The 115343-nt window shown below is 72.0% G+C and carries 107 protein-coding genes and 2 riboswitches (2 of these 109 cut by a window edge); of the genes, 58 read left to right on the forward strand and 49 right to left on the reverse strand.

Translation table 11 applies throughout. The annotated features are described in order from the left end of the window. Positions 1-958, reverse strand: partial view of an NAD(P)/FAD-dependent oxidoreductase gene (locus AB0412_RS02260; RefSeq protein ID WP_366400535.1) — the 5' portion only. The gene continues 440 nt to the left of window position 1, outside the view; only the first 958 of its 1398 coding nucleotides appear in the window; its start codon is at positions 956-958; its stop codon lies beyond the left edge, outside the window. Between the two features lie 215 nt (positions 959-1173). Further along, complete coding sequence (locus AB0412_RS02265; protein ID WP_366400536.1) at positions 1174-2076, reverse strand: TIGR01777 family oxidoreductase; 903 nt, start codon at positions 2074-2076, stop codon at positions 1174-1176. A gap of 73 nt (positions 2077-2149) precedes the next feature. Here AB0412_RS02265 and AB0412_RS02270 point away from each other — a divergent pair, with 73 nt between their 5' ends. After that, entirely contained in the window at positions 2150-2641 is a 492-nt protein-coding gene (locus AB0412_RS02270; RefSeq protein WP_366400537.1) for a GNAT family N-acetyltransferase, read from the forward strand. A gap of 38 nt (positions 2642-2679) precedes the next feature. On the opposite strand, the gene AB0412_RS02275 is transcribed toward AB0412_RS02270, so the two are convergent. Further along, positions 2680-3864 carry a MarP family serine protease gene (locus AB0412_RS02275; RefSeq protein ID WP_366400538.1) on the reverse strand — a complete coding sequence of 395 codons (1185 nt, stop codon included), beginning with the start codon at positions 3862-3864 and terminating at the stop codon, positions 2680-2682. Between the two features lie 320 nt (positions 3865-4184). Here AB0412_RS02275 and AB0412_RS02280 point away from each other — a divergent pair, with 320 nt between their 5' ends. Next, the gene (locus tag AB0412_RS02280; protein ID WP_366400807.1) at positions 4185-5012 is read left to right on the forward strand and encodes a peptidoglycan recognition protein; all 828 of its coding nucleotides are present in this window, start codon (positions 4185-4187) and stop codon (positions 5010-5012) included. Then, a complete protein-coding gene (locus AB0412_RS02285) occupies positions 5009-5227 on the forward strand; it encodes a hypothetical protein (RefSeq protein ID WP_366400539.1) in 219 nt (72 codons plus the stop codon). Before AB0412_RS02280 ends, AB0412_RS02285 begins: the two co-directional genes overlap by 4 nt. A 9-nt stretch (positions 5228-5236) precedes the next feature. On the opposite strand, the gene AB0412_RS02290 is transcribed toward AB0412_RS02285, so the two are convergent. From AB0412_RS02290 to AB0412_RS02330, 9 genes are all read right to left on the reverse strand, one after another. Continuing rightward, positions 5237-5758 carry a DUF4240 domain-containing protein gene (locus tag AB0412_RS02290; protein ID WP_366400808.1) on the reverse strand — a complete coding sequence of 174 codons (522 nt, stop codon included), beginning with the start codon at positions 5756-5758 and terminating at the stop codon, positions 5237-5239. Positions 5759-5838: 80 nt separating this feature from the next. Beyond that, complete coding sequence (locus AB0412_RS02295) at positions 5839-6816, reverse strand: WYL domain-containing protein (protein ID WP_366400540.1); 978 nt, start codon at positions 6814-6816, stop codon at positions 5839-5841. Positions 6817-6926: 110 nt separating this feature from the next. Continuing rightward, positions 6927-9629: a pyruvate dehydrogenase (acetyl-transferring), homodimeric type gene (gene aceE / locus AB0412_RS02300; RefSeq protein WP_366400541.1), complete on the reverse strand. Its 2703-nt coding sequence runs from the start codon at positions 9627-9629 to the stop codon at positions 6927-6929. Between the two features lie 264 nt (positions 9630-9893). Next, positions 9894-10943 (reverse strand): ABC transporter permease, encoded by a 1050-nt coding sequence (locus tag AB0412_RS02305; RefSeq protein WP_366400542.1) that lies wholly within the window; start codon positions 10941-10943, stop codon positions 9894-9896. A 28-nt stretch (positions 10944-10971) separates the two neighbouring features. Continuing rightward, positions 10972-11595 carry a GntR family transcriptional regulator gene (locus tag AB0412_RS02310; RefSeq protein ID WP_366400543.1) on the reverse strand — a complete coding sequence of 208 codons (624 nt, stop codon included), beginning with the start codon at positions 11593-11595 and terminating at the stop codon, positions 10972-10974. 267 nt (positions 11596-11862) lie between these two features. Further along, positions 11863-13671 carry a 2-oxoglutarate dehydrogenase, E2 component, dihydrolipoamide succinyltransferase gene (sucB, locus tag AB0412_RS02315; protein WP_366400544.1) on the reverse strand — a complete coding sequence of 603 codons (1809 nt, stop codon included), beginning with the start codon at positions 13669-13671 and terminating at the stop codon, positions 11863-11865. A gap of 63 nt (positions 13672-13734) precedes the next feature. After that, positions 13735-15123 carry a dihydrolipoyl dehydrogenase gene (gene lpdA, locus AB0412_RS02320; RefSeq protein WP_366400545.1) on the reverse strand — a complete coding sequence of 463 codons (1389 nt, stop codon included), beginning with the start codon at positions 15121-15123 and terminating at the stop codon, positions 13735-13737. Positions 15124-15478: 355 nt separating this feature from the next. Continuing rightward, the gene (locus AB0412_RS02325) at positions 15479-17014 is read right to left on the reverse strand and encodes a leucyl aminopeptidase (RefSeq protein WP_366400546.1); all 1536 of its coding nucleotides are present in this window, start codon (positions 17012-17014) and stop codon (positions 15479-15481) included. 218 nt (positions 17015-17232) lie between these two features. After that, positions 17233-18024, reverse strand: coding sequence for an adenosylcobinamide-GDP ribazoletransferase (locus tag AB0412_RS02330; protein WP_366400547.1), 792 nt, complete (start codon positions 18022-18024; stop codon positions 17233-17235). Positions 18025-18084: 60 nt separating this feature from the next. On the opposite strand from AB0412_RS02330, the gene AB0412_RS02335 reads away from it, so the two are divergent. Continuing rightward, positions 18085-18849, forward strand: a complete 765-nt coding sequence (locus AB0412_RS02335) for a hypothetical protein (protein ID WP_366400548.1) — start codon at positions 18085-18087, stop codon at positions 18847-18849. 18 nt (positions 18850-18867) lie between these two features. Here the strand turns inward: AB0412_RS02335 and cobT are convergent, their stop codons facing one another. Continuing rightward, on the reverse strand, positions 18868-20043 hold the full coding sequence (gene cobT / locus AB0412_RS02340; RefSeq protein WP_366400549.1) for a nicotinate-nucleotide--dimethylbenzimidazole phosphoribosyltransferase: 1176 nt from the start codon (positions 20041-20043) through the stop codon (positions 18868-18870). Between the two features lie 179 nt (positions 20044-20222). On the opposite strand from cobT, the gene AB0412_RS02345 reads away from it, so the two are divergent. Next, positions 20223-21374, forward strand: coding sequence for a class I SAM-dependent methyltransferase (locus tag AB0412_RS02345; RefSeq protein WP_366400550.1), 1152 nt, complete (start codon positions 20223-20225; stop codon positions 21372-21374). Positions 21375-21381: 7 nt separating this feature from the next. Here AB0412_RS02345 and AB0412_RS02350 read toward each other — a convergent pair whose 3' ends face one another. Continuing rightward, positions 21382-22581, reverse strand: a complete 1200-nt coding sequence (locus tag AB0412_RS02350; protein ID WP_366400551.1) for a bifunctional adenosylcobinamide kinase/adenosylcobinamide-phosphate guanylyltransferase — start codon at positions 22579-22581, stop codon at positions 21382-21384. Positions 22582-22696: 115 nt separating this feature from the next. On the opposite strand from AB0412_RS02350, the gene AB0412_RS02355 reads away from it, so the two are divergent. Further along, positions 22697-22909: a hypothetical protein gene (locus AB0412_RS02355; RefSeq protein ID WP_366400552.1), complete on the forward strand. Its 213-nt coding sequence runs from the start codon at positions 22697-22699 to the stop codon at positions 22907-22909. A gap of 47 nt (positions 22910-22956) precedes the next feature. On the opposite strand, the gene AB0412_RS02360 is transcribed toward AB0412_RS02355, so the two are convergent. Continuing rightward, complete coding sequence (locus tag AB0412_RS02360; protein WP_366400553.1) at positions 22957-23658, reverse strand: methyltransferase domain-containing protein; 702 nt, start codon at positions 23656-23658, stop codon at positions 22957-22959. A gap of 83 nt (positions 23659-23741) precedes the next feature. Next, on the reverse strand, positions 23742-24380 hold the full coding sequence (locus AB0412_RS02365) for a DUF3043 domain-containing protein (protein WP_366400809.1): 639 nt from the start codon (positions 24378-24380) through the stop codon (positions 23742-23744). 266 nt (positions 24381-24646) lie between these two features. Here AB0412_RS02365 and AB0412_RS02370 point away from each other — a divergent pair, with 266 nt between their 5' ends. The 5 genes from AB0412_RS02370 (at position 24647) to AB0412_RS02390 (ending at position 31074) form a co-directional block, all read left to right on the forward strand. After that, the gene (locus AB0412_RS02370) at positions 24647-25432 is read left to right on the forward strand and encodes a PspA/IM30 family protein (protein ID WP_366400554.1); all 786 of its coding nucleotides are present in this window, start codon (positions 24647-24649) and stop codon (positions 25430-25432) included. A 25-nt stretch (positions 25433-25457) separates the two neighbouring features. Then, entirely contained in the window at positions 25458-25739 is a 282-nt protein-coding gene (locus AB0412_RS02375) for a hypothetical protein (RefSeq protein WP_366400555.1), read from the forward strand. 103 nt (positions 25740-25842) lie between these two features. Next, positions 25843-27075 carry a sensor histidine kinase gene (locus AB0412_RS02380; RefSeq protein ID WP_366400556.1) on the forward strand — a complete coding sequence of 411 codons (1233 nt, stop codon included), beginning with the start codon at positions 25843-25845 and terminating at the stop codon, positions 27073-27075. Positions 27076-27097: 22 nt separating this feature from the next. Continuing rightward, positions 27098-27784: a response regulator transcription factor gene (locus AB0412_RS02385; protein ID WP_366400557.1), complete on the forward strand. Its 687-nt coding sequence runs from the start codon at positions 27098-27100 to the stop codon at positions 27782-27784. A gap of 164 nt (positions 27785-27948) precedes the next feature. Continuing rightward, positions 27949-31074 carry an efflux RND transporter permease subunit gene (locus AB0412_RS02390; RefSeq protein ID WP_366400558.1) on the forward strand — a complete coding sequence of 1042 codons (3126 nt, stop codon included), beginning with the start codon at positions 27949-27951 and terminating at the stop codon, positions 31072-31074. Between the two features lie 102 nt (positions 31075-31176). Here AB0412_RS02390 and nadA read toward each other — a convergent pair whose 3' ends face one another. Further along, complete coding sequence (gene nadA, locus AB0412_RS02395; protein WP_366400559.1) at positions 31177-32361, reverse strand: quinolinate synthase NadA; 1185 nt, start codon at positions 32359-32361, stop codon at positions 31177-31179. 335 nt (positions 32362-32696) lie between these two features. Here nadA and AB0412_RS02400 point away from each other — a divergent pair, with 335 nt between their 5' ends. Continuing rightward, the gene (locus tag AB0412_RS02400; protein ID WP_014672245.1) at positions 32697-33053 is read left to right on the forward strand and encodes an iron-sulfur cluster assembly accessory protein; all 357 of its coding nucleotides are present in this window, start codon (positions 32697-32699) and stop codon (positions 33051-33053) included. An 83-nt stretch (positions 33054-33136) separates the two neighbouring features. Here AB0412_RS02400 and AB0412_RS02405 read toward each other — a convergent pair whose 3' ends face one another. Continuing rightward, positions 33137-34846, reverse strand: a complete 1710-nt coding sequence (locus tag AB0412_RS02405; protein ID WP_366400560.1) for a hypothetical protein — start codon at positions 34844-34846, stop codon at positions 33137-33139. A 165-nt stretch (positions 34847-35011) separates the two neighbouring features. Beyond that, positions 35012-35221: a hypothetical protein gene (locus tag AB0412_RS02410; protein WP_366400561.1), complete on the reverse strand. Its 210-nt coding sequence runs from the start codon at positions 35219-35221 to the stop codon at positions 35012-35014. Between the two features lie 129 nt (positions 35222-35350). Here AB0412_RS02410 and AB0412_RS02415 point away from each other — a divergent pair, with 129 nt between their 5' ends. After that, the gene (locus AB0412_RS02415) at positions 35351-36325 is read left to right on the forward strand and encodes a carbohydrate kinase family protein (protein ID WP_366400562.1); all 975 of its coding nucleotides are present in this window, start codon (positions 35351-35353) and stop codon (positions 36323-36325) included. Positions 36326-36409: 84 nt separating this feature from the next. Here AB0412_RS02415 and AB0412_RS02420 read toward each other — a convergent pair whose 3' ends face one another. Then, a complete protein-coding gene (locus AB0412_RS02420; RefSeq protein ID WP_366400563.1) occupies positions 36410-37789 on the reverse strand; it encodes an aminotransferase class V-fold PLP-dependent enzyme in 1380 nt (459 codons plus the stop codon). A 263-nt stretch (positions 37790-38052) separates the two neighbouring features. On the opposite strand from AB0412_RS02420, the gene coxB reads away from it, so the two are divergent. The 4 genes from coxB (at position 38053) to AB0412_RS02440 (ending at position 42528) form a co-directional block, all read left to right on the forward strand. Next, the gene (coxB, locus tag AB0412_RS02425) at positions 38053-39012 is read left to right on the forward strand and encodes a cytochrome c oxidase subunit II (protein ID WP_366400564.1); all 960 of its coding nucleotides are present in this window, start codon (positions 38053-38055) and stop codon (positions 39010-39012) included. Beyond that, on the forward strand, positions 39009-40745 hold the full coding sequence (ctaD, locus tag AB0412_RS02430; RefSeq protein ID WP_366400565.1) for a cytochrome c oxidase subunit I: 1737 nt from the start codon (positions 39009-39011) through the stop codon (positions 40743-40745). Before coxB ends, ctaD begins: the two co-directional genes overlap by 4 nt. After that, positions 40742-41140, forward strand: a complete 399-nt coding sequence (locus AB0412_RS02435) for a cytochrome c oxidase subunit 4 (RefSeq protein WP_366400566.1) — start codon at positions 40742-40744, stop codon at positions 41138-41140. The genes ctaD and AB0412_RS02435 overlap by 4 nt, the downstream gene beginning before the upstream one ends. A gap of 131 nt (positions 41141-41271) precedes the next feature. Further along, positions 41272-42528 carry an Ig-like domain-containing protein gene (locus AB0412_RS02440; protein ID WP_366400567.1) on the forward strand — a complete coding sequence of 419 codons (1257 nt, stop codon included), beginning with the start codon at positions 41272-41274 and terminating at the stop codon, positions 42526-42528. A gap of 102 nt (positions 42529-42630) precedes the next feature. On the opposite strand, the gene AB0412_RS02445 is transcribed toward AB0412_RS02440, so the two are convergent. Further along, positions 42631-43032 (reverse strand): hypothetical protein, encoded by a 402-nt coding sequence (locus tag AB0412_RS02445; protein ID WP_366400568.1) that lies wholly within the window; start codon positions 43030-43032, stop codon positions 42631-42633. A 145-nt stretch (positions 43033-43177) separates the two neighbouring features. Between AB0412_RS02445 and AB0412_RS02450 the strand changes: the two genes are divergently transcribed. The 6 genes from AB0412_RS02450 (at position 43178) to AB0412_RS02475 (ending at position 50293) form a co-directional block, all read left to right on the forward strand. Beyond that, complete coding sequence (locus tag AB0412_RS02450) at positions 43178-43798, forward strand: heme-copper oxidase subunit III (RefSeq protein ID WP_366400569.1); 621 nt, start codon at positions 43178-43180, stop codon at positions 43796-43798. A gap of 81 nt (positions 43799-43879) precedes the next feature. Next, complete coding sequence (locus AB0412_RS02455) at positions 43880-44692, forward strand: c-type cytochrome (protein ID WP_366400570.1); 813 nt, start codon at positions 43880-43882, stop codon at positions 44690-44692. Beyond that, entirely contained in the window at positions 44689-45747 is a 1059-nt protein-coding gene (locus tag AB0412_RS02460) for a Rieske 2Fe-2S domain-containing protein (protein ID WP_366400571.1), read from the forward strand. Before AB0412_RS02455 ends, AB0412_RS02460 begins: the two co-directional genes overlap by 4 nt. Continuing rightward, the gene (locus tag AB0412_RS02465; protein WP_366400572.1) at positions 45744-47381 is read left to right on the forward strand and encodes a cytochrome bc complex cytochrome b subunit; all 1638 of its coding nucleotides are present in this window, start codon (positions 45744-45746) and stop codon (positions 47379-47381) included. The genes AB0412_RS02460 and AB0412_RS02465 overlap by 4 nt, the downstream gene beginning before the upstream one ends. A 130-nt stretch (positions 47382-47511) precedes the next feature. Continuing rightward, on the forward strand, positions 47512-48576 hold the full coding sequence (gene trpD, locus AB0412_RS02470) for an anthranilate phosphoribosyltransferase (protein ID WP_366400573.1): 1065 nt from the start codon (positions 47512-47514) through the stop codon (positions 48574-48576). Between the two features lie 73 nt (positions 48577-48649). Beyond that, positions 48650-48767, forward strand: a riboswitch (SAM riboswitch). Between the two features lie 158 nt (positions 48768-48925). Further along, complete coding sequence (locus AB0412_RS02475; protein WP_366400574.1) at positions 48926-50293, forward strand: aminotransferase class V-fold PLP-dependent enzyme; 1368 nt, start codon at positions 48926-48928, stop codon at positions 50291-50293. Here AB0412_RS02475 and AB0412_RS02480 read toward each other — a convergent pair. The 7 genes from AB0412_RS02480 to AB0412_RS02510 form a co-directional block, all read right to left on the reverse strand. Continuing rightward, positions 50248-51453 (reverse strand): glycerate kinase, encoded by a 1206-nt coding sequence (locus tag AB0412_RS02480; protein WP_366400575.1) that lies wholly within the window; start codon positions 51451-51453, stop codon positions 50248-50250. The genes AB0412_RS02475 and AB0412_RS02480 overlap by 46 nt on opposite strands. A gap of 51 nt (positions 51454-51504) precedes the next feature. Next, the gene (locus AB0412_RS02485; protein WP_366400576.1) at positions 51505-52920 is read right to left on the reverse strand and encodes an SLC13 family permease; all 1416 of its coding nucleotides are present in this window, start codon (positions 52918-52920) and stop codon (positions 51505-51507) included. Between the two features lie 57 nt (positions 52921-52977). Further along, a complete protein-coding gene (locus AB0412_RS02490; RefSeq protein ID WP_366400577.1) occupies positions 52978-53640 on the reverse strand; it encodes a response regulator transcription factor in 663 nt (220 codons plus the stop codon). Further along, the gene (locus AB0412_RS02495) at positions 53637-55136 is read right to left on the reverse strand and encodes an ATP-binding protein (RefSeq protein ID WP_366400578.1); all 1500 of its coding nucleotides are present in this window, start codon (positions 55134-55136) and stop codon (positions 53637-53639) included. Before AB0412_RS02495 ends, AB0412_RS02490 begins: the two co-directional genes overlap by 4 nt. After that, entirely contained in the window at positions 55072-55371 is a 300-nt protein-coding gene (locus AB0412_RS02500; RefSeq protein ID WP_366400579.1) for a small secreted hydrophilic protein, read from the reverse strand. The genes AB0412_RS02495 and AB0412_RS02500 overlap by 65 nt, the downstream gene beginning before the upstream one ends. A gap of 165 nt (positions 55372-55536) precedes the next feature. Next, positions 55537-55818, reverse strand: coding sequence for an Lrp/AsnC ligand binding domain-containing protein (locus AB0412_RS02505; RefSeq protein ID WP_366400580.1), 282 nt, complete (start codon positions 55816-55818; stop codon positions 55537-55539). Further along, positions 55815-56552 (reverse strand): rhomboid family intramembrane serine protease, encoded by a 738-nt coding sequence (locus AB0412_RS02510; protein WP_366400581.1) that lies wholly within the window; start codon positions 56550-56552, stop codon positions 55815-55817. Before AB0412_RS02510 ends, AB0412_RS02505 begins: the two co-directional genes overlap by 4 nt. A 167-nt stretch (positions 56553-56719) precedes the next feature. Between AB0412_RS02510 and AB0412_RS02515 the strand changes: the two genes are divergently transcribed. The 5 genes from AB0412_RS02515 to AB0412_RS02535 all read left to right on the forward strand — a co-directional run bounded on the left by AB0412_RS02515 (position 56720) and on the right by AB0412_RS02535 (position 62106). After that, positions 56720-56959, forward strand: coding sequence for a hypothetical protein (locus AB0412_RS02515; RefSeq protein WP_167994558.1), 240 nt, complete (start codon positions 56720-56722; stop codon positions 56957-56959). A gap of 66 nt (positions 56960-57025) precedes the next feature. Beyond that, a complete protein-coding gene (locus tag AB0412_RS02520; protein ID WP_366400582.1) occupies positions 57026-58369 on the forward strand; it encodes an NYN domain-containing protein in 1344 nt (447 codons plus the stop codon). Positions 58370-58625: 256 nt separating this feature from the next. Then, positions 58626-59666, forward strand: coding sequence for an NlpC/P60 family protein (locus AB0412_RS02525; protein ID WP_366400583.1), 1041 nt, complete (start codon positions 58626-58628; stop codon positions 59664-59666). 199 nt (positions 59667-59865) lie between these two features. Beyond that, on the forward strand, positions 59866-60882 hold the full coding sequence (locus AB0412_RS02530) for an NlpC/P60 family protein (RefSeq protein WP_366400584.1): 1017 nt from the start codon (positions 59866-59868) through the stop codon (positions 60880-60882). Between the two features lie 33 nt (positions 60883-60915). Next, positions 60916-62106 (forward strand): hypothetical protein, encoded by a 1191-nt coding sequence (locus AB0412_RS02535; protein ID WP_366400585.1) that lies wholly within the window; start codon positions 60916-60918, stop codon positions 62104-62106. Here the strand turns inward: AB0412_RS02535 and AB0412_RS02540 are convergent. Continuing rightward, on the reverse strand, positions 62063-63298 hold the full coding sequence (locus AB0412_RS02540) for a glycosyltransferase 87 family protein (protein ID WP_366400586.1): 1236 nt from the start codon (positions 63296-63298) through the stop codon (positions 62063-62065). The two genes, AB0412_RS02535 and AB0412_RS02540, sit on opposite strands and share 44 nt — an antisense overlap. 98 nt (positions 63299-63396) lie before the next feature. Between AB0412_RS02540 and AB0412_RS02545 the strand changes: the two genes are divergently transcribed. Further along, positions 63397-64539, forward strand: coding sequence for a glycosyltransferase family 4 protein (locus AB0412_RS02545; RefSeq protein WP_366400587.1), 1143 nt, complete (start codon positions 63397-63399; stop codon positions 64537-64539). A gap of 122 nt (positions 64540-64661) precedes the next feature. Here the strand turns inward: AB0412_RS02545 and AB0412_RS02550 are convergent, their stop codons facing one another. Then, entirely contained in the window at positions 64662-66458 is a 1797-nt protein-coding gene (locus tag AB0412_RS02550) for an AMP-dependent synthetase/ligase (RefSeq protein WP_366400588.1), read from the reverse strand. 284 nt (positions 66459-66742) lie between these two features. Between AB0412_RS02550 and AB0412_RS02555 the strand changes: the two genes are divergently transcribed. From AB0412_RS02555 to AB0412_RS02580, 6 genes are all read left to right on the forward strand, one after another. After that, positions 66743-67540 carry a metallophosphoesterase gene (locus AB0412_RS02555; RefSeq protein ID WP_366400589.1) on the forward strand — a complete coding sequence of 266 codons (798 nt, stop codon included), beginning with the start codon at positions 66743-66745 and terminating at the stop codon, positions 67538-67540. A gap of 140 nt (positions 67541-67680) precedes the next feature. Further along, on the forward strand, positions 67681-68121 hold the full coding sequence (locus AB0412_RS02560; protein ID WP_366400590.1) for an SRPBCC family protein: 441 nt from the start codon (positions 67681-67683) through the stop codon (positions 68119-68121). 156 nt (positions 68122-68277) lie between these two features. Next, a complete protein-coding gene (locus AB0412_RS02565) occupies positions 68278-69426 on the forward strand; it encodes an ArsA-related P-loop ATPase (protein WP_366400591.1) in 1149 nt (382 codons plus the stop codon). Positions 69427-69483: 57 nt separating this feature from the next. Further along, positions 69484-70068 (forward strand): DUF5304 domain-containing protein, encoded by a 585-nt coding sequence (locus AB0412_RS02570; protein ID WP_366400592.1) that lies wholly within the window; start codon positions 69484-69486, stop codon positions 70066-70068. A gap of 113 nt (positions 70069-70181) precedes the next feature. Then, the gene (locus tag AB0412_RS02575; protein ID WP_260830798.1) at positions 70182-71135 is read left to right on the forward strand and encodes an ROK family glucokinase; all 954 of its coding nucleotides are present in this window, start codon (positions 70182-70184) and stop codon (positions 71133-71135) included. A 127-nt stretch (positions 71136-71262) separates the two neighbouring features. Continuing rightward, entirely contained in the window at positions 71263-72009 is a 747-nt protein-coding gene (locus AB0412_RS02580) for an endonuclease/exonuclease/phosphatase family protein (RefSeq protein WP_366400593.1), read from the forward strand. Here AB0412_RS02580 and AB0412_RS02585 read toward each other — a convergent pair. Together AB0412_RS02585 and AB0412_RS02590 are read right to left on the reverse strand one after the other, a co-directional pair. Beyond that, the gene (locus AB0412_RS02585; protein ID WP_366400594.1) at positions 72006-72632 is read right to left on the reverse strand and encodes a hypothetical protein; all 627 of its coding nucleotides are present in this window, start codon (positions 72630-72632) and stop codon (positions 72006-72008) included. The genes AB0412_RS02580 and AB0412_RS02585 overlap by 4 nt on opposite strands. Then, positions 72625-73422 (reverse strand): alpha/beta fold hydrolase, encoded by a 798-nt coding sequence (locus AB0412_RS02590; RefSeq protein WP_366400595.1) that lies wholly within the window; start codon positions 73420-73422, stop codon positions 72625-72627. Before AB0412_RS02590 ends, AB0412_RS02585 begins: the two co-directional genes overlap by 8 nt. A 161-nt stretch (positions 73423-73583) precedes the next feature. Between AB0412_RS02590 and AB0412_RS02595 the strand changes: the two genes are divergently transcribed. The 5 genes from AB0412_RS02595 (at position 73584) to AB0412_RS02615 (ending at position 78458) form a co-directional block, all read left to right on the forward strand. Continuing rightward, on the forward strand, positions 73584-74333 hold the full coding sequence (locus AB0412_RS02595) for a lysophospholipid acyltransferase family protein (protein ID WP_366400810.1): 750 nt from the start codon (positions 73584-73586) through the stop codon (positions 74331-74333). 31 nt (positions 74334-74364) lie between these two features. Further along, positions 74365-75615, forward strand: coding sequence for a DUF5931 domain-containing protein (locus AB0412_RS02600; protein WP_366400596.1), 1251 nt, complete (start codon positions 74365-74367; stop codon positions 75613-75615). Beyond that, the gene (locus AB0412_RS02605; RefSeq protein WP_366400597.1) at positions 75612-76301 is read left to right on the forward strand and encodes a response regulator transcription factor; all 690 of its coding nucleotides are present in this window, start codon (positions 75612-75614) and stop codon (positions 76299-76301) included. The genes AB0412_RS02600 and AB0412_RS02605 overlap by 4 nt, the downstream gene beginning before the upstream one ends. 53 nt (positions 76302-76354) lie before the next feature. Then, on the forward strand, positions 76355-77383 hold the full coding sequence (locus tag AB0412_RS02610) for a 6-phosphofructokinase (protein WP_366400598.1): 1029 nt from the start codon (positions 76355-76357) through the stop codon (positions 77381-77383). Between the two features lie 79 nt (positions 77384-77462). Further along, positions 77463-78458, forward strand: coding sequence for a 2-hydroxyacid dehydrogenase (locus tag AB0412_RS02615; RefSeq protein WP_366400599.1), 996 nt, complete (start codon positions 77463-77465; stop codon positions 78456-78458). Here the strand turns inward: AB0412_RS02615 and AB0412_RS02620 are convergent. The 3 genes from AB0412_RS02620 to AB0412_RS02630 form a co-directional block, all read right to left on the reverse strand. Next, positions 78410-80290 (reverse strand): anthranilate synthase family protein, encoded by a 1881-nt coding sequence (locus AB0412_RS02620; protein ID WP_366400600.1) that lies wholly within the window; start codon positions 80288-80290, stop codon positions 78410-78412. The genes AB0412_RS02615 and AB0412_RS02620 overlap by 49 nt on opposite strands. A gap of 104 nt (positions 80291-80394) precedes the next feature. After that, on the reverse strand, positions 80395-80457 hold the full coding sequence (locus tag AB0412_RS02625; RefSeq protein WP_366400811.1) for a trp operon leader peptide: 63 nt from the start codon (positions 80455-80457) through the stop codon (positions 80395-80397). A 9-nt stretch (positions 80458-80466) separates the two neighbouring features. Beyond that, positions 80467-81090: a TetR/AcrR family transcriptional regulator gene (locus AB0412_RS02630; protein WP_366400601.1), complete on the reverse strand. Its 624-nt coding sequence runs from the start codon at positions 81088-81090 to the stop codon at positions 80467-80469. A 52-nt stretch (positions 81091-81142) separates the two neighbouring features. Here AB0412_RS02630 and AB0412_RS02635 point away from each other — a divergent pair, with 52 nt between their 5' ends. From AB0412_RS02635 to AB0412_RS02645, 3 genes are all read left to right on the forward strand, one after another. After that, entirely contained in the window at positions 81143-82084 is a 942-nt protein-coding gene (locus tag AB0412_RS02635; protein WP_366400602.1) for a DUF2867 domain-containing protein, read from the forward strand. After that, on the forward strand, positions 82081-83433 hold the full coding sequence (locus AB0412_RS02640; protein WP_366400603.1) for a class II 3-deoxy-7-phosphoheptulonate synthase: 1353 nt from the start codon (positions 82081-82083) through the stop codon (positions 83431-83433). Before AB0412_RS02635 ends, AB0412_RS02640 begins: the two co-directional genes overlap by 4 nt. A 167-nt stretch (positions 83434-83600) precedes the next feature. Next, entirely contained in the window at positions 83601-83852 is a 252-nt protein-coding gene (locus tag AB0412_RS02645; RefSeq protein WP_366400604.1) for a (2Fe-2S)-binding protein, read from the forward strand. A gap of 19 nt (positions 83853-83871) precedes the next feature. Here the strand turns inward: AB0412_RS02645 and bfr are convergent, their stop codons facing one another. Then, a complete protein-coding gene (gene bfr, locus AB0412_RS02650) occupies positions 83872-84351 on the reverse strand; it encodes a bacterioferritin (protein WP_366400605.1) in 480 nt (159 codons plus the stop codon). Positions 84352-84551: 200 nt separating this feature from the next. On the opposite strand from bfr, the gene AB0412_RS02655 reads away from it, so the two are divergent. After that, on the forward strand, positions 84552-85199 hold the full coding sequence (locus AB0412_RS02655; RefSeq protein ID WP_366400606.1) for a sulfite oxidase-like oxidoreductase: 648 nt from the start codon (positions 84552-84554) through the stop codon (positions 85197-85199). Between the two features lie 21 nt (positions 85200-85220). On the opposite strand, the gene AB0412_RS02660 is transcribed toward AB0412_RS02655, so the two are convergent. The 5 genes from AB0412_RS02660 to thiO all read right to left on the reverse strand — a co-directional run bounded on the left by AB0412_RS02660 (position 85221) and on the right by thiO (position 90478). After that, the gene (locus tag AB0412_RS02660; RefSeq protein WP_366400607.1) at positions 85221-86090 is read right to left on the reverse strand and encodes a deoxyribonuclease IV; all 870 of its coding nucleotides are present in this window, start codon (positions 86088-86090) and stop codon (positions 85221-85223) included. Positions 86091-86150: 60 nt separating this feature from the next. Further along, positions 86151-88085 carry a Stk1 family PASTA domain-containing Ser/Thr kinase gene (gene pknB / locus AB0412_RS02665; protein ID WP_366400608.1) on the reverse strand — a complete coding sequence of 645 codons (1935 nt, stop codon included), beginning with the start codon at positions 88083-88085 and terminating at the stop codon, positions 86151-86153. 232 nt (positions 88086-88317) lie between these two features. Continuing rightward, the gene (locus AB0412_RS02670) at positions 88318-89112 is read right to left on the reverse strand and encodes a thiazole synthase (RefSeq protein WP_366400609.1); all 795 of its coding nucleotides are present in this window, start codon (positions 89110-89112) and stop codon (positions 88318-88320) included. A 2-nt stretch (positions 89113-89114) separates the two neighbouring features. After that, positions 89115-89315 (reverse strand): sulfur carrier protein ThiS, encoded by a 201-nt coding sequence (gene thiS / locus AB0412_RS02675; protein WP_366400610.1) that lies wholly within the window; start codon positions 89313-89315, stop codon positions 89115-89117. Further along, positions 89312-90478 carry a glycine oxidase ThiO gene (gene thiO, locus AB0412_RS02680; RefSeq protein WP_366400611.1) on the reverse strand — a complete coding sequence of 389 codons (1167 nt, stop codon included), beginning with the start codon at positions 90476-90478 and terminating at the stop codon, positions 89312-89314. Before thiO ends, thiS begins: the two co-directional genes overlap by 4 nt. Continuing rightward, a riboswitch (TPP riboswitch) is annotated at positions 90476-90587 on the reverse strand. It overlaps the preceding gene by 3 nt. 50 nt (positions 90588-90637) lie before the next feature. Between thiO and AB0412_RS02685 the strand changes: the two genes are divergently transcribed. From AB0412_RS02685 to AB0412_RS02710, 6 genes are all read left to right on the forward strand, one after another. Then, positions 90638-91000: a hypothetical protein gene (locus AB0412_RS02685; RefSeq protein WP_366400612.1), complete on the forward strand. Its 363-nt coding sequence runs from the start codon at positions 90638-90640 to the stop codon at positions 90998-91000. 32 nt (positions 91001-91032) lie between these two features. Next, on the forward strand, positions 91033-92277 hold the full coding sequence (locus AB0412_RS02690) for an FAD-dependent oxidoreductase (protein WP_366400613.1): 1245 nt from the start codon (positions 91033-91035) through the stop codon (positions 92275-92277). A 63-nt stretch (positions 92278-92340) separates the two neighbouring features. Further along, on the forward strand, positions 92341-92706 hold the full coding sequence (locus AB0412_RS02695) for an Rv2175c family DNA-binding protein (RefSeq protein ID WP_260829556.1): 366 nt from the start codon (positions 92341-92343) through the stop codon (positions 92704-92706). Positions 92707-93107: 401 nt separating this feature from the next. Next, complete coding sequence (gene thiE, locus AB0412_RS02700; RefSeq protein ID WP_366400614.1) at positions 93108-93779, forward strand: thiamine phosphate synthase; 672 nt, start codon at positions 93108-93110, stop codon at positions 93777-93779. A 107-nt stretch (positions 93780-93886) separates the two neighbouring features. Next, on the forward strand, positions 93887-94810 hold the full coding sequence (gene metF / locus AB0412_RS02705) for a methylenetetrahydrofolate reductase [NAD(P)H] (protein ID WP_366400615.1): 924 nt from the start codon (positions 93887-93889) through the stop codon (positions 94808-94810). A 56-nt stretch (positions 94811-94866) separates the two neighbouring features. Further along, entirely contained in the window at positions 94867-95796 is a 930-nt protein-coding gene (locus tag AB0412_RS02710; RefSeq protein ID WP_366400616.1) for a hypothetical protein, read from the forward strand. Between the two features lie 40 nt (positions 95797-95836). Here the strand turns inward: AB0412_RS02710 and AB0412_RS02715 are convergent, their stop codons facing one another. From AB0412_RS02715 to AB0412_RS02730, 4 genes are all read right to left on the reverse strand, one after another. After that, positions 95837-97330 (reverse strand): NAD(P)/FAD-dependent oxidoreductase, encoded by a 1494-nt coding sequence (locus tag AB0412_RS02715; protein WP_366400617.1) that lies wholly within the window; start codon positions 97328-97330, stop codon positions 95837-95839. A 461-nt stretch (positions 97331-97791) separates the two neighbouring features. Continuing rightward, positions 97792-98421 carry a TetR/AcrR family transcriptional regulator gene (locus AB0412_RS02720; RefSeq protein ID WP_366400618.1) on the reverse strand — a complete coding sequence of 210 codons (630 nt, stop codon included), beginning with the start codon at positions 98419-98421 and terminating at the stop codon, positions 97792-97794. A 59-nt stretch (positions 98422-98480) separates the two neighbouring features. After that, positions 98481-100565 carry a YhgE/Pip domain-containing protein gene (locus AB0412_RS02725; protein WP_366400619.1) on the reverse strand — a complete coding sequence of 695 codons (2085 nt, stop codon included), beginning with the start codon at positions 100563-100565 and terminating at the stop codon, positions 98481-98483. Continuing rightward, positions 100537-101436: an ATP-binding cassette domain-containing protein gene (locus tag AB0412_RS02730; RefSeq protein ID WP_366400620.1), complete on the reverse strand. Its 900-nt coding sequence runs from the start codon at positions 101434-101436 to the stop codon at positions 100537-100539. Before AB0412_RS02730 ends, AB0412_RS02725 begins: the two co-directional genes overlap by 29 nt. Before the next feature lie 190 nt (positions 101437-101626). Between AB0412_RS02730 and AB0412_RS02735 the strand changes: the two genes are divergently transcribed. The 3 genes from AB0412_RS02735 to AB0412_RS02745 all read left to right on the forward strand — a co-directional run bounded on the left by AB0412_RS02735 (position 101627) and on the right by AB0412_RS02745 (position 103866). Continuing rightward, complete coding sequence (locus AB0412_RS02735; protein WP_366400621.1) at positions 101627-102211, forward strand: SAV_6107 family HEPN domain-containing protein; 585 nt, start codon at positions 101627-101629, stop codon at positions 102209-102211. A gap of 184 nt (positions 102212-102395) precedes the next feature. Continuing rightward, positions 102396-103172: a methyltransferase gene (locus tag AB0412_RS02740; RefSeq protein ID WP_366400622.1), complete on the forward strand. Its 777-nt coding sequence runs from the start codon at positions 102396-102398 to the stop codon at positions 103170-103172. Between the two features lie 289 nt (positions 103173-103461). Continuing rightward, a complete protein-coding gene (locus tag AB0412_RS02745) occupies positions 103462-103866 on the forward strand; it encodes a DUF3040 domain-containing protein (protein ID WP_260827972.1) in 405 nt (134 codons plus the stop codon). 136 nt (positions 103867-104002) lie between these two features. On the opposite strand, the gene AB0412_RS02750 is transcribed toward AB0412_RS02745, so the two are convergent. The 4 genes from AB0412_RS02750 to AB0412_RS02765 all read right to left on the reverse strand — a co-directional run bounded on the left by AB0412_RS02750 (position 104003) and on the right by AB0412_RS02765 (position 109596). Then, entirely contained in the window at positions 104003-106390 is a 2388-nt protein-coding gene (locus tag AB0412_RS02750) for a DUF3488 and transglutaminase-like domain-containing protein (protein ID WP_366400623.1), read from the reverse strand. Continuing rightward, on the reverse strand, positions 106390-107751 hold the full coding sequence (locus AB0412_RS02755) for a DUF58 domain-containing protein (RefSeq protein WP_366400624.1): 1362 nt from the start codon (positions 107749-107751) through the stop codon (positions 106390-106392). The genes AB0412_RS02750 and AB0412_RS02755 overlap by 1 nt, the downstream gene beginning before the upstream one ends. Further along, positions 107751-108788 carry a MoxR family ATPase gene (locus AB0412_RS02760; protein WP_366400625.1) on the reverse strand — a complete coding sequence of 346 codons (1038 nt, stop codon included), beginning with the start codon at positions 108786-108788 and terminating at the stop codon, positions 107751-107753. Before AB0412_RS02760 ends, AB0412_RS02755 begins: the two co-directional genes overlap by 1 nt. A 259-nt stretch (positions 108789-109047) precedes the next feature. Next, positions 109048-109596: a carbonic anhydrase gene (locus tag AB0412_RS02765; protein WP_366400626.1), complete on the reverse strand. Its 549-nt coding sequence runs from the start codon at positions 109594-109596 to the stop codon at positions 109048-109050. A gap of 447 nt (positions 109597-110043) precedes the next feature. Between AB0412_RS02765 and rsmH the strand changes: the two genes are divergently transcribed. The 5 genes in view from rsmH to murF are tightly spaced (at most 53 nt apart) and all read left to right on the forward strand, a layout consistent with a single transcriptional unit that may run on beyond the window. Then, complete coding sequence (rsmH, locus tag AB0412_RS02770) at positions 110044-111003, forward strand: 16S rRNA (cytosine(1402)-N(4))-methyltransferase RsmH (protein WP_366400627.1); 960 nt, start codon at positions 110044-110046, stop codon at positions 111001-111003. 53 nt (positions 111004-111056) lie between these two features. Beyond that, positions 111057-111521, forward strand: a complete 465-nt coding sequence (locus tag AB0412_RS02775; protein WP_366400628.1) for a septum formation initiator family protein — start codon at positions 111057-111059, stop codon at positions 111519-111521. Positions 111522-111526: 5 nt separating this feature from the next. Beyond that, positions 111527-113479 (forward strand): penicillin-binding protein 2, encoded by a 1953-nt coding sequence (locus tag AB0412_RS02780; protein ID WP_366400629.1) that lies wholly within the window; start codon positions 111527-111529, stop codon positions 113477-113479. Between the two features lie 27 nt (positions 113480-113506). Then, entirely contained in the window at positions 113507-115171 is a 1665-nt protein-coding gene (locus AB0412_RS02785) for a UDP-N-acetylmuramoyl-L-alanyl-D-glutamate--2,6-diaminopimelate ligase (protein WP_366400630.1), read from the forward strand. A gap of 4 nt (positions 115172-115175) precedes the next feature. After that, on the forward strand, positions 115176-115343 hold the beginning of the coding sequence (murF, locus tag AB0412_RS02790) for a UDP-N-acetylmuramoyl-tripeptide--D-alanyl-D-alanine ligase (protein ID WP_366400631.1). It continues 1248 nt past the right edge of the window; 168 of the gene's 1416 nt are visible here — the first part of the coding sequence; it begins with the start codon at positions 115176-115178; its stop codon lies beyond the right edge, outside the window.

Here is a 115343-nt window from a genome sequence, read left to right on the forward strand (position 1 = left end):
CGGTGCCGGGCGGCTCGTCGGTGGTGTGGTGCACCACCGTCACCGGGTGGGCGTCCGGCACCCGCAGGCCCGGCAGCAGCTCGGCGGCGGCCCGCGCGTCCGTCGCGATCAGCACCGCACGGCACCGGAACTCGCCGTGCTCCGCCGTGGTCACCGACGTCGTCGAGACGGACGTGACCCGCACTCCGGTGTGCACCGTCCCCGGCGGCAGGTTCCGGGCCAGCAGCTCCGGCAGCGCCTCGGCACCGCCCTCCGGCAGGCACAGCCGCCCGCTCGCGAAGGCGCGCAGCGCGAGATCCGCGCACCGGCTGGAGGTGGAGAGATCCGGGTCGCACAGCAGCGCGGCGAGCAGCGGACGCAGAAAGCCGTCGATGGTGCGGGCTGGCAGTCCCCGTGCCACCAGCGCCTCGGCGGCGGTCAACTCCGGCCGGGCCAGCAGCCGTTTCACCGGCGTGCCCGCGAGTTTCGTGAACGCGGCCCCCAGGCGTGCCTGGTCGACCGCCGTGCCGAGCGGCGCACCGGTCCGGCTCCGCGGCAGGGAAACCTGCCACCCCGGCACGGCCGCCGGCCGCCGCGGCGCGGACCCCGGCCGGGGGGCGCTCGCGAGGGCGCGCACCGCATGGAGTGCGCCCCTTGCGCCCCCCGCGCCGGCCGGTACGCCCGCGCGATGGTGCCGTCCGTCGCTGTGCAGCAGGACACCGGGTGCGAAGGGGCGCAGCACGAGCCCTTCGAGGCCCCGGGCCCGCCGCAGTTCCGGATAGGCCGTGGACAGCAGCTGCCCGATTCTGTCGAGCCGGAAGCCGTCGACCTTCTCGGTCGCCATGCGGCCCCCCACCGTGTGGGCGGCCTCCAGGACCGTGACGGTGACTCCTGCGCTGGTCAGTCGTCGCGCCGCGGAGAGTCCGGCGACCCCGGCTCCCACGACGACGACGTCCGCCTGGTACGTGGGCTCAAGCACGTGCCCCTCCTCGAGGTTGCGCGGGCGCTGGAGACGTCATGCCCTCAACACGCCCAAGGAATACCCGAGTTCTGCTCGAGGTTAGGGGCGTGCTCGGCCACCGGGGGTCGCGCATCGACCGGGGCACGGGCGCACGACGGTCGCACGGATGTGCCCGGACGGCCGGCGTGCGGGGCGGGTCACCGACTCGCGGACCGCGCGGGCCCGTCCCCCTTTCACAGCGCCGCCCTGATCGCCCCCTCGATGTCCGGGAACGCGAACCGGAAGCCCGACTCCAGCAGCCGCGCCGGCACCACCCGCGCACTGCCCAGCACGTCCCCCGCCATCTCGCCCAGCACCGTACGCAGCACCGGCGCCGGCACCGTGAACACCGCCGGCCGGCGCAGCACCCGGGCCATCGCCTCCGTGATCTCACGATTGGTCAGCGGCTGAGGGGCGGTCAGATTGAACGGCCCGGACAGACCGCCGCTGTCCAGCAGATGCCGCAGCGCGGCCACCTCGTCGTGCAGGGCGATGAACGACCAGTACTGCCCCCCGCTGCCCAGCCGCCCGCCCAGTCCGGCCCGGAACAGCGGGAACAGCCGCCCCCAGGCCCCGCCCCCGCGCGCCACCACCAGCCCGGTCCGGGCGAACACCGTCCGCACGCCCGCCTGAACCGCCGGCGCCGCCGCGGCCTCCCACTCCACGCACACCCGCGGCAGAAAGCCCTCCCCGGGCGGCGCGCTCTCGTCGACGACCCGGTCACCGGTCTCGCCGTAGTAGCCGATCGCACTGCCGCTGACGAACACCCGCGGCCGTACGTCCTCGGCCAGCCCGGCGACGGCCTCGGCGAGCGCGGCCGTGCCCCGCACCCGGCTCGCCCGGATCCGCGCCTTGTACTCGGGCGTCCACCGCCGGTCGCCCACCCCCGCCCCCGCCAGATTGACCACGGCGTCGCACCCGGCCAGCGCCTGCGCGTCCACCGCACCCCGTTCGGGATCCCACCGGATCTCGTCCGCCGCCCGGGGCGCACCCCGCACCAGGCGCACCACCTCGTGCCCGTCCGCCGTCAGGGACCGGACCAGGGCGCTGCCGATGAGACCGGACCCGCCGGCCACCGCGATTCGGGAACGTTCCATGGCCCCCATCCTGCCCCGCGCCCCGCGAAAGGCACGCGCGGAACCGGCGGCGGCCCGACGTACAGTGACCCTCATGTCCGAGCCGCTCATACGCACCGCACGCCCCGACGACGAGGCGGAACTGGCCCGACTCGACCGCGACAGCTGGTCGCCGCTGCACGCGGTCACCCCGCGGCCCCGGCCGCCGTACGAGCCCTTCTTCGGTGAGCACGCCCGGCCGGGCGACCATCTCGTCGCCGAGTACCACGGCCGAGTCGTCGGCTACGTCCGGCTCGGTTTCCCCACGCCGCTCGCGTCCAACGCGCACGTCCGGCAGATCCGCGGCCTCGCCGTGGCCGAGGAGGCCCGCGGCCAGGGCGTCGGGCGGGCGCTGGTGCGGGCCGCCGTGGCCGACGCCCGGGAGCGCGGCTTCCGCCGCATCACCCTGCGCGTCCTCGGCCACAACACGCCCGCCCGCGCGCTGTACGAGTCCGAGGGGTTCGTCGTGGAGGGCGTCCAGCCGGAGGAGTTCTGCCTGGAGGGCACGTACGTCGACGACGTGCTGATGGGGCAGTCACTGCTCTAGACGGCTCGGGACACGCTCCGGACGCTCCGCGCGGCGGTCTACGACGTGACCAGCTCGCCCGTGTCCACCGGCGCCGTCGCCTGCGCCGCCCGCTTCGCGTCGTCCGCCACCTCGGCCGCCGTCAGCACATAACCGGTCTCCGTGTCCGACGTGGAGCGGGCGAACACCACGCCGAACACCCGGCCGTCGGTGGTCAGCAGCGGCCCGCCGGAGTTGCCGGGGCGGACGGTGGAGCGGATCGAGTAGATCTCGCGGGTCACCGACCGGTCGTTGTAGATGTTCTGGCCCCTGGCCTGCACCCGGCTCGCGACCGTGGCCGCCTGCAGATTCAGGTCGCCGTCCTGCGGATAGCCCGCGACCACCGCCGAGTCGCCCCGGCCCGCGTCCTGGTCGAACCGCAGCACCGGTGCCCGGAGTTCGGGCACGTACAGCACCGCCACGTCCTTCTGCGGGTCGAACAGCACCACCCGCGCCTCGTACGTCCGGCCCACCCCGCCGACCCGCACCGTCGGCTCGTCGATGCCGGCCACCACATGGGCGTTGGTCATCACATGCTCTCGCGCGTACACGAAGCCGCTGCCCTCGCGGCCCTGGGTACCCGCGACGCCCTCGACCTTCACCGTGCTGCGCTGCGCCGCCCTGGTCGCCGCCGCGGTCACGCTGTCCCCGGAGGGCGCGGCGACCTCGGCGGTCGACTCGCTCTCGAACGGGTTGAACACCTGCGGGAAGCCCGCCTCGGTCAGCGCCGAGGTGGCCCGCGAGAACCATCCCGGGGTGGTGTCCGGCATCGCGTCCTGCACGGCGCCGAGCAGCCGCGAGTCCCGGATCGCCGAGGTGATCAACGGCGAGGAGGAGGCGCCCAGCACCGACGCGGCCACCCACGCCACGATCAGCACGGCCACCGAGTTGGCCACCGCCCCGCCGATCCCGTCCGCCACCCGCAGCGGGCCCCTGTCCAGCTCCCGCCGCAGCCGCAGCGCGAGGCGCCCGGCCAGCTCGTGGCCCACCGCCGCCGGCAGCAGCACCGTGACCACGGCCGTCACCGTCGCCTTCGTCGTACCCGGTGTCACCAGGTCCATCACCCACGGCAGGATCCACACGCCGACGACGGCACCGCCCACGAAACCGGCCAGCGACACGCAGCCGGCCAGCAGTCCGCGCCGGTAGCCGGACGCCGCGTAGGCCACGACGACCAGCGACAGCAGGATGTCGAGCAGATCCACGCACGCCGCCTTTCTCTCGGGCCGGCTCATCCGTGCGGGAGCGGCCTTACGGGCCCTCTCATACGTGGCGGAGCGGCCCGGTGATCAGCCACGCGCGCGGGCGGCCGCCGAGATGGCGGCCACGCGCGCGTGCATACGGGAAAACGCCGCGGACCCGGACGATAGTTCCACCGGATGGCAGAACACGCATCGCGGGCGGAGCGGATCGGACCGACAGTGATCCCATGCGCCTCATCAGAAAATCAAAGGGGATACGAAAAAGCCGCGCCTCCCGGATATCCGGCGGGCCCGGCATCCTGCGCCTGCCGCGGCCCGTCGCTGTGACCCTCGGCTGTCTGCCGGGCATCGCCGCCGCCGTCGCCCTCGTGCTGTGCTCCTACGGCGTCGAAGGGGCCGCCGAGCAGTCGGCCAGCGCCATAAGACCCACCGCGCCCGCCAACGCCGCGCCACGCCCGCACATCGTGCCCCGCTCGGTCTGGCTCGACAGCGCGCGACCCAAGCAGCCTCCCCCGCGCTACGACGACGAGGTCGTCGCCGTCTTCGTCCACCACACCGACTCGCCCAACGGCTACGACTGCGCCGACGCGCCCCGCATCATCCGCTCCCTGTACGAGGGGCAGACCGTCGGCCGGCACTGGGACGACCTCGGCTACAACTTCGTCGTCGACAAGTGCGGCACCATCTACGAGGGCCGCGCCGGCGGCGTCGACCGGCCCGTCACCGGGGCGCACACCCTGGGCTTCAACCACCGCACCACCGGCATCGCCGCCCTCGGTACCTTCACCGCAGGGGTGCCTGTGCCGGACGAGATGCTCCGGTCGATCGCCGCGGTGGCCGCCTGGAAACTCGGCGCGTCCGGCATCGACCCGCGCGGCAAGGTGCGGTTGGTCTCCAGCAACGGCGGCAGCCGGTACGCGGCCGGCACCACCGCCACGATGCCCGCCCTCGCGGGCCACACCGACGGTTTCATGACCGACTGCCCGGGCGCCGCGCTGCGCGCCCGCCTGCCGGAACTCAGAACGCTTGCCGCCCGTATCCAGGGCCGGCACGACTCCGCACAGGCCGCCCACAGAGGCGTCGAGCCAGGAGCCGCCGCCCAGCCGTCGCGCAGGGACGTCACGGCAGCAGACCGCACGGCGGGCCGATGAGCACCGGCGACGACCTACGTCCCCGGATACCCGGCCGGGTGGCCGACCGGGTATCCGGCCGCATGGACGCCCTGCGCGGCACGTGGACGGCGCTGTGCGCCGCAGCGGCCGTCGTCCTGGGCCCGGCGGCCCGCACGGCGTCCACCCTCACGCAGGCCAACGCGGCGCCGCGCCACCAGGCGCTCGGGCAGGACGGGGAGAAAGCCGCGCTGTGAAGCGGTCGTTCAGCCGCGGAACCTCGACCAGAGCCGGGGATAGCGCTCGGCGAGCTGCGCCTCGTTCTCGAAGTCGATCGGCGTCCCCTCGGGTTCCGCCGGTCCGGGTGGCAGGTCCAGATCCGGTGCCACGGTGCCGGTCAGCTGCTCGTACGCCTCGTCCGCCGCGTAGCCGAGCTCCTCGCCGTCGCCGTCGATCTCCTCGTCGAAGTCGTCGAGCAACTCGGCGAGCATGTCCGGGTCGTTGTGCAGCGCGCCCTCGAAGACCTCGCGGCCCTGGCCGATCAGCCAGCAGCGGAAGAAGTCGAACGCGTCGTCGCTGGCGCCGTCGAGGAGCACCCAGGCGGCGCCCCACAGGTCCCAGGTGTAGGCGCGGTGATAACGGGACTCGAAGTGACGGGCGAAGTCCAGGACCGACTCCGGGTCCAGCTGCACCAGCCGTTCCACGAGCAGATCGGCCTGCTCCTCCGGGTCACCCCCGGCATCCTCGCGGGCGGTGTCGATCAGCTCCCAGAACTCCGTCTCGTCCATCACGGCTCCAGCATCGGCCCTGGGGACGGGGGTCGCACCCGGAGTGCGGGGATCGGATTGCGGGAATGCGCGGAGGAGGCTCACCGCGGCCGGTACAGCTCCGCGAGCCGGGCCGCCTCCGCCGCGAAGCGCTCCCGCAGGGTCTCGGGTGCCAGCACCTCCACCTCCGCACCGAGCGCGGTGAGCTGCGTGTGGGCGACCTCCTCGGACTCCACCGGCAGCGTCAGCGTCACCCAGCCGTCGCCGTCCGGCTCGCCGGCCGCCGCCAGCGCCTCCCGGGCGGACAGCGAGTCCACGGCGTGCGGCAGCCGCCGTGCGCCCTGCTCCGACAGCCGCACCACGACCTGCGCGCGCAGGATCGAGCGCGCGAACTGCTCCGCCCGCTCCTCCCAGAACGCGGGCAGATCGAAGTCCTCCTCGCGCTCGAAGCGCTCCTCGCCCGCGTCGACGGCCGTGAAACGGTCGATGCGGTACACACGGAAGGACTCCCGCCCGGCCACCCGCGCGCACAGGTACCAGACGCCCGCTTTGAGCACGAGCCCGTACGGCTCCAGCTCCCGGCGCACCTCGTGCTCGCCGCGCCGGTACTGGGCGGTGATCCGCCGGTCGTCCCACACCGCGTCCGCCACGGCGGGCAGCAGCTCGGGGGTCTTCGGCTCGCGGAACCAGTTCGGGGCGTCCAGATGAAACCGCTGCGCGGCGGTCCTGGAGGCGTCCCGTACGGAGGGGAGGAGCGCGGCCGACACCTTCAGCCGGGCCGCCGAGGCCGCGTCCTCCAGCCCCATCTCGCGGAGCGCACCCGGCACACCGGAGAGGAACAGCGCCTCCGCCTCGCTGCGGGCCAGCCCCGTCAGCCGCGTCCGGTACCCGCCGACCAGGCGGTATCCGCCGGCCCGCCCCCGGTCCGCGTACACCGGAACCCCGGCCTCGGACAGCGCCTGCGCGTCCCGGGTCACCGTCCGCTCGGAGACCTCCAGCTCCCGCGCGAGTTCGGCGGCGGTCATGGAGGCCCGGTTCTGGAGCAGCAACACCATCTTGATGAGCCGAGCAGCACGCATACGCTCATGATGCCGGTCGGCTGCCCCACCTCGGCCCTGAACGGGCCTCGTCCTCGAACGCCGGACGGGCTGAGTCGCCCGTCCGGCGCCTTGATGTCCGAACCCGCCGACTACAGGCCGTACTTCTCGCGCGCTTCCTTCACGGCCGTCGCCTTCACCTCACCGCGCCGCGCCAGCTGCGCCAGCGACGCGACCACGATGGACTCCGCGTCGACGCCGAAGTGGCGACGGGCCGCCTCACGGGTGTCCGACAGGCCGAAGCCGTCCGCACCCAGCGAGGACCAGTCCTGCTCGACCCACTGTGCGATCTGGTCCGGCACCTGCCGCATGTAGTCGGACACCGCCAGCACGGGCCCTTCCGCCCCCGCCAGCGCCTGCCGCACGAACGGCACCCGCTCCTCACCCCGCAGCAGCGCCTCGTCCGCCTCCAGCGCGTCCCGCCGCAGCTCGCTCCACGACGTGGCCGACCAGACGTCCGCCGCCACGCCCCACTCCTCCGCCAGCATCCGCTGCGCGGCCAGCGCCCAGTGGATCGCCGTACCGGAGCCGAGCAGCTGGATCCGCGGCGCGTTCGCCGGCACCGTCACGCCCGCCGACTCCGCCGTGTTGAAGCGGTACAGGCCCTTGACGATGCCCTCGTCGATCCCGGCCACCGCCGGCTTCGCCGGCTGCGGCAGCGGCTCGTTGTAGACGGTCAGGTAGTAGAAGACGTTCGGGTCCTCACCCGGCGCCGCCTCGCCGTACATCCGGCGCAGACCGTCCTTGACGATCGTGGCGACCTCGTACGCGAACGCGGGGTCGTACGTCAGCGCCGCCGGGTTCGTCGCCGCGATGACGGGGGAGTGGCCGTCCGCGTGCTGCAGACCCTCACCCGTGAGCGTCGTCCGGCCGGCCGTCGCGCCGACCAGGAAGCCGCGGCCCAGCTGGTCGCCGAGCTGCCACATCTGGTCGGCCGTGCGCTGCCAGCCGAACATCGAGTAGAAGATGTAGAACGGGATCATCGCCTCACCGTGCGTCGCGTACGACGTCGACGCGGCGATGAAGTCGGCCATCGAACCGGCCTCGGTGATCCCCTCGTTGAGGATCTGGCCGTTCTTGGCCTCCTTGTAGTACATCAGCTGGTCACGGTCGACCGGCTCGTACGTCTGCCCCTTGGGCGAGTAGATGCCGAGCGAGGGGAACAGCGACTCCATACCGAAGGTGCGCGCCTCGTCCGGCACGATCGGCACCCAGCGCTTGCCGGTCTCCTTGTCGCGCACCAGGTCCTTGACCAGACGCACGAACGCCATGGTCGTGGCCACGTTCTGCGAGCCGGAGCCCTTGTCGAACGCGGTGAACGCCTTGTCGGCCGGGGCCGGCAGCGGCGCGACCGGGTGGACGCGGCGGGCCGGGGCCGGACCGCCGAGGGCGGCGCGGCGCTCCTGGAGGTAGCGCACCTCGGGGGAGTCGGCACCGGGGTGGCCGTAGGGCACGACCCCGTCGACGAAGTCGCTGTCCTTGATCGGCAGACCGAGGCGGTCGCGCATCGCCTTGAACTCGTCCACCGTCAGCTTCTTCATCTGGTGGTTGGCGTTCTTCGAGGCGAAGCCCTCACCGAGGGTGTGGCCCTTGACCGTCTGGGCCAGGATCACGGTCGGCGCGCCCTTGTGGGCGAGCGCCGCCTTGTACGCGGCGTAGACCTTGCGTGCCTCGTGGCCGCCGCGCGAGACGTGGAAGCACTCGAGGATCTTGTCGTCGCTCAGCAGCTTCGCCATCTCGGCGAGCGCCGGGTCCTTGCCGAAGAAGTCCTCGCGGATGTAGGCGGCGCTGCGCGTCTGGTACGTCTGGATCTGCGCGTCGGGTACCTCGCGCAGCCGGCGTACCAGCGCGCCGGTGGTGTCGAGCTGGAACAGCTCGTCCCAGGCGGTGCCCCACAGCGTCTTGACCACGTTCCAGCCGGCGCCGCGGAACTGGGCCTCCAGCTCCTGCACGATCTTGAAGTTGGCGCGGACCGGGCCGTCGAGGCGCTGCAGGTTGCAGTTGATGACGAAGGTGAGGTTGTCCAGCTCCTCGCGGGCGGCGAGCGCGAGGGCCGCCGTCGACTCGGGCTCGTCCATCTCGCCGTCGCCGAGGAACGCCCACACGTGGGAGCCGGAGGTGTCCTTGATGCCGCGGTTGGTCAGGTAGCGGTTGAAGCGCGCCTGGTAGATCGCGGAGAGCGGGCCGAGGCCCATGGAGACGGTGGGGAACTCCCACAGCCAGGGCAGGCGCCGCGGGTGCGGGTACGACGGCAGACCGTTGCCGCCCGCCTCACGGCGGAAGTTGTCCAGGTGCTGCTCGTTCAGGCGGCCGTCGAGGAAGGCGCGGGCGTAGATGCCGGGGGAGGCGTGGCCCTGGATGTAGAGCTGGTCGCCCGAGCCGTCGGTCTCCTTGCCGCGGAAGAAGTGGTTGAAGCCGGTCTCGTAGAGCCAGGCCGCGGAGGCGAAGGTGGCGATGTGGCCGCCGACGCCGTATTTGCTGCCGCGGGTCACCATGGCCGCCGCGTTCCAGCGGTTCCAGGCGGTGATCCGGGACTCCATCTCCTCGTCGCCGTCCACTGCGGGCTCGGCGGCGGTGGGGATGGTGTTGACGTAGTCGGTCTCGAGGAGCTTCGGCAGCGCGATGCCGGCGCCCTCGGCGCGCTCCAGCGTGCGCCGCATCAGGTATGCGGCACGGTGCGGGCCGGCCGCCTTGGCGACCGCGTCCAGCGAGGCCTGCCATTCGGCGGTCTCCTCCGGGTCGCGGTCCGGGAGCTGGTCGAGCTCGCTCGGCTGGATGGCGTTGGGGTCGGTCATGTCGCCGCCTTCCTCAGTCGAAGGGGGTTCCCTCATCGGTAAGGGTTCAGGGGTGCCCTTGGTCTTTGGCAGGACAGGGCTGGTGGGCTCGGGTGCAAGCCCGTCGGCGACTGTAACTCCCTGATCGATGATCGATCAAAGGGTTGAGGGTCAAAATCTCTTGATCACGAGAAAGTCGGCACGCGGTGCCTTCGCCGGTGGCACCGGGTGACGCTCTGGGGAAGGGTTTTCGCAGGTCGCGGCGCCGTCTGAGCAGTGGCCCGCTCACTCGGCCGCCCTCGCCTCCGCCGGTGCCTCAGGGTCCTCCGGGTCCTCCGGCCGCTTCTCCCGCCCGCCGGGATGACGGTGCGGCCATGTCAGGAACACGCCGCAGGCCAGCAGCGACCAGCCGGCCAGCACCAGGAACGGGAAGGCGTGCTGATGGCCGGGGAAGTACACCGCCGTGTGCTGGGCGTTCACCGAGGCGCCCGGAGGCAGCCAGCGGCCGATCGCGCCCAGCGCGGAGGGCAGCAGCGGCCAGGACACCGCGCCGCCCGAGGACGGATTGCCCACCAGCACCATCAGACCCCAGGTGGGCAGCATCGCCCAGCGGCCGATCAGGGTGTTGAACATCGTGAAGACCATGCCGCTGGTGAACATCGTCAGCGCCAGGATCAGCCACGACTCCACGAACGGCAGGTCCAGCGTCCCCAGCAGCCAGTCCACGGCGGCGGCGATCGCGAACCCGCCCAGCAGCGCGTACGCCGCCGTGAACGCGATCCGCTCCAGCGGGTTCAGCGCCCGTGCGTGCACGCTCAGCTGGATCGAACCGACGAAACCGATGATCACGGCCGCGAGGGAGATGTAGAAGATCGCCAGCCCGCGCGGATCGCCCGGTTGAAGAGGCTTGATGTCCCGGACCGTGACCGTCGTGCCCGTCTTCTCACCGACCTCCCGCGCCGCCTCGGACAGCACCTTGGCCACGGAGGCGCCGGAGGCGCCCGAGACGTCGAGGGTGACGGTACGGCCGAGGTCGCGCACCTCGAAGATGCCGAAGATCTCCTGTTCCTCGATGGCCAGACGGGCCTCGGCCGCGGTGTCGTAGGGGCGCACCTTCACCGAGGCGTTCAGGGCCCCCTCCATGCCGTCCAGGAAGGCCCGGGCGCGGGCCTGTTCGTAGGGGCCGACGACCGCCGCGGGGATGGAGCGGGGCGTGGGATTCGCCATCGTGTACGTGTAGGACCAGGCGAAGAGGCCCGCCGCCGCGCCGAGGATCAGCACCAGCACCGTCGCCGGCAGGAAGGGGGAGTCCTTGACGCGCGGCATGTCGGGCATGCCGGTCACATTAGGGCATACGGGCCGGTCAGGCGCGGGGGGCGCAGCCGAGGACGTGGGCCTTGACCAGCTCGGCGATGCGGGGGTCCCGGCGCTTGAAGGCCGCGACCAGTTCCTCGTGCTCCTCCGCGTACGACTGCTGGACCGTGCCCAGCCAGCGGATGGACAGCGCGGTGAACACCTCGATGCCCAGGCCCTCCCAGGTGTGCAGCAGCACGGAGTTGTTCGCGGCGCGGACCAGTTCCCGGTGGAAGCCGACCGTGTGGCGCACCTGGGCCGTGCCGTCGGCGGCCCGGTCCGCTTCGTAGAGCGCGGCGACGTGCGGCTCCAGCGCCGAGCAGTCCTCCGCGAGGCGGGCCGCCGCGAGCTCGGCGGCGATGGCCTCCAGGCCGGCCCGGACGGGGTAGCTCTCCTCCAGGTCGGCGGCGGTCAGATTGCGGACGCGTACGCCCTTGTTCGGGGCGGACTCGATCAGGCGCAGGGACTCCAGCTCCCGCAGGGCCTCCCGGACCGGGGTCTGACTGACCTCCAGCTCGGTCGCGATCCGCCGCTCCACGATGCGCTCGCCCGGCTGCCAGCGCCCGCTGATGATCCCTTCCAGGATGTGCTCGCGGATCTGTTCGCGCAGCGAGTGGATGACGGGCGCGGTCATGGGGGCTCCTTAGGGAGGGCTTTGACGTTTAGACAATACGGCGGGTTCGCTCCGCGGGTAGGGGCGGTGGGGGTGCTTTCGTGCAGGTGAGACGAGACTTACACGGGGTGTGTGGGGCGCCTGGGAGCTCGGTTGGTTCCGTTGTCGGGCGGCTGCGGGTGCGTTGTGGCTCGTCGCGCAGTTCCCCGCGCCCCTCAAGAACAGGTCGGTGCCCCCGCCCGGAACTTCCAGGCGGGGGCACCTTGGCCTGACTACCGCTGAGCGGTGTTACGACAGGCCGAGCTCGACCTCGAACTCGCCTGCCTCCAGGATGGCCTTGACCGCCGTCAGGTAGCGGGCCGCGTCGGCGCCGTCGACCAGGCGGTGGTCGTAGGAGAGGGTCAGGTACGTCATGTCGCGGACGCCGATGACCGGGCCGTCCTCGGTGTCGATGACCGCCGGGCGCTTGACCGTGGCGCCGATGCCGAGGATCGCGACCTGACCCGGCGGCACGATGATCGTGTCGAACAGCGCGCCGCGCGAACCGGTGTTGGAGATGGTGAAGGTCGCGCCGGACAGCTCGTCCGGGGTGATCTTGTTGCCGCGGACCTTGCCCGCCAGCTCCGCCGTGGCCTTGGCGATACCGGCGAGGTTGAGGTCGCCGGCGTTCTTGATGACCGGGGTCATCAGGCCCTTCTCGGAGTCCACCGCGATACCGATGTTCTCGGTGTCGAAGTAGGTGATGGTCCCCTCGGCCTCGTTGATCTTGGCGTTGATGGCCGGGTGGGCCTTCAGCGCCTGGGCCGCCGCCTTGACGAAGAACGGCATCGGGGAGAGCTTGACGCCCTCACGCGCCGCGAACGCGTCCTTGGCGCGGGCGCGCAGCTTCATCAGGCGGGTGACGTCGACCTCGACGACCGAGGACAGCTGGGCCTGCTCGTGCAGGGCCTTGACCATGTTGTCGCCGATGACCTTGCGGATCCGCGGCATCTTCACGGTCTGGCCGCGCAGCGGGGACGCCTCGAGCACCGGGGCCTTCTTGGCGGCAGGGCCCCCGGCAGTCACAGCCGCGGCCGGGGCCGGGACAGCGGCGGCGGCCTTCGCGGCCTCGGCGGCGGCGAGGACGTCCTGCTTGCGGATCCGGCCGCCGACGCCCGTGCCCTTGACGGTGGACAGGTCGACGCCGTTCTCGGCGGCGAGCTTGCGCACCAGCGGGGTGACGTAGGCGCCCTCGTCGGTCGGCTGGGCGGCGGCAGGCGCGGCCGGTGCCGGGGTGACCGGGGCGGGAGCGGCAGGCGCCGGGGCGGCCTGCTGCGGGGCCGGGGCCGGGGCAGGGGCGGCCGGGGCCTGCGGAGCCGGGGCGGCCGGAGCAGCGGGGGCCGGGGCGGCCTGCTGCGGAGCCGGGGCGGGCTCGGGCTGCGCCGGGGCCGGAGCGGGCTCCGGCTGGGCCGGGGCGGCAGCCGGAGCGGCACCCGCCTCGCCGATGACGGCGAGCTTGGCGCCGACCTCGGCGGTCTCGTCCTCGCCGACCACGATCTCCAGCAGGGTGCCGGAGGCGGGGGCGGGGATCTCGGTGTCGACCTTGTCCGTCGACACCTCGAGCAGCGGCTCGTCGGCCTCGACGGTGTCACCGACCGACTTCAGCCAGCGGGTGACGGTGCCCTCGGTGACGGACTCGCCCAGCGCGGGCAGGACCACGTCCGTGCCCTGGGCGGAGCCGCCGCCGGCCGCAGCCTCGGCGGTGGGTGCCGGGGCGGGGGCGGCCTGCTCGGTGGACGGCTGGGCCTGCGGCTGCGGCTCGGGAGCCGGTGGGGCGGCCTGCTCGGCGGCCGGGGCCTGCTCGGCCGCCGGGGCGCCGGAACCGTCGTCGATCAGGGCCAGCTCGGCGCCGACCTCGACCGTCTCGTCCTCGGCGACCTTGATGGAGGACAGCACGCCGGAGGCGGGGGCCGGGATCTCGGTGTCGACCTTGTCGGTGGACACCTCGAGCAGCGGCTCGTCGGCCTCGACGCGCTCGCCCTCGGCCTTCAGCCAGCGGGTGACAGTGCCCTCGGTGACGCTCTCACCGAGCGCCGGAAGGGTTACGGAAACCGCCATGGTTTCGGTTGCTCCTTTAAAAGTGCGGAAGTCTGTGTCGTCGCGCCCGAATGACGGAAGGCGTCAGTCGTGGGAGTGCAGCGGCTTGCCCGCCAGCGCCAGGTGGGCCTCGCCGAGCGCCTCGTTCTGCGTCGGGTGGGCGTGGACGAGCTGGGCCACCTCGGCCGGCAGCGCCTCCCAGTTGTAGATCAGCTGGGCCTCGCCGACCTGCTCGCCCATACGGTCGCCGACCATGTGGACGCCGACCACCGCACCGTCCTTGACCTGGACGAGCTTGATCTCGCCCGCGGTCTTGAGGATCTTGCTCTTGCCGTTGCCCGCGAGGTTGTACTTCAGAGCGACGACCTTGTCCGCGCCGTAGATCTCCTTGGCCTTGGCCTCGGTGATGCCGACGGAGGCGACCTCCGGGTGGCAGTACGTCACCCGCGGGACGCCGTCGTAGTCGATCGGAACGACCTTGAGACCGGCCAGACGCTCCGCCACCAGGATGCCCTCGGCGAAGCCGACGTGCGCGAGCTGGAGGGTCGGGACCAGGTCACCGACGGCGGAGATGGTCGGGACGTTGGTGCGCATGTACTCGTCGACGAGGACGTAGCCGCGGTCCATGGCGACCCCGGCCTCCTCGTAGCCCAGGCCCTGCGAGACCGGGCCGCGGCCGACGGCCACGAGCAGGACCTCGGCCTCGAACTCCTTGCCGTCGGCCAGGGTGACCTTGACACCGTCCTGGGTGTACTCGGCCTTCTGGAAGAAGGTGCCCAGGTTGAACTTGATGCCGCGCTTGCGGAAGGCCCGCTCCAGCAGCTTGGAGGAGTTCTCGTCCTCGACCGGGACGAGGTGCTTCAGACCCTCGATGATCGTGACGTCCGAGCCGAAGGACTTCCACGCGGAGGCGAACTCGACGCCGATGACACCGCCGCCGAGGACGATCGCGGACTTCGGCACGCGGTCCAGGACCAGGGCGTGGTCGGAGGAGATGATGCGGTTGCCGTCGATCTCCAGGCCCGGCAGCGACTTCGGCACGGAGCCGGTCGCCAGCAGGATGTGGCGGCCCTGGATCCGCTGACCGTTCACATCGACGGACGTGGGCGAGGACAGCCGGCCCTCGCCCTCGATGTAGGTCACCTTGCGGGAGGCGATGAGCCCCTGCAGACCCTTGTACAGGCCCGAGATCACGTCGTCCTTGTACTTGTGGACGGCCGGTACGTCGATGCCCTCGAAGCTGGCCTTCACACCGAACTGCTCGCTCTCGCGGGCCTGGTCGGCGATCTCGCCCGCGTGCAGCAGGGCCTTGGTGGGGATGCATCCTCGGTGCAGGCAGGTGCCGCCGACCTTGTCCTTCTCGATCAGGGCGACGTCCAGGCCCAGCTGCGCCCCGCGCAGGGCCGCGGCGTATCCACCGCTGCCACCGCCGAGGATCACTAGGTCGAAAACGGTGCTGGCGTCGTTCGCCACGTCACGTCCTCCATGCATGTGCGCCACGCCGGTCTCCAGTGACCGGTCGGCGGCTGGTGTCCGGCCGCTCTTTGCTTTCGGCCCTTCGGTGGGGCCCTGTCCTGCCGAGCCCCATCTTCGCACTTGTCCCGCCCGTACGAGACGCGGGGCCGTGGTGTGAGACACCCCACGTGACCGGGAGAGGGGAGCCGACCGACCTCACAGGGGCGCGGGGCTGTATCGATATGCGGCTCCGCCGCGTGGGCGCGACCAGCCCCCACAGACCCGCAGCCGCCCACGACGCAACCCAACGGAGTGAGCAGGCGCCGGGTCCTCGCCCTACCCGCACACGAGGCCCCGGCGCCCAGAAGACAACTCAGCCCAGATCCCCCGCAGCCGTAAGTTCCGCGAGGCGAACCAGCGTCCGCACCCCGGACCCGGTCCCACCCTTCGGCGTGTACCCGAAGGGCCCGCCCTCGTTGAACGCAGGCCCGGCGATGTCCAGGTGCGCCCAGGTGATCCCCTCACCCACGAACTCCCGCAGGAACAGACCGGCGACCAGCCCGCCGCCCATCCGCTCACCCATGTTGGCGATGTCGGCCGTGGGCGAGTCCATCCCCTTGCGCAGGTGCTCCGGCAGCGGCATCGGCCACGCCGGCTCACCGACCTCCTCCGCCGCCTCGTGCACCGCGGAGCGGAACGCGTCGTCGTTCGCCATGATCCCGAACGTCCGGTTGCCCAGCGCCAGCACCATCGCCCCGGTCAGCGTCGCCACGTCCACGATCGCGTCCGGCTTCTCCTGGGACGCCGCCCACAGCGCGTCGGCGAGCACCAGCCGTCCCTCCGCGTCGGTGTTGAGCACCTCCACGGTCTTGCCGCTGTACATGCGCAGCACGTCACCCGGACGGGTCGCCGAACCGGAGGGCATGTTCTCGGCCAGCGCCAGCCAGCCGGTGACGTTGACCTCGAGACCCAGCCGTGCGGCGGCGACGACCGCGGCGAAGACCGCCGCCGCACCGCTCATGTCGCACTTCATCGTCTCGTTGTGCCCGGCCGGCTTCAGCGAGATGCCGCCCGAGTCGTAGGTGATGCCCTTGCCGACGAACGCGAGGTGCTTCTTCGCCTTGGACGAGGTGTACGACAGCTTCACCAGGCGCGGCCCGGACGCGGACCCGGCGCCGACGCCGAGGATGCCGCCGTAGCCGCCCTTGGTCAGGGCCTTCTCGTCGAGCACCTGCACCTTGATGCCGTGCTCCTTCGCCGCGGCCGCGGCGACCGCGGCGAACGCCTCGGGGTTCAGGTCGTTCGGCGGGGTGTTGATCAGGTCGCGGGCGCGGTTGAGCTCCTCGGCGACGGCGGTGGCCCGCTCGACGGCGGCCTTGTGCGCGCGGTCACGGGGCTTGCCGCCGAGGATCGCGGCCTCGGCGAGCGGCGCCTTGCCGTTCCTGCCGTTCTTCGCGTCCTTGCCGTTCTCCTTGTAGGTGTCGAAGGAGTACGCCCCGAGCAGCACGCCCTCCGCGACGGCGCCGACATCACCGGCGTCGCCCAGCGGCAGCGCGAACGCGGCCTTCTTGGAGCCGGCGAGGGCACGGGCGGCGACACCGGCGGCCTTGCGCAGCGCCTCGGCGTCGTAGGCGGCGTCCTTCTCGGGCTGGGCACCCAGGCCCACCGCCACCACGACCGGCGCCTTGAAGCCGGCCGGCGCGGGGAGCTTCGTCACCTCGCCCTCGGCACCGGACGCGCCGAGAGTCTCCAGGACGCCGGCGAGCTTGCCGTCGTACGCCTTGTCCACGGCCTCGGCGCCGGGTGCGACGACCGGGCCCGCGGACCCGGTGCCCTTGGCGACACCGATCACGATCGCGTCGGCCCGCAGGCCGGGCGCCGCGGCGGTGCTGAGAGTGAGAGCAGTCACGGTGGTGAAATCTCGCTTCCGATGTGAAGTTGCTGTGGCCGAAAGGTGTGGGTCGACCGGGCCCGGCGGGCCGACCCCGGTCTGCGACCTGGGGGGTGCGGTCTCGGCGGGGCCTTCCCCGGTGCGGCGAACACTCGGGACGAGACTACGCGCGTATGTGCGTTCGCTCATTCATGTGGGGTTCACTCAGCGCTGAGCGGAAGCGGGAACCGGGCGGTTCAGTTCAGTGACGCCACGACCAGCGCCGTCGTCGCCGCGGTCTCCGCGAGCCCGCCGAAGACGTCGCCGGTGACGCCGCCGAAGCGCCGTACGCAGTGCCGCAGCAGCAGTTCGGCCGCGGCGACGGACAGGGCCACGGCGAGGAGCATCCGCACGGCGCCGTCCGGTCCGAGCAGGCCGCCTGCCGCCGCCGACGCACCGGTCACCGCGAGGCCGACGGCCGCCGCGCCCACGGCGGGGACGGCGCCGGCGACCGCCGCCCCCAGTCCCTCCGGACGCGCGGCCGGAACCCCGGTGCGGGCCGCCAGCGTGAGGGCGAGCCGGGCCGCGGTCGCGGCGACGACGGCGGCGAGCACACCCCGGGCGGGGGAGTCGTCGTACGCCGTGGTCAAGGCGGCCACCTGGGCCAGCAGGGCGAGAACGAGGGTCACCACGCCGAACGGCCCGATGTCCGACTGCTTCATGATCCGCAGGGCGTCCTCGGCGGGTTTGCCGCTGCCGAGCCCGTCCGCGGTGTCGGCCAGCCCGTCGAGGTGCAGCGAGCGGGTCAGGACGGCCGGTACGGCGACGGTGGCCACGGCGGCGAGCAGCGGACCCGAACCGAGCAGGAGCAGCAGGAACCCGGCGGCGGCGGCCACCGCACCGACGACGAACCCGGCCAGCGGGGCGCACAGCATCCCGGCGCGTGCGGCCGGGCGGTCCCAGCGGGTCACCCTGACCGGGAGCACGGTGAGGGTGCCGAAGGCGAAGCGCAGTCCGTCGGCCGGGCGGGGCTTGGAGGGGGCGGGCACCGGCGCAGATTACCCGGCGGTCAGCAGGGCACCGGCGACGGCCGTGGATAAAGTGCGCATATGGGACAGTGGTGGGAGCGGAACATCATCGAGCCGGGCAAACTGCCGCTGCTCCTCGCTCTCACGGCCTTCGTCCTCACCTTCGTGATCACCCGGATCATCACCCGCATGATCCGGGCCGGGAAGGGGCCCTTCGGCAACGTCAAGGCCGGTGAGCTGCACATTCACCACGTCGTGCCCGGGGTGGTCCTCACCGTCATCGGCGGCTTCTGCGCGGTGGCGGGCGGGCGGCACGGCTTCGGGTCGGCGCTCGCCGCGGTGGTCTTCGGTATCGGTGCGGGGCTCGTACTGGACGAGTTCGCGCTGATCCTCCATCTCGACGACGTGTACTGGACCGAGGCCGGCCGCAAGAGCGTCGAGGTGGTTGTCCTGACCGCCGCGCTGGGCTTGCTGCTGCTGGCGGGCTTCCTGCCGTTCGGCGTCAACGACCTCGATGCGGATGAGCAGCAGAACCGTGCCGTGGTTGCCGCGAACGTCGCGGTCAACTTCCTCTTCTCGCTGATCGCGCTCAGCAAGGGCAAGACACGGATCGCCATCTTCGGCGTGATCGTCCCCGTCGTCGCCCTGATCGGCTCGCTGCGGCTGGCCCGCCCCGCCTCACCGTGGGCGAAACGCTTCTACCGGCGCCGTCCGCGGGCCCGGGCCAAGAGCATCCTGCGGGCCTATCGCCACGACCGCCGCTGGTCCGGCCCGCGCCGCGCCATCCAGGATCTGATCGGCGGCAGGCCCGACCCGAACCCGCCGCGCCCCCTCGAACGCCGGTGAGGCGGCGGGCCGCCGCGGCTAGCCGGACTGCTCGGCCGACGAGGCGTGCTGCTCCTGCGCCTCCCCTGCGCCACCTCCACCTGTTCCGGCGCCACCCTCACCTGTCCCGGCGCCACCCTCACCTGTGTAGCCCGGCTTCTCCCGCTCCTCGGGACGCTCCGGCAGCTCCGCCGCCAGTGCCGCCGCCGCCTGGACCAGGGGGAGGGCCAGGAGACCGCCGACGCCCTCGCCCACCTTCACGTCGTGGGCCAGGAGCGGCTCCAGCGCCATCCGGTCCAGTGCCTTCGCCTGGCCCGGCTCGCCGCTGTCGTGCGCGGCCAGCCACCAGTCCGGCGCGCGGAACGCGATCCGCTGGCCCACCAGCGCGCACGCCGCCGTGACCACCCCGTCCAGCACGACCGGCAGCTTGCGCACCGCGGCCTGCAGCAGGAAGCCCGTCATCGCGGCGAGGTCCGCCCCGCCCACCGTCGCCAGCAACTGCAACTGGTCGCCGAGCACCGGCCGGGCCCGTCGCAGCGCGTCCCGGATCGCCGCGCACTTGCGCATCCACGCCAGGTCGTCGATCGCCAGCCCGCCGCGCCCGGTGACCACCGACGCGTCCGTCCCGCACAACGCCGCCACCAGCACGCCCGCAGCGGTCGTCCCGCCCACGCTGACATCGCCGAGCACCACCAGATCCGTACCGGAGTCGGCCTCCTCGTCGGCCACCGCGACCCCCGCGCGGAACGCCGCCTCGGCCTCCTCCGCACTCAGCGCGTCCTCGACGTCGATCCGCCCGCTGCCGCGCCGCACCCGGTGCCGCACGACGTCCTCCGGAAGCGACCCCGGGTCGCAGTCCAGGGCCATGTCGACCACCCGCACCGGCACGCCCAGCCGCCGGGCCAGCACCGACACCGGACGGCCGCCCTCCAGCACCTCCCGCACCAGCTGCGCCGCACTGCCCGCGGCCCGCGCCGAGACGCCCAGCTCGGCGATCCGGTGGTCCCCGGCGAACAGCACGACCCGCGGCCGTTCGATCGGCCGCACCGGCGCCGCGGCCTGCGCCGCCGCCAGCCACTCACCCAGGTCGTCGAGGCGGCCCAGCGATCCGGGCGGCACGATCCGGCGCTCCCGGTGCGCCTCCGCGTCACGGCGCACCCCGCCGTCCGGACGCTCGATCAGATCGTTGAAGTCGTCGAGATTAAGCGAGCTCATTCGCCGAACAGTACCGGCCCCGATCGAACACGACCGCCCCCCGTCACCTCCGCGCCAGGGCGCTCACCGCCACCACGCCACCACCGCGCCGTTGCACCGCCCATCGCCATCCCCTACGTAACGTTTTGCTCGGGATTGTCGTACGCCCGTCCCGCACGCCCTCTCGCCCGGGAGCCGCCATGACCGCACCGCCGCCGCCCGCCGCACGCGCCCTGCCCGACGTGCCCATGGCCCCCATGGCCCCCAAGGCCCCGGTGGCGCCCGCGGGCCCCCCGGCATCCGTGGCCCCCGCGGCGCCCGTGGCGCACCCCCACGTCTCCACCCGGGTGCACGAGCCGCGCCGCGAGGACTGCCCGTGGTGCGGGTCCGCCCGGCTGCGCAACCGGCTGCGCACCGGCGACCTGCGGCAGCACCGGCCGGGCCTGTTCACCGTCGACGAGTGCCGGGACTGCGGCCACACCTTCCAGAACCCCCGCCTCACCGCCGAGGGCCTCGCCTTCTACCAGCGGGCCGTGCCCGGAGCCCCCCGGGACCCCGCCACCGAGGGCGTCCTCGCGCTGCGCGCCGCCCGCCACCGCCGCCGCGCCGCCGCCCGCGCGATGCTCCGCTTCGGCGAACCCGAGAGCTGGCTGGACGTCGGCACCGGCCACGCCCGCTTCCCGGAGACCGCCCGCGAGTTCTTCCCGTACACCGCCTTCGACGGCACCGACCTCACCGCCCGCGTCGAACGGGCCCGCACCCTCGGCCGGATCGAGGAGGCCCACCGAGGGGCGCTGACCGACCCCCGGATCCGCGCCCGCGTGGCCGGCCGCTACGACATCGTCAGCCTGCTGCACCACCTGGAACACACCACCGACCCCCGCGCGGAACTCCTCGCGGCCCTCGACGCGCTGCGCCCCGGCGGGCACCTGCTGATCGAGACCCTCGACCCGCGCTGCGTGTTCGCGGCCCTGCTCGGCCGCTGGTGGCTGCCCTACGACCAGCCCCGCCGGCTGCATCTGCTGCCCCTGCGCAACCTCCGTACCGAACTGGAGGAGCACGGCTGCGCGATCGTCACCGCCGGGCACCGCGCCGCGCACGTCCCGCACGACCTGGCCGGTGCCGCAGCCCTCGCCCTCTCCCACGCCCTGCCCGCCCCGGACACCCCCTGGCGCGCCATCCCGCCCACCCCCGGCCGGCAGCACCTGCGGACGGCGCTGCTGCACGCGGGGATCCCGCTGGTCGCCGCCGCAGCGGTGGCCGACCTGGGCCTCGCGCCCGTGCTGCGGCACACCCCGTTCGCCAACGCCTACCGGATCATCGCCAGAAAGCCCCGGGCGACCGCCCGCTGACGGATCCTCACCCGCGCAGCACGACCGCCTGCCCCGCCACGACCAGCAGCACCTGCTCGCACTCCTGCGCGAACGCCGCGTTCAGCCGCCCCAGTTCGTCCCGGTAGCGGCGGCCGGACGCGGTGGCCGGCACGATCCCCGAACCCACCTCGTTGGACACGGCGACCACCGTCCGCCGGGTCTCGCGCACCGCCTCCGTCAGCTCCCGCACCCGCTCCCTGAGCGTCCGCTCCCCGCCGTCCGCCCACTCCGCGTCGTCCCACGCCCCGACCGAGTCCATCGCGTCGGTCAGCCACAGCGACAGACAGTCGATCAGCAGCGGAGGACCGTCGTCCTTCAGCAGGGGCACCAGATCGCAGGTCTCCACGGTCCGCCACGACCCCGGCCGCCGCTCCTGGTGCGCCGACACTCGCGCCGCCCACTCGGTGTCCCCGTTGCGCGACCCGCCGGTCGCCACGTACAGCACCTCCGGGAACGACTCCAGCCGGCGCTCTGCCTCCACCGACTTGCCCGAGCGCGCGCCGCCCAGCACCAGCGTCCGCCGCGGCACATCGGGCACGTCCTCGTACGCGCCCACCTGGAGCGTCGTCCCGTCCGGCACGGCGCGCGTCCCGGCCGCCGCGAGCCGGCGCCGCAACTCCGCGCCCGGCGGCACGTCGTGGTCGAGGTGGACGGCGACGACATCCGTCGTCGGCCCCACCGCGCCCACCTCCCGCAGCCTCGCCAGCGCGTCCGGCCGCCCCACCACGTCCAGCAGCACCATGTCGTACGGCTCGGCCGGCTCCTCCAGCCCGGCCGGCGCCCCGCCCGGCGGCAGATACAGCAGGCGCTGCCCGTCCGGCCCGGTCACCGCGTACCCGGTGCCGGGCGCGTCCAGCGCCACCGCCCGCACCCGATGCCCCGTCAGCAGGGCCAACTCCCGCCCGTCCGGCACCCGTCCGGGCTGCGGCAGCCCGGCCGGCACCTCGACCGCGGGCCCGTCGTGCGGATGCGACAGCAGCACCTGCCGCACCCCGCTCAGCGAATGCCCGGCACGCGCGGCGGCGAAGGCGGCACCCGGCGTCAGGTCCAGCAGCAGCGCCCCGTCCACCAGCACTGCGGTCGCCGCCCGCGCATCGGGCCCGAGCGCGGACGCGCAGACAGCGCAGGGACAGTCGGGGCGGGGGAGTCCCGCGGGGGCACCGGTACCGAGCAGAGTAAGTTCCACGTCCCGATTTTCCCGTGTCCCCACAGCTCCTGCGCGTCCGACTAGGCTCTGGGCAGCAGCCGGATCAAGATCCGGCTGCTGCTGTGCAGTGTGCTCACACCCATGGGAGGCGTACATGGCGGCATGGACGTGGCGGTTCGAGAAGGCCGACGGGACGCAGGTCGAGCCCGCGGTGCCGCCGGAGGAGTTTCCCACGCAGGGGGACGCCGAGTCCTGGATCGGGGAGAACTGGAAGGCCCTGCTGGAGGGCGGCGCCGACCAGGTGCGGCTGCTGGAGGACACCACCGAGATCTACGGACCGATGAGCCTGCACGCCGACGAGGCGTGACCCGTCGGGGCGGGGGCGGATCCGGCCCTCGCCCCCGGCCCGGGGCCTCAGCCGCGCACGCCGCACAGGTGCAGCAGCGCCGCCACCCCGCGATACGGGTCCGTGCGTCCGGCCCGCTCCTCGACCGCGAGGAGCGTCTCCAGGTCGTCCGGGACACGGCAGCCGTCGGCCGCCGTGTCCGTGAAGACCCGTATCCCGTACCAGGTGTGCAGCGGCGCCCCGATCCCCGCGAGCGTCGCCGTCAGGTTCTTCAGCCGGTCGGCGCGCACGTCGAGCCCGAGCCGGTTGGTGTAGGCGGTCGTGTCGAAGGCGGCCAGCGCGCCCGCCCAGTCGCCGGACAGTCCCGGCCGCATCGCCAGCGCGTCGCCGTTGCGCACCAGCAGCGACAGCAGCCCGCCCGGGGCGAGCATCCGGGCCAGCCCCGCAACCAGCGGGTCCGGCTCCTCGACGTACATCAGCACGCCGTGGCACAGCACCACGTCGAAGCTGCCCGGCAGGAAGTGCACACCGGTGTCCCGGCCGTCCCCCTCGATGATCCGCATCCGCTCCCGGATGCCCTCCGGCTCCCGCGCGAGGGACTCCCGCGCGGCCGCGATCATCGTCGCGTCTCGTTCCAGACCGGTCACCTGGTGACCGGCCCGGGCCAGCCGCAGCGCCTGCGTGCCCTGGCCCATGCCCACGTCCAGCACCCGCAGCCGCCGCCCGACCGGGAAGCGCCCCGCTATCTGCTCGTCCAGCTGGCGGGCCACCAGCTCCTGCCGGACGACGTCCCGCAGAGCACCGAGCCCGCTCAGCCAGGCCTCGGCCGCGCCGCCGGCGAACGGCGTCGTGCTCAGGGCCGCTCCCCGCGCTTGACCTGGGGCTTGGGCAGCCGCAGCCGGCGCATCTGCAGCGAACGCATCAGCGCGTACGCCACCGCGCCACGGCGGTTGTCGTCGGGGAAGCGCGCCGCCAGCTGCTTCTTCAGCCGGAAGCCGGTGACGATCGAGTCGAGCACGATCATCACGATCACCACGAGCCACAGCAGCAGCGCGATGTTCTGCAGCGCCGGCATCTGGATCATGCTGAGCACGAGGATGACCACGGCCATCGGCAGGAAGTACTCGGCGATGTTGAACCGCGAGTCGACGAAGTCACGCGCGAACCGGCGCACCGGGCCCTTGTCACGGGCGGGCAGATACCGCTCGTCGCCGCTGGCCAGCGCCTGACGCTGCCGCTCCAGCGCGGCTCGCCGCTCCTCACGCTGCCGCTTGGCGGCCTCCTTGCGCGTCATCGACGTATTGGCCACGCTGCGGCGCTGGGACTGCGCCACGCTCCGCTTGGGCGTGGGGCGGCCCTTCGGGGCCTCGGGGTGACGGGTCTGCTTGGAGTCGGTCACCGTCGCCTTGTCGGCGGTCGGGGCCTTCTCTTCCTTGGCACGGCTACGGAACACAAAACCCAAGGGTACGGGGTGCCCGGGGTTGGACCCCAGCCCCGCGGGGAACGATCCGGCAACACCAGTCGTCTGTAAGGGGACAGAGGGGACGTTGTGTACGTCTCCGGGTGAGCCCCAGGCCGACCCCGGGGATCACCTACTCCCTACGCCGGATCGGGAGGATGCTCAGTCGTCCTTGGGGATGAGCGCATCCGTCCCCGGACAGTGCGGTAATGGAGTCAGGGCCCGTACTGTGGGTTCTGTCGCAGGTGCTGGAGCTGAAGTCCGTCAGAAGGGGGCGCGCGAAGCCCATGAGCGGTGTCATGAAGCGTATGGGGATGATCTTCCGCGCGAAGGCGAACAAGGCCCTTGACCGGGCCGAGGACCCGCGCGAGACCCTCGATTACTCGTATCAGAAGCAGCTGGAGCTGCTCCAGAAGGTCCGCCGCGGTGTCGCCGACGTGGCGACCAGCCGCAAGCGGCTGGAACTCCAGCTCAACCAGCTCCAGTCGCAGTCGTCCAAGCTGGAGGACCAGGGCCGCAAGGCGCTCGCGCTCGGCCGCGAGGACCTCGCCCGCGAGGCGCTCTCCCGCCGCGCGGCCCTCCAGCAGCAGGTCACCGACCTGGAGACCCAGCACGCGACCCTCCAGGGCGAGGAGGAGAAGCTCACCCTCGCGGCCCAGCGCCTCCAGGCCAAGGTGGACGCCTTCCGCACGAAGAAGGAGACCATCAAGGCCACCTACACCGCCGCCCAGGCGCAGACCCGGATCGGCGAGGCCTTCTCCGGCATCTCCGAGGAGATGGGCGACGTGGGGCTGGCCATCCAGCGGGCCGAGGACAAGACCGCGCAGCTCCAGGCGCGGGCCGGCGCGATCGACGAACTGCTCGCCTCCGGCGCCCTCGACGACCCCTCCGGCATGCACAAGGACGACATCCAGGCCGAGCTGGACCGCCTCTCCGGTGGTACGGATGTGGAGCTGGAGCTCCAGCGCATGAAGGCGGAGCTGGCCGGTGGCAGCACGGGTGGCCAGCAGGCCATCGAGGGCGGCAACGGACAGCAGCAGGCCCAGCAGCAGCCGCAGGACACCCCGCGCTTCGACAAGCAGTAGCCCACGCCCACGCCGAGGAGGCGACGTGATCGTACGGATCATGGGGGAGGGGCAGGTGGCTCTGTCCGAGAGCCGCCTCGCCGAGCTGAACAAACTCGACGAGGAACTCCTCGCCGAGATGAACAACGGCGACGGCCCCGGCTTCCGCGCCACACTCCAGGCACTGCTCGCCAAGGTCCGCGAACTGGGCGAACCCCTGCCGGACGACTCCCTGGAACCCTCCGACCTCATCCTCCCGTCGCCGGACGCGACGCTGGAGGAGGTCCGGGACATGCTGCGCGACGACGGTCTGATCCCGGGTACCTGAGGAGTGCAGGTCAGTGGGATCCAGCCCGCCCGGCGTGCGGGGACGAGGCCGGTTCGGGGCCTGCGGGGGTCGGGGGCGTAGCCCCCGGCTACCGTAAGTGCCCGTGACCACGTTCCAGCGGGCCAAGAGCTACGCCAAGGCTCATCCTCTGGCCCTGGACGCCGCGCTGGCGACCGGCGTCCTGCTCTGCATGGTCGCCGGCTCCTTCGTCGACCCGCACAACCCCGACGGCGTCACCTGGGGCCTGCGCACCCCCGACCCTCTCAGCCTCGTCCTGATGACCCTCGGCGCCGCGGCCCTCGTCTTCCGCCGCCGAGCCCCCCGCACCGTCCTCGCCCTCGCCTGCGCCTTCTCCCTCGCGGAGTCCGTCACCGGCGACCCCCGCGCCCCCGTCGCCATGTGCGCCGTGCTCGCGCTGTACACCGTCGCCTCCACCACCGACCGCCCCACCACCTGGCGCGTCGGCCTGCTCACCATGACCGTCCTCACCGGCACCGCGATGGCCGCGGGCCCACTGCCCTGGTACGCCCAGGAGAACCTGGCGATCTTCGCCTGGACCGGCATCGGCGCCACCGCGGGCGACGCCGTGCGCAGCCGCCGTGCCTTCGTCCAGGCGATCCGCGAGCGGGCCGAGCGGGCCGAGCGCACCCGCGAGGAGGAGGCCCGCCGCCGCGTCGCGGAGGAGCGCCTGCGCATCGCCCGCGACCTGCACGACGTCGTCGCCCACCACATCGCCCTGGTCAACGTGCAGGCCGGAGTCGCCGCCCATGTGATGGACAAGCGGCCCGACCAGGCCAAGGAGGCGCTGTCCCACGTCCGCGAGGCCAGCCGTTCCGCGCTCGACGAACTGCGCGCCACGGTCGGCCTGCTGCGCCAGTCCGGCGACCCCGAGGCCCCCACCGAGCCCGCACCCGGCCTCGACCGGCTCGATGAACTCGCCGGCACCTTCCGCAGCGCCGGACTGCGCGTCGAGGTCGCCCGCGCCGACCAGGACACCGACCTGCCCGCCGCCGTCGACCTCGCCGCCTACCGGATCATCCAGGAGGCCCTCACCAACGTGCAGAAGCACGCGGGGCCCGACGCCAGGGCCGAGGTCAGCGTCGTCCGGGTGGGACCCCACATCGAGATCACCGTGCTCGACGACGGCACCGGCGACGACCAGGAGCCCACCCCCGGCGGCGGCCACGGACTGCTCGGCATGCGCGAGCGCGTCACCGCCCTGCGCGGCACCCTCACCACCGGTCCCCGCTACGGCGGCGGTTTCCGGGTCCATGCGATCCTGCCCGTCGAGACCCGTACGTCCGCCGCGTCCGCCGACGCCGCGGAACGCCCGTGACCCGCGCCCCGGGGGAGCCCGTATGACGATCCGTGTCCTGCTCGCCGACGACCAGGCACTGCTGCGCAGCGCCTTCCGGGTGCTCGTCGACTCCGAGCCGGACATGGAGGTCGTCGGCGAGGCGTCCGACGGCGCCGAGGCGGTGCGCCTCGCCCGCGAGCAGCGCGCCGACGTCGTCCTCATGGACATCCGGATGCCCGGCACCGACGGCCTCGCCGCGACGCGCATGATCGGCGCCGACCCGGAACTCGCCGGGGTCCGCGTGGTGATACTGACGACGTTCGAGGTCGACGACTACGTGGTGCAGTCGCTGCGCGCCGGCGCCTCCGGCTTCCTCGGCAAGGGCTCCGAGCCCGAGGAACTGCTGAACGCCATCCGGATCGCCGCCGAGGGCGAGGCCCTGCTGTCCCCGGCCGCCACCAAGGGCCTGATCGCCCGCTTCCTCGCCCAGGAGGGCACCGGCGACGGCGAAGGCCACGACCCGGCCCGCGCCGAACGTCTCGCCGCGCTCACCGTGCGGGAGCGCGAGGTGCTGGTCCAGGTCGCCGGCGGCCACTCCAACGACGAGATCGCCGAACGCCTCGAGGTCAGCCCGCTCACCGTGAAGACGCACGTCAACCGGGCCATGGCCAAGCTGGGCGCCCGCGACCGCGCCCAGCTGGTGGTGATCGCCTACGAATCGGGCCTGGTCCGTCCAAGGGTGGACTGAGCTCCTGCGGGCCGTACTGCGGGCGGAGTAGGCGCCGCACGAGGAATGGCACCTCAAGGCTACGGATCGGCCCTCCCGCATGGCCCAGGGTGTAGAGCGGGCGCCCGGCTGCGCCCTCACGTGCATGCGTACGTCTGCCGCTCACAGAAGAGAGACCCTGACCCATGTCCTGGCTGTCAAGATTCAGCCTCGCGCAACGGGCCCTGATCGGACTGATGTCGATCGTCGCGCTCGTCTTCGGGGCGATCGCGATACCCCAGCTCAAGCAGCAGCTGCTGCCCACCATCGAACTGCCCATGGTCTCCGTGGTCGCGCCGTACCAGGGCGCCTCCCCGGACGTCGTGGAGAAGCAGGTCGTCGAGCCCATCGAGGACAACCTGGAGGCCGTCGACGGCCTCACCGGTGTCACCTCCACCGCCAGCGAGGGCAACGCCGTGATCATGGCGTCCTTCGACTACGGCAACGACACCAAGCAGCTCGTCGCCGATGTCCAGCAGGCCGTCAACCGGGCCCGCGTCCAGCTGCCGGAGGACGTCGACCCGCAGGTCGTCGCCGGTTCGACGGACGACATCCCGACCGTGGTCCTCGCCGTCACCTCCGACAAGGACCAGCAGGCGCTCGCCGACCAGCTCGACCGGACGGTCGTCCCGGCGCTGGAGGACATCGACGGCGTCGGCCAGGTCACGGTGGACGGCGTACGGGACCTGCAGGTCAACGTCACCCCGGACCCGGCGAAGCTGGCGAAGGCCGGCCTGACCCCGCAGTCGCTGGTCACGGCTCTCCAGGCGGGCGGCGCGACCGTCCCGGCGGGCTCCTTCGACGAGGACGGCGCCAACCGCACCGTCCAGGTGGGCGGCGGCTTCACCTCGCTGAAGCAGATCCAGGACCTGATGGTCGCCGGCGAGCCCGGCAAGGGCGAGCCGGTCCGGCTCGGTGACGTGGCCACGGTGAAGCAGGAGGAGGCCCGCGCCGACTCCCTGACCCGCACCAACGGCAGGCCGAGCCTCGCCGTGATGGCCACCATGGACCACGACGGCAGCGCCGTCGCGATCTCCGAGGCCGTCGAGGACAAGCTGCCCGAGCTGCGCAAGGACCTCGGCGACGACGCGAGCCTCACCGTGGTCAGCGACCAGGGCCCGGCCGTGTCCAAGGCCATCGAGGGCCTGACCACCGAGGGTGCGCTCGGTCTGCTCTTCGCCGTGCTGGTCATCCTCGTGTTCCTGGCGTCGGTCCGCTCGACGCTGGTCACCGCGGTGTCCATCCCGCTGTCCGTGGTGCTCGCGCTGATCGTGCTGTGGACGCGTGACCTGTCGCTCAACATGCTGACGCTGGGCGCGCTGACCATCGCCATCGGCCGCGTCGTGGACGACTCCATCGTCGTCCTGGAGAACATCAAGCGGCACCTCGGCTACGGCGAGGAGCGCCGCGCGGCCATCCTGAACGCGGTGCGCGAGGTCGCCGGCGCGGTGACCTCCTCGACGCTCACCACGGTCGCCGTCTTCCTGCCGATCGGCCTCGTCGGCGGCATGGTCGGCGAGCTGTTCGGCTCGTTCAGCCTCACCGTCACCGCGGCGCTGCTGGCGTCCCTGCTGGTGTCGCTGACGGTCGTGCCGGTCCTGTCGTACTGGTTCCTGCGCGCCCCCAAGGGCACCCCGGAGGACGCCGAGGAGGCCCGCAGGATCGCCGAGGAGAAGGAGGCGAAGAGCCGCCTCCAGCGCATCTACGTCCCCGTGCTGCGCTTCGCCACCCGGCGCCGGCTGACCAGCGTGGCCATCGCGGTCGTCGTGCTGATCGGCACCTTCGCCATGGCGCCGCTGCTGAAGACCAACTTCTTCGACCAGGGCGAGCAGCGCGTCCTCACCGTCCGGCAGGAGCTGAAGCCCGGCACCAGCCTGGCGGCGACCGACGCACAGGCGAAGAAGGTCGAGCGGCTGCTCACGGACACCGAGGGCGTCAAGGACTACCAGGTGACCGTCGGCTCGTCGGGCTGGATGGCGGCCTTCGGCGGCGGTACGGACACCAACCAGGCGACCTACCAGGTGATGCTGGAGGACTCCGCGTCCTTCGAGGACGTCCAGGACCACCTGGAGGACGGCCTGGGCAAGCTCGACGGCATCGGCACCACCACCATCGCCGCCGGTGACGGCTTCGGCAGCCAGGACCTGAGCGTGATCGTCAAGGCGGCCGACGCACAGGTGCTGCGCAAGGCGGCCGATCAGGTCCAGGAGGCGGTGGCCGCCCTGGACGACGTCACCGACGTCACCAGCGACCTGGCGCAGAGCGTGCCGCGCATCTCGGTGAAGGCCAACGACAAGGCCGCCGCGGCCGGCTTCGACGACCAGACCCTCGGCGCGGCCGTCGCCCAGGCGGTCCGGGGCACCCCGGCCGGCAAGGCGATCCTGGACGACACCGAGCGCGACGTCGTCATCACCTCGGCCAAGCCGGCCACCACCCTGGCGCAGCTGAAGAACCTGAACCTGGGCAAGGCGAAGCTGGGCGACATCGCGACCGTCGAGCTGGTGGACGGCCCGGTGTCGATGACCCGCATCGACGGCCAGCGCGCGGCGACCATCACCGCCAAGCCGACCGGTGACAACACCGGCGCGGTGAGCGCGGAACTCCAGTCGAAGATCAACGCGCTGACGCTGCCCGCGGGTGCGACGGCGGAGATCGGCGGTGTGTCCGAGGACCAGGAGGAGGCGTTCGGCAGCCTGGGCCTGGCGATGCTGGCGGCTATCGCGATCGTCTTCATGCTGCTGGTCGGCACGTTCCGCTCGCTCGCCCAGCCGCTGATCCTGCTGGTGTCCATCCCGTTCGCGGCGACCGGCGCGATCGGTCTGCTGGTCGCGACGGGCACCCCGATGGGCGTCCCGGCGATGATCGGCATGCTGATGCTGATCGGCATCGTGGTCACCAACGCGATCGTGCTGATCGACCTGATCAACCAGTACCGCCGGCAGGGCTACGGCGTCGTCGAGGCCGTCGTGGAGGGTGGCCGGCACCGGCTGCGGCCGATCCTGATGACGGCCCTGGCGACGATCTTCGCCCTGCTCCCGATGGCGCTCGGCATCACCGGCGAGGGCGGCTTCATCGCCCAGCCGCTGGCCGTGGTCGTGATCGGCGGCCTGGTCACGTCGACCCTGCTGACCCTGCTCCTCGTCCCGACGCTCTACGCGATGCTGGAACTCCGCAAGGAGCGGCGCGCGAAGAAGCGGGCGGCGAAGAAGGGGAAGACGGCGGTGGAGTCGGCTCCTGCCACGGACGACGACCCGCAGCCGGCGCAGGTCTGACGCTCCGAGACGGCCGAGGCCCCGTCCGCCACCGAAGGTGGTCGGACGGGGCCTCGGGCCGTGAAACACCCTGAACGGGCGGGTGGGTGGGGAGGGAACCGGCTAGGGAAGCGCCAGCATCCGCTCCAGCGCCAGCTTGGCGAACGCCTCCGTCTCCTTGTCGACCTCGATCCGGTTGACCAGGTTGCCCTCGGCGAGCGACTCCAGCGCCCACACCAGGTGCGGCAGGTCGATGCGGTTCATGGTCGAGCAGAAGCAGACCGTCTTGTCGAGGAAGACGACCTCCTTGCCCTCCGGCGCGAACCGGTTCGCGAGCCGGCGTACCAGGTTCAGCTCGGTCCCGATGGCCCACTTGGAGCCGGCCGGGGCGGCCTCCAGCGTCTTGATGATGTACTCGGTCGACCCGACGTAGTCCGCCGCGGCCACGACCTCGTGCTTGCACTCGGGGTGCACGAGGACGTTCACACCCGGGATGCGCTCACGCACGTCGTTCACGGAGTCGAGGCTGAACCGGCCGTGCACCGAGCAGTGGCCGCGCCACAGGATCATCTTCGCGGCCCGCAGCTCGTCCGCGGTCAGCCCGCCGTTCGGCTTGTGCGGGTTGTAGACGACGCAGTCCTCCAGCGACATCCCCATGTCCCGCACGGCGGTGTTGCGACCGAGGTGCTGGTCGGGCAGGAAGAGGACCTTCTCACCCTGCTCGAACGCCCAGTCCAGCGCCCGCTTGGCGTTGGACGACGTGCAGATGGTGCCGCCGTGCTTGCCGGTGAACGCCTTGATGTCGGCGGAGGAGTTCATGTACGACACCGGCACGACCTGCTCGGCTATGCCGGCCTCGGTCAGCACGTCCCAGCACTCGGCGACCTGCTCGGCCGTCGCCATGTCGGCCATCGAGCAGCCGGCCGCGAGGTCGGGCAGGACCACCTTCTGGTCGTCGGACGTCAGGATGTCCGCCGACTCCGCCATGAAGTGCACACCGCAGAACACGATGTACTCGGCCTGCGGGCGCGCGGCCGCGTCCCGGGCCAGCTTGAAGGAGTCGCCCGTGACGTCGGCGAACTGGATGACCTCGTCGCGCTGGTAGTGGTGGCCGAGCACGAAGACCTTGTCCCCGAGCTTCTCCTTCGCCCTGCGGGCGCGCTCCACCAGGTCCGGGTCGGACGGCGAGGGCAGGTCGCCGGGACACTCCACACCGCGCTCGCTCCTCGGGTCGGCCTCACGGCCGAGGAGCAGCAGGGCGAGGGGCGTCGGCTGTACGTCGAGCTCCTGGGTCTGGGCGGTGGTCACGACACGCACCCTTTCTGTTCTGCGGCTCGCCGGGTCCGTCAGGACCGGACCGGCGGGACAAGCGGGACACCTTTCCGACTTTTCGTCGGATTGACGCTATCTATCATAACTGGTTCACGTCACTTTGACGATGGCCATAGCGTCCATGTGACGTGAATCCCGAACGGCCGCGATTCATTCCCGGAAGGTCCACTAGGGACGTTTTCCGCTTGCGCAGGCGTGTGCGAGCATGAAGCAGGAGCCGAACAACGCGAGCCCCGGCCCGGAATGAATCCGCGGCCCCGCCGGTTGCAACCGTCGGCAAGCAGTCTCCGTACAACCCGGGAGAGATGTAGATGTCCGTATCGGACGAGACCACCACCGTCACCGACGGCATCATCCTGACCGACGCCGCCGCGGCCAAGGTCAAGGCCCTGCTCGACCAGGAAGGCCGTGACGACCTCGCGCTGCGTGTCGCCGTTCAGCCCGGTGGCTGCTCCGGCCTGCGTTACCAGCTGTTCTTCGACGAGCGCTCGCTCGACGGTGACGTGGTGAAGGACTTCGGCGGTGTGAAGGTCGTCACCGACCGGATGAGCGCCCCGTACCTGGGCGGTGCCACCATCGACTTCGTCGACACCATCGAGAAGCAGGGCTTCACGATCGACAACCCGAACGCCACCGGCTCCTGCGCCTGCGGCGACTCCTTCAGCTGAGCCCGGAGTCCTCGCAAGCCCCGAGCACGACGAAGGCGGCGGCCCCCTCCGACAGGGCCGCCGCCTTCGGGCATGTCCCGGTGCTAGCGGGTCTGGGTCGGCGGGGCCGGCAGCCGGGCGCCGTCCTTGTGCAGCGGGACCGGCTCGCCGTCCGCGTCGACGACCTCGCGGTCACCGAGCGGCGCGTCGAGCTGCACCGTCTTCTGGTACTGCTTGGCGATCATGATGCAGACCTTGCCCGGCCACGGGGTCTCGGTCACGGTGACCTTCACCCGGTCCCCGCTCTCGTCGGCCCGCACGTCGTAGTCGGCGCACACCCCGCCCGAGAAGACCACGGTCAGCTCACCGCCCTCGGCGGTGTACCCCTGCACGTCCACGTCCCGGGTGGACGGGGCCGAGGTCGGCTCGTCACCGGGCTTGCTGGGCGCCACGGACGGCTGCCCGGGCCGCTCGGGCTGCTCGATGTACTTCGGCTCCACCGCCGGATGCGTCACGGTGAGGGTGTCCGTCGCGCCCTTGGGCCGCACCTCGAACAGCCAGGACGGCACAAGCGCCTGCCGCCCGTCCACGGCGTGCGCGGCCAGCCCGAACACCGCCTTCTCCACGGTCAGCGTGTCCTTCTGCTCCTGCTTCGGCAGCGTGGTCGCCCCCTCGCACGGATCCGGCCGGCCGCCCGCCTCGTCCAGCGGCACGGGGCTGGCGCAGCCCCCGATGCCCGCCCGGGAGTCGGCGCGCGGCGCCGCGTTCATCAGCTCCAGCGCCCGGTCGGCGCTCACCACCGGGTAGGTGTCACCCTTCACCGGCTCCGCGAGCCGTCCGCTGCCGCCGACGACCTCGCCCTTGGCGCCGACGACGATCCCGGTCGCCCAGCCGTGCGTCGGCAGCCCGCCGATCTCGGGCTGGGCGTTCACCATCCGGTTGGCACCCAGGACCTGACTCGCGTCGATCTTCGCGTCGTCCTGGCCCACGGCCTTCAGCACGGGCGCGGCAGCCTTCTTCGCGGCGGCCTCGCTCACCACGGGGTCACCGCCGGCAGGGGGCGTCTTGCACACGTCGCCCTTGCAGTTGTCGGTGCCCGGGGTGTACCGGCTGAACGTCCAGGAACCGGGGGCCGCCTTGTCCACCCGCAGCGTGGGCCCGGAGCCGTCCTTCCCGCCGATCCGCCAGCTCTGCCCCTCGGCCACCGGATCCCCGTCCAGGCCGAGCGCCTTCGCCAACTCGGTGACCTGCGCCTCGGTGACCTGACCGCGCGTGCGGTACACCGGCGCGGAGCCGGGACCCTCGGGAAGGGTCCCGTCGGCGCGGTAGACGGCGCCGTACGGATCGGGTTCACCGGGCGCGATCCCGGGCGCCGCGTCCTCGGAGTAGCCGTCCAGCGTCAGCGGCGGGGGAGTGGCGTCCCCGTTGGCTCCGGGGGTGCCGTCCGACCCGGAACCACCGGACAGGCTCGTGGCGAGATACGCCCCACCCCCGCCGACGAGCAGCACGGCGGCGGCGACGGAGGCGATGAGCGCGGAGGTGCGCCGCCGGGGGGACGGCTCAGTCCCTGGCTCAGGCTCGGGCCCCGGTTCGACGGCCCCGTCCCCCTCGGCGCCGGCCTCGGCCTCGGTCTCACTCTCGGCCCTGGTCTCCGCCTCGGCCTCGGCCTCGGTCTCGGCCTCCGCAGGCTCCTTCTGCGACGCCTCGGCCTCGGCGGAGCTCGGTTCCTCACTGCCCGAAGCTCCCCCGGTGCCGCGCACGCTGCCGTCGGCCCTTGCCTCGGCGTCGTCGTTCTCGGGTCGCTCGGTGTTCACCGCATCGCTCCTTCGGCTGCACAGCTGTCCCGGTAGACCCTTGCCCGGTCGTACCCGGACCGCTGGTGGGTCGTATCCCGCATCCCCTTTACGGGGGACAGCGATGGGACGCAGCGGGGGAGCGCGCGGTTCCCCTGGAGCGCGGAGGGAGCGAGCGCGGATCTGTCAGTCGCCGTACTCCGACATCGCGTCCAGCAGCCGGGCCGACGACGACGGCACGCTCACACCGTGGATCAGGGACGGGGACACCGGCCGTGCCGCGGTCCGCTCCGGCGCGGCCCAGTGGGGAACCATCCGGGCGCAGTCGCCGCGCAGCGACGCCAGGTCGCCTTCGAGGTCGGCCGGGTCGGGCGTGTGAACCTTGAGCTTCGTCATGTTCGCACCGTACGCACGTCGAAGGTCACGAAGAAAGATCTACTATCGGGTAGTTTTGGCTGCTTCTACGGGCCGTCCCCACCCGGTAGCGTGAAGTGTCAAACCGCCTCCCTCAGGAGAGTCCACGCCGTGCGCATCGCAGTCACCGGCTCCATCGCCACCGACCACCTCATGACCTTCCCCGGGCGCTTCGCCGACCAGTTCGTCGCGGACCAGCTGCACACGGTCTCGCTGTCGTTCCTGGTCGACAACCTCGACGTGCGCCGCGGCGGCGTGGGGGCGAACATCGCCTTCGGGATGGGACAGCTCGGGACCCGCCCGATCCTGGTCGGCGCGGCCGGCTTCGACTTCGACGAATACCGGGCCTGGCTGGAGCGGCACGGCGTCGACACCGACTCCGTGCGGATCTCCGACACGCTGCACACGGCCCGCTTCGTGTGCACCACGGACGCCGACCACAACCAGATCGGCTCCTTCTACACGGGCGCGATGAGCGAGGCCCGCCTGATCGAGCTGAAGACCGTCGCCGACCGGGTGGGCGGCCTCGACCTGGTCTCCATCGGCGCCGACGACCCGGAGGCGATGCTCCGGCACACCGAGGAGTGCCGCTCGCGGGGTATCCCGTTCGCCGCGGACTTCTCCCAGCAGATCGCCCGGATGAACGGCGAGGAGATCCGGATACTGCTGGACGGGGCGACCTACCTCTTCTCCAACGAGTACGAGAAGGGGCTCATCGAGAGCAAGACCGGCTGGAGCGACGCGGAGATCCTGGACCGGGTGGGGCACCGGGTCACGACGCTCGGGGCTCGGGGTGTCCGTATCGAGCGGGCCGGTGAGGACCCGATCGAGGTCGGCTGCCCGGACGAGGAGCGCAAGGCGGATCCGACGGGGGTCGGGGACGCCTTCCGGGCGGGATTCCTGTCGGGACTGGTCTGGGGCGTCTCGCTGGAGCGGGCGGCGCAGGTGGGGTGCATGCTCGCCACGCTGGTCATCGAGACGGTCGGTACGCAGGAGTATCAGCTGAGGCGGGGGCACTTCATGGAGCGCTTCACGAAGGCGTACGGGGACGAGGCCGCGGAAGAGGTCCGGGGGCATCTGAGGTAGTTCGCCGGGTGCGGGTGTGTGGGGGCTGGTCGCGCCCACGCGGCGGAGCCGCACATCGACACAGCCCCGCGCCCCCGGGATGAGTCAGCTGATCCGGCGGACCACGTAAGCCGTTCCTCGGTCTGCCGGCTCCTCGCCCACGTACTCCTGCTCCCTCATCTCGCACCATGCCGGGATGTCCAGGCGGGCCGCCTCGTCGTCGGAGAGGACGCGGACCAGGCCGCCCATCGGCACGTCACCGATCACCTTGGCCAGTTCGATGACCGGGATCGGGCAGCGCCTGCCGAGGGCGTCGACCACGAGGACGTCCTCCTCGACGGTCGCCGGAGCCGGCGTCGGTGCGCCCAGCTTCTCCCGTACGTCCGCCACCACGCCCGGCAGCACGGACAGGAAGCGCTCCACGTCTTCCTCCTGCGTACCCGGCGGCAGCGACACGCGGACATTGCCCTCGCTGAGGACGCCCATCGCCTTCAGCACATGGCTCGGCATCAGGGTGCTGCTCGTGCAGGACGAGCCGGACGAGACGGAGAAGCCGCTCCGGTCCAGCTCGTGCAGGACTGTCTCTCCGTCGACATAGAGACAGGAGAACGTGACGATGCCGGGCAGGCGGCGCTCCGGATCGCCCACCACCTCCACGTCCGGTACGAGCTGGGGCACCCGGGTCCGGATCCGTTCCGTCAGCTCCCGCAGGCGGGCCGCCTCCTGGACCGCCTCCGCCCGTACCGCCCGCAGGGACGCCACCGCGGCCACGATCGCCGGGATGTTCTCGAAACCGGGCGCCCGGCCCGACTCCCGCTCGTCGGCCGGTCCCTGCGGTGCGAAGCGCACGCCCTTGCGCACGACGAGGAGCCCTACGCCGGACGGCCCGCCCCACTTGTGGGCACTCGCCGTGAGCAGCGACCAGTCGCCCTCCACCGGCCCCCACCCCAGTGACTGCGCCGCGTCCACCAGCAGCGGCACCCCGGCCGCCCGGCACACCTCGGCCACCTCGGCGACCGGCTGCACGGTCCCCACCTCGTGGTTTGCCGACTGCAGACACGCCAGCGCGGTGTCCGGCCGCAGCGCCTCGGCGTAACCCGAAGGGACCACCGCCCCCTCCCGGTTCACCGCCACCTCGGTGACCGAGCCTCCGCCGGCCTGGTGAACTTCCCCCGCATGGAGCACCGAAGAGTGTTCGACCGCGGACACGATCAGGTGGCGCCCCACCCGCCGCCGCCCGGCCAGTGCCCCCGCGATCCCGGAGTGCACGGCCGCCGTCCCCGACGCCGTGAACACCACCTCGTCCGCCCGGCACCCCACCGCCTCGGCAGCCGCCTCCCGCGCCGCATCCAGCAGCATCCGGGCCCTGCGCCCCTCCCGGTACAACCGCGCAGGATCGGCCCACCCTTCATCGAGGGAAGCCATCAGCGCCTGCCGCGCAACGGGATGGAGAGGAACGCCGGAAGCGGCATCGAAGTAGCCCATACCCCAACGTTAGAACTCCGGCAACGGCAGCCGACCCAGGGGCGCGGGGAACTGCGCGACCAGCCCCCACGAACCCGCACCCGCCAATTCAGCTAACCCACGGAGTGACTAGGCACCCCTCCTGGCGAAGCCCAGAATGGCGTCGGCTAGGGTTTGGTCCGCATAAACATCCAAACCCCTGCCCGTCGCAGGGCGGCGACCGACCAGCGAGAAGGCCAGGCCGCAGCCGATCCGCGCGGGCGAGACTCTCGGGAAGGCGCTACGTGAGTCCCAACGGCTCCGACCGCTCGCCGCGGCGCCCGATGCGGCGGAAGCTGCTGCAGGCACTGACCGCGGGCCTGGTCCTGGCGACCGCCACCGGTTGCACATGGGAGGACTTCCCCCGCCTTGGTATGCCCACCCCGACCACGGAAGAGGCTCCGCGGATCCTCTCCCTGTGGCAGGGATCCTGGGCTGCCGCGCTCGCCGTCGGCGTGCTGGTGTGGGGCCTGATCCTGTGGAGTGCTTTCTTCCACCGGCGCAGCCGCACCAAGGTCGAAGTTCCTCCGCAGACCCGGTACAACATGCCCATCGAGGCGCTGTACACGGTGGTTCCGCTCATCATCGTCTCGGTGCTGTTCTACTTCACCGCCCGTGACGAATCCGAGCTCCTGAAGCTCGAGAAGAAGCCCGACGTCACCGTCAACGTGGTCGGCTTCCAGTGGAGCTGGTGCTTCAACTACGTCGAGAACGTCGACGGTTCCACGGGCGACGCGAAGAAGTCCGCAGAGCTCGAGGCGATCCCGAACCGCTACAAGGACGCCTTCCCGGCCAACGCCGGCGGTGTCTACGACTGCGGTACCCCCGGCACGCGCAACGCGCAGACCGGCAACCCGGGCCCCACCCTGTGGCTGCCCGAGGGCAAGCGGGTCCGCTTCGTCCTGACCTCGCGTGACGTCATCCACTCCTTCTGGGTGGTGCCGTTCCTGATGAAGCAGGACGTCATCCCGGGCCACACCAACGCCTTCGAGGTGACCCCCAACAAGGAGGGCACCTTCCTGGGCAAGTGCGCCGAACTCTGCGGCGTGGACCACTCCCGGATGCTGTTCAACGTCAAGGTCGTCTCCCCTGAGCGCTACGAGCAGCACCTGAAGGACCTCGTGAAGAAGGGGCAGACCGGTTACGTGCCCGCGGGCATCCCGCAGTCGGGCCACGAGAAGAACCGGGAGTCGAACATCCTGTGAGCATCCTCAACGAACCCCAGGGTGCCGCGGCAGCAGGGTCCCACTACGAGGACGAGCTGCCGGTCCGGCGCCACACCCGTGGCAGCGTCGTGGTCAAGTGGCTGACGACCACGGACCACAAGACGATCGGCACGCTGTATCTGGTGACGTCGTTCGCGTTCTTCTGCATCGGTGGCGTGATGGCGCTGTTCATGCGCGCCGAGCTGGCCCGTCCGGGCACGCAGATCATGTCGAACGAGCAGTTCAACCAGGCGTTCACGATGCACGGCACGATCATGCTGCTGATGTTCGCGACGCCGCTGTTCGCCGGTTTCGCCAACTGGATCATGCCGCTGCAGATCGGCGCGCCCGACGTGGCCTTCCCGCGGCTGAACATGTTCGCCTACTGGCTGTACCTGTTCGGCTCGCTGATCGCCGTGGGCGGCTTCCTCACGCCGGACGGCGCGGCCGACTTCGGCTGGTTCGCCTACTCCCCGCTGTCGGACGCGGTCCGCTCGCCGGGCATCGGCGCCGACATGTGGATCATGGGTCTGGCCTTCTCCGGCTTCGGCACCATCCTCGGCTCGGTCAACTTCATCACCACGATCATCTGCATGCGCGCCCCGGGCATGACGATGTTCCGCATGCCGATCTTCACCTGGAACGTGCTGCTGACCGGTGTGCTGGTCCTGCTCGCCTTCCCGGTGCTCGCCGCCGCGCTGTTCGCGCTGGAGGCGGACCGCAAGTTCGGCTCGCACATCTTCGACTCGGCCAACGGCGGAGCGCTGCTGTGGCAGCACCTCTTCTGGTTCTTCGGCCACCCCGAGGTGTACATCATCGCGCTGCCGTTCTTCGGCATCATCAGTGAGGTCATCCCGGTCTTCTCCCGCAAGCCGATGTTCGGCTACATGGGTCTGATCGGCGCGACCATCGCGATCGCCGGCCTGTCGGTGACGGTGTGGGCGCACCACATGTACGTCACCGGTGGTGTGCTGCTGCCGTTCTTCTCCTTCATGACCTTCCTGATCGCGGTCCCGACCGGTGTGAAGTTCTTCAACTGGATCGGCACCATGTGGAAGGGCAGTCTCTCCTTCGAGACGCCGATGCTGTGGGCGACCGGCTTCCTCATCACCTTCACCTTCGGTGGTCTGACCGGCGTCATCCTGGCCTCGCCGCCGCTGGACTTCCACGTCTCCGACTCGTACTTCGTGGTGGCTCACTTCCACTACGTCGTCTTCGGCACCGTGGTGTTCGCGATGTTCTCCGGCTTCCACTTCTGGTGGCCGAAGTTCACCGGCAAGCTGCTCGACGAGCGCCTCGGCAAGATCACCTTCTGGACGCTGTTCATCGGCTTCCACGGCACCTTCCTGGTCCAGCACTGGCTGGGTGCCGAGGGCATGCCGCGCCGGTACGCGGACTACCTCGCGGCCGACGGCTTCACCGCGCTGAACACCGTCTCCACGATCGCCTCGTTCCTGCTCGGCCTGTCGATCCTGCCGTTCTTCTACAACATCTGGAAGACGGCCAAGTACGGCAAGCCGGTCGGCGTCGACGACCCGTGGGGCTACGGCCGCTCCCTGGAGTGGGCGACCTCCTGCCCGCCGCCGCGGCACAACTTCCTCACCCTGCCGCGGATCCGCAGTGAATCCCCGGCGTTCGACCTGCACCACCCGGAGATCGCCGCGCTCGACGAGCTCGAGAACATCGGTCACGGCGAGAAGGCCCTCGCTGGGGGCAAGGAGGCCGGCAAGTGAAGATCCAGGGCAAGATGTTCATGTGGCTGAGCGTCTTCCTCCTCGCCATGGCGGTCGTCTATGGCGTGTGGTCGAAGGAGCCGGCCGGCACCACCGCCCTCTTCCTCGCCTTCGGTCTGGCGATCATGATCGGCTTCTACCTCGGCTTCACGGCCAAGCGGGTCGACGTGGGCGCGCAGGACGACAAGGAGGCGGACGTCGCGGACGACGCCGGCGAGGTCGGGTTCTTCAGCCCGCACAGCTGGCAGCCGCTCTTCCTGGGCATCGGTGGCGCCTTCGCCTTCCTGTCCGTCGCCATCGGCTGGTGGCTGATGTACTTCGCGATGCCGCTGATCCTGGCCAGCATCTGGGGCTGGGTCTTCGAGTACTACCGCGGTGAGAACCGCACCCAGTAGCACGCGGAACGGCACTTCGGGGCCCGGACACTCCGTCAGGAGCGTCCGGGCCCCTGCCGTTGCCGCAATGCACATCACTCGATCGAGTCGTCCAGCGCGCCATGGTTGACGGGCCTTCCTAGCGTGAGGTCATGAGCCACCACCCGCGCACCCGTACCGTCCTCGGCTGCACGCTGCTGGTGATCGCCCTCGGCGCGGGCGTCACCGGCTGCGGAGCCGACGGCAACCCGCTGTCCGCCGAGCCGTACGACGCGGCGGACCACATCTCCTTCAACGGGCCCACCGGCGACAAGAAGACCGTCGACCCGGACAAACCCCTGGAGGTCGTCGCAGAGGACGACGACGGCCGCATCACGGACGTCACCGCCAGGGACGCCGCGGGCCGCTACGTCGCGGGCGAACTCTCCGCGGACGGCAGCCGCTGGCACAGCACCTCACCGCTGGCCGCCCATGCCCAGTACACGGTGCGCGTGAGCACCGAGGACGAGGACGGGGCACCGGGGCGCAAGGTGATCACCTTCACCACGGGCAAGCCTTCCACCACCAAGCGCCTGGGCGTCACGTTCGGCCCCAAGGCGGGCACCTACGGCGTCGGCCAACCCATCACCGCCGAGCTGAACGCCCCGGTCAAGGACCGCGCCCAGCGGGCCGTCGTGGAACGGTCCCTGAAGGTCACGTCCACGCCCGCGGTGACCGGCAGCTGGTACTGGGTGGACGACAAGAAGCTCCACTACCGCCCCAAGGACTACTGGCCCACCCGCGCCACCGTCCGGGTGCGCAGCAACCTGGAGGGCATCAAGATCAACGACCGCCTCCGCGGCGGCAAGGCCAAGCCCCTGACGATCACCACGGGCGACCGCGTCATAGCCGTCACGGACGCCGCGGCACACCAGCTGACGGTCTACAAGAACGGCGAGGAGATCAAGACGATCCCCGTGACGACCGGCAAACCGGGCTTCGAGACCCGCAACGGCGTCAAGGTCGTCCTCGGCAAGGAACGCTTCGTACGCATGCGCAGCACCACGGTCGGCATCGCCGAGGGCTCCTCCGAGTCCTACGACCTCGACGTCTACTTCGCCACACGCGTCACCTGGAGCGGCGAGTACGTCCACGCCGCCCCCTGGTCCGTCGGCTCCCAGGGCTACGCCAACGTCAGCCACGGCTGCGTCGGCATGAACACCGCCAACGCCCAGTGGTTCTTCGACACGGTCCGCGAGGGCGACCTGGTCAAGGTCGTCAACTCCGACGGCGACACGATGGAACCCTTCGGCAACGGCTTCGGCGACTGGAACGTCCCGTGGGAGAAGTGGCGCCAGGGCAGCGCCTTGTCATCGGGCCCCGACGCAACCCCGCAAGAAGCGGCCAGGCTTCGACCTTGGGCTGCGTGACTGACGTCAGGGGCGCGGGGCTGTATCGATGTGCGGCTACCGCGTGGGCGCGACCAGCCACGACGACGCCGCACTCGCCGCGCTCCAGACCGCCCCGAGCCCTTAGGCGCTCTGCAGCCTCTTCGACCGCAACAAGGAAGCCAGGGCAGACGCGAACTCCACCGGCTCCACCGGCAGCGTCACCGCCGCCTCGGCCCGGCTCCACGTGGCCAGCCACGCGTCCTGAGGCCGCCCGATGAGCAGCAGCACCGGCGGGGCCTGGAACACCTCGTCCTTGATCTGCCGGCACAGCCCCATGCCCCCCATCGGCACGGCCTCACCGTCCAGCACACAGACGTCGATCCCGCCCTTGTCCAGCTCACTGATCACCGCGGCCGGAGTCGCACACTCCACGAACTCCACCACAGGAACATCCGGCGCCGGCCGCCGGCCGGTGGCCAACCGCACCTGCTCCCGCGTGTTCGCATCGTCGCTGTACACCAGCACTGTGGCGGTCGGCTGCATGCTTCCTCCGTGACGTCAGCGTCGTAAGGACAAGCCCGTTGGGCCGGATGCTACTCCCTTGAACACCACGTCAACACCGGTATGGCGGGGCAAGACACTCCGAACGGCACCCCCCGGAGTGAGGGCGGGATAAGCGACCGACATAATGTCGGTCGTGGCGACAGCAACGACAGTAGATACCGGGCACGCGCACCCGTCGGTCAACCGGCCGAACCTCACCAGCGTCGGAACCATCATCTGGCTGAGTTCCGAGCTGATGTTCTTCGCGGCCCTCTTCGCGATGTACTTCACCCTGCGATCGGTGACCGGACCCGACTTCTGGTCGGAGAAGGCCGACACCCTGAACTTCCCGTTCTCGGCGACGAACACCACGATCCTGGTGCTCTCCTCCCTCACCTGCCAGCTCGGCGTGTTCGCCGCCGAGCGCGGTGACGTGAAGAAGCTCCGGGGCTGGTTCATCGTCACGTTCATCATGGGCGCGGTGTTCATCGGCGGTCAGGTCTTCGAGTACACCGAGCTGGTCAAGCACGAGGGCCTGTCGCTCTCGTCCGACCCGTACGGCTCGGTGTTCTACCTGACCACCGGCTTCCACGGCCTGCACGTGACGGGCGGTCTCATCGCCTTCCTGCTGGTCCTCGGACGCACCTACGCGGCCCGGAGGTTCACCCACGAGCAGGCGACCGCGGCCATCGTCGTGTCCTACTACTGGCACTTCGTCGACGTCGTCTGGATCGGCCTCTTCGCCACGATCTACATGATCAAGTAGCCGGGCCGGCAACCGAGCGCGCTGACGAAGCGCACCCATCCAGAAGCATCGACGCAGAAGATCCTGACACCGGGGTAATCCGTGAAAAAGCTCTCCGCACGACGACGCCACCCGCTGGCGGCGCTCGTCGTCCTACTCCTCGCGCTGGCATGCACCGGGGGGCTGTACGCCGTGTTCGCACCCGCGGACAAGGCGCAGGCCGACGAAACCGCCCAGTCCCTCACCATCGAGGAGGGAAAGAAGCTCTACGCGGTCGGCTGCGCCAGCTGCCACGGCACCGGCGGTCAGGGCACCTCCGACGGGCCGAGCCTGGTGGGCGTGGGCGCCGCGGCCGTGGACTTCCAGGTCGCCACCGGCCGTATGCCGGCCGCGACCTCGCAGGGCGCGCAGGTTCCGCGCAAGAAGCCGGTCTACACCCAGGCCGAGATCGACCAGCTGGCGGCGTACATCGCCTCCCTGGGCGCCGGCCCGGCCATCCCGACCGAGGAGCAGTACGGCCCCGAGGGCGCCGACATCGCCAAGGGCGGTGAACTGTTCCGCAACAACTGCGCGCAGTGCCACAACTTCACCGGTAAGGGTGGCGCCCTGACGCACGGCAAGTACGCGCCGGACCTCGAGGACGTCGACCCGAAGCACATCTACGAGGCCATGCTCACCGGTCCGCAGAACATGCCTTCCTTCCCCGACAGCACCCTGTCGGAGCAGAACAAGAAGGACATCATCGCGTACCTGGACGAGGTCAACAGCCAGGACTCCGAGAGCCCGGGCGGCCTGGAGCTGGGCGGGCTCGGCCCGGTCAGTGAGGGTCTGTTCGGCTGGATCTTCGGTCTCGGCGGGCTGATCGTCGTCGCTGTGTGGGTCGCCGCTCGGACCGCAAAGGCCAAGAAGTCATGAGTAGCCAAGACATTCCAGAAGAGAACCTGCCCGCTGAGCAGGACACCGCCCACGGCGCGGTAAGGGTCGCTGACGAGAAGCACCCGTTCGCCGACCCGGGGCTGCCGCCCCACGAGCACCGGATCCAGGACATCGACGAGCGGGCCGCCAAGCGGTCCGAGCGCACGGTCGCCCTGCTGTTCACGCTCTCGATGCTGGCCACCATCGGCTTCATCGCCGCGTTCGTGGCGATCCCGGTCGAGAAGATCGTCTACATCTTCCCGTTCGGTCACATCAGCGCCCTGAACTTCGCGCTCGGTGTGACGCTCGGCATCGCGCTGTTCGCCATCGGCGCGGGCGCGGTCCACTGGGCCCGCACGCTGATGTCCGACGAGGAGCTGACCGACGAGCGGCACGCGATCGCGGCCGAGCCCGAGGTCCGCGCCAAGGTCATGGACGACTTCCGCCAGGGCGCGAAGGAGTCCCAGCTCGGGCGGCGCAAGCTGATCCGCACCACCATGTTCGGCGCGCTCACCCTGGTGCCGCTGTCCGGCGTCGTGCTGCTGCGCGACCTGGGCCCGCTGCCCGAGGACAAGCTGCGCCACACCCTGTGGTCCAAGGGCAAGCTGATCATCAACCAGAACACCGGGGAGCCGATGCGCCCCTCGGACATCGTGACCGGCTCGCTGACGTTCGCCAAGCCCGAGGGCCTGGAAGAGCACGACCACGACTTCAACAACGAGATCGCCAAGGCCGCCCTGATGATCGTCCGCATCCAGCCGGACGACATCAAGGACAAGCGCACGCTCGAGTGGTCGCACGAGGGCATCCTCGCGTACTCGAAGATCTGCACCCACGTCGGTTGCCCGATCTCCCTGTACGAGCAGCAGACGCACCACGTGCTGTGCCCCTGCCACCAGTCCACCTTCGACCTCTCCGACGGTGCCAAGGTGATCTTCGGTCCCGCCGGTCACGCCCTGCCGCAGCTGCGGATCGGCGTGAACGACGAGGGCTACCTCGAAGCGCTCAGTGACTTCGAAGAGCCCGTCGGTCCTGCATTCTGGGAGCGCGGATGAGCACCAACACCAGCACCGAGTCCCGCTCTCGCGGGAAGGCACCGGCCGGCGAGCGCGTCGCCGACTGGGCCGACGGCCGGCTCGGGATCTACTCCCTGGCCAAGGCCAACATGCGCAAGATCTTCCCGGACCACTGGTCCTTCATGCTGGGCGAGATCTGCCTGTACAGCTTCCTGATCATCATCCTCACGGGTGTGTATCTGACGCTGTTCTTCCACCCGTCGATGAACGAGGTGGAGTACCACGGCTCCTACGTCCCGCTGCAGGGCCAGCTGATGTCGGAGGCGTACGCCTCCACCCTGGAGATCAGCTTCGACGTGCGCGGCGGTCTGCTCATCCGGCAGATCCACCACTGGGCGGCGATCGTCTTCCTCGCCGGCATGTTCGTGCACATGATGCGCGTCTTCTTCACCGGCGCGTTCCGCAAGCCGCGTGAGATCAACTGGCTGTTCGGCTTCCTGCTGTTCGTGCTGGGCATGTTCACCGGCTTCACCGGCTACTCGCTGCCGGACGACCTGCTCTCCGGCACCGGTGTCCGCTTCACGCAGGGCGCGATCCTGTCCGTGCCGATCGTCGGCACGTACATCTCGATGTTCCTGTTCGGCGGGGAGTTCCCCGGCACCGACTTCGTCGCGCGGTTCTACTCGATCCACATCCTGCTGCTGCCGGGCATCATGCTCGGTCTGGTGGTCGGCCACCTGATCCTGGTCTTCTACCACAAGCACACGCAGTTCGCGGGTCCCGGACGGACCAACAAGAACGTCGTCGGCATGCCGCTGCTGCCGGTGTACATGGCCAAGGCGGGAGGCTTCTTCTTCCTGGTCTTCGGCTTCATCGCGCTGCTCGCCGGCATCGCCTCGATCAACCCGATCTGGAACCTGGGCCCGTACCGCCCGGACATGGTCTCCACGGGTGCCCAGCCCGACTGGTACATGGGCTTCGCCGAGGGTCTGGTCCGCGCCATGCCCGGCTGGGAGATCAACTTCTGGGGCCACACCCTGGTCCTGGGCGTGTTCATCCCGCTGGTGCTGTTCGGTCTCTTCCTCGGGATCATCGCGCTGTACCCGTTCATCGAGTCCTGGATCACCGGGGACAAGCGCGAGCACCACATCCTGGACCGGCCGCGCAACGCCCCGACCCGTACGGCCTTCGGTGTCGCCTGGGTCACCGGCTACATGATCATGCTGATCGGTGGTGGCAACGACATCGTCGCCACGCACTTCCACCTCTCGATCAACGCGGTCACCTGGTTCGTGCGCATCGGGTTCTTCCTCGGCCCGGTCATCGCGTTCATCATCACCAAGCGCATCTGCCTCGGCCTGCAGCGCCGGGACAGGGACAAGGTGCTGCACGGCCGCGAGTCGGGCATCATCAAGCGCCTGCCGCACGGTGAGTTCATCGAGGTGCACGAGCCGCTCAGCCAGGAGGCCCTGTACACGCTCACCGCGCACGAGCAGTACAAGCCGGCGGAGATCGGTCCGACGGTCGACGAGCACGGTGTCGAGCGCAAGGTGAAGGGCTCGGAGAAGCTGCGCGCCAAGCTCAGCGAGGCGTACTACGGCGAGGAGTCCCAGATTCCGAAGCCGACCGTCGAGGAGTACAACGAGATCACGAGCGGCCACGGCCACCACTGATCGCTGCGTTCGCCACGCCACCTGAAGGGCCCCGTCCGGTGTTCGGACGGGGCCCTTCGGCGTGCCCGGGGCTGGATAGGGTGGGCCCTGAGACTTTTCTCCGTCTGTTCTACGACCATCAGGAGCGGCTATGAGCGCTGTGACCCCCGCTGGAGGCGACACCGCGGCGGGCCGCTCCTGGCCCGCCCTGCTGAACGGACTGCTGGACGGCCGGGACCTCACCGCCGACGACACCGCCTGGGCCATGGATGTGATCATGCGCGGTGAGGCGACCGACGCGCAGATCGCCGGGTTCGTGACGGCGCTGCGCGCCAAGGGCGAGACGGTCGAGGAGATCACCGGCTGCGTACGCGCCATGTACGACCACGCCAATGTGATCGAGGTGCCCGGGGCGACCGTCGACATCGTCGGCACCGGCGGCGACGGCGCCAAGACCGTGAACATCTCCACGATGTCCTCGATCGTCGTCGCCGGCACCGGCGCGAAGGTCGTCAAGCACGGCAACCGGGCCGCGTCCTCGGCGTCCGGCGCCTCCGACGTCCTGGAGAAGCTCGGCGTCAATCTGGAGCTGACCCCGCGGCGGGTGGCGGAGGTCGCGGAGGAGGCCGGGATCACCTTCTGCTTCGCGGTGAAGTTCCACCCGGCGCTGCGCCATGTGGCCGCCGCCCGCGGCCAGTTGGGCATCCGCACGGTGTTCAACTTCCTCGGCCCGCTGGCCAACCCGGCCCAGGTCAAGGCCCAGGCGGTCGGCGTCGCCGACCCCCGGATGGCGCCCATCATGGCGGGCGTGTTCGCCGAACGCGGCAACTCCTCGCTGGTGTTCCGCGGCGACGACGGCCTCGACGAGCTGACGACCACCGCCACCTCCCGGGTGTGGGTGGTCCGCGACGGCACGGTGACCGAGGAGACCTTCGACCCACGGGACGTCGGTGTCGACCTCGTCCCGGTCGAGGCGCTGCGCGGCGCGGACGCCTCCTACAACGCGGAGGTCGCCCGGCGGCTGCTGGACGGTGAGCGCGGCCCGGTGCGGGACGCCGTGCTGCTGAACTCGGCGGCGGCGCTGGTCGCGCTGGAGCCGGGCAGCGGCCCGCTGACGGAGCAGATCCGCGCCGGGATGGACAAGGCGGCGGAGGCGATCGACTCGGGTGCCGCCAAGCGCGTGCTGGACCGCTGGGTGGCTGTCAGCAACGCGTGAGTTCCGTGGGTGATGTCCCGCGATCCGGACACGGGTTGCGGGACATCGCTCTGATCGCCTAGTTTCCTGTCCAGGTCATGAGTGACAGTCATCAGGCCCCGGCCGACTGTCCGGCAACCCTCCGTCCGTGGCGGGGTGCCCCGGGTGAGGACCAGGCCGTACGGCAGCAAGGCCTACGGCAAGCGCGGACCCCTCGCACGCTTTTCAGAAGTGTGGGGCCAGGGGTCCTGGTCGTTCGAGGGAGCCTTCCGTGAGCAAGCGAATGCGCTAGGGCCGCAGAGCCCCGCCTCCGCACACCCCTTTCACCTTCCTCGCCGGTCTGTCCGGCTGCCTTCACGGGAGTCTCCCCATGTCTGTCTCCAGCCTTGCCGCCGACCCGTCCGTTTGTGCCCCGCTGCCCGTTCTGGGGCGGGATGTCACCGTCCCGCTCGTCACCGGCGGTGAGGTCACCTACGCCGCGCTCGACTACGCCGCCAGCGCCCCCGCCCTGCAGCGCGTGTGGGACGACGTGGCCGCGTACGCCCCGTACTACGGCAGCGTGCACCGCGGCGCCGGGTACCTCTCCCAGCTCTCCACCGACCTGTTCGAGAACGCCCGCAAGGCCGTCGCCGAGTTCCTCGACTGCCGCCCCGCCGACCAGGTGGTGTTCACCCGGTCCACCACGGACTCCCTGAACCTGCTCGCGGCCGCGCTTCCCGGCGACTGCCAGGTCTTCGTCTTCGAGACCGAGCACCACGCCTCCCTGCTGCCCTGGCGCGGGGCGCGGGTCACCTACCTCGACGCGCCGGGCAGCCCGCGGCAGGCCGTCGAGACCCTGGAGCGCGCCCTGGCCGACCGCGACCCCTACGGCCCGGCCCTGGTCTGTGTGACCGGTGCCTCCAACGTCACCGGCGAGCTGTGGCCCGTACGGGAGCTGGCCGCCGCCGCCCACGCGCACGGTGCGCGGATCGTCCTGGACGCCGCCCAGCTGGCCCCGCACCACCCGGTGAGCGTCCGTGAGCTGGACGTCGACTGGGTCGCCTTCTCCGGGCACAAGCTGTACGCCCCGTTCGGCTCCGGTGTCCTCGCCGGGCGGTCCGACTGGCTGCGCGAGGCCGAGCCGTACCTCGCCGGCGGCGGCGCAAGCCGCAAGGTGACCCGGCGTGAGGACGGGGGAGTGGACGTCGAGTGGCACGAGACGGCCGCCCGGCACGAGGCCGGCTCGCCCAACGTCATCGGCGCCTACGCCATCGCCTCCGCCTGCAAGGCGCTCACCGAGGCCGGGTTCGACACCCTGGTCGCACGGGAGCAGCACCTGATCCGCCGGGTGCGGGAGGGGCTTGCCGACGTGCCCGAGGTGCGGTTCCTGTCGCTGTTCGGCGACGACGCCCCGCGCGTCGGTGTGCTGTCCTTCGTGGTCGACGGCTGGAACAGCTCCCACTTCGCCGCCGCGCTGTCCGCCGAGTACGGCATCGGCGTACGCGACGGGCTGTTCTGCGCCCACCCGCTGGTGCGGACCCTGCTCGGCGGTGACGCGCAGGCCCAGGGCGAGTGCGGCGCCCCGGAGGCGGCGCCCGGGGAGAAGTCCCTCAACGCCATCCGGGTCAGCTTCGGCGCGGGCACGCCCGACGAGCACGTCGACCGTTTCGTGGCCGCCGTGCAGGAGCTGGTGCGCGACGGCGCCCGGTGGAACTACCGCACGGAGGACGGGCGGTGCGTGCCGGACACGTCCGCGTGAGCAGCCGCGGGCAGCGGTAGCCGGGCGCCCAGCAGGATCATCCGCAGGGCGCGTTCGGTGGCGTCCGTGAGGAGTTCGGCGGCCCGTACCAGCGCCTCCGCCAGGGCCATCGGCGCGGGCAGGATGCCGTGGCAGGCGTCCACCCCGGGCACGTCCTGCGCACCCTCGCCGAGCGTCCCGGCGAGCGCCAGCACCGGCCGGCCGTAGAGCTTGGCGCGGCGGGCCACCTCCGCCGGGACCTTGCCGCGCGGTGTCTGGTGGTCCAGGGCGCCCTCGGCGGTGACCACCAGGTCGGCGCGGGCCAGCCGGGCGTCCAGGTCGAGGTGGTCGAGGAGGACGTCGAAGCGGGGCAGCAGCCGCGCGCCGAGGGCGGCGAGTCCGGCGCCCAGCCCGCCGGAGGCGCCGGTGCCGGGGCCGAGGCGCAGATCGGTGCCGGTGACGGCGAGGTCGCGGGTCAGGACCCGCGCCCAGTTCTCCAGCCCCGCCGACAACTCCTCGACCTGCGCGGGAGTGGCGCCCTTCTGCGGGCCGAACACGCGGGCCACGCCCCGTTCCCCGCACAGCACGTTGAACGGGTTGCAGGCGACCAGCACGTCCACGTCCTTCAGCCGGGGGTCGAGCCCGGACGGGTCGATCCGCGCCAGTCGGCTCAACTCCGCGCCGCCCCGGCCCAGTTCGAATCCGTCGGCGTCCAGCAACCGTGCGCCGAGCGCCTGGAGCGCCCCCGCGCCGCCGTCCGACGTGCCCGAGTCGCCGCAGCCGACCAGGATCCGCCGTACGCCCTGGTCGAGCGCGGCGCTGATCAGCTCGCCGACGCCGTAGGTGGTGGTGGCGCCGGGGTCGCGCCGGGTGCGGGGGACCAGGGCGAGGCCGGCGACCGCGGCCATCTCGACCACCGCGGTGTCCCGGGCGCCGAGCAGGGCGAAGTGGGTGCCGACCGGCTCGCCGACCGGGCCCGTGGCGGCCAGGGCGACCAGCCGCCCGCCGGTCGCCGCGGCCAGTGCCGAGGCGGTGCCCTCACCGCCGTCCACCAGCGGGATGCGGTCGATCTCGGCGTCCGGCAGCACCCGGCGGACGCCCGCCGTGATGGCGTCGGCGGCGGCCTGGGCGGACAGCGACTCCTTGAAGCCGCTGGGGGCTACGACGACACGGCTGAGCATGGATGACTCCTTGTGGCCTTGCGGGAAGGGATGCGGCAGGACGCGCGGTGTTCAGCGGGTGACGGAGACGCCGAGCAGGGGCCAGACGGCGACGGCGAAGAACAGGACCAGGGCGGCGGTCAGCGGGGCCAGCACGGCGGACAGCCGGAGCAGATCGCGCGGTGTGTAGGTGGGGACGCCGGGGACGTCGGCGAACAGCGTGACCGGCTTGGCGGAGGCGGGCAGTGTGTGGCAGAAGCCCGCGGCGGCCGTGGAGGCGAGGGCCGCCGCGACCGGGTTCACCCCGGCGCCCACGGCCGCCACGACCACCAGCGGGACCAGCACCGAGGAACGGGCGGAACGGGACTGCAGGACCAGATGGGCCGCCGTGCTCACCGCGATCACCACCGTCAGGAACATCACCGGGGTCACCCCCGAAGGCAGCCCGGCCACCAGCCACTTCGCCGCCCCGGACTCGGTGAGCGCCACGCCCATCGCCATCGTCGCCGCCATGAACAGCAGCAGCGACCAGGGCACCGTCTTCAGTGCCTCCTTCAGCCGTACGGTGCCGAGCGCCGGTGAGGCGGCGACCACCGCGCCGATGAGCGCGACCATCGCCGGCGGGACCCGGTGCAGCGGCTCGCTGCACCACAGGGCGACCACCGTGCCCAGGAGCAGGGCGCAGCGCTTCTCGGCCTGGGTCCAGGGGCCGGTGACCGGGCGGTCGCTGTGCCGCTGGATCTCCTCGGCCGTGATGTGCACGGGGCCCTTGCGGTCGGCGCGCCGGGTGGTGGTCAACAGGACCGTCTCGGCGGCGAGATGGGAGGAGGCCACGGCCAGCGGCAGCCCGAGCAGCAGCCACTCGGTGAAGCCGACCCGCTCCCCGGTCGCCTCCCACAGCACCGACACGGTGATCAGATGGGCGCCCGCCCCGATCAGGGTCGCCACCGCCGACAACAGGATCACGGTCGGGAACAGCAGCGCCAGCATCACCACCAGCCGCTTGCGGTGGGCCAGGGCCTTGGCGAGGGCGAGGAACACGGGCAGGGCGAGCGCCGCACGGCCCGAGGTGGCGGGCACCGCGAACGCCGTGACGACCAGCGAGGCCGTGGTGAGGTGCACCAACTGCCGTACGGTGCGCGCCCCACCGACCAGGAACACCGCCGCCCGCCCCGCCAGGCCGGTCCGGGTTACGGCGGCGGCCAGCACGAACGCGCAGATCAGCAGCCACACGGTCGAGTCGCCGAGGGTGCCGAAGAGCGTGTCGCTGCTGATCACACCGGTCACGGTCAGGGCGAGTCCGGCGCCCAGGGCGACGTAGGTGTCGTCGATGGGCGCGCCGATCCAGGCGCAGGTCGCCAGCGCGAAGACGGCCAGGGTGAGACGCGCGTCCCCGCTCAGCCCGGGGAAGTTGCCGGGCACCGCGAGCAGCGCACACAGCGACAGGGCCACACACAGGGCCACGGTCAGACGGGGATTCAGGGTCACGTCATCGAGAGTTCACCCGGGGCGTGAGCGCTCAATGAGCCCGGCATGAAGGAAATTTCACGAAGGGAGCCGGTATCCCATGCCGCGTACCGTTTCCACCTTCTCCGCGCCCAGCTTCTTGCGCAGTGCCCGCACGTAGACGTCCACGATGTTGGAGCCGGGGTCGAAGTCGTAGCCCCACACATGGGACAGGATCTGCTCGCGGGACAGGACCTGCCCCGGATGCCGCAGGAACAGCTCCAGCAGCACGAACTCACGGGCCGTCAGATCGACGGTGCGCTCCCCGGCCCGGGCGCGGCGCGTGCGCAGGTCCAGCGTGAGCTCGCCCGACTTCAGCACGGTCACCTCGGGAGCGCGGGCCGCCGTCCGCAGCCGGAGCCGGACCCGGGCGAGCAGTTCCTCGAAGCGGAACGGCTTGGTCATCCAGTCGTCCGCGCCGCCCTCCAGACCGGCCACCGTGTCCCGCACGGAGTCCCGGGCGGTCAGCACGATCACCGGGGTCGTCACCCGGGCCTCGCGCAGCTCCCGCAGCACGGTGAAGCCGTCCCGGCCGGGCAGCCCGATGTCCAGGACGACCAGGTCGAACCCGCCGGTGAGCGCGTACTCGAAGCCGGCCTCGCCGTCGGGGACGACCGTGGTGGTGAAGCCGTTGGCGCGCAGGCCCTTCTCGACGAAGGAGGCGATGCGGTCCTCGTCCTCGACGATCAGAATGCGGTTCACGGGGATGCCTCTTCCAGAGTCAGTACGAACGTGGCTCCGCCGCCGTCGGTGTCGTGCATGCGGACCCGGCCGCCGTGGCCCTCCGCGATCGCCCGCACGATCGACAGGCCCAGTCCGGCGCCCGAGCCGTGGGCGCCGCGCCGGGACGTGCCGCGCCGGAAGCGTTCGAAGATCACTTCACGGTCCTGGGGCTGGACCCCGGGGCCGGAGTCGGCGACGTAGAACTCGATCCGGGGGCCGTCGGTGCGGGAGCCGATGCGGATGGTCTGCCCGGGGGCGGTGTGCTGCACCGCGTTCTGCGCCAGCTGCACCATCGCCTGGGTGATCCGCTGCGGGTCCAACCGGGCCTCGCCGTCGGCGACTTCGGCGAGCCGCCAGTCACGCTCGCCGAGGGCGCGGGCCTTGACGTAGACATCGGCGGTGAGTTCCGCGAGCTGGACCGGCTCGGGGGTGACGAAGTCGGGGCGCTCGGCCTTGGCGAGCAGCAGCAGGTCCTCCACGATGCGGCTCATCCGGTCCAGCTCGTCGGTGACCAGCCGGACGGTCTCCTCGCGTTCGGCCGGGTCGTCGCCCATCAGCTCGAGATGGCCGCGCACGATGGTGATGGGCGTGCGCAGCTCGTGGCTCGCGTCGTCGACGAACTGGCGCTGGGCGGCGAAGGCGCGCTCCAGCCGGTCGAGCATGGCGTTGAAGGTCTCGGCGAGCGCGGCCACGTCGTCGTTGCCGTGCACCGGGATGCGCTTGGTCAGATCCTGCTCGGTGAGCTGGGCGGCGGTGGTGCGCACGAGCCGTACCGGCTTCAGGATGCGCCCGGCGACCACCCAGGCGATGCCGATGGTCATCAGCAGGGCGACCCCGGAGATGGCGAGCAGCACCCGGAACACCTCGTCGGCGCGCGCCTTCTCGCGCCCCGGATGGAACGCGACGACGAACGCCGCCGCCGGTTCACCGCCGTAACGGGCCACGGTGACCTTGGCCCAGCGGATCTCGCCCTCCGGGCGCTGCAGGGTGCCGGTGGTGTCGGGCGAGGCGAAGATGCGGCGGCGGGCGTCGGCGTCCTTGTGCAGCGGCAGGCCGACCGGGATCTCACGCTGCTGGATGATCTGCGCCGGGCTGGTGCCGGGCTCGCCCACCAGGCCGATCAGCTCCTCGTCCAGATCGGCGTACTGACGTTGCAGGAAGACCCGCAGCAGCCGGCCCGGGTCGGTGAACCTGCGGCCGGTCTCCGGGTCGAAGCCCTGCTCCTCGAAGCCGGCGAACTCGCGGGCCTCCTGGGCGAGCAGGCCGTTGATGCGCTGGTCGGTGTCGCGCAGGAGGATCGAGCGGGTGGTCGCGGCGACGGAGGCGAGGGCGACGGCCATCACGAGCAGCAGCCACAGGAGGATGCGGAGGCGGGCGGAGATCCGCCGGCGCTCACGCGCCTCACCCCGGTCACCCGTCGTCGCCGGGTCCGTCGTCGCCGGGTCCGTCGTCGGCAGGTCCGTCGTCGGCGTCATCGTCCTCGTCCGCTGGGGCGTCGGTCACCGGCGGCCGGGACACGACCTGGTCGCTGGGCGTCGGTGCGGGCCGCGTGGAGCTGGGCGTCGGCGTCGGGGAGCCGCTCTCCAGCTCCACCTCGGCGGGCACCTTGGGCTCTTGCGGGCTGTCGGTGAGGGCGAAGCTGGTTGCGGCAATGCCGAGGGGAATCAGTACGACAGCTGCCAGAGCTGCCATCCGCCGTGAGAAGACCATGCCTCTCATCCTGCGTCCGCCATCCGCAGCCGTGGATGAGCCGAGAATGAAGAACTCTTCATCCGGCGTGCACAGCGACACCCCCAGGGGCGCGGGGAACTGCGCACCCCAGCCCCGATGAGCCCGCAGACGCCCGACGACAGGCCGCGGCAACCCGGAATGCGCCTAGTTGTCCAACCCGATCGAGAACGCCGCCTCGAGGTCGTGCTGCGAGTAGGTCCGAAAGGCGACGTGCGTGTCCGTCGCCTCCACCCCCGGGATCTTGCTGATCCGGCCCGGGATGACCTCCGCCAGGTCCTCGTGCTCCTTCACCCGGACCATGGCGATCAAGTCGTACGTGCCCGTGACGGAGAAGACCTCGCTCACACTCTCCAGCGCGGCGATCTGTTCCGCGATCTCGGGGATCCGGTCCACGCTGGTCTTGATGAGGACGATCGCGGTGATCACGGCTGGTTCTCTCCCTCGGGGGCCGGTGCAGGGGCGGCCTTCACTCTAGTCGTACGGCCGAATCGGACCCAGGCGAAGACGAAGCCCAGGCCGAAGCCCAGCAGGTGGGCCAGATACGCCACCCCCGGACCGTCGGCGGCCTGCTGCCGGGCCGCCGCCCACTGCAGGGCCGCCCAGAACGGCAGCACGACCCAGGCGGGAAAGCGCACCGGCAGGAAGAACAGGAACGGCAGGAGACTGGTGACGCGGGCCCGCGGGAACAAGAAGAGAAACGCGCCGAGGACCGCCGAGATCGCCCCGGAGGCGCCCACCAGGGACTGCTCGGCGTCCGCGTTCGCCGCGGCGTACCCCAGCAGCGCGAGGTAGCCGCAGCCGACGTAGAACAGGGTGAACTGCACGCGGCCCATCCGCGCCTCGGTCATCGCTCCGAAGACGTGGAGGAAGAGCATGTTGCCGAGCAGATGCACCCAGCTGCCGTGGACGAACAGCGCCGTGGCGGGGGTGAGCGCGGCGCCCGGGGAACCTTCGAACAGGTCTGCGGGAATCACGCCCCAGCGCCGGAACCAGGCCCGCTGCGCGGCGAGCAGCTCGTCCCCGGTGCCGTACACCGGATTGAGGCCCGAGGCCGGTCCGGCCAGGAAGACCACGCAGCACAGGACGATGAGGGTGTGGGTCACCGGTGCCGACGGGCGGCGCATCGCCCTCGCAGCCGACGCCCTCCAGTTGCGGATCATGCCTCCAGAGCATGACGTAACCGGACGCAACCACACAGACCGCCTCGCCGCCGTGGACGGGCGGGCGGCGAGGACCCGCCAGGCCGTAGGGTTACGAGCCATGACGGACCGCGTGCGCGGGGCGTCGCCGACAATAGAAGGCCTAGAAGGAAAAGAGCACAGGCACGATGACGGTTCCCCTGCCGACCGCCACGACGCGGTGGCGCTGCACGCTCTGCGGCAACCTCACCCGCTTCGACGTGACCCGCTCGTCGAAGGTCGTGGAGTACGTCCACCTCGATCTGGCCGGAGAGCCGAAGGTCGAGGAGCGCGAGGTGCTCAGTGAGACGATCGAGTCGGTGCGGTGCCGCTGGTGCAACGCCGTGGACCAGGTGGAACTCGTCGACAGGCCGGGCGCCGGCTCCTGAAGCGGAGCGGGCCCGCTGACGGTGACCCCGCACGCGGGGTCACACACAGGCATTGGGGTGTGACGGATGGTGGAGACCACGGGCGGGGGGCCGCAGGACGGCGCCGCTGAGGTGCTCGACCGTCCGCTGCCCGACGGAGTGCGCCGCCGCGTCGTGCAGATCGTCTCCGACGGCTTCGGCGGGCTGACCGTGGCCGAGCTGCCCACCCAGCTCCGGCAGTACGCCCGCTTCGCCCCGAACCGCCGCGCCAAGTTCGCCGGCAACGCCATGGCCGCCGCGCTGGAGACGGATCCGCTGTTCCGGCAGCGGATCGGGGAGAAGCTCAGAGAGGCCCAGCCGGAACTGACCGGCGCCCTCGACTCCGGCTCGCCGCCCCCGGCCGCGGACCCGCTCGACGTGGCGGCCGCGGCCTACGTACTGCGCCCGGCGGGCTGGGTGAAGCTGGTGACCGCCGCCGGCGAGGAGGCCCAGCGGGCCGACGCCGAGCGCGCCGACGAGGAGAACCGGGCCGAGCTGGAGCGGCTGCGCGCCGAACTCGCCCGGGCACGCGAGCACACCAAGTCGGAGACCGAGCGGCTGCGCACCGAGCTGGAGTCGGCCCGCAAGGAGGCCGAGTCGCTGCACCGCAAGCTGCGCAGCGCGCTCAGTGACGTCAAGCGCGGCGAGGCGGCGCTGCGCAAGCTGCAGGGCGAGATGGAGACCGTCCGCGCCGAGGGGCAGGCCCAGGTGTCCGCCGCCGAGAGCGAGACCCGGCGGCTCAAGGCACGGCTCGGTGAGACGGAGGCCGCGCTGGAGGCGGCCCGCCGGGCGGCGCGTGAGGGCCGCAGCGTGGAGGACATGCGCGTACGGCTGCTGCTCGACACCGTGCTGGACGCCGCCCAGGGCCTGCGCCGCGAACTCGCCCTGCCGCCGGTGTCCGTGCGGCCCGCCGAGACCGTGGACGCCGTCGAGCCCGGACGCATGACCCCGAAGGACATCGCCGCCCGCGCGCTGTCCGACAACGACCCGGCGATCCTCGACCAGCTGCTGGCGCTGCCGCAGGCGCACCTGGTCGTCGACGGCTACAACGTCACCAAGACCGGCTATCCCCAGATGCCGTTGGAGAAGCAGCGGCTGCGGCTGCTCGGCCAGCTCGCGCAGCTCGCCGCGCAGACCGGCGCCGAGGTGACGTGTGTCTTCGACGGGGCAGAGCTCGCCGCCCCCGTGCTGCTCGCGCCGCCGCGCGGGGTGCGGGTGCTGTTCTCCAAGCCCGGCGTCACCGCCGACGAGCTGATCCGCCAGCTGGTGCGCGCCGAACCGCCGGGCCGGCCCGTCATCGTCGCCTCCACCGACCGCGAGGTCGCCGACGGAGTCGCTCGCGCGGGCGCCCGGCCGGTCGCCTCGGCGGTGCTCCTCAAGCGGCTCTCCTGAAGAGGCTTCCGGAAGCGGCTTTCCTGATACTCGGATCACTTCCGTCCCCCGTGCAACGTACCGTCTCTATGCCCGAATTGACGGAACCGTCACGCAACGTAGTGTCAATCCCACATCACTGCAGGTGAGTTGAAGGTAAATAAACGCGCTGTAGTGGAGATTTTATGGCCGGGGATTTGAACTGATCACAGGAACATCATTAGGGTCTGCTCGAACCCGCGACCGCGCGATCACTCTCGAGAAGGAGCTCGTCTCCGTGGCGTCCCACCGTCGTCCCAAGCAGCCGAGCCGCGCACGTGTGACCGTGCTCACCACCGCTGCCGCAGCCGCTGTCGCCCTGAGCTCACAGGCCGCCAACGCCGCCCCGAGCGAGAAGCCGAGCAAGGACGAGGTCAAGGCCAAGGTCGACAAGCTCTACGAGCAGGCGGAGCAGGCCACCGAGAAGTACAACGGGGCCAAGGAGAAGCAGGAGAAGCTCCAGAAGGAGATCTCCACCATCCAGGACGACGTGGCCCGCGGCCAGCAGGAGCTCAACGAACTGCGCGACGGCCTCGGTTCGATGGCCAGCGCCCAGTACCGCAGCGGCGGCATAGACCCCTCCGTCCAGCTGCTGCTGTCCTCCGACCCGGACGACTACCTCGACAAGGCGTCCACCCTCGACCAGTTGAGCACCCAGCAGGTCGACGCGCTGAAGAAGATCCAGGAGAAGCAGCGCGAACTCGCCCAGCAGCGCTCCGAGGCCGCCGGCAAGCTCAAGGACCTGGCCTCCACCCGCACCGAACTGGGCAAGAAGAAGAAGGAGGTCCAGGGCAAGCTCGCCGCCGCGCAGAAGCTGCTCAACAGCCTCACGGCCGAGGAGAAGGCGCAGCTCGCCGAGGAGCAGAACCGCGCCAGCCGCGCCAGCGAGCGCGACGCCCTCAGCGGCAACGTCCCGCCCGGCTCCGGCCGCGCCGCCGCCGCCTTCGCCGCCGCGCAGAGCAAGCTCGGCAGCCCCTACGTCTACGGCGCCACCGGCCCGTCCTCCTTCGACTGCTCGGGCCTGACCTCCTGGGCGTACGCGCAGGCCGGCGTCGGCCTCCCGCGCACCTCCCAGGCCCAGACCGGCGCCGGCACCAAGATCTACTCGGCCAGCCAGCTCAAGGTCGGCGACCTGGTCTTCTTCTTCAACGACCTGCACCACGTGGGCCTCTACGCGGGCAACGGCCAGATCATCCACGCCCCGCGCACCGGCACCGTCGTGCGCTACGAGTCGATGAACACCATCGGCGGCCCGTTCATGTTCGGCGTCCGCGTCTGATCCCTTCGCAAGGCCGCGGCCCGGTGCCTCCGTTCGGGGGAATCACCACGCCGCCCGGCAACCGTCCGCCCCGCCTGTGACCTGCGTCAGAGGCGGGGCGTCACCGTGTGTGGCGGCCGGGGTCGTTGGTCGGCCGCCGGGCTCGGGGCTACTGTCTGCCGCGTTTCCCTGTCCGCCAGCGGAAGGAGCGCGGCTTCCCGTGGGGTCCCATCGCCGCCTTGCACCGTCCTTCGGGTTCGACCGGGGCGCCACCGCCGCCGTCGGCCTGCTGTCCGCGGCCGCCGCCGTCCTGGCCGCCGTACCGGCCACGGCCACACCCGCCGACGACACCGGGTCCAAGGTGGACCGCCTCCACCGGGAGGCCGAGAAGGCGACCGAGGCCTACAACAAGGCCGACGAGCGCGCCGACACCCTGCGCGGGCAGATCCGCACCGCCCAGGACGAGATCGCCCGCCAGCAGGAGCGCGTCAACACCCTGCGGGAGTCGCTCGGGTCGCTCGCCGGGGCCCAGTACCGCTCCGGCGGCCTGGACCCCTCCTTGGAGCTGCTGTTCTCCGACGACCCGGCGGACTACCTCGACAAGGCGTCCGTACTGGACCGGATCACCGGTCGCCAGGCCGGTGAGCTGAGGAAGCTCCACCGGGCCCTGCGCACCCTCGCCCAGGAGCGCGAGGCGGCGGCCGGGAAGCTGGCCGAGCTTGTGCGCAGCCGCAAGGCCGCGGCCGCGCACAAGCGGACCGTCGAACGCAAGCTCGCCGAGGCACGACGGCTGCTCGACTCCCTCCCCGGCGCCGAGCGCGCCGCCTACGACCGCGCCACCCGCTCCGGCCGTACGGACCTGCCCGGTCTCGGCGGCATCGCGCCGGCCTCCTCCCGCGCGGCCGCGGCCGTCGCCGCCGCCCGCTCCGCCCTCGGCAGACCCTACGTCTGGGGCGCCAACGGCCCCTCCGGATTCGACTGCTCCGGCCTGACGCAGTGGGCCTACCAGCAGGCCGGGGTGTCCCTGCCGCGCACCTCGCAGGGCCAGCGCTACGCCGGCCGGCAGATCCCGCTGTCCCAGGCGCGCCCCGGTGACCTGGTGATCTACCGCTCCGACGCCAGTCATGTCGGGATGTACATGGGGGGCGGCCAGGTGATCCACGCGCCGTACCCCGGCGCACCCGTGCGCTACGACCCGGTCGGCATGATGCCTGTCTCGTCGGTCACCAGGGTCTGACCACAACGGGCGGGCGCCCTTACCCTCGGAAAGGTGGCTGGTCGAAGGCGGGTGTCGGGGGCGTCGGTGGTGGCGCTGTGTCTGCTGCTCGTCTCCCTGGTGTCCTGCGGCGGGGGACCGGCCACCGACGCGGCCCGCGCCGAGGTGCAGTCCCTGCTCGACCGGCGGGCCCGCGCGGTCCTCGCCCACGACCCCACGGCGTACGCCCGCACCGGCACCCGCGCCGGCTACGACAATCTGCGCGCGGTCCCGCTGGCCGACTGGTCCTACCGCCTGACCGCCCTCGACCGCACCGGCGACACCGCGACCGCCCAGGCCGACCTCAGCTACCGTGTCGAGGGCCACGACCGTTCCCCGGTCACCACCACCCGCACCCTGCGCCTGAGCCGCGACGCGGACGACCGCTGGAGAGTCGAGTCCGACCGGCCCGCGAAGAAGTCCGGCCAGCAGCTCTGGGACCAGGGAACGGTGCGCACCGCACGCGGCGACCGCAGCCTCGTGCTCGGCGTGGGCCGGTCCCCCGCGGAGCTGCGCGACTACGCCGAGCTGGCCGACCGCGCGGTACCGGCCGTCTCGGACGCCTGGGGCCGGTCCTGGCCCCGCCAGGTCGTGATCCTGGTCCCCGAGTCCCTGCAGGACATGGGCGGACTGCTGAACTCGCCCGCCTCCTCCTACCGGGGCATCGCCGCCGTCACCACGGGGGAGACCGGCACCGGCGAGCGGGCGCCCGCGGACCGGATCATCGTCAACCCGGACGCCTTCGGACTGCTCGGCGACTCGGGCCGCCAGGTCGTCCTCACCCACGAGACCACCCACGTCGCCACCCGCGCCCACACCACCGCCGCGACCCCCCTGTGGCTCTCCGAGGGCTTCGCCGACTGGGTGGGCTACCGCAGCGGCGACCGCACCCCGCCCGAGGCCGCCCCGGAACTCGCCTACGCGGTCGGCCGCGGCGACGTCCCCACCGCCCTCCCCGGCGACGAGGACTTCGGCTTCTCCGGCGACGCCGACCGCCTCGCCCGCGCCTACGAAAGCGGCTGGCTGGCCTGCCGGCTCATCGCCGACCGCTGGGGCGAGGACCGCCTCGGCGAGTTCTACCGCACGGTCGGCGCCCACAAGCAGCGCGCGGGCGCGATCGAGCACGCCATGAAGACCGTCCTCGGCACCACCCCGGAGGCCTTCACGACACAGTGGCGCGACTATCTGCGCTCCGAGCTGGGCTGACCGGGCGCGGCGACGGCCGGCCGGGCACGGTGTCGCGCCACAGGCGTACGGCGGCCAGGAGAGTGGCAGTCACCAGGAGGCCGTTGCGCAGCACGAGGAGGGTGATGCCGAGGGCGTCGCCGGCGACCACGTGGGCGAACCAGACGGGGAACTCCAGGACCGTCACGAGGCAGGCGGCCAGGACCAGGCCGGCCGGTAGGGTCATGCGGCTGGTGCGGAAGCACAGGCAGACCGCGGCCAGGCCGACCAGCCACACCATGTACTGGGGGCTGATCACCCGGCTCGTGGTGGTGAACATCAGGACGGCCACGAAGGCCGCGTCGGCGACGGTGTGCGCCTCGAAACGGGTGGCCAGCAGGCGCCACAGCAGCAGCCAGCCCAGGGCCACCCCGGTCAGGAACAGCGCGCCCGTGCTCACCCACGACACATACGGGCCCAGGAACTCCACCGAGCCGTAGTTCAGCAGCACCTCGCCGTCCCAGCCGTGGTGCCGGGCGACGTGGAAGACCAGCGCACCCAGCGACTCGACCTCCGTGCCCCGGTCCCGCTGGAAGGTCAGGAAGGCGAGGGAGCCGGGCATCAGCATCGCGAAGAGGGCGGCCACCCCCGCACCGGTCACCGCCGCCGACGCCCACGCGCCGCGCCGCCGGACCCCGAGCAGCAGCATCGCCGGCCACACCTTCAGCATCGCCCCGAACCCGGCGAGCGCCCCCATCAGCCGGGGATGCCGGGCGCCCGCCACCACCGCGGCGACCGCCACCGCGGTCACCATCACGTCGTAGCGGGCGTACACCGTCGGCCCCAGCAGCGGCACGCCCACCACCCAGACCCAGGCCCCGCGCCCGCAGCGCCCGGGACGCCGGCCCGCGTACACCAGCAGGGCCAGCGTCACCAGGTCGGCGACCAGGGCCAGGACGAAGAACGCGGTGGCGTACTCCAGGAACGGGAGCAGGCCGGGGGAGAGGATCGCGAGGGCCGCCGCGGGCGGGTACTGCCAGGTGACGTCCTCGAGCGGGAACGTTCCGCCGCGCAGGACGTCGTACCAGCCCTGATAGATCACGGACACGTCACTGGTGACGTCCGGACCGGGAAAGACGATCACCTTCAGGACACACAGCAGCAGCGCGGCGCGTGTGAGGCCCCAGACGGTCAGGAGCCAGGCGAGGGACCCTCGTGCGGCCGTCGTCTTCACGTGATCCCTGCCCGTCGCCTCGCGGTCCTGACCGGCCCATGATGTCCCGGGAACCTGTGCAGGTGCCAGCAAGCACCGCTCTTGTAGGGTCGGCGGCGATGCACAAGACCCTGATCGTGACCAACGACTTCCCGCCCCGCCCCGGGGGTATCCAGGCGTTCCTGCACAACATGGCGCTGCGCCTCGACCCGGACCGGCTCGTCGTCTACGCCTCCACCTGGAAGCGCTCCCGGGAGGGCGTCGAGGCGACCGCCGCCTTCGACGCCGAGCAGCCCTTCACCGTCGTACGCGACCGTACGACGATGCTGCTGCCGACCCCGCAGGCCACCCGCCGGGCCGTCGGCCTGCTGCGCGAGCACGGCTGCACCTCCGTCTGGTTCGGCGCGGCGGCCCCCCTCGGACTGATGGCACCGGCACTGCGCCGGGCGGGCGCCGAAAGGATCGTGGCGACCACCCACGGCCACGAGGCCGGCTGGGCCCAGCTGCCCGCCGCCCGGCAGCTGCTGCGCCGCATCGGCGAGTCCACGGACACGATCACCTACCTCGGCGAGTACACCCGCTCGCGCATCGCCGCGGCGCTGACGCCCCAGGCCGCCTCGCGGATGGTGCAGCTGCCGCCCGGCGTCGACGAGAAGACCTTCCACCCGGCCTCCGGCGGCGACGAGATCCGGGCCCGGCTCGGCCTCACCGACCGCCCCGTGGTCGTCTGCGTCTCACGGCTCGTCCGGCGCAAGGGCCAGGACACGCTCATCCGGGCCATGCCCGCGATCCTCGCGGCCGAGCCGGACACCGTCCTGCTGATCGTCGGCGGCGGCCCCTACGAGAAGGACCTGCGCCGGCTCGCCCAGGACACCGGCGTCGCCGCCTCCGTCCGCTTCACCGGCTCCGTCCCCTGGTCCGAGCTGCCCGCCCACTACGGCGCCGGCGACGTCTTCGCCATGCCCTGCCGCACCCGCCGCGGCGGCCTCGACGTGGAGGGCCTGGGCATCGTCTACCTGGAGGCCTCCGCGACGGGCCTGCCTGTCGTCGCGGGCGACTCGGGCGGCGCACCCGACGCGGTCCTCGACGGCGAGACCGGCTGGGTGGTCAGGGGCGGCGACCCGTCCCAGGCCGCGGACCGCATCATCGCCCTCCTCCAGGACGCGGAAGTGCGCCGCAGGATGGGAGAGAGGGGCCGCCAGTGGGTCGAGGACAAGTGGCGCTGGGACCTACTCGCCGAGCACTTGAAAACGCTGCTGTAGAGCAACCAACCCAGGGGCGCGGGGCTGTATCGATTTGCGGCTCCGCCGCGTGGGCGCGACAAGCCACAACGCACCCGCGCCCGCGAACGGCGATCAAGAGGCACCCCAATAGGCACGCCGGCCTACTTGGCGTAAATGGCCTCGATCTCGTGAGCGTAGTCCTTCGCCACCACGTTCCTCTTCAGCTTCAGCGACGGAGTCAAGTGCCCCGACTCCTCCGTGAACTGAGCCGGCAGAATCCGGAACTTCCGCACCGACTCCGCCTTCGACACCGCCGCGTTCCCGTCGTCGATCGCGGCCTGGATCGCCGCGACCAGATCCGGATCCTCCCGCAGCGACGCCGCGGTCGAGCCGGCCGGCTTCCCGTGCTCCGCGGCCCACCGCCCCAGGAACTCCTCGTCGACGGTGACCAGCGCGCCCACGAACGGCCGCCCGTCGCCCACCACCATGCACTCCGCGACCAGCGCGTGCGCCCGGATACGGTCCTCGATCACGGCCGGAGCGACGTTCTTGCCGCCCGCCGTCACCAGGATCTCCTTCTTGCGGCCGGTGATCCGCAGATACCCGTCCTCGTCCAGCGTGCCGATGTCCCCGGTGTGGAACCACCCGTCGGCCAGCGCCTCCGCCGTCGCGGCCGGGTTGTTCCAGTACTCCTTGAACAGGTGCTCGCCGTGCAGCAGCACCTCCCCGTCGTCCGCGATCCGCACCACGGACCCCGGCAGGGGCTGGCCGACCGTGCCGATCTTCTGCCGGTCCCACGGGTTGAACGCGGTCGCCGCGCAGGACTCGGTCAGGCCGTAGCCCTCCAGCACCGTGAAGCCGATGCCGCGGAAGAAGTGGCCGAGCCGCTCACCCAGCGGCGCACCGCCGGAGATGGCGTACTCGCCGCGTCCGCCCAGCACCGCCCGCAGCTTGCCGTAGACGAGCCTGTCGAACACCTTGTGCTTGACCTTCAGACCGAACGCCGGGCCGGACGGCGTGTCCAGCGCCTGGCTGTACGCGATCGCCGTGTCGGCCGCCTTGTCGAAGATCTTGCCCTTGCCGTCGGCCTGCGCCTTGGCCCGCGCCGAGTTGTAGACCTTCTCGAAGACGCGCGGCACACCCAGCACCAGCGTCGGCCGGAAGGCGGCCAGCTCGTCCGTGAGCTGCTTGATGTCCGGTACGCAGCCCAGCTTGATCGGCGCCATCATCGGCGCGATCTGCACCAGCCGGCCGAAGACGTGCGCGAGCGGCAGGAAGAGCAGCACGGAACACTCGCCCGTGCGGAACAGCGGACGCAGCCGCTCCACGATGTTGCCGCACTCGGCGAAGAAGCTGCGGTGGGTGAGCACACAGCCCTTGGGGCGGCCGGTGGTGCCGGAGGTGTAGACGATGGTCGCCGGATCGTCGGCCTTCGCGACCGAGCTGCGCTCGTCGACCGTCTCCTCGGTGACGCCCTGTCCGAGCCGCCCCAGCTCCTCCAGCGCGCCGGCCTCGATCTGCCACACGTGCTTCAGGTCGGGCAGCCGGTCGCGCACCGACTCCACGGCGGCGGCGTGGGCGTCGAGCTCCACGAGGCAGGCGGTGGCGCCGGAGTCGCCGAGGATCCACGCCACCTGCTCCGGCGAGCTGGTCTCGTACACCGGCACGGTGACCGCGCCGGCGCTCCAGATCGCGAAGTCCAGCAGCGTCCACTCGTAGCGGGTGCGGGACATCAGGCCGACCCGGTCGCCGGGCTGGATCCCCGCCGCGATCAGGCCCTTGGCGGCCGCCCGCACCTCCGCGAGGAACGTGGTGGCCGTCACGTCCTGCCACGTGCCGGCGACCTTACGGGCGATGACGGCGACATCCGGGTGCTGCGCGGCGTTTCTGCGGACGATGTCGGCCAGATTGCCGTCCGCGGGGACCTCGTACAAAGCCGGAAGGCTGAACTCGCGCAAGACTGCTGCTCCTCTTAGGGCGCCGGCGCCACGACGGTGTGCGATGCGACGGTGCGGTCCAAGGCTCGGGCGGGTGCTCGCGACATTCAGAAGTTGAAATCCCGAGCACGACTGGACTGCCCGGACGTTACCCGCCGGTATGGCTTCTACGACAGGGGGGCCCGGCGAGATGTTCGCTGCGTCACACAGGTTGGTGTTCCCTTGCGCACAGTAGTCCACCCTGCAACCGACGAGCCAGTAACCGCAGGTCCGGCCCCCACTGTTCACAAGTACTCTGCATTTCCATGGCATCCACACCAGCCGGAAACCGCCGGACGCGCGTCCACGTGGTCAGCGACGTGCACGGCAACGTCCGTGACCTCGCCCGCGCCGGCGAGGGCGCCGACGCCCTGATCTGCCTGGGCGACCTCGTGCTCTTCCTCGACTACGCCGACCACTCGCGCGGCATCTTCCCCGACCTCTTCGGCGTCGAGAACGCCGACCGCATCGTGGCGCTGCGCACCGCCCGCCGCTTCGAGGAGGCGCGGGAGTTCGGCAGAAGCCTGTGGGCCGGCATCGGGACCGACCGGGCGGCGGTCATCGAGAAAGCGGTGCGCAAGCAGTACGCCGAGCTGTTCGCCGCGTTCCCCACCCCGACGTACGCCACCTACGGCAATGTCGACATGCCGCCCCTGTGGCCGGAGTACGCCGGACCCGGCACCACCGTCCTCGACGGCGAGCGCGTCGAGATCGGCGGCTGGACCTTCGGCTTCGTCGGCGGCGGCCTGCGCACGCCGATGCGCACGCCCTACGAGATCAGCGACGAGGAGTACGCCGCGAAGATCGAGGCCGTCGGCGAGGTCGACGTGCTGTGCACCCACATCCCGCCGGAGGTTCCCGAGCTGGTCTACGACACGGTGGCGCGCCGCTTCGAGCGCGGCAGCCGTGCGCTGCTGGACGCGATCCGGCGCACCCGGCCGCGCTATGCGCTGTTCGGGCATGTGCACCAGCCGCTGGTGCGGCGCATGCGGATCGGGGCCACCGAGTGTGTGAACGTGGGGCACTTCGCGGGCAGCGGGCGGCCCTGGGCGCTCGAGTGGTGAGGCGCGGCTTGGCGCGATGTCCCAGGTCGGGTGAGTTCGGCCCGACCGGTGCGCGGTAGCCTTCACGCTGCACCGACGTGCGCGTGCGACTGCGCGCACGGCGATCCGACTACCGGCCCGCATCCGGAGGAGCCACGGCGATGGCGGAACACACCAGCTCGAGCATCACGATCGAGGCGGCACCGGCCGATGTCATGGAGGTGATCGCCGACTTCGCCCGTTACCCGGACTGGACCGGTGAGGTGAAGGAGGCGGAGGTCCTCAAGACGGACGGCCAGGGCCGCGCCGAGCAGGTGCGCCTCGTCATGGACGCCGGCGCGATCAAGGACGACCAGACGCTGGCGTACACGTGGACCGGGGAGCACGAGGTGTCCTGGACGCTGGTGAAGTCCCAGATGCTGCGGGCGCTCGACGGGTCGTACATCCTGAAGCCGGCGGGCGGGGGTTCGACCGAGGTCACGTACCAGCTGACGGTGGACGTCAAGATCCCGATGCTGGGCATGATCAAGAGGAAGGCCGAGAAGGTCATCATCGACCGGGCACTGGCGGGCCTGAAGAAGCGGGTGGAGTCGGGCAAGTAGTTCGTCTGCGGGTGAGTGGGGGCTGGTCGCGCAGTTCCCCGCGCCCCTCAGGTCCTCACCTCGCGGTACGCAGCGGCGCGTACTCAGCTGCGGCCAGCCCCACGCCGGGCCGCAGTGCAACACGGATGCGCGCGACGTCCGTTACGGTTCACCCCCATGCGCACCCTCCTGATCACCGGCCCCGGCGGCAGTGGACGTACCACCGTCGCGGCTGCCACCGCCGTCGCCGCCGCGGGTGCCGGTACCCGCACCTTGCTGCTCACCACCGACCGGACCGACACCCTCACCCCCGTGCTGGGCACGGACGCCGTCCCCGGGCTCACCACCCGCCGGCTCGACCCGGCCACCGGCTTCCGCGACGACCTCGCCGCCCTTCAGGACCGCGCCGCCTCCGCCCTCGACCTGCTCGGCGCCTCCCGCCTCGACCCCGAGGAGCTCACCCCGCTCCCCGGCGCCGAGGAGCTCGCCCTGCTGCGCGCCCTCCGGGACGCCGCGCTGACCGAGGCGTACGACCTCCTCGTCGTCGACCTGCCCCCCACCCCCCGCGCCCTCGACCTGCTCGCCCTCCCCGGGGAACTCCGCCGCTACCTGCGCCGCCTGCTCCCGCCCGAGCGCCAGGCCGCCCGCGCCCTGCGCCCCGTACTCGGCCGGCTGGCCGGCGTCCCGCTGCCCGCCGAGTGGCTGTACGAGACCGCCGCCCGCTGGGACGTCGAGCTCGGCGCCGCCGAAGCCGTCCTCGCCGACCCCGGCACCTCCGTACGCCTGGTCGCCGAGCCGGGGCCCGCGGGCGCCGACGCCGTCCGCACCGCCGCCCTCGGCCTCGCCCTGCGCGGTCTGCGCACCGACCTCCTGATCGCGAGCCGCGTCCTGCCGGAGAGCGTGGAGGACACCTGGCTGGCCGCGCCCGTGGCCCAGCAGCGCAAGGTCCTGGAGGAGTGGCGGGAGACCCACCGCGTCCACCCGGTCCCGCACCTCGGCCGTGACCCGCGCGGCACCGACGACCTCACCGCGCTCGCCCTGCCCGGCGCCGGCACCACGCCCGCCCGCGTCGAGTGGCCCGTCACCGACCGGCTCGCCGACGACGGCGTGCTGGTCTGGCACATCCCCCTCCCCGGCGCCCACCGCGACGAACTGGACCTGATCCGGCGCGGCGACGAACTCACGGTCACCGCAGGGCCCTTCCGGCGGATCGTGCCGCTGCCCTCCGCCCTGCGCCGCTGCACCGTCGACGGCGCCGCCCTGCGCGAGGGCGAGCTGCGCATCCGGTTCCGGCCGGATCCGCGGCTGTGGCCACGCACCTCGTGAACGCGGTGCGGCCGTTCGGGTAACGTCGGAGGGGCTCACCGTAGTCAGGAGTCCGTCATGAGCGAACAGCTCCCCCCGCCCGACGACGCACGCGACGCCGCACGCGACCATGCTGGGGACGAGGCCCTGGACGACGTACGGGCCGACGACGCACCCGTCCTGGAAGAGCCCGCCGAGCCTCCCGTGGACCGGCCCGGCGCGGTCGACGCCGACGCCTGGGCGACCGCCTGCGCCGAGGACCTCGAGGCGGAGAAGGCCCGCCGCCGCGCACAGCACGGGCCGCCCCCCGGCTCCGCCGCCGAGGAGCTCAAGAAGCTCGTCGACGCCGTCGCCGACAAGCTCTCCGGCCTCCAGTCCCCGCTGTTCGGCGCCGTCGCCGGACCCGCCGCGCAGCAGGTCGTACGGCAGGTCGTGGAGCAGGCCAAGGCCGCCGTGGAACCCGTCATCGAACGCAACCCGGACGTCTTCGACCACCTCGCCGCCGCCGGCAACGAACTGCTCGCCGCCTACCGCTCCGCCGTCCAGGACCAGGAGCGCCGCTGGACCTCCCGCGGAACGCCGCGGAGCGACCCCCGCGACCTCGGCGAACGCCGCGACCGCGGTGACGAGTCAGGCCCCGGCGAGCGCATCGACCTGGACTGACCGGAGGTCCTCGGATCCCTCGCGGCCCGCTCACCGTACGGACGCCGGAAACCCGGGGGCAGGGCCTCGGGTACCGTTGGCGGTAGCGGGGCTCGACCGGAACTGAGGGATTCATGGGACTCACCATCGGCGTCGACATCGGCGGCACGAAGATCGCGGCCGGCGTGGTCGACGAGGAAGGCAACATCCTCTCGACCCACAAGGTGCCGACCCCGGGCACGCCCGAGGGCATCGTGGACGCCATCTCCTCCGCGGTGGAGGGAGCGCGCGCGGGCCACGACATCGTCGGCGTGGGGATCGGTGCGGCCGGATACGTCAACCGCCAGCGCTCTGAGGTGTACTTCGCGCCCAACATCCACTGGCGCAACGAGCCGCTGAAGCAGAAGGTCGAGGCCCGCGTGGGCCTCCCGGTCGTCGTGGAGAACGACGCCAACGCCGCGGCCTGGGGCGAGTACAAGTTCGGCGCGGGCAAGGGCCACCGCAACGTCATCTGCATCACGCTCGGCACCGGCCTCGGCGGCGGCATCATCATCGGCAACAAGCTGCGCCGCGGCCACTTCGGCGTGGCGGCCGAGTTCGGCCACATCCGCATGGTGCCGGACGGTCTGCTGTGCGGCTGCGGCTCGCAGGGCTGCTGGGAGCAGTACGCCTCCGGCCGCGCCCTCGTCCGCTACGCCAAGCAGCGCGCCAACGCCACCCCCGAGAACGCGGAGACGCTGCTGTCCCTCGGCGACGGCACCCCGGACGGCATCGAGGGCAAGCACATCTCCATGGCCGCCCGTCAGGGCGACCGGGTGGCGGTCGACTCCTACCGCGAGCTGGCCCGCTGGGTCGGCGCGGGCCTGGCCGACCTGGCCTCCCTCTTCGACCCCTCGGCGTTCATCGTCGGCGGCGGCCTCTCCGACGAGGGCGAACTGGTCCTCGGCCCGATCCGCAAGTCCTACAAGCGCTGGCTGGTGGGCGGCAACTGGCGCCCGGTCGCCGACGTCCTCGCCGCCCAGCTCGGCAACAAGGCGGGGCTGGTGGGCGCGGCGGACCTGGCCCGGGAGCCCGACCCGATCATGTAACGGCCAGATCTGGACTCACGGCGACCGCCGCACCCTCAGGGGCGCGGGGAACTGCGCGACCAGCCACCACGAACCGGCCCTCGCGTACAACCTCGCGCCCCGGGTCAGCGGGCGTACATTGATCCACATGGAGCCGCTCCCCAACTCCCGCACCGAGCCCGACGGTTCTCCCACCCTGCGCGTACTGAGCTACAACATCCGCTCGATGCGCGACGACACCGACGCCCTCGCCCGCGTCATCAAGGCCTGCGCCCCCGACCTGGTGCTCCTCCAGGAAGCCCCCCGCTTCTTCCGCTGGCGCAAGAAACTCGCCCGCCTGGCCTCGGACTCGGACCTGGTCATCCTCACCGGAGGCGCGACCGCCGCCGGCCCGGCGATCCTGTGCTCCCTGCGGGCCACCGTCGAACGCACCGAGGACGTCCTGCTGCCCCTCACCCCCGGCCTCCACCGCCGCGGCTTCGCCACCGCGATCGTCCGCTTCGCCGGCGCCCGCGTCGGCGTCCTCAGCTGCCATCTGTCCCTGGACGGCCACGAGCGCCACGAGCAGGCCGGCATGCTCCTGGACCGGCTCGCCGCCATGGGCGTGGAACACGCGATCGCCGGCGGGGACCTGAACGAACGCCCGACCGGCCGCACCTTCCGCCGCCTCGCCGGCGACCTCCAGGACTGCTACGCCACCGCCCCCTGGGGCACCGAGCACACCTGGACCCCGGCCGACCCCTACCAGCGCATCGACGCGATCTTCGCCACGAAGAACATCGACGTCCTGGGCTGCGGCGTCCCCCTGGGACACCCCGGCGTGACCGAGGCGGACCTGCGGGCCGCCAGCGACCACCTCCCAGTCCTCGCCGCGCTCAGGATCCCGGCGGCCTAGACGACCGCGCCCCGCCCCGGGTCGTCGTCCTCGTCGTCATCCGTGCGCATCCGCATCACCAGGGTGGCGAAGCCGCCCAGGAAGCCGCCGATGCACAGCGTCGTCAGCCACCACGTCATCTCCCAGCCGAGCAGCACCGCCAGCAGGATCAGCACCGGCCCGCCCAGCACGCCCAGCCAGGCGAACTTGGCCGTGACATCGGCCTCCGGCAGCGGCGGCGGCTCCGGCGGCACGAAATGGCCCTCGTCGCTCTCGTCGAGGTCGTCGTCGGACGGCTCCGGCACGCTGTAGTCGCGTGGTCCGATCCCGGGGGCGAATGCGACGGAGCTGCCGAGCGGCTTGGCCGGTCCGCTCTCCGCCTCGCTCTCCGCCTTCTGCGGGGCCTCGCCGTCCACCGCGCCCTCGCCGTTCGTGTCGGGCTCCAGCAGCGCCAGGTCCTCCACCGACTTGAACGGCTTGGCGCCCGGCGGATCCGGCGGCTCCTCGCCGTACCCGGCGACGATCGCCGCCCACGCGGCGTCCTCGTCGAAGGGGACGCGCTGCTCCTCCGGCTCACGGCCCTCGGGCCGCTCGCGCTCGCCGCGCTCCTCGCGGTCCTCGCGCTCCGAGTCGTGCTCAGCCACCTGCGGTCGTCCCTTCCTTGCCGAGACCGGGCTCCTTGACGGCGCCGGGTGCGAGCCGGCCGATGAACGCGGTGCTCTCCTCGAAGATCCGCGCCGCGTCGTAGTCCAACGTCGCCACGTGGTAGCTCTGTTCCAGCAGGATCTCCGTGACGTCCGTGGAGGAGATCCGGGCGAGGATCCGGGCCGAGTCGGCGGGCGGCACCACATGGTCCTGCGGGCTGCGCAGCAGCAGCAGCGGCTGCGTGACCTGGGGCAGCTCGCGGTCCACGAGCCTCAGGAAGGTCCGCAGGGAGTGCGCCGCGTGCAGCGGCACCCGGTCGTAGCCGAGCTCGCGGTCGAGCGGCTTGGCGATGTCGCTGCCGATGCCCCTCGTGGCGGGCACGAGATGCCGCAGCACCGGAAGGGCGTGCGCCGCGAGCCCGTGCACCCGGTTCGCCGGGTTCACCACCATGACCCCGCTCACCGCCGAGCCGTGCTTCGCCGCCAGCCGCAGGGCGAGCGCGCCGCCCATGGACAGACCGGCCACGAACACCCGCTCGCACCGGCCCCGCAGCAGCCGCAGCTCGCGGTCCACCTCCGCGTACCAGTCCTGCCAGCCGGTGACCCCCAGGTCCTGCCAGCGCGTGCCGTGCCCGGGCAGCAGCGGCAGCGCGACCGTGAGGCCCTGCGCGGCCAGATGCTCCGCCCAGCCGCGCAGCGACTGCGGCGAACCCGTGAAGCCGTGGCACAGGAGGACGGCGGTCTCGCCGCCCTCGTGGCGAAACGGCTCGGCTCCGGTCGGGAGCGGCACCTTCGGCCTCCTGTTCCTGGGACGGGGTCGGACGGGGGTTGCAGGACCTTCACCGTACGCGACCGCACTGACACCGACCAGGGTCGTCGGCGCCTTCGACGGCGCTTGGGGTTAAGGTCTGAGCGACACACACAGGAGGCACTCGGTTGTTGTACGGCGCGATGAAGGTCACCATCGGGGGGCCGCTGAAGCTCGCCTTCAGGCCCTGGGTGGAGGGCCTGGAGCACGTGCCCGCCGAGGGCCCCGCGATCCTGGCCAGCAACCACCTGTCGTTCTCCGACTCGTTCTTCCTGCCGGCCGTGCTGGACCGCAAGGTCACCTTCATCGCCAAGGCCGAGTACTTCACCACTCCCGGTGTGAAGGGCCGGCTCACCGCCGCCTTCTTCAAGGGCGTGGGCCAGCTCCCCGTGGACCGCTCCGGGGTGCGCGGCGCGGGCGAGGCGGCGATCAGGAGCGGCATCGAGGTGCTGGAGCGCGGTGAGCTGTTCGGCATCTACCCGGAGGGCACGCGCTCGCCCGACGGCCGCCTCTACCGGGGCAAGCCCGGCGGGCTCGCCCGCGTGGCGCTGGCCACCGGCGCGCCCGTGATCCCCGTCGCCATGATCGACACAGAGAAGATCCAGCCGCCCGGCAAGGTGATGCCGAAGCTGATGCGGCCCGGCATCCGGATCGGCAAGGCGCTGGACTTCAGCCGCTACCAGGGCATGGAACACGACCGTTTCGTGCTGCGCGCGGTGACCGACGAGGTCATGTACGAGATCATGAAGCTGTCCGGCCAGGAGTACGTCGACATGTACGCGACCGCCATGAAGCGGCAGCTCGCGGAGGCGGCCAAGGCCGAGAAGGAAGCCGAGAAGGCGGCGAAGGCCGCGCTCGCGCAGGCCGCGAAGGAACAGCGACAGTCGGAGTAGGCTTCGGGCCCTCCGATCGGGGGTGGGGGAGTTGGCCAAGCGCGAGCGGGTCATGCGGATGTCGGTCGAGCTGCCGCTGTGGCGTGCGCTGACCGCCTATCGCGTGCTCACGATGCTGTACGCCATCGGTCTGTTCATCACCGCGCACGAGGAGTTCGCCCGCCCCTGGGTCGCGGTCGCGTACTACGCCGTGCTGGCGGTCTGGACGCTGGCCACCCTGCCCCGGGTGCAGAACGCCGCGAGCTGCACGAAACGCTTCCTCGCCGTCGACCTCACCATCGCGCTCACCGGCATCCTGCTCACCCTCGTCGCCGACTCGCCCGAGCGGATCCACGCCGGTGGCCCCACACTGCCGTCGATATGGACCGCCGGTTCCGTGCTGGCCTTCGCCATCAAGGGCGGCTGGCGCTGGGCGGCCCTCGCCTCCACTCTCGTCGCGGTGGCCAACCTGGTCGAACGCGGCAGCCCGGCCCGCGACACCGTGCACAACGTGATCCTCGTCTGGGTGGCCTCCATCGCCATCGGCTACGTCGTCGAGGTCGCCCGCGCATCCGAGCGCACCCTCGCCCGCGCCCTGGAGATCGAGGCCGCGACCAGGGAGCGGGAGCGGCTGGCGCGCGACATCCACGACAGCGTGCTCCAGGTGCTCGCCATGGTGCAGCGGCGCGGCGCGGTGATCGGCGGCGAGGCGGCCGAGCTGGGCCGGCTGGCCGGAGAGCAGGAGGTCGCCCTGCGCACCCTGGTCTCCGGCGGCCTCGTACCGGTGTCCCGGGCGTCGGAGGACACCGCCGAGGGAGCGGTCGTACGCACCGTGGAGGTGGCCGACGACGACACCGGGGACGAACCGGTCGACCTGCGCGCCCTGCTCGCCCCGTACGCCGGGGCCCGGGTCAGCCTCGCCGAACCGGGCGCGCCGGTGCTGCTCGCGCCGGCCGCCGCTCGGGAGGTGGCCGCCGCCGTCGGAGCGGCCCTCGACAACGTCCGCAAGCACGCCGGGGAGCAGGCACGCGCGTGGATCCTGGTCGAGGACGAACCGGACGAGGTGATCGTCACCGTCCGCGACGACGGACCCGGCATCCCCGAGGGCAGGCTCGTCCAGGCCGAGGGCGAGGGACGGCTCGGGGTGGCCCTGTCGATCCGGGGCCGGCTGCGCGACCTGGGCGGCAGCGCGGAACTGATCTCGGTGCCCGGTCAGGGCACGGAGGTCGAGCTGAAGGTACCGAAGGCCGTGAACGGCGCGAACGGCGTGCACGACGCACGGGGGAAGGCGGAACAGAGATGACGGACACGAGCGAGGACCGGAAGAACCCGATCAAGGTCATGGTGGTCGACGACCACCCCATGTGGCGCGACGCCGTCGCCCGCGACCTGTCCGAGTCCGGCTTCGAGGTGGTCGCCACGGCCGGCGACGGCGACCAGGCCGTGCGCCGCGCCAAGGCCGCCGCCCCCGACGTGCTCGTGCTCGACCTGAACCTGCCCGGCAAGCCCGGCGTGCAGGTCTGCAAGGAGGTCGTCGCCGACAACCCCGCGCTGCGGGTGCTGGTGCTGTCGGCGAGCGGTGAGCACGCGGACGTGCTGGAGGCGGTGAAGTCGGGTGCGACCGGCTATCTGCTGAAGTCGGCGTCCACCGCGGAACTGCAGGACGCGGTGCGCCGTACCGCCGTCGGCGACCCGGTGTTCACCCCGGGCCTGGCCGGACTGGTCCTCGGCGAGTACCGCCGCCTCGCCTCCGAACCGGCCCCCGCTCCCGACGACGAGAGTTCCAAGGCGCCCCGGCTGACCGAGCGGGAGACCGAGGTGCTGCGCCTGGTCGCCAAGGGCCTGAGCTACAAGCAGATCGCCGAACGGCTCGTCATCTCCCACCGCACCGTGCAGAACCACGTGCAGAACACCCTCGGCAAGCTCCAGCTGCACAACCGCGTGGAACTCGTCCGCTACGCCATAGAACGCGGCCTCGACGACGAGTGAGACGCCCGTCACACTGACCCTTCGTCGGGCACCTGCGGCGAAGGGACTGTTCCATGCGCGTCGGAGTACTGACCGGAGGCGGCGACTGCCCCGGCCTCAATGCCGTCATCCGGGCCGTCGTCCGCAAGGGCGTCCAGGAGTACGGCTACGCATTCACCGGCTTCCGGGACGGCTGGCGCGGACCCCTCGAGGACCGCACCGTGCGCCTCGACATCCCGGCGGTCCGCGGCATCCTGCCCCGCGGCGGCACCATCCTCGGCTCCTCCCGGACCAACCCGCTGAACGAGGAGGACGGCATCCGCCGCATCCGGGACACCCTGGAGAAGCTCGGGGTCGACGCCCTCATCACCATCGGCGGCGAGGACACCCTCGGTGTGGCCGCCCGGCTCGCCGACGAGCACGGCATCCCGTGCGTGGGCGTCCCCAAGACCATCGACAACGACCTGTCCGCCACCGACTACACCTTCGGCTTCGACACCGCCGTCGGCATCGCCACCGAGGCCATCGACCGTCTGCACACCACCGCCGAGTCCCATATGCGGGTGCTGGTCGTCGAGGTGATGGGCCGTCACGCCGGCTGGATAGCGCTGCACTCGGGCCTCGCGGGCGGCGCGAACGTCATCCTCATCCCCGAGCAGCCCTTCGACGTCGACCAGGTGTGCGCCTGGGTGACCTCCCGCTTCAGGGCGTCGTACGCCCCGATCGTCGTCGTCGCCGAGGGGGCCGTGCCGAAGGACGGCGACATGGTGCTCAAGGACGAGTCGCTGGACTCCTTCGGACACGTCCGGCTGTCGGGCGTGGGGGAGTGGCTGGCGAAGCAGATCGAGAAGCGGACGGGCAACGAGGCCCGCACGACCGTCCTCGGGCACGTCCAGCGCGGCGGCACGCCCAGCGCCTTCGACCGCTGGCTCGCCACCCGCTTCGGCCTGCACGCCATCGACTGCGTGCGCGACCGCGACTTCGGCAAGATGGTCGCGCTGCGCGGCACGGACATCGTGCGCGTCCCCATCGCCGACGCCACCGCCCGCCTGAAGACCGTCGACCCGAGGCTGTACGAGGAGATCGGCGTCTTCTTCGGCTGACGCGGACACGCGGTCCGCCGTTCCGTATATTCGCGCATACGGCAACAATCCCGGCACGACCCACCCCCGGAGGGACCCCGTGGAGATCCTGGCGTTCGGAGTGCAGGCCGACGAGAAGCCCCTGATCGAATCGGCCTTCCGGGACCACCACGAGGTGCGCGGACTCGACGTCTTCCTCAACGCGGACACCGCCCCCATCGCGGTCGGCCACGAGGTGATCTCCACCAGCGTCAACTGCGACCTCGGCGCCGAGGTCCTGGCGAGCCTCGCGGCCGGCGGCACCCGGATGGTCGCCCAGCGCTCCACCGGCTTCAACAACATCGACCTCACGGTCGCCGAACGGCTCGGCCTGACGATCGCCCGGGTGTCGTTCTACTCGCCGTACTCGGTCGCCGAGTTCGCCTGGGCGCTCGCCATGGCCGTCAACCGCCGTGTCGTGCGGGCCTCCACCCGCACCCGCGACTTCGACTTCCGCCTCGACGGTCTGATGGGCCGCGACATGCACGGCCGCACCGCCGGCATCCTCGGGACCGGCAAGATCGGCGAGGCCTTCGCCCGCATCGCCCACGGTTTCGGCATGCGGCTGCTCGGCTGGGACATCACCGAGAACCCCGCCTGCCTCGACCTCGGCATGACCTACGTCCCCAAGGAGCAGCTGCTCGCCGAGTCCGACCTGGTCAGCCTGCACGTCCCGCTGATGCCGGAGACCAGTCGGCTGATCGACGGACCCGCTTTGAAGACCATGCGGGACGACGCCGTCCTGATCAACTCCAGCCGTGGCGGACTCATCGACACCGCCGCCCTCGTCGCCGAGCTGCGCGCGGGCCGCTTCACGGGCGTCGGCCTCGACGTGTACGAGGCGGAGGCGGGCCTGTTCTTCCTCGACAAGTCCCTCACGGCCATCGAGGACGACACCCTGGCCCGCCTCGTCACCTTCCCGAACGTCCTGGTCACGTCCCATCAGGCGTACTACACGGTGGACGCCGTCAGCCAGATCATCGAGACCACGGTGAACAACGTCCTCGACTACCGCGCCGGCCGCCGCTCGGAGAACGTGCTGGTGCCGCGCAGCTGACCCATCAGCTCCCGCACGACCGCGGCCCCGTTCAGCGTCAGCACCGACTCGGGGTGGAACTGCACGCCCGCGAAGCCCGGACCGCGCAGGGCGTGGACCTCGGACGACGCACTGCGGCTCACCTCGACGCCGTGCGCGGCCAGCTCCCGGGCGGCGTCCTCGTCGCAGTGCGCCACGAAGCTGTTGTAGAAGCCGACGGTCTCCGGCCGCCCGAACAGGTCGATCCGCGTCTGCGCCCCCTGGTACGGCACCTCCTTGCGGACGATCTCCAGCCCCAGCTCGGCCGCGATCAGCTCATGCCCGAGGCACACACCGAGGACGCCGTGCCGGTGTGCCCCGATCACCTCGGCGGTCAGGGCGCGCAGGAACCGCATCTTCGGGTCGTCGAGATCGGAGGGATCGCCGGGTCCGGGCCCGAGCACCAGCGGCCCCTCGTGCCCGAGCACCGTCTCGCGCAGCCCCGGCTCGTCGTAGCGCCGGACGGTCACCTCCAGGCCGCTCGACCGCAGCACGTGCGCGAGCATCGCGGTGAAGGTGTCCTCCCCGTCGACCACCAGGGCGTGCCCGGTGAGTTCGGCGGACCGCTCCTGCATCCGCAGCCAGAACGGCGCGAGCGAGGCCCGCCGCCCGTCCAGCGCGGCCCGCACCCGGGGGTCGTCGGCGAGCCGGGGGCGCGCCTGCTCCGCCCGCGGGCGAGCAGGCGCGACGCCCAGTGCCGCGAGCACCCCGGCCGCCTTCGCGTGGGTCTCCGCGACCTCGCTCGCCGGATCCGAGCCGCGCACCAGCGTGGCCCCGACGGGCACCCGCAGCCGACCGCCCGCGTCGATGTCGGCGGTCCGGATGAGGATGGGGGAGTCGAGGGTCTGGGCACCGCCGGAGTCCCGGCCGACGAGTGCCAGCGCGCCCGCGTAGTAGCCGCGTCCGCCGACCTCGTGACGCTCGATCACCCGGCAGGCGTTCTGCACCGGCGACCCGGTGACGGTCGCCGCGAACATGGTCTCCTTCAGGACCTCCCGCACGTCCAGCGTGGACCGGCCGCGCAGCTCGTACTCGGTGTGCGCGAGGTGGGCCATCTCCTTCAGCCGGGGCCCGACCACGACGCCGCCCATGTCGCCGACGGTGCACATCATCTTGAGCTCCTCGTCGACGACCATCGACAGCTCCTCGATCTCCTTGCCGTCGGCGAGGAAGCGGAGCAGGTGCTCGGGGGTCGGCCCCTCGGCGGGATAGCGGTACGTCCCGCTGATCGGGTTCATCACGACGGTCCCGCCGGACACCCGCACATGCACCTCGGGACTGGCGCCCACCAGCGTGCGCTCCCCGGTGTGCACGACGAACGTCCAGTACGCGCCCCGCTCGCTCTCCAGCAGCCGCCGGAACAGGGCGAGGGCGTCGGCCCTGCCGAACCCCGGGATCTCGCCCTCGTACGTGCGCCGGATCACGAAGTTGGCGCCCTCGCCCCGGCCGATCTCCTCCCGCAGCACCCGTCCGACGATCTCGCCGTACTCCTCGTCGCCGACGTCGAACCCGCCGCCCTCCACACGCACGTCGTGCCCCGGGAGCTGGGCCAGCGCGTCCGCGAGGGACAGCGTGTGGGTCTCCTCGGGTGTCAGCACCGTGAGCGGTGTCCCGTCGTCGCGGACGTCGAAGCCGCGCTCGCGGATCTGCCGGAACGGGACGAGCGCGAGGCCCTCGTCGGGCAGATCGGCGAGGCGGTCGTGGTCGGCGACCGGGCCGACGAGGACCTCCACCGTCTGCTGGTCGTGGCCGGGGGTGCGGCGGCGCAGCAGGGCGAACGGGCGGGGATCGTCCAGCAAGCCGAGCAGATTCATGGTCCGTGGCTCCTTCTCAGGGGTTCTCGGGAGAGGAGCGGGCCGCCGCGGAAACGCCGAAGGCCGCCCCTCGGGCGGCCTTCGCGAAGTGTGGGTACGCGCAGTCAGTGGGCCGCCGGACGAGCGGTCCACCACCAGTTCTGGATCTGGGTCGAGTGCGCGAACATGCCCCGACCCTAGCGCATCAGCAGCAGATCGAGGCTGCGATCGAGATACTCCGTCAGCCCGGAGCCCTCCGGGAGGGTGGCGGGGACGGCGTGGGCGAGCTGGGCGTGGCCCAGATAGACGCTGTAGGCGAGCAGCCCGCGGCGGCGCGCCTCCGCTTCGGGGAAGCCGGCCTCGGCGAAGAGCCGGGCCACATAGGCGACCCGGCGTTCGGTGACGCGGCTCAGCACCGCCGCGACGCGCGGGTCGTCGGCCGTGGCCAGCAGCGAGACCTCCAGCGGATCGTCCGCGGCCGACCCGATCGCCTCGGCGAACAGCAGCCGCAGCCGCCGCTCGGGGTCCGGCTCCGCCTCCAGCTCGGTGATGAGCGCCTCGGTCTGCGTCTGCGCCCAGCGTTCGAGCGCCGCCCCGATGAGCGCGTCACGGTTGGCGAAGTGCCAGTAGAAGCTGCCCTTGGTGGTCCCGAGCCGGGCGGCCAGCGGTTCCACGGCGACGGCGGCGAGCCCGCCCTCGCTCATCGCGGCGAGCGCGGCGTCGGCCCAGTCGTCGGCGCTCAGCCGGGCCTTGGCGGGAGCTTTGCCGGACCCCTTGCCGGGGGTCCTGCCGGGCGGCTTGCGAGGGGGCCGTTGCACCATGACCATACGGTACCGTACGGTTGACCATACGCCACCGTATGGAGGTGCTCCGATGGGCACTGTACGCAACGTCCACGACCGCGTCCTGGCCGCGCCCGCCGAGCGGGTCGGCGCCCTGCTGGACCGGCTCGCCGGCGCCGACGACCCCCTCTTCCCGAGCCCCGCCTGGGCCCCGATCCGCTTCGACCGTCCGCTCGGCGTCGGCGCCTGCGGCGGCCACGGGCCGGTGCGCTACTCGGTCACCGAGTACGAGCCGGGCCGCCGGATCCGCTTCGCCTTCGACCCGCCCGCGGACGGCTTCCACGAACTGTCGGTCCAGCCGCTCGGCCCGGACCGCTGCCGCGTACGGCACGTGCTGGAGCAGGACCAGCCGCTCGGGGAGCGCCTCGGCTGGCTGTTCGCGGTGCGCGCGGTGCACGGCACGGTCATCGAGGAACTCTTCGACAACGCCGAGCTGGCCGCCACCGGCTCCCTCGCCCGCCCCACCCGCCGCGGCCGGTACGTCCGCCTGCTCCAGCGCCTGACCTGGGACCGCCCGGAAGCGGTCGAGGTACCCGCGGGGGCCGCCCTGCTGCGCACCGCCTTCCCCGAGTCCGACTACACCGACGCCTACGCCCTGGACCTGCGCCCCGGCATGCCGGCCGACCCGGACGCCTGGGAGGGCGTGCTGCGCGGGATCCCGGTCGTCGGCCGTGCGCAGGACGAACTCCTGCTCGGCGAGGACGCGGGCCATCTCGACTTTCGCGCGTCGCTCCTTCTCGACCCGGTGGCCGGGAGGGTGACCCTCTCCTCGGTGGTCCGGATCCACAACCTGCGCGGCCGGCTGTACTGGGCCATCGTGCGCCACGCCCATCCCCTCATGGCCCGGCTGATGCTCCGCCGCACCCACCGCCGCCTTGCCCTCGCCGCACCGCGTGCGGCGGAGCGAGCCTCGTCTCACTTGGTGAGCGGCGGAATGGACGGCGCATCCGACCCCGTAATGTGGAAGCCGTGACCGTGAACGCTAAGACCAGCGCGAGCGCTGGCAACACCTGGCGAAACCTGCCCGCGGCGCAGCAGCCCGAGTACCCCGACGCCGAGGCTCTGCGCGCAGTGATCGCGGACCTCGAGTCGTATCCGCCGCTCGTCTTCGCGGGCGAGTGCGACCAGCTGCGCGCCCGGATGGCGGCCGTCGCCAAGGGAGAGGCGTTCCTCCTCCAGGGCGGCGACTGCGCCGAGGCGTTCGACGCGGTGTCCGCGGACCAGATCCGCAACAAGCTCAAGACCCTGCTCCAGATGGGCGCCGTGCTGACGTACGCCGCCTCCGTGCCCGTGGTGAAGGTGGGCCGGATCGCCGGCCAGTACTCCAAGCCGCGCTCCAAGCCCACCGAGACCCGCGACGGCGTGACCCTGCCGACCTACCGCGGCGACTCCGTCAACGGCTTCGACTTCACCGAAGAGGCCCGCGTCCCGGACCCCGAGCGGCTCAAGCGCATGTACCACGCCTCGGCCTCCACGCTGAACCTGGTGCGCGCCTTCACCACCGGCGGCTACGCCGACCTGCGCCAGGTGCACGCCTGGAACCAGGACTTCGTGAAGTCGTCCCCGTCCGGCCAGCGCTACGAGCAGCTCGCCCGCGAGATCGACAACGCGCTGAACTTCATGCACGCCTGCGGGGCCGACCCGGAGGAGTTCAAGACCGTCGAGTTCTACTCCTCGCACGAGGCGCTGCTGCTCGACTACGAGACGGCGCTGACCCGCGTCGACTCGCGCACCGGGCAGCTGTACGACGTCTCCGCGCACATGGTGTGGATCGGCGAGCGCACCCGGCAGCTGGATCACGCCCACATCGAGTTCGCCTCGAAGATCCGCAACCCGATCGGCATCAAGCTCGGCCCGACCACCACGGCCGAGGAGGCGCTGCAGTACATCGAGCGCCTGGACCCGGAGCGTGAGCCGGGCCGGCTGACCTTCATCGTCCGCATGGGCGCGGACAAGATCCGCGACAAGCTCCCCGAGCTGGTCGAGAAGGTCACCGCCTCCGGTGCCACCGTCGCCTGGGTGACCGACCCGATGCACGGCAACACCTTCGAGGCGGCCTCGGGCCACAAGACCCGCCGCTTCGACGACGTGCTCGACGAGGTCAAGGGCTTCTTCGAGGTGCACAAGGCGCTCGGCACCCACCCGGGCGGCATCCACGTGGAGCTCACCGGCGACGACGTCACCGAGTGCGTGGGCGGCGGCGACGAGATCTTCGTCGACGACCTGCACCAGCGCTACGAGACGGCCTGCGACCCGCGGCTCAACCGCAGCCAGTCGCTGGACCTGGCGTTCCTCGTCGCGGAGATGTACCGGGACCAGTGACCGGCCGGCACCGGATGCACCGGTGACCCGAGGCAAAAAGGGGTGGGGCGCGGATCACATACGATCCGCGCCCCACCCCACTTTTGCGGCCACCGGGCGACGGGTAAGGTTAGGTTAGCCTCACCGATCAAGGGTCGGGATGGCACGACCCTTGCATCCATCGGGAGGTGACCCGCGTGTACGTCTGCAGTTGCTTCGGCATCACCGAGCAGCAGGTGAAGAAGCACGCGGAGGACGGTGCCTGCACCCCCCGCCAGATAGCGTCCGCCTGCAAGGCCGGCACCGACTGCGGTTCGTGCGTCCGCCGCATCCAGGCGATCCTCGGCCGCGGGGCGTGTCCGCGGCGTGAGCTGGCCGACCAGGGCCAGCCGGTGCTCGCCGAGGTCGCCGGACTGGACGGGCTGGACGAAGCGGCCTAGCCGCCCGCCCCGAGCGCCCTCAGCTGTCAGGCTGCTCGACCAGCTGGGCGATGTACAGCGCCTCGCCGAGCTTCTCCACCAGATCCAGTTGGGTGTCGAGATAGTCGATGTGGTGCTCCTCGTCCGCGAGGATCGACTCGAAGATGTTCGCGGACGTGATGTCACCCTTCTCGCGCATCACCTTGATCCCGCGCCGCAGCCGGTCGATGGCCTCGACCTCGATCTGCCGGTCCGCCTCGAACATCTCCTTGACGGTCTGGCCCACCCGCACGTGGAACAGCCGCTGGTAGTTCGGCAGCCCCTCCAGGAACAGGATCCGGTCGGTCAGCACCTCCGCGTGCTTCATCTCGTCGAACGACTCGGCCCGTGTGTATTTCGCCAGCTTGGGCCAGCCGAAGTTCTCCTGCATCTTCGCGTGCAGGAAGTACTGGTTGATCGCGGTCAGCTCGGCGGTCAGCTGCTCGTTGAGGAACTCGATGACCTCGGGGTCGCCCTGCATCGCGTAAGGCTCCTTCCACACGGAACTGGCGGGTTGCGCCGCATGATTCCACCGGTGCAGAAGATCGTCCAGTAAGTCTTCACTTAGTAAGTAAGTCCATGCTTAGTCCGAGTTGTGGCAAATTGAGTGCTTGTTTCTCTTTGCCCGGCTGTAAGGGGGGTCGGTCATGGGCATCGGTCCGGGTCTGTCAGGATGGAGACATGGGTCAGCCGGCGGAACGCGAATCGGGGGAGCGCGCAGGAGAAGGAGCGGCACGGTTCGAGCTCCCGCCGGGACAGCGACTGCAGCGCGGCTGGCCGGTCACGCACTACGGCCCGGTCCCCAAGTTCCGGCCCGAGCGCTGGGAGTTCCGGGTCTTCGGCGCCACCGCCGACGGTGAGAAGCACTGCTGGACCCACGAGGAGTTCACCGCACTGCCGTACACCACCGTCGTGGCCGATCTGCACTGCGTCACCAAGTTCAGCATGGTCGGCGCCGAGTGGGGCGGGATCCCCGCCCGCACCATCCTGGACATTGCCCCGCCCGCCCCCGACGTCACCCATGTGATGGTGTGGGCCGAATACGGCTTCAGCTCCAACCTCCGGCTCGCCGACTTCGCCTCCGAGCGCACGCTGTTCGCCACCCACAAGGACGGCGAACTGCTGACCGCGGAGCACGGCTTCCCGCTGCGCCTGATCGTCCCCCACCTGTACGCCTGGAAGGGCCCGAAGTGGGTCCGGGGCGTGGAGTACATGACCGCCGACCGCCGCGGCTTCTGGGAGGAGCGCGGCTACCACAACATCGGCGACCCGTGGCAGGAACAGCGCTACTCCTACCAGGAGGAGCCCGGGGACGGCCCCGAGCTCTGACCCCTCCCGGGCCCGCGCGGATCAGCCGTCGCGCAGCTTCTTCAGCCGCTCCACGTCCGCCGCGTGCCCCTCCTTGCCACCGGGTGTCTCGATGATCAGCGGCACGCCCTCGGTAGCCGGGTGGGTCATCAGCTCCCGGAACGGATCCTCGCCGATGTGGCCGGCGCCGATGTTCGCGTGCCGGTCCCGGTGCGCGCCGACCACGTCCATGGAGTCATTGGCGTGGATCAGCTTCAGCCGCCCCTCGCCGACCGTGTCCACCAGCAGATCCAGCGTCTGACGCATCCCGGAGGGCCCGGTCAGATCGTGGCCGGCGGCGAAGACATGGCAGGTGTCCAGGCAGACCCCGAGCTTCGGATGGGCGTCCAGCGCCTCGACGTACGGCCCGAAGTCCCACGTCCGCGAGCACAGCGAGGCGCCCTGCCCCGCCGTCGACTCCAGCAGCAGGAACGGATCGTCGTCGTGGGTGAGCTCGTCGAGCAGCGGCAGCATGTACTCCCGCACCTGCCTCAGCGCCACCGGCCTCTCCCGCCCGCCCGTCGCGCTCCCGGTGTGCACCACCACACCCAGCGCGCCGATCTCCCGGCCCCGGCGCAGCGAGTGCCGCAGCGACTCCACCGACCGCTCGACGGTCGCCTCGGTGTGGGAGCCGAAGTTGATCAGATACGGGGCATGCACGTACACCGGGATCGACCCGTCCGCACAGGCCGCCCGGAACGCCTCGTCCTGCCGCGGACTGCCCACCGGGGTGGCCCAGCCGCGCGGATTGGCGACGAAGACCTGCACGGTCTCGGCGCCCAGCTCACGGGCGTAGGACAGACCGACGGAATGCAGACCGCCGGCCACGGGCACATGGCTGCCGATCGGGTTGCGGGGGAGGTCACTCTTCACCCGTTCAGGGTGTCATGACCGCCGGAGCCCACCGGTCCGGGGCCCCGGCCGCCCGTCCCGTCAGCGGATCTCGATGGTGATCGTGGAACCCTTGGGCGCCGTCTCGCCGCCCTCCACGGACTGGCCCTCGACCGTGTCGCCGAACAGCCCGAGCAGACCGCGGTCCTCGTCGACCCGGAACCCGGCGCCCTCCAGCTTCTCCTTGGCCTCGTCCACGCTGTCGCCGGTCACGTCCGGGACCTCGACCATCTCCGGACCCTTGGACAGCGTCAGCGTCACCGTGTCGCCCTCGGCGGCCACACCGCCGGCGCCCGGGTTCTGCCGGGCCACCTGGCCCGCGTCGTGCTCGGAGTTGACCCGCTGGGCGGCGACCTTCACCTTCAGGCCGGCCTCCTGCAGTTCGGCCCGCGCGTCCGCCAGATCGTCACCGGTCACGTCCGGCACATCCACCGGGCTGCCCTTGCTCACCGTGAGCGCCACCGCCGAGCCCGCGCGGACCTTGGTGCCCTTGCCCGGCTCGGTGGAGATCACCGAGCCCCGGGGCACGTCCTCGCTGAACTCCCGGGTGACCATGCCCGGCTCCAGGCCCTCGTCCTTCAGCAGGGAGCGCGCCTTGTCCAGCGCGTAACCGTCCAGGTCGGGCACCCGCACGGTCTGCGGGCCCTTGGAGATCACCAGCGACACCGAGTCGTTGCCCCGGATCCGCGCGCCCGCCTTCGGGTCCGTGCTGATCACGGTGCCCCGCTTCACGGTGTCGCTGTACGCCTCCGTCACCCTGCCGACGTCCAGCCCGGCGTCCGCCAGCCGGTCCCGGGCCTCGTCCTCGGTCTTCGCCAGCAGCGGCGGGACCTTGGTGAACTGGCCGGAGTTGATGTACCAGATCCCCGTGCCCACGCCCAGCACCAGCAGCACGGCGACGACGACCGCCATCGGGCCGCGCCGCATCCCCGTGCGCCGCCGGGGCGGCAGCGGGGGCGGGGACTGCAACCGGCTGGTGCGGTGGAAGGAGTCCTCGCCGTCACCGCCCTCGTCGTCGTTGACGGGGAGCGGGCGCGGCACGGTGAGGGCGCGCGGGATGACGCTCGTACGGTCCTCGGCGTTGTCGTGCTCCGCCGTCAGCGCCTGCGGCGGCACCGCGTCCAGCTGCTCGTCGCCGAGCCGCCCGCGCGCCTCGCGGACGCGGGCGAGCAGCGCCACGGCGTCGTGCGGACGCACCTCGGGCGTGCGCGCGGTCGCGGCGGCGACCAGCTCGTCCAGCTCGTACGCCATCCGGGGCACCGCGGCCGACGGCGGCGGCACGTCCTCGTGCAGATGCTTGTACAGCACGGTCGCGGGGGAGTCGCCGTCGTGCGGCTTCTCGCCGGTGAGCATCTCGTAGAGCAGGATGCCGCAGGCGTAGACGTCCACCCGGGGGTCGGCGGTGCCGTGCTCGATCTGCTCCGGCGCCAGATACGAGACCGTGCCCAGCACGGTGCCCGTGGTGTTCGTCACCGTGTCCACGGCACGCACGAGACCGAAGTCGGCGACCTTGACCCGGCCGTCGTCCCCGATGAGCACGTTCTCCGGCTTCATGTCCCGGTGCACGAACCCGGCGCGGTGCGCGGCGCCGAGCGCGGCCAGCACCGGCTCCAGGATGTCCAGCGCGGCCCGCGGCTGCAGCGCGCCCCGCTCGCGCAGCACGTCCCGCAGGGTACAGCCGGCGATGTACTCCATCGCCAGGTAGACGTACGCCCCGTCGGTGCCCTGGTCGAAGACCTGCACGACGTTCGGGTGCGCCAGGCGCGCGACCGACTTCGCCTCCCGGATGAACCGCTCGACGAACGAGCCGTCCGCGGCGAGGGACGGGTGCATCACCTTGAGCGCGAGCACGCGGTCCAGACGGGTGTCCACGGCCCGGTAGACCGTGGCCATCCCGCCGACCGCGATCCGCGCCTCGACGCGGTACCGGCCGTCGAGCACCTGCCCGACCAGAGGGTCCTGAAGGGTCGTGTCCACGCAGGGAGTCTACGAGCCACAACCGACACCCCGACCCCGTCCACCCCTGTTCGGACCCCTATTGCAGCGCACCTGTGACGCGTCTCGCACACGCCGGGAAGCACCAGAGCTGCCCCCCCACTCACCCGCAGCCGCCGACGGCGATCGCCCCCCACGGGGAGCGCCCACCTCTCGACCGACCGGAAACGGGTGGTGCGTGGGTGGGAGAGCAGGACGGGAGAGCAGCGCCGGCTCAGAAGGCAGGACGCTCAGGATCCAGCACGGCCAAACCCTCCGCAGGAGACGACGCCTCGGCGAAATGCCTCCGCGGAATCCGCCCGGCCAACCGAGCCAGCCTCCCCGCCTCCACCGCACTCCGCATGGCGTGAGCCATCAGCACCGGCTCCTGCGCCCGGGTGACGGCGGACGCCAGCATCACCCCCGCACACCCCAGCTCCATCGCCAGCGCCGCATCCGACGCCGTACCGGCCCCCGCATCCAGAATCACCGGCACCCCGGCCCGTTCCACGATCAACTCGAAGTTGTGCGGATTGCGAATCCCGAGCCCCGACCCGATCGGCGACCCCAGCGGCATGACCGCCGCACACCCCACGTCCTCCAGCTTCCGCGCCAGCACCGGGTCGTCATTGGTGTACGGCAGCACCGTGAACCCGTCGTCCACCAGCGTCTCCGCCGCCTCCAGCAACTCGACCGGATCCGGCAGCAGCGTCCGCTCGTCGGCGATGACCTCCAGCTTGATCAGATCGGTACCCAGCGCCTCCCGCGCCAGCCGCGCGGTGAGCACCGCCTCCCCGGCGGTGAAGCACCCCGCCGTGTTCGGCAGCACCCGGATCCCGAGCTTCTCCAGCACGGACAGCACCGACCCGTGCACCGAGGGATCCACCCGCCGCATCGCGACGGTCGTCAGCTCCGTCCCGGACGCCACCAGCGCCCGCTCCAGCACATCGAGGCTCGGCGCCCCTCCGGTGCCCATGATCAGGCGGGACGTGAAGGACGTACCACCGAGGACGAAGGGATCGTCGGCCATGATCAGCCTCCTTGGACGGCGGTGAGGACTTCCACGCGGTCACCCTCGGAGAGGGGAGTGGAGGCCCACTGCGTGCGCGGGACGACGGTTTCGTTCAGGGCCGCGGCCACGCCCGAGGGCGCCGCGGTGAGCGACGTCACGACGACGACGAGACGGGTTCCGGACTCGACCTCTCGGGGTTCCCCGTTGACCGAGATGTTCATGCGGACTGCTCCATGAGTGCGTCGGCGGTGAAGCGCCGGGGCGTGAACGGCCGGGCCTCGGCGGGGAGTTCCCCCGTGGTCAGCACATGGGCCATGACGTCGCCGGTCACCGGCGTGAGGAGCACACCGTTGCGGTAGTGCCCGGTGGCCAGCAGCAGCCCCTCCAGCCCCGTCGGCCCGAGCAGCGGAGCGTTGTCGGGCGAGCCCGGCCGCAGTCCGGCCCGGGTCTCGGTGAGCGGCAGCTCGGTGATCCCGGGCACCAGCTCATGGGCGTCGCGCAGCAGCTCGTACACGCCGCCCGCGGTGACGGTGGTGTCCCAGCCCAGCTCCTCGCTGGTCGCCCCGATCACCAGCTCGCCGCTCTCGCGCGGCACCAGATAGACGTGGCTGCCGCGCACCACGGCCCGCACGGTCCGGCTCAGGAACGGCCCGTACTCGGCGGGCATCGTCAGCCGTACGACCTGCCCCTTCACCGGCCGTACCGGCGGCACCACGTCCTGCGGGACCCCCGCGAGCCGCCCGCTCAGGCTGCCTCCGGCCAGCACCACCTGCCCGGCGTTCAGCTCGGCCCCGCCGGCGGTGACCACGCCCGCCGCCCGGTCCCCGGCGACGACCAGCCGCTCGGCCCACGCGCGGTGCAGCACCACGCCCGCGCGCTCACAGGCCGTCACCAGCGCCGCCGCGAGCCGCCGCGGATCGATCTGGTGGTCGCCGTCCACGCGCAGCCCGCCGCGCACACCCGGCGCGAGCATCGGCTCCAGCCGCCGGCACTCCCGCCCGGACAGCCATTGTGAATCCAGCCCCGACCGCTGCTGCAGCGCGTGCAGCTCGCGCAGATGGGCCCGGTCGTCGGCGTCCAGGGCGACCGCGAGCGTGCCGCAGCGGCGGTAGCCGAGGTCGTGTCCGGTGGCCTCGGTCAGTTCGGCCGCGAAGTCGGGGTAGCGGCGTGCGGAGGCGAGATTCAGGGCGAGCAGGGTCTGCTCGCCGTAGTGCAGTTCCGTGACGGCGGCCAGCATCCCGGCAGCCACCTGGGCGGCCCCGCCGCCCGGCTCGGGATCCACCACGGTCGTGGCGAGACCGCGCTGCGCGGACCGCCAGGCCGTGACCAGACCGATGATTCCGCCCCCGATGACAAGGACGTCGGACGTGCGCGTACGCGACATGGGCGTCCAGCCCCTCCCTTCGCCGGCATGACCCGGATCAGGTTCGTACGGTCGGAGGCCGCCAGCCTCCCTCTCAGCCCGGTGCGTCCGGGCTCCCGCGAGTGCTTTACGTTGGCCACCCTAGCCCCCGGAGCACCGACCTTGTAAGGGAGCCCAGCCGTGGCCCGTTCGCTCGACGGTCTCGTCCTCGCCCCGGTCGCCGACCAGGCACCGGGCCAGGTCGGCACCCGCACCCGCTTCCGCTACCACGAGCGGGACGGCGAGATCTGGGCCGACTACGCGGGCGGCGACGTCGTACGCGGCCACTTGCTGGGCACCCGGGACGGGGACCGGCTGGACTTCCGGTACGTGCAGCTCAAGCGGGACGGCACGACCTCCTCGGGGCACTGTGTGTCGACGGTCGTGGACCTGCCCGACGGGCGGGTCCGGCTGGAGGAGAGCTGGGAGTGGGAGTCGCAGCCGGGCAGTGGGACCAGCGTGGTGGAACAGGTCGTGGCGCAGGTCGTGGCCCAGGGGGACTGACTGACAAAACGTCAGGTGCTTATGGTGATCAGGTGAGCGAGCAGACGCAGGAACCGGAGTCGTCCGACGAGACGCGCCGGGTGGTGGTGGCGGGCGCGGGCATGGCCGGCGTCCAGACCGCGGTCGCCCTGCGCGAGCAGGGGTTCGGCGGCACGGTGCTGCTCATCGGCGCCGAGCCCCACCAGCCGTACGACCGGCCGCCGTTGTCCAAGGCCGTGCTGCTCGGCAAGGCCGAGGACTCCGCCTTCGACGTCGACTTCGAGGCGCTCGGCATCGACCTGCGGCTCGGCTGCGAGGTGCTCGGCCTGCGCCCCGCCGACCACCGGCTGGACACCGAGGCCGGGCCCGTCCCGTACGACGTCCTGGTGATCGCCACCGGCGCGGAACCGGTCCGGCTGCCCGGCGCGGACGGCGTGCCCGGCGTGCACCTGCTGCGCACCCTCGACGACGCCGAGCGGCTGCGGCCCGTGCTCGCCCGGCAGCACGACATCGTGGTGGTCGGCGCCGGCTGGATCGGCGCCGAGTTCGCCACGGCGGCGCGCGAGGCGGGCTGCGCGGTCACCGTCGTCGAGGCCGCCGACCGGCCGCTGGCCGAGGCGCTGCCCGCGGAGGTGGCCGCCCCCATGACCGCCTGGTACGCCGACGCGGGAGTCGAGCTGCGGACGCACGCACGCGTGGAGCGCGTCGAGCCCGGCGCGGTGCTGCTCGACGACGGCTCACGGCTGCCCGCGGGCGCGGTGGTCGTCGGGATCGGCGCCCGCCCCGCCACCGCCTGGCTGGCCGGGTCCGGGGTCCGGCTCGGCGCGTACGGCGAGGTGGTCGCCGACCGCCACCTGGCGACGTCCGTCCCCGATGTCTACGCCGTCGGCGACTGCGCGTCCTTCCCCTCCGGGCGCTACGGCGAACGGCTGCTCGTCCACCACTGGGACAACGCCCTCCAGGGGCCCCGCACGGTCGCCGCGAACATCCTCGGTGCGGCCACGGGTGAGCCTCCGGCGGTGTACGACCCGGTGCCGTACTTCTGGTCCGAGCAGTTCGGGCGCTTCGTCCAGTACGCCGGTCACCACGCGGACGCCGACCGGATCGTGTGGCGCGGCGACCCGTCCGGCCCGGCGTGGACCGTGTGCTGGCTGCGGCGGTCCCGTCTGGTGGCGCTGCTGGCGGTGGGGCGGCCCCGGGACCTCGCACAGGGGCGTCGGCTGATCGAGGCGGGGGCGACGATGGACCCCCGCCTGATCGCGGACCCGGCCCGCCCTCTGAAGTCGGCGACGGCGTGACGCGTTCGCGCTGGTGGGTGGGGCTGACTTCCGACTGTCAGTGGCAGATGGCACGCTTGTCCCGTGACCGAGATTGACGCAAAGATCGATGCTCTCGTCCCCGCCTGGCTCACCCTGCCCGACATCGCCGAGAAGCTCGGCGTCGAGGTGACGCGCGTTCGGCAGCTGGTCAAGGAGGGCCAGCTCATCGCCGTGCGCCGGGGTGAGAACCGCGCGCTGCACGTGCCCGCCGCCTTCATCGACGGGGACAAGGTCGTCAAGGGCCTCTCCGGCACCCTGACGCTCCTGCGGGACGACGGCTTCACGGTCGAAGAGATGCTGGAGTGGCTCTTCACTCCCGACCCGTCCCTGCCGGGCACCCCCGCGCAGGCACTGAGCGAGAACCGCGGCACGGAGGTGAAGCGCCGCGCCCAGGCCCTCGCGGTCTGACCCGCCTTCGGACCCCGAGAGCCTGACGAACAACCGCCCGGCGCCCTTGCGGATCGAGGGCGCCGGCGGAGAAGACCGAAACCCCCGGCCGCCGAGACCCTGCCGGGCAGCGGCCCGTAACCGAGCTGCGCCCGCACGCGCCGCAGCCGTGTCCCCACGTCGGTAGCTGCGGGCGGTCGTGCCTCCCCCAGTGCCTTGAGGGCCTGGGAGGTGCCCCAGGGCGATGGGGGTCCCCCCGCTCGAGCGAAGCCGAGAGTGGGGGAGGGTGGGCGCAGCGGCGCCCCGCCGGCGCGGGCGAGCGACACCCACCCCCGGCCGACGTCACCGACAGCACCTGCATAGGGTCCCTGGCGGGCGCGCACCATCACCGCCGACCGACCTCGAAACCCTGGGGGCCCCGAATGCCCGACTCCGCTGCCACTTCCGCCCGGGCCCGTCTCACCGACGCCCGTCTCTACCTCTGCACCGACGCCCGCACACGCCAGGGCGACCTCGCGGAGTTCCTCGACACCGTCCTGTCCGCCGGCGTCGACATCGTGCAGCTCCGCGACAAGGGCATGGAGGCCGCCGAGGAACTGGAGCACCTCGCCGTCTTCGCCGAGGCCTGCGCCAAGCACGGCAAGCTGCTCGCGGTCAACGACCGTGCGGACGTCGCCCACGCCGCCACCGCCGACGTCCTCCACCTCGGCCAGGGCGACCTCCCGGTCCCCGCGGCGCGGGCCATCCTCGGCCCGGACGTACTCATCGGCCGCTCCACGCACACCGAGTCCGAGGCCACCGCGGCCGCCGCTCAACAAGGCGTCGACTACTTCTGCACCGGCCCCTGCTGGCCCACCCCCACCAAGCCCGGCCGGCACGCCCCCGGCCTCGACCTGGTCCGCCACACCGCCGCTCTCGGCACCGACCGCCCCTGGTTCGCCATCGGCGGTATCGATCTCGGCAACCTCGACCAGGTCCTGGACGCCGGCGCCCGCCGGGTCGTCGTCGTCCGGGCCATCACCGAGGCGGACGATCCCGGCGCGGCGGCGGCGGAGCTCGCCCACCGCGTGCGGCAGGCGCCGGACCGCGGATGACGCGCGTTTGTCTCAAGTGTGTCCAAGGGGTGGACAACAAGTCGACAATTCAGACAATTCTCCCGCATCCGGTTGGGGGACCGCCCACCCCTGGCTAACCTGCCCGTATGGCCCTCGGCACCGCATCCATCAGGTCCGACCACGCGCGAACCGTGCGCGACATGCTCGCGACAGGAAAGACGACCTATTCGTTCGAGTTCTACGCCCCCAAGACCCCGAAGGGCGAGCGGAACCTGTGGAACGCGCTGCGCCGGGTCGAGGCCGTGGCCCCCGACTTCGTCTCCGTGACCTACGGCGCGGGCGGTTCCACCCGCGCCGGCACGGTCAAGGCGACGGAGGCGATCGCCTCGGACACCACGCTCACCCCGATCGCCCACCTCACGGCGGTCGACCACTCGGTCGCCGACCTGCGCAACATCATCGGGCAGTACGCCGACGCCGGGATCCGCAACATGCTCGCGCTGCGCGGCGACCCGCCCGGCGACCCGATGGGCGAGTGGGTGCCGCACCCCCAGGGCCTCACCTACGCCGCCGAACTCGTCGAACTGATCAAGGCGTCCGGTGATTTCTGCGTGGGCGTCGCCGCCTTCCCCGCGATGCACCCCCGCTCCACCGACTGGGAGGACGACGTCCGTCACTTCGTCGACAAGTGCCGGGCGGGCGCGGACTACGCGATCACGCAGATGTTCTTCCACCCGGAGGACTACCTGCGGCTGCGCGACCGGGTCGCGGCCGCCGGCTGCGAGACGCCGATCATCCCCGAGGTCATGCCCATCGCCAGTGTGAAGACGCTGGAGCGGATCCCGTCCCTCACCAACGCGTCCTTCCCGGACGCCCTGAAAGAGCGGATCCTCACAGCCAAAGGCGATCCGGCCGCTGTACGCTCGATCGGAATCGACTTCGCCACGGAGTTCTGCGCGCGGCTGCTGGCCGAGGGAGTGCCCGGACTGCACTTCATCACGCTGAACAACTCCACGGCGACGCTGGAAATCTACGAGAATCTGGGCCTGCACCACCCACCGCAGGCCTAGACCGGTCGCACCGACGTACGACACACTGCGTAGCGGCCACTGGGAGAGGGGCGTACATGGGCTGGACGGTCCTCTATATCGCGTTCGGCATCGTCGCGCTGTGGCTGCTCGGCGAGGTGCTGCTGCAGTACAAGGCGCGGCTGCGCTGGCGGCTGCTCGCCTTCGTCGGCTTCCTCGGTGTCGTGGTCGGTGTGCTCATCCCGTCCGTCGTCGTCATCGGGCTGGGCGCCGCCGCCTTCGCGGTCGGCCAGACCTACGTCACGCTGTCGTTCCGCCGCGGCTTCGCCGCCGGCTGGGCGGTCAACGCCCCGATGCTGGCCGCCGCCACCGGTCGCCGCGACCGCGGGCGCGAGGAGCCGACCCTGGAGGTCTCCGACCTCGAGGCGTCGGGCGACGCCCACGGCGAGGGCACGAAACACCGCGACCGGGCCGCCTCGTACGGCACGGACGACGACTACGACCGCGACGACGTCTTCACCCCCGGCCGCTCCGACCGGCAGACGGCCGCCGAGACCACCGCCGTCTACGCCCCGCAGCCCCTGTCCGACGACACCGGCTCGTACGGCGTCTACGACACCGGGTACGGCACCCAGACCCAGGACCAGTACGCCGCGGCCACCCAGAGCGCCGACCAGGGCTACGCCTCCTACGACTACTCCGGCTACGGCCAGCAGGGCTACGACACGGGCCAGCAGCAGTACGCCGCCTACTCCGACCCGTACATCGGCACCCCGACCTACGGCGGCACCGGGTACGACACCGGCTACGCCGACCCGCAGCAGTACGGCCAGCAGCAGGGCTACGGCCAGGACCAGTACACCGGCACCTACGGCGGCGAGACCCCGGCAGGTGGCCTGTGGGTCCCGCAGCAGCGCAGCACCGACGACCCGTACGGCGGTGAACTCCCGCCGGAGCAGGCGTACCCGTACCAGGGTGACCAGCAGCAGCCTCCGGCGAACGGCTACGACGAGCAGTACCGCTTCTGAGAGCAGTACCGCCCCTGACCGCCGGGGCGCCCGGCGGTGCTCACTGCGACCCGCGGAAGTCCGGCCCCTCCACGATCAGCCCGGCGACCAGCGCCCCCGACATCCCGGCATGCGGCAGCCCACCTCCGGGGTGGGACCAGCCGCCGACCGTGAACAGCCCCGGCGTCCGCGTGCTGTTGGCGGGATGCAGCCCGCGCCCGCCCGCCGCTGCCAAGGCCGGCGGCGGCACGGCTCCGCCCTCGGCACCCGTCTCTCGCGCGATGTCGGCGGGGGTGCGCACCTGGTGCCACAGCAGACGGTCCCGCAGGCCGGGTATCGCGCGCTCGGCGACGGTGATCAGCTGCTCCGCGTACGCGGCCGGGGCCTCACCTGCCGCCGGGACCACCGACGTCAGCGTCACCGACTCGTGCCCGGTGTCCGGCACCAGCGCCGGATCGTCCGGCCGCAGCACCGTGACCGTGGGACGGGCGGGCCGGCGGGCAGCGGAGCCGGACAGCGCGTCGAGCTCGGCGTCCCGGTCTTCCGCGTGCACCACCGTGCGGTGCGCGGTCCCCTCCGGACGCCCTCCGCGCAGCGCCAGCAGCACGGTCAGCCGGCTCGCCGCCGCCCGCTGCGGCGGCACCTCGCCGTCACCGCGCACCCGCGTCCCCCGGTTCAGCCGGTCCAGCGCCCCGGGTGCCACCCCGGCCACCACGAAGTCCGCCTCGGCCACCGTGCCGTCGGCCAGCTCCACGCCGGACGCCCGGCCGTCCTTCTCCAGCACCGCCGCGACCTCGGCACCGAAGACGAACTCGACCTTCCGGGCCACGCACCGCTCGTACACCGCCCGCGCCAGCTCCCGCATGCCGCCGCGCACGTACCACGTGCCGAACGCGTGCTCCATGTACGGCAGGACCGCCGCGCTCGCCGGGGTCTCACGGGGATCCAGGCCGTGGGCGAGCGCATGGCTCTCCAGCAGCGCGATCAGCCGGGGCTCGCGCAGCTCCCACGCGCCGACCTCGGCGAGGGTGCCCGCCACGCGCGTGCGCAGCAGCTTCTTGTGCGGGACCGCCGGGTAGGGCTCACGCTCGGCCAGCACCTGCCAGTTCGGCCACAGGGGCTCCTCCAGCAGCGGGCGGCGCGCACGGTCCCACGCCTCGCGGGCGCGGACCAGGAAGTCGCCCCAGCGCTGCCCGGCCCGGGCCCCGAGCGCCTCGTCCAGGGCCGCGACGACACCCGCGCGGGAGGAGTCCGGCAACGACACGCGCGTACCGTCCGCGAACACGTGGTGCGAGGACGGGTCGACCTGGACCAGCTCGACGCACTCCTCCAGCGGCTCTCTGCCGGTCTTCAGGAACAGATCGCGGTAGACCGCGGGCAGGGTGAACAGGCCGGGTCCCGTGTCGAAGGCGAACCCGTCCCGCTCCAGCCGGCGCACCGCACCGCCGTACGTGTCCGTCCGCTCGTACACCACCACCCGGTGGCCCGCGACGGCCAGCCGGGCAGCGGCCGCCATCGCGCCCATCCCGGCGCCGATCACCGCAATCCGTGCCATGCCAGGGACTTTATCCGCCGCCACTGACAGGCCGGACCCGAGTACCGGCGCCCATGCGCTGGTGACCAGCCGGCGACACAGCGTCGTGGGCGCGCGTGCGCAGCCGTGAGTATCCGTACCTAGGCGGCGAGATGAGTACGCGCGCGGATGGGCTCCGACCTGCGCGGACGACAGAGTGGAGACCACGGAGAGGGGGCCCGGGACCCGGAACCGGCGACACGGGGCGCCGGAACGGCCCGGCCCGCGATCCGCTCCTTCCGCCGGCTGGCGCCGGCGGGAGCGAGGCACGGGGGAAACCGGGGGACGACCGAGAACGGGGGTCCTGCGGGGGGACGTACGGGGGAGCAAGGAAGGCGCCGGTCCGACGGTGGCCCGTGGGGGACGCGGCCACGCCGGGCCGGCGCCTTCACTCTTCTCCTGCTCGTGCTTCCTGCCCCGTCTCTCCTGCTCGTCCGCCCGGTTCAGCGGCTGCCGCTCACCCGGCCCTGCAGCAGCCGGGACAGCGCCGCGTGCACGTCGTCCAGGGAACGCTCCGGCTGGAAGGACTTCCAGTCCAGGGCCGCCACCAGCACCATGCCGACCAGCGCGGCGGCCGTCAGCTGTACGTCGATCTCCTCGCTGAACTCGCCGCCCGCCACCCCCTCGCGCAGTACGCCCTCGACGACGGCCACGGCCTGCTGCCGCACCACCATCAGCGTGGACTGCCAGGCCCGGTTGGTGCGCCACAGCTCCGCCACGTACAGCTGGGTGAAGGCCGGATAGCGGTCGATGAAGACCAGCCCCGCGCGGATCATCGCGTCCAGCGCGTCGACCTTGCTCCCGCCCTCACCGGCCGTCCTCTCCGCCGCCTCCTTGAGGGAGGCGGTCAGCAGGCCCACGCCGTGCCGCAGCAGCTCCTCGAAGAGGACCGACTTGCTCGCGAAGTTGTAGTAGACCGTGCCCTTCGCCACGCCCGCCCGCTCGGCGATCTCGTCCACCGTGGTGGCGGAGAAGCCCTGCTCGGCGATGAGGGTGACGGCCGCCTCGTAGAGCTTCTGCCGGGTGGCCTCGCGGCGGGCACTGCCGCCCGGCGTGGTGCTGCTGCTTTCCATGGTCCTGATTGTCACAGCACCTCCTGTCCGCCCGCGTACGGGCCCGGCCGCCCGCCGGCTCACAGGGTCAGCTCCGGGTGCAGCCGGTCGAGCGTCCACACCTGACGGCGCCGGGCCGACAGCGCGGTCAGCGCCAGCGCGCCCAGGGTGAACGCCGTCAACACGGCGCTCGCCTGCCACACCGGTCCGAGACCACCGCCCGTGATCAGCCTCCTGAGCGCCTCCACCACATAGGTCATCGGCAGGAAGGGATGCAGCGCGTTGAAGAAGCCGGGGCTGGTCTGCACGGGGTACGTGCCGCCCGCCGAGGTCAGCTGGAGCATCAGCAGCGCCAGGACGAGGATGCGTCCGGCCGCTCCGAAGCGCGCGTTCAGCCACTGCACGATCGCCGCGAAGCACGCCGTCACCAGGAACAGGAAGCCCACCGTCCCGGCCGCCCTGGCCATCTGCAGCCCGATCGCCCAGTGCAGCACCGACATCAGGGCCACCGTCTGCAGCACCCCGATCGCCACCACCGGCAGCCAGCCCGCCAGCGCGATCCGCCAGGCCGAGGCGCCCGCGGTCAGTGCCCGCCGGTTCATCGGCGCGATCACCATGTACGCCACCATCGCGCCCACCCACAGCGACAGCGGGATGAAGTACGGGGCGAAACCGGTGCCGTAGTTGGGCGCCTTGTGCAGATCGCGGGTGACCAGCTGGACCGGGTCGGCCATCACCTCGGTGCGCCGGTCGCGGTCGTGCTTGTCGTAGTCGGGGATCTGCTCGGCGCCGTCGTGCAGCCCGCCGGCGAGCTCTCCGGAGCCGTCGACCAGCTTGTAGATGCCGCCGTTGAGATCCGCGGCACCGGTCCGCAGGTCGCCGACGCCCTCGTCCAGGTCGGTGGCGCCGGTCTTGGCCGTGCCGATTCCGGAGTGGAGCTTCTTCAGGCCGGCGGCGACCTTTCCGGCGCCGTCGTTCAGCTGGTTGATCCGGGTGACGGCGTCGTCGAGGTCCTCCGACAGATGCGGTGCGCGGCCGGCGAGCGCGTCGGCCTGCTTCTCGAGGGTGCCGAGGTGCGTGTCGAGCTTCTTCAGGTCGTCACGGTGGTCGGTGACCAGCGCACTCGCATCCTCGGCGGCGGTCGCCGCGGCGGCCACGGCGTCCTTGGCCTTCTTCAGGTCGGCGCAGGCGGGATCGGGCAGGGCGGCGTCCTCGCAGCGCTCCTCGTACACCTCGTCCATCGTCCCGGACGCCTCGCGGGCGCCCTTGGCGGCCGCCGGGGCCCGCTTCTCCAGGGCGTCGAGGTCGTCGCGGAGCTTGCCGGAGGCGTCGGCGACGAAACGGGCCGTGTCGCCGATGGTCTTCTCGTTGTCCTTCAGGAACGGGCCCACCTCGGCGTCGACCGCGTTCACCTTGTCGGCGAGCGTCTGCGTGCCGTCCGCGACCTTCTTGGAGCCGTCCTTGAGCGAACCGGCGCCCTTGTGCAGGTCCTTGAGGCCCTTGGCGAGCTTGGCGCTGCCCTTCTTCGCGGTGCCCAGTTCGTCGGCGAGCTTCTTCGAGCCCTTCTCCGCCTTGCCGATGCCGCCCTTGAGCTTGTCGGCCCCCTCGGCCGCCTTCACGGTCTCCCCGTGGATGTCGGAGAACGAGACGAAGATCTTGTCCAGGAAGGAGCGCGAGGTCTTCGTGGACGCGGCCTGGCGGACCTCGGCGAACACCGTCCGGGAGATCTGCCCGACGATGTAGTTGTTGGCGTCGTTCGTGCGCACCTGGAGCGCGCCGGTCTCGGGGGAGTCGCCCGAGCTGGAGGCGATACGGCTGCTGAAGTCGCGCGGCATGGTCAGCGACAGGTAGTAGGTCCCGTCCTCGACGCCCCTGCGCGCCTCCTCGGCGCTCACCTCGCGCCAGTCGAAGGTGTCGCTGTCGCGCAGCCCCTCGGTGATGTCGTCGCCCGCGGTGATCCTCTTCCCGTCCGCCGTGGCCCCCTTGTCGTCGTTGACGAGCGCCACGGGGATGCGGTCGAGACGGTCGTACGGGTCCCAGAACGACCACAGATACAGCGCGCCGTAGAGCAGGGGCAGCACCAGCAGCGCGACCAGCGCGGCGCGCGGCAGCTTGCCCCTGCCGAAGCGCCGGAGCTCAAGAGCGGCCAGTTTCGGCGAGCGCATCGGCCGCCTCCTTCCCGTCGTCGTCGCGGCCGGCCGCCGTGCCGGAGCTCTCGGAGCTGTCGGTGCTGTTGGCCGCCGTGTCGGTGTTCTCGGTGCTGTCGGTGCTCCCGGCCGTCGTGTCGGTGCCCTTCTCGCGGTCGGCGGCCGTGTCCGGGCTCTCGGCGTTCTCGGTCCCCGTCTGCACGATCACCGTGTCCTCGGGAGCCTCGGTGCACACCGCGACCACGGTCGTGCCGGTCGCGGCGATCGACCGCAGCTGGTCCCAGGCCGCGGCCCGTTCGGCCGACGACAGCTTCAGGCCCACGTCGTCCACGCCGAGCAGCCGCGGACGCCCGATCAGGGCCAGCGCCAGCGACAGCCGCAGCGCCTCCAGCCGCTCCAGATCCCGTACGGCGGTCCGCGTCCCCTTGGGCAGTGCCTCGACGTCCAGCCCCGCGGCGGTGAGCGCTGCCTCGATGTCGCGCCGCGTCTCGGCCGCGCGCTCGCCGCGCGGGCGCAGCAACCCGCGCAGCGAGGTGAAGCGGCGCTGCAGCAGCGCCCGTTCGCGCAGGTGCTCGCCGACGGTCAGGGCCGGGTCGAGGTCGGTCACGCCGCTGACGTGCGCGAGCGCACTGACCCGGCGCACGGCGCCCATGCGCTTCGGCAGGTCGAACCCGCCGACCGCGGCCGACCCCTCCGTCGGCTTCATCCGCCCGGTGAGCGCCAGCAGCAGACAGGTGCGGCCCGAACCGGACGGCCCCTCGACCGCGATCAGCGAGCCGGGCTCCGCCTCGACGGTGATGCCACGGAACGCCCAGCCCCGCGGTCCCGCGAGCCCGAAGTCCCGGGCCGAGACGGCGAGTCCGGGCGGACCGTCCACAACGCCCCCCATGCGTCCCCCTCTTCAGGAGCCCCGAGGAGGCCCCACTTTTGAACTGACTGGTCAGTGCAAAAGTTAGCCCGAACTGTCGATCGAAGCAAAACCGCAGGTCAGAACGGATTGTCAGTGCCATACCTCACGATGGGGGCATACGGCACCTCGTAGCAGGGCGTGCCGTCACGAAGACGACAGGAGGTTCGTCATGGCCCACTCGTCCGCAGCCGCCGCCCGTCGGCGCCGCGCCACCGGCCCTGCCCCCTCACTGACCGGCCCGGCGAGCGACGTCCACCCCGTGCTCCGCCGCGCCGCGGCCCCGCCCGCCGCCCTCGACCTGCTCGCCCAGGCCCGTGCCGGACTCGACGAGGCCACCGTCCTCGAAACGCCCAACGAGCGCTACGCGACGGCCCACCTCGCCGCCCTGCGCACCGCCGCGGCCGTGCTCGCGGCGCGCGGCCGGCCGGAGACCTCGCCCCGAGCACGGTCCAAGATCAGGAGCGCCTGGGAAGTGCTCCCCGAGATCGCACCCGAACTCACCGAGTGGAGCGCGCTGTTCGCCTCCGGGGCCCGGCGCCGCGCCCGGGCGGAGGCGGGCATCCAGGGCGCGGCGAGCAGCCGGGACGCCGACGACCTGATACGGGACGTCGCGATGTTCCTGCGCCTGGTCGAGCGGATGCTCGTCCTCCAGCCCGTCCTGCCCCAGCCCCGCCCGGACACGGACGGTCCGGCGAGCGACGAGACGGCACCCGGTGTCCCACCCCGTGACCGGGAGATGCCGGACGCCGGCTGAGGGGCGCCGGCTGAGCGCAACGGCTGAGGGATGCCGGCGCCCCGGCCAGTGACCGGGTACCACCCGGCAGGCAATAGGGTGGGAGGCACCTGAAGCCTTCGCCGTGTCCCGGTTCCGGGGCCGGGGAGGCAGCCCGATCGCTCCGCCGTCAACGAGGCGGTGCCGCGCCGAGGAGTCAACTGCCGTGTCGGACCTGCGCCCCCGCGCCGCCCTCCGTACCGCCGTGGTCTGGGAGGTCCTCCAGGACGCCCTGGAACGCCGGGTCAAGGCGACGGGACGGCAGGCGCTGGACGTCCTCGACACCGGAGGCGGCAGCGGCAACTTCGCCGTGCCCCTCGCCCGCCTCGGCCACCGGGTCACCGTGGTCGACCCCAGCCCCAACGCACTGTTCGCCCTCGAGCGCCGCGCCGCCGAGGCCGACGTCGCTGACCGCGTCCAGGGCGTCCAGGGCGACGCACACGGCCTGCTCGACGTGGCCGAGCGCGGCGGCTACGACATCGTGCTGTGCCACGGCGTCCTGGAGTACGTCGACGACCCCGCCGAGGGCGTGCGCAACGCGGTCGCCGCCCTGCGCCCCGGGGGCGTCCTCAGCCTGCTCGCCGCCGGGCTCGGCGGCGCCGTCCTCGCCCGCGCGCTCGCCGGTCACTTCACCGAGGCCCGGCAGGCGCTCGCCGACCCGAACGGCCGATGGGGCACGGGTGACCCCGTGCCGCGCCGCTTCACCGCCGAGCAGCTCACCGCCCTCGTCGAGGGCGCGGGCCTGCGGGTCGGGGCCGTCCACGGCGTACGGGTCTTCGCCGACCTCGTCCCCGGCGTACTCGTGGACACCGAGCCCGGCGCCCTGGACGCCCTGCTGAAGCTCGAGGCCGCGGCCGCCGAGCTGGCCGCCTTCCACTCGGTCGCCACCCAGCTCCACGTGCTCGGTGAGGCGGCCGAGGCCGGTGAGGCCACGGAGGCCTGAGCGGACTTCTGTGGCCCGCCGCTGATCAGCGCCCCTCCCGGCTGCCCCCGCTGCCCATGGAGTGCGCCACAGGCCCCCCGAATGGCGGCTTGGCGCCGTATGATCGAGGGAGACCGTCCGGCATGACGGGCCGGTCGCAGGGGAATGTGAACCTCAGCGAGCCGGGACGTCCATGGCGGCTCCGGTTGGCCAATTGGCGCAGAGGGGCGGGTTTCACGGGGGCGATTCCCTGCCTATCCTGAAGGGACCCCCCGGGTCGCCCCGGCGACTGCACGATGAGGAGGACTCCGTGCCGCTCTCGGAGCACGAGCAGCGCATGCTCGAGCAAATGGAGCGAGCGCTGTACGCCGAAGATCCCAAGTTCGCGTCGGCGCTTGAGGGAAGCGGGCTGCGTACGTACACCCGGCGGCGGGTCTACCAGGCGGTCGCGGGCTTCCTCGTAGGTATTGCGCTCCTCATGGCCGGTATGGTCGCCCAGCAGGTCTGGCTCAGTGTGGTGGGATTCCTCGTCATGCTGGGCTGCGCGGTCCTCGCCGTGACCGGCTGGCGCAAGGCGCCCAAGCCTGGAGAACAGCAGGCCGCCGGTGCCACAGGTTCCCCGCAGGCAGGCCGTCAGGGCAGGCAGCGGCGCTCGATGATGGACCGCATCGAGGAGCGCTGGCAGCGCCGCCGCGACGAACAGGGCGGCCACTAGCTCACACGGCTCTCACCCAGCTGAAGACATGGATCAGGGGGTGACCACCGCGAAGGTGGTCACCCCCTGACGTATGCACTCCGTGCCGCCGACGTCTCAGCTCTGCCGCCGCCTCCTGGGCACTGCCGCTGCCCCCTCAGCTCTGCTGCCGCGACGGCCTGCGCCACGTCGGCCGCAGCGCCAGCGCCCGCCCCCGGACGCCGGACCACCACTCCGAGACCGCCCAGGTCACCCGCACCGTGGAGCGCGGGGCGAAGACGGCCCGCAGGCGCGCGCCCCGGCCGACCGCGGACCGCAGTCCGGCGGTCACCCGGCGTGCGTCCTCCGTCAGGCCGGCCACCGGACGGGGCCGCGGGGCGTACAGGACCTGCTCCACCGCATCGGCCACCCGGTGCACCGAGGCCGCGGCGGCCTCCTCGAGGCGGCCCAGCCGCACGATCCGGGCGGCGGCCTTGCGCGGGGTCAGCGACTCGTCCGGCGAGATGCCGAAGTCCCACGCCGTGTCGGTCAGCTCGTCCCAGACGGCCAGGACGTGCGGCGCCGCGTCCGCCTCCGAGCGGCCGTGCGCACCCAGGCGCACCCCACGCGTCCGCAACCGCCACAGCATCGGCGCCAGGGGCAGCACCAGCACGGCGAGACCGGCCAGCGCCCACCCCAGCAGCGCGTACCACTTCGGCCCGTCACCACCGCTGGGCAGCGCCGCCTGCGCCGACTCACTGGCGCAGCCGCCGTCCAGCTTCTTCTGCTCGATCGTGCAGCTCTCGCTCTCCGAGGGGGCGGCCGACGGTGCCGAGGACGCCTCCTGGGACGGCTGGGCCGGGTCGGGCAGCACGCTGTCGGAGGTGTCCGGCACCGTGTAGGACGGGATGGAGCCACGGGTCGGGGTCGGCTCGAAGCGCGTCCAGCCCGCACCCTCGAAGTACAGCTCGGGCCAGGCGTGCGCGTCCCGCAGCCCCACCGACACCGTGCCGTCCGCCTGCGGGGTGCCGGGCGCGAAGCCCACCGCCACCCTGGCCGGGATGCCCAGGGAGCGGGCCATCGACGCCATGGCGAAGGAGAAGTGCACACAGAAGCCCTGCTTGTCCCGCAGGAAGCGGGCTATCGCCCGCGAGCCGCTGCCGACGTCCACCTCGGTGTCGTACTCGAAGCCGCCGGTCACCGCGAAGTAGTCCTGCAGCTTGACCGCCTGGTCGTAGGGGCTCTGCGCCCCTTCGGTGACCTGGCGGGCGGTCCGGGACACCACCTCGGGCAGCGAGTCCGGCAGCTCGGTGTACTCGCGCCTCAGGGCGGTCGGCGGCGCCGGGGCGTCGGCCAGCTGCTCCGGGGTGGGCCGGACGTCGAGGCCGCGGACCTCGTAGGTCAGGCCGCGGGTGTTCTGGCCGTGGTCGCCGACCAGCGTCATGCCGACCGGTTCGTAGCGCCAGTTCCCCCGGATGTCCACGCCGCTCGGCGGGTACGGCATCGGCAGCCAGTCCTGGCCGTACCACTCGGCGGTCGAGATGGTCGTGCCGAACTCCTTGCGCGTGACGTCCGGGCCGAGGCCCGTCGGGGTCGGGAAATCTCCGTCGGGCACGGTGGTGATCGACCGCTTGGACGGCTTCCACGTGGTGCCGTCGAAGTCGTCCAGGGAGACGATGCGCAGGTACAGGTCCGAGACGTTCTCCATCTCGGTGCGCACCGACATCACCTGGCGGTCCTCGTCCACGTTCAGCGAGTCGCGCAGCGACACCAGCGGGTTCACCGCGGAGATGGTGCCGCCCCCGCCGGTGCCCGAACCGACGCCGGTGCCCGCGGGGTCCAGCAGGCCGCCGTTCATCGCGGGCAGGCCGAGCGGCACCACCAGGGCGATGCCCAGCGCCAGCACGCCGATCCTCCGGCCGGTGCGCACCGGAGCGGTCGGCCCGGCCGGCTCGCCCGGACCGCGCGCCGCCCCGCCGAAGACCCGCCCCCACTGGGAGAGCCGGTCGCGTCCCTCGGCCAGCAGCAGCATCAGATAGCCGGCCGCCGCCAGCAGGAACCACAGCCAGTCGCTGCCGCCGTCGGACAGCCCGGCCGCCACCGAGTACAGCGCGAGCAGCGGAAGCCCCGCCGGCGCCGCGCTGCGGAAGGTCACCGCGAGGGTGTCCACCAGCAGCCCGATCACCAGCACACCGCCGATCAGCATCAGCCGGATGCCGTCGGACAGCGGGGCCGGTATCGCATACCGGCTCACGTCGTTCCCGCCCTGCTCCAGCAGGTCGGCGAGGAAACGGATCGCGTCCGGGCCGGGCAGCACACCGGCGAGGGCATGCTCACGGGCGAACACCACGGTCAGCAGCACCAGGGTGACCAGCGCCTGCGCCGCCACCGTCAGCGGGCGCGCCAGCGGCCCCCGCCGGGCCGCCGCACCCACGCCCGCCTGCACGGCCAGCAGGAACCCCGCCTGCACGATCCACGTGGCCGGCTTGACCAGCGGCAGCAGGGCGCTCGCCGCCAGCAGCGTGGCCACCCACGCGGCCAGCGTCAGCCGTACCCGCCCGCTCATCACGGTCCCTCCCCACCGCTCGCCGCGGCCAGGCCCGAACGCTCCCGCTCGGCCTGACGCCACAGCTCGTTCAGCGACGCGCCCCGCGGCACCGCCAGAGCCGTCCAGCCCGCCTCGCGCAGCAGCCGCAGCCGATGCCCGCTCCTGTCCAACGCGCCGGACCCGTCGGCCGGTTCCCGCATCCACGCCCCGCTGTCCAGCAGGAAGGCCAGGGCGCCCCCGCTGCGCTGCCGCATCCGCGCGAGCACCGCGGCCTGTTCCTCGTCGAGATCGCCGAGGAACGCCACCAGCAGCCCCTCGTTGCCCCCGCGCAGCACGTCGTACGCGCGGGACAGGCCCGCTCCGTCGGAGTGGTCCACGACGGCGAGGGTGTCCATCATCAGCCCGGCCGCGTCCGCCGACTCCTGGCTCGCGCCCGCGAACCCGTCGGAGCCCTCGCCCGGCACCACATTGCCGGTGTCGGTCAGCAGCCGCACCGAGAAGCCCCGCTCCAGCATGTGCACCAGCACGGAGGCCGCGCCCGACACCGCCCACTCGAACGCGGAGTCCGGGCCTGCGCCCCGGTAGGCGATGGCGCGGGTGTCCAGCAGCACCGTGCAGCGGGCCCGCTGCGGCTGCTCCTCGCGGCGCACCATCAGCTCGCCGTAGCGCGCGGTGGAGCGCCAGTGCACCCGGCGCAGATCGTCGCCGTAGCGGTAGCCGCGCGGGATCACGTCGTCCTCACCGGCCAGCGCCAGCGCACGCTGCCGCCCGTCCCCGTAGCCCTTCGCCTCACCGCTCAGCCGCACCGGCGGCAGCGGCTCCACACGCGGGATCACCGTGAGGGTGTCGTACGTGGAGAAGGACCGGGTCAGCTCGCACATCCCGAACGGATCCGACAGGCGCAGCTGCAGCGGGCCCAGCGGATACCGGCCGCGCAGATCGGAGCGGACCCGGTAGGACACCTCGCGGCGCCCGCCCGCCTCCACCCGGTCCAGCACGAACCGCGGGCGCGGGCCGAGCACGTACGGCACCCGGTCCTGGAGCATCAGCAGGCCCGTGGGCAGCCGGGATATGTTCTCCATCCGCAGATGGACCCGGGCCTCACTGCCCGCGGGCACCCTGGCGGGGGAGAGCCGGCGGCTGCCGGCGACCCGGTAGCGGGTGCGGTAGAGCACCCCCGCGCACACCAGCGGCAGCACCGCGAGCAGCAGGCCGACCCGCAGCAGATCGCTCTGGCCGAGGACATAGGCGCAGATCGCGGCGGCCACACCGGCGGCCAGGAACGAGCGCCCGCGGGTGGTCAGCCCGGCCAGTGCCGTGCGCAGTCCGCCCTTGTCGCCGTCGGCGCCCTCGGCGTGGACCGCGCCCGCGGTGGTCATCACAGCCTCCGCGGCGGCTGCTGGCCGTACGCCGGGCCGCTGTGGCCCAGGCCGAAGCCGGTCTGCTGCGGGGCGGCCGCGGGCACCGGGGTGCGCTGCAGGATGTCATGGACCACCTGCTCGGCCGTGCGGCGGTTGAGCTGGGCCTGGGCGGTGGGCAGCAGCCGGTGGGCCAGCACGGCCACGGCGAGCGCCTGGATGTCGTCCGGCAGGGCGTACTCCCGGCCGCTCAGGGCGGCGGACGCCTTCGCCGCGCGCAGCAGATGCAGCGTGGCGCGCGGCGAGGCGCCGAGTCTGAGGTCGGGGTGCGTGCGGGTGGCCGCGACCAGCTCCACCGCGTACCGGCGCACCGGCTCGGCCACGTGGACGCCGCGCACCGCCTCGATCAGCTTCAGGATCTCGTGCGCGTGCGCCACCGGCTGGAGGTCCTCCAAGGGCGAGACGCCGCCGTGCACGTCCAGCATCTGCAGCTCGGCCTCCGCGCTCGGGTAGCCGACCGAGACGCGGGCCATGAAACGGTCGCGCTGGGCCTCCGGCAGCGGATAGGTGCCCTCCATCTCGACCGGGTTCTGCGTGGCCACCACCATGAAGGGGCTGGGCAGCTCGTAGGTCTTGCCGTCGATGGTGACCTGGCGCTCCTCCATGGACTCCAGGAGCGCGGACTGCGTCTTCGGCGACGCGCGGTTGATCTCGTCGCCGATCACCACCTGCGCGAAGATGGCACCCGGCTTGAACTCGAAGTCCCGGCGCTGCTGGTCCCAGATGGACACACCGGTGATGTCCGAGGGCAGCAGGTCCGGGGTGAACTGGATCCGCCGCACCGAGCAGTCGATGGACCGCGCCAGCGCCTTCGCCAGCATCGTCTTGCCGACACCCGGGACATCCTCGATGAGCAGATGTCCCTCGGCGAGCAGTACGGTCAGCGAGAGCCGTACGACCTCGGGCTTGCCCTCGATCACGCCCTCCACCGAACCCCGCACGCGCTCGACCACGGCGGTCAGATCAGTGAGGCTCGCTCGATCGTCATAGGTCGTCACCCGGCCCTCCTCGGCCTTTCCCCGCGCTCCCTGGGAGCGGAGGACCCCAAATTTCCCGGGCCGACGCCTTGCCGTGCGGACCGGCCCACCCCGAATCACGGGCACCACGCGCGAACCGCGCCGCGTGACACCACCCCCGCATTCTTGCTGCCGTTACCGATTCGTGTCACTCGCCTGTGGACAACTGGCGGCGATATGTCGGATCTTACGACGTTTGTGAAACCGGGGAATCGGATCGTGCTCGGGGCGGGCGGGCAGGTCAGGCGGGGTCGATCTCGCGCAGCAGACCGGTCTTCACGTCGAACACAAAACCACGCACGTCGTCCGTGTGCAGCAGGAACGGCGAGGTCCGCACCCGCTGCATGGACTGCCGCACGTCCTGGTCGACGTCGCGGAACGCCTCCACGGCCCAGGCGGGACGCTGGCCCACCTCCATCTCCAGGTCGTGCCGGAACTCCTCGGTGAGGGACTCCAGACCGCAGCCGGTGTGATGGATGAGGACCACGCTGCGGGTGCCCAGCGCCCGCTGGCTGATGGTCAGCGAGCGGATCACGTCGTCGGTGACGACACCGCCCGCGTTGCGGATGGTGTGGCAGTCACCGAGCTCGAGACCGAGGGCGGCGTGCAGGTCGAGCCGGGCGTCCATGCAGGCCACCACCGCGACCTGCAGGACGGGCCGGGCGTCCATCCCCGGGTCGGTGAAGGCGGCGGCGTACTTCCGGTTGGCTTCGACCAGGCGGTCGGTGACCGAGCCACCGCCGGCGGTCGCGCTCGGGGATTCGGCGGGAACCGATGCAGAAGTCGTCATACTCATGACGTTACTGGTCACCCCTGATCCCGGCGCGCTGTGAAGTCGGGACAAAGCCGGGACAAAGAACGTCATCGGACCGTGGTGTGAGAGAACCCACAGGGGTGGTGTGAGCCCGCTCGTACGGGTGATTCCGCCGCCGCCGGGTTGCCCCGTGTCCAGGGCCGCGACGCGCAGGCCGGTTGATTGACCGGGCCACCCGGTGGACTAAAGTGACGCGAAGCGGGAGGCGAGACTCTCCGCGAGACTTACCCCGCTGGACTGGAATTCCCCGGAGCCCCGGGCCACGCCCGGAGATCCCCCCGCGTGCGCGGCGCGTACGTACGGCTCGGCCACCTCCCGCTCCCGGTCGGCTGACGCTTGAAGGCGCCGGCAGGCCGCCCCCTTCACCGGGCAGGGGCGGGGACCCGGCGGTGCGTCACGCGGCGCCCGACCTGAGAGGGCCCCTTGAGCCAGAGTCGACACGTCCCGGTGATGCTCCAGCGGTGCCTGGATCTGCTGGCGCCCGCACTGGAGCGGCCCGGAGCGGTCGTCGTCGACTGCACCCTCGGCCTCGGCGGGCACAGCGAGGCCCTGCTGAAGCGGTTCCCCGAGGTCCGGCTCGTCGCCCTGGACCGCGACAAGGAGGCGCTGCGCCTGTCCGGCGAGCGGCTGGCCCCCTACGGCGACCGCGCCACCCTCGTGCACGCCGTCTACGACGAGCTCCCCGAGGTGCTCGACAGGCTCGGCATCGCACGCGTGCAGGGCGTCCTGTTCGACCTCGGTGTCTCCTCCATGCAGCTCGACGAGGCCGACCGCGGCTTCGCCTACGCCCAGGACGCCCCCCTCGACATGCGCATGGACCAGACGACCGGCGTCAGCGCCGCCGAGGTCCTCAACACCTACCCGCCGGGCGAACTCGTCCGCATCCTGCGCGCCTACGGCGAGGAGAAGCAGGCCAAACGCATCGTGGCCGCCATCGTCCGCGAACGCGAGAAGGAGCCGTTCACCACCAGCGCCCGCCTGGTCGAGCTGATCCGCGACGCGCTGCCGCAGGCCGCCAAGCGCACCGGCGGCAACCCGGCCAAGCGCACCTTCCAGGCCCTCAGGATCGAGGTCAACGGGGAACTCGCCGTGCTCGAGCGGGCCGTCCCGGCCGCCGTGAAGGCCCTCGCGGTCGACGGACGGATCGCCGTGCTGTCGTACCACTCCCTGGAGGACCGGCTGGTCAAGCAGGTGTTCGCCGCGGGCGCCGCCACCACCGCACCGCCCGGGCTGCCCGTCGTCCCCGAGCGCTACCAGCCCCGGCTCAAGCTGCTCACACGCGGTGCCGAACTTCCCACCGAGGAGGAGATCGCCGAGAACCGGCGGGCGGCGCCCGCGCGGCTGCGCGGCGCCCAGCGCATCAGGGAGGACGTCGACGACTGAGGGCCAGGCGGGCGGACTCGGCGGAGCGTGTGTGACGACTCAGGGGAGCGTGAGTGAGTAGCAAACCCGAACTGAAGGGGAGGGCGGCCCGCCTCGCGCGGCTCATCCCCACCGGACGTGCCCAGGCGGCCCGCACCCCGTTCGTCCTCCTCGTCGTCCTGCTCCTCGGCGGCGGCCTCATCGGGCTCCTGGTGCTGAACTCCGCGCTCAGCGAGGGCGCCTTCCAGCTCGACGACCTCCAGCGCGAGACGAAGAACCTCACCGACGAGGAACAGTCCCTGCAACGGGACATCGACGCCTACTCCGCTCCCGACGCCCTCCAGCGCCGCGCCCGCGAGCTGGGCATGGTGCCCGGCGGCGACCCCGCCTTCCTCAGCCCCGACGGCAAGGTCAAGGGCGTCCCCGAGCCCGCCTCGGGCGCCCCCGCGCCCCTGGTCCTGCCCCCCGAGGCGCTGGCCACCGCGACGGTCCCGGCCGCCCCCTCCACCCCCGCCCCCTCATCGAACCCCGGCAGGTGACGGAAGTGTCCGACAGGGAAGCGCCGCGCCGCCGCGTGCCCGGACCCGCCAGGCCCGCCCGCCCGGGCGCCCGCCGCCCCGCACCCGGCGCCCGCCCCGCCCGCCGCCCGGGACCGCCCCGCCCGGCCCCGCGGACCATCCGGCTGGGCAGCCCGCGCCCCCGGCTGCGCCTGGTCGGCCTGGCGCTGACCCTCGTCCTGATCGCCTTCGTCGTCCGTCTGTTCCAGGTGCAGGCCGTCGACGCGAGCACCTATGCCGCCAAGGCGGCGCAGAACCGCTACGTCGGTCAGGTGCTGGCCGCCGAGCGCGGGGAGATCACCGACCGCAACGGCGTGGCCCTCGCGACCAGCGTGGACGCCTACGACATCACCGCCGACCCCACGATGTTCACCCCGGAGCAGATGAAGATCGGCGACGGCCCGGAGCAGGCCGCCGCCCTCCTGGCCCCGATCCTCGGACAGAGCCAGGAGAAACTGGTCGCCAAGCTGCGCCCGGAGAACAAGGCCCTGCGCTACGTCAAGCTGGCCGGCCGTCAGACCCCGCAGGTCTGGAAGCAGATCAAGGACCTGAAGTCCGCCCTGGCCAAGAAGGCGGAGAGCGACAAGTCGGCGGTCAACGTCCTCTCCGGCGTCTTCTCCGTGCCCACCAGCAAGCGGGTGTATCCCAACAATGAGCTGGCCGCCGGGATACTGGGCTGGGTCAACGCCTCCGGCAAGGGCGGCGGCGGCGTCGAGCTCCAGCTGGACAAGCAGCTCACCGGCAAGGACGGCAAGATCCGCTACGCCCAGTCGGGCGGCCGTCTGGTGCCGACCGCCGGCTCCACCGAGACACCGGCCGTGCCCGGCAGCGACGTCGAGCTCACCATCGACCGCGACATCCAGTGGGCCGCGCAGAACGCCATCACCAAGCAGGTGGAGAAGTCCCAGGCGGACCGCGGCTACGTCATCGTGCAGGACACGGCCACCGGCGAGGTCCTCGCCATGGCCAACGCGCCCGGCTTCGACCCCAACAACCTGTCCGAGGCCGATCCGACGGCGCTCGGCAACGCGGCCCTCCAGGACGCCTACGAACCCGGCTCCACCGCCAAGGTCCTGTCGATGGCGGCCGTCCTCCAGGAGAACGCCGCCTCCCCCCTGACCCACGTCGTGGTGCCCAACCGGCTGCACCGCGGCGACCGCCTCTTCAAGGACGACGTCGACCACCCGACCTGGTACCTGACCCTCAACGGGGTCCTGGCCAAGTCCAGCAACATCGGCACCATCCTGGCCACCGGCCAGCTCGGCAAGACCCAGTCCGCCGCCAACAAGGTGCTCTACGACTACCTGCGCAAGTTCGGCCTCGGCAGCCACACCGGGCTGGGCTTCCCCGGTGAGACCAAGGGCATCCTCGCTCCGCCCGACCAGTGGTCGACCTCGCAGCAGTACACGATTCCTTTCGGCCAGGGCGTGTCGATCAACGCCATGCAGGCCGCCTCCGTCTACTCGACCATCGCCAACGGCGGCGTACGGATCGAACCCAGCCTCGTGCGCGGCACCAAGGGCCCCGACGGAAACTTCACCCCCGCCCCGAAGCCCGAGAAGAAGCGGGTGATCAGCGAGAAGACGGCGAAGACGCTCGCCCGGATGCTGGAGTCGGTGGTGGACGACGAGGAGGGCACCGGCACCAAGGCACGCATCCCCGGCTACCGGGTGGCGGGCAAGACGGGTACGGCGAACCGCGTGGATCCGGCCACCGGCAAGTACCGCGGCTACACCTCGTCCTTCGCCGGGTTCGCCCCCGCCGACAAGCCCCGGGTCACCGTCTACTGCGTCATCCAGAACGCCACCGAGGGAAGCTACTTCGGCGGCCAGATCTGCGGACCGGTCTACAAGCAGGTCATGGAGTTCGCCCTGAAGACCCTGCAGGTCCCCCCGACCGGGGCGAAGCCCGCGAACTACCCGGTCACCTTCAAGCCCTGACCGACGGAACCACCCAGGAACCACCTCGTGACGACGATCTCGCCCGATCCCGGCAACCAGAACTCCACCAGCTCCCCCCACCCCTCACTTCGCTCCGACCCCGGTGCGCCGGGTACGCTCACCGCCGTGCCACACGCTGATCAGTCCCAAACCACCCAGAAGGGCCACCCCGTGACATATCCGGGACCGCCCCGGCCGGAACGGGTCTCCGCCACACCCCTCGCGGAACTCGCCGGCCAACTGGGTGCCGCCGCGCCGGAGCAGACCGCCGAGGTCACGGGCATCACCCATGACTCGCGTGCCGTCCGCCCCGGCGACCTGTACGCCGCCCTGCCGGGCGCCCGCGCGCACGGCGCCGACTTCGTCACCCAGGCCGCCGGTCTGGGCGCGGTCGCCGTGCTGACCGACCCGTCGGGCGCCGAACGCGCCGCCGCGACCGGGCTGCCGGTGCTGGTCGTCGACGACCCGCGCGGACGGATGGGCGAGCTGGCCGCCACCATCTACGGTCACCCGGGCCGCGACCTGCTCCAGATCGGCATCACCGGCACCTCCGGCAAGACCACCACCGCCTACCTCGTCGAGGGCGGTCTGAAGACCGTCCGCAGCACGGGACTGATCGGCACCGTCGAGATGCGCATCGGCGACGAGCGCATCAAGTCCGAGCGCACCACCCCCGAGGCCACCGACCTCCAGGCCCTGTTCGCCGTCATGCGGGAACGCGGCACCGACGCGGTGGCCATGGAGGTCTCCAGCCACGCCCTGGTCCTCGGCCGGGTGGACGGCTGCGTCTTCGACATCGGCGTCTTCACCAACCTCAGCCCGGAACACATGGAGTTCCACTCCGACATGGAGGACTACTTCCGGGCCAAGGCACAGCTGTTCACCCCGAAACGCAGCCGGCTCGGCGTGATCAACGTCGACGACGAGTACGGGCGCCGCCTCGCCAAGGAGGCCACGGTCCCCGTCGTCACCTTCTCCGCCGAGGGCCACCCGGACGCCGACTGGCGCGCCGAGGACGTCGAGGTCGGCCCGATGGACTCGACGTTCACCGTCGTCGGCCCCAAGGGCGAGCGGATCTCCGCCCGCTCGCCGCTGCCGGGCCCGTTCAACGTGGCCAACACCCTCGCCGCGATCGTCGCCCTCGCCGCGGCGGGACTCGACCCGCAGTCCGCCGCCGACGGTGTCGCCGCCGTCCCCGGCGTGCCCGGCCGCCTCGAACGGGTGGACGCCGGCCAGCCGTATCTCGCGGTCGTCGACTACGCCCACAAGACCGACGCCGTGGAATCGGTGCTCCGTGCCCTGCGCAAGGTCACCGAGGGCAAGGTGCACGTGGTGCTCGGCTGCGGCGGGGACCGGGACCGGAGCAAGCGCGGGCCGATGGGTGCCGCCGCGGCCCGGCTCGCCGACACCGCCGTACTGACCTCCGACAACCCCCGCTCCGAGGACCCCCTCGCGATCCTCGCCACCATGCTCCAGGGCGCGGCCTCCGTGCCCGCCCACGAGCGCGGAGAGGTGCAGGTCTTCGAGGACCGGGCCGCCGCGATCGCGGCCGCCGTCGCCCGGGCCCGGCCCGGCGACACGGTGCTGGTCGCCGGCAAGGGCCACGAGCAGGGGCAGGACATCGCCGGGGTGGTGCGTCCCTTCGACGACCGCCAGGTGCTTCGCGAAGCAATCCAGAAGACCCAGGGATGAACTTGTGATCGCCCTCTCCCTCGCCGAGATCGCAGAAGTCGTCGGCGGGCAGACGCACGACATACCGGATCCGTCGGTCCAGGTCACCGGACCGGTCGTCCGGGACTCGCGGGAGGCGGGTCCGGGCAGCCTCTTCGTCGCCTTCGTCGGCGAGCGCGTCGACGGCCACGAC

This window comes from Streptomyces sp. NPDC052012, assembly GCF_040689265.1.
Classification (GTDB): domain Bacteria; phylum Actinomycetota; class Actinomycetes; order Streptomycetales; family Streptomycetaceae; genus Streptomyces.

Bases quoted from the DNA above. Each gene is read 5' to 3' on its own strand.
- AB0412_RS02495 (WP_366400578.1), bottom strand. From the start codon at position 55,136: ATGACGCCGACGACGGACCTGCCGACGACGGACCCGGCGACGACGGAC.
- AB0412_RS02725 (WP_366400619.1), bottom strand. From the start codon at position 100,565: ATGCGCTCGCCGAAACTGGCCGCTCTTGAGCTCCGGCGCTTCGGCAGG.
- AB0412_RS02765 (WP_366400626.1), bottom strand. From the start codon at position 109,596: ATGACGACTTCTGCATCGGTTCCCGCCGAATCCCCGAGCGCGACCGCC.
- AB0412_RS02285 (WP_366400539.1), top strand. From the start codon at position 5,009: ATGAGCACCGGCGACGACCTACGTCCCCGGATACCCGGCCGGGTGGCC.
- AB0412_RS02710 (WP_366400616.1), top strand. From the start codon at position 94,867: ATGGGCTGGACGGTCCTCTATATCGCGTTCGGCATCGTCGCGCTGTGG.
- AB0412_RS02620 (WP_366400600.1), bottom strand. From the start codon at position 80,290: ATGAATCTGCTCGGCTTGCTGGACGATCCCCGCCCGTTCGCCCTGCTG.
- AB0412_RS02655 (WP_366400606.1), top strand. From the start codon at position 84,552: ATGGGTCAGCCGGCGGAACGCGAATCGGGGGAGCGCGCAGGAGAAGGA.
- AB0412_RS02290 (WP_366400808.1), bottom strand. From the start codon at position 5,758: ATGGACGAGACGGAGTTCTGGGAGCTGATCGACACCGCCCGCGAGGAT.
- AB0412_RS02410 (WP_366400561.1), bottom strand. From the start codon at position 35,221: ATGACGAAGCTCAAGGTTCACACGCCCGACCCGGCCGACCTCGAAGGC.
- AB0412_RS02735 (WP_366400621.1), top strand. From the start codon at position 101,627: ATGGCCCACTCGTCCGCAGCCGCCGCCCGTCGGCGCCGCGCCACCGGC.
- AB0412_RS02310 (WP_366400543.1), bottom strand. From the start codon at position 11,595: ATGACCGCGCCCGTCATCCACTCGCTGCGCGAACAGATCCGCGAGCAC.
- AB0412_RS02730 (WP_366400620.1), bottom strand. From the start codon at position 101,436: ATGGGGGGCGTTGTGGACGGTCCGCCCGGACTCGCCGTCTCGGCCCGG.
- AB0412_RS02385 (WP_366400557.1), top strand. From the start codon at position 27,098: ATGACGATCCGTGTCCTGCTCGCCGACGACCAGGCACTGCTGCGCAGC.
- cobT (WP_366400549.1), bottom strand. From the start codon at position 20,043: ATGAGCTCGCTTAATCTCGACGACTTCAACGATCTGATCGAGCGTCCG.
- AB0412_RS02610 (WP_366400598.1), top strand. From the start codon at position 76,355: ATGCGCGTCGGAGTACTGACCGGAGGCGGCGACTGCCCCGGCCTCAAT.
- thiE (WP_366400614.1), top strand. From the start codon at position 93,108: ATGCCCGACTCCGCTGCCACTTCCGCCCGGGCCCGTCTCACCGACGCC.
- AB0412_RS02575 (WP_260830798.1), top strand. From the start codon at position 70,182: ATGGGACTCACCATCGGCGTCGACATCGGCGGCACGAAGATCGCGGCC.
- AB0412_RS02400 (WP_014672245.1), top strand. From the start codon at position 32,697: ATGTCCGTATCGGACGAGACCACCACCGTCACCGACGGCATCATCCTG.
- AB0412_RS02480 (WP_366400575.1), bottom strand. From the start codon at position 51,453: ATGCTCAGCCGTGTCGTCGTAGCCCCCAGCGGCTTCAAGGAGTCGCTG.
- AB0412_RS02450 (WP_366400569.1), top strand. From the start codon at position 43,178: ATGTCGGTCGTGGCGACAGCAACGACAGTAGATACCGGGCACGCGCAC.
- AB0412_RS02515 (WP_167994558.1), top strand. From the start codon at position 56,720: ATGACGGTTCCCCTGCCGACCGCCACGACGCGGTGGCGCTGCACGCTC.
- AB0412_RS02545 (WP_366400587.1), top strand. From the start codon at position 63,397: ATGCACAAGACCCTGATCGTGACCAACGACTTCCCGCCCCGCCCCGGG.
- AB0412_RS02715 (WP_366400617.1), bottom strand. From the start codon at position 97,330: ATGGCACGGATTGCGGTGATCGGCGCCGGGATGGGCGCGATGGCGGCC.
- AB0412_RS02270 (WP_366400537.1), top strand. From the start codon at position 2,150: ATGTCCGAGCCGCTCATACGCACCGCACGCCCCGACGACGAGGCGGAA.
- bfr (WP_366400605.1), bottom strand. From the start codon at position 84,351: ATGCAGGGCGACCCCGAGGTCATCGAGTTCCTCAACGAGCAGCTGACC.
- AB0412_RS02345 (WP_366400550.1), top strand. From the start codon at position 20,223: ATGACCGCACCGCCGCCGCCCGCCGCACGCGCCCTGCCCGACGTGCCC.
- AB0412_RS02475 (WP_366400574.1), top strand. From the start codon at position 48,926: ATGTCTGTCTCCAGCCTTGCCGCCGACCCGTCCGTTTGTGCCCCGCTG.
- AB0412_RS02630 (WP_366400601.1), bottom strand. From the start codon at position 81,090: ATGGTGCAACGGCCCCCTCGCAAGCCGCCCGGCAGGACCCCCGGCAAG.
- AB0412_RS02265 (WP_366400536.1), bottom strand. From the start codon at position 2,076: ATGGAACGTTCCCGAATCGCGGTGGCCGGCGGGTCCGGTCTCATCGGC.
- AB0412_RS02445 (WP_366400568.1), bottom strand. From the start codon at position 43,032: ATGCAGCCGACCGCCACAGTGCTGGTGTACAGCGACGATGCGAACACG.
- AB0412_RS02580 (WP_366400593.1), top strand. From the start codon at position 71,263: ATGGAGCCGCTCCCCAACTCCCGCACCGAGCCCGACGGTTCTCCCACC.
- AB0412_RS02500 (WP_366400579.1), bottom strand. From the start codon at position 55,371: ATGGTCTTCTCACGGCGGATGGCAGCTCTGGCAGCTGTCGTACTGATT.
- AB0412_RS02755 (WP_366400624.1), bottom strand. From the start codon at position 107,751: ATGACCACCGCGGGCGCGGTCCACGCCGAGGGCGCCGACGGCGACAAG.
- aceE (WP_366400541.1), bottom strand. From the start codon at position 9,629: ATGACCGACCCCAACGCCATCCAGCCGAGCGAGCTCGACCAGCTCCCG.
- AB0412_RS02390 (WP_366400558.1), top strand. From the start codon at position 27,949: ATGTCCTGGCTGTCAAGATTCAGCCTCGCGCAACGGGCCCTGATCGGA.
- AB0412_RS02355 (WP_366400552.1), top strand. From the start codon at position 22,697: ATGGCGGCATGGACGTGGCGGTTCGAGAAGGCCGACGGGACGCAGGTC.
- thiS (WP_366400610.1), bottom strand. From the start codon at position 89,315: ATGAACATCTCGGTCAACGGGGAACCCCGAGAGGTCGAGTCCGGAACC.
- AB0412_RS02335 (WP_366400548.1), top strand. From the start codon at position 18,085: ATGGGACAGTGGTGGGAGCGGAACATCATCGAGCCGGGCAAACTGCCG.
- AB0412_RS02595 (WP_366400810.1), top strand. From the start codon at position 73,584: ATGAAGGTCACCATCGGGGGGCCGCTGAAGCTCGCCTTCAGGCCCTGG.
- AB0412_RS02510 (WP_366400581.1), bottom strand. From the start codon at position 56,552: ATGATCCGCAACTGGAGGGCGTCGGCTGCGAGGGCGATGCGCCGCCCG.
- AB0412_RS02520 (WP_366400582.1), top strand. From the start codon at position 57,026: ATGGTGGAGACCACGGGCGGGGGGCCGCAGGACGGCGCCGCTGAGGTG.
- AB0412_RS02465 (WP_366400572.1), top strand. From the start codon at position 45,744: ATGAGCACCAACACCAGCACCGAGTCCCGCTCTCGCGGGAAGGCACCG.
- sucB (WP_366400544.1), bottom strand. From the start codon at position 13,671: ATGGCGGTTTCCGTAACCCTTCCGGCGCTCGGTGAGAGCGTCACCGAG.
- AB0412_RS02720 (WP_366400618.1), bottom strand. From the start codon at position 98,421: ATGGAAAGCAGCAGCACCACGCCGGGCGGCAGTGCCCGCCGCGAGGCC.
- AB0412_RS02295 (WP_366400540.1), bottom strand. From the start codon at position 6,816: ATGCGTGCTGCTCGGCTCATCAAGATGGTGTTGCTGCTCCAGAACCGG.
- AB0412_RS02605 (WP_366400597.1), top strand. From the start codon at position 75,612: ATGACGGACACGAGCGAGGACCGGAAGAACCCGATCAAGGTCATGGTG.
- AB0412_RS02750 (WP_366400623.1), bottom strand. From the start codon at position 106,390: ATGAGCGGGCGGGTACGGCTGACGCTGGCCGCGTGGGTGGCCACGCTG.
- AB0412_RS02570 (WP_366400592.1), top strand. From the start codon at position 69,484: ATGAGCGAACAGCTCCCCCCGCCCGACGACGCACGCGACGCCGCACGC.
- trpD (WP_366400573.1), top strand. From the start codon at position 47,512: ATGAGCGCTGTGACCCCCGCTGGAGGCGACACCGCGGCGGGCCGCTCC.
- AB0412_RS02555 (WP_366400589.1), top strand. From the start codon at position 66,743: ATGGCATCCACACCAGCCGGAAACCGCCGGACGCGCGTCCACGTGGTC.
- AB0412_RS02560 (WP_366400590.1), top strand. From the start codon at position 67,681: ATGGCGGAACACACCAGCTCGAGCATCACGATCGAGGCGGCACCGGCC.
- AB0412_RS02635 (WP_366400602.1), top strand. From the start codon at position 81,143: ATGGGCACTGTACGCAACGTCCACGACCGCGTCCTGGCCGCGCCCGCC.
- AB0412_RS02670 (WP_366400609.1), bottom strand. From the start codon at position 89,112: ATGGCCGACGATCCCTTCGTCCTCGGTGGTACGTCCTTCACGTCCCGC.
- AB0412_RS02370 (WP_366400554.1), top strand. From the start codon at position 24,647: ATGAAGCGTATGGGGATGATCTTCCGCGCGAAGGCGAACAAGGCCCTT.
- thiO (WP_366400611.1), bottom strand. From the start codon at position 90,478: ATGTCGCGTACGCGCACGTCCGACGTCCTTGTCATCGGGGGCGGAATC.
- AB0412_RS02305 (WP_366400542.1), bottom strand. From the start codon at position 10,943: ATGCCCGACATGCCGCGCGTCAAGGACTCCCCCTTCCTGCCGGCGACG.
- AB0412_RS02420 (WP_366400563.1), bottom strand. From the start codon at position 37,789: ATGGGCTACTTCGATGCCGCTTCCGGCGTTCCTCTCCATCCCGTTGCG.
- AB0412_RS02440 (WP_366400567.1), top strand. From the start codon at position 41,272: ATGAGCCACCACCCGCGCACCCGTACCGTCCTCGGCTGCACGCTGCTG.
- AB0412_RS02460 (WP_366400571.1), top strand. From the start codon at position 44,689: ATGAGTAGCCAAGACATTCCAGAAGAGAACCTGCCCGCTGAGCAGGAC.
- AB0412_RS02565 (WP_366400591.1), top strand. From the start codon at position 68,278: ATGCGCACCCTCCTGATCACCGGCCCCGGCGGCAGTGGACGTACCACC.
- metF (WP_366400615.1), top strand. From the start codon at position 93,887: ATGGCCCTCGGCACCGCATCCATCAGGTCCGACCACGCGCGAACCGTG.